The following is a 115,343-nucleotide window of genomic DNA, read 5'->3' as shown; positions in this document are numbered from 1 at the left end:
CATGAAATATTAAGGCTCCTATTATTATCTGTTTAGTATAAAATTCCTTTGGCGTATTTGGAGCCCATGAAATACGAGTAAAAAATGGGTTTACATACCCGTAGTTATTAGCATTAAGATCTTTACCATATTTTTGTCTTTCCGCGAGTTCTAGCTTATAAGGTCTAAGCAAACCGGCTGAAATTACAACTTCTGAATAATCACAATTTTTACCTAAAATTAAATTTGTAAATTTATCAAATACACCTTCATTTATTCCGCTACCTCGCGATGAGTTAAATGCAACTTTCAATAACCATCGAAGGAGTAAATCATATTCATAATTTATTTTTACGGTCTTTGCTGTAAATAGGGGTGTAAACACACCAGTTTCTGATACTACAACTTTGGCATGGGCGTCTAGCTCTCCTAAAACAACGTTATTGCATGGGGCACAGACATCTTTGACTACAAACTCACTTCCAACTTGTTTTTGAGCTTTTTCATTCCAACCAGAAGAAGATCCTTGCCCCATATCTTTCATATATTTATATACGAATGAAGGCATAACATGTTCTTTTGTTAATTTTTCTTCATTTTTACAGTATGCACAAATACCCATTTAACACCTTATACTGCTAACGCCCTAATAATGGGCAAAAAATTGTTTGCTAAAATGTTGAGGAGCAATGTCCTTATTAATTAGCTTGTTATGTAACGCTACCACGATACGTGACCAAGTGCTTCTTTATATGACGCTAAAGCTTTGTAAAAGGCGAATTTAACACTTAACTTTTTAAAAAACACCTGATAACAAAATACGGGTAAAAGCCAAACTGTAAATAGTAAACCTTGAACAAACAAAGCTACAAAAACAAATTCGTTAAAAATACCGTCAACAAAAAAGAAAAGAAGAACAAAGGCATTAATTACGACGAATGACCAAATAGCCCAGCGAGCATCTTTGATTAGTTGTCTTAATTCTGTCACTGGATTTTCAGGTTGCATCATTTTCTAAAGTTACATAACGCCAAGCTAAGCTGTGAGCGAAAGTGTGCCAAAAGTAGAGCGAAGCGAAAATGGCACGCGTTCGCGAATCAGACTTAAGCGCCTTGTTATGTGTGTTTTATTATATGCTTAAATTACGGACTTTGATTCGTTTACGTGACTAGTCAGGCTTGAAATTATCGCTTGCTCATTTGGTGAGCAAAGTCGGCTAATACTTCATCATCAAACCCTTCATCATACAGGGATTCCATACCAGATCTGACTTCAGGTTCAAGCGCTTGAGTCATACCTTCCAATACAGAGTCTTCATTTCCCATAACTGCACTTTCTAACCAAGCATCAAAATAGGTTTCTATAACTTCTTCTTTGACCCTTTCCCACCACTTGTCACCTGAGGCAGGGTGAATACCCTTAAATAAATAACCAACTCGATCACCGTTGTCATAGGTAATTAAGTGTATATTCCCTACAATTGGGTTTGGGTAGTTTTGCTCCATAAAAGACTTCCAAGCTTCTAAGTCACCTTTTATTCCTAAAGGAGCACTAATCCATTTTATTTTACTCATATGTATCCATATTTAAATGCTACACGTAATTCAACCGAGTAGTTTAAGTTTTACCTAAGCACATAACGCCCATTTAAGGGGCAAAATAGAGTTGGCTAAAATAGGTGAACGGAGTGAACAAAACAGCCAACTTTATTTTGTCCCTCTTGAAATTCTTGTTATGTGTTTATGCGACTTACCTGATCTTTTACATGATACCAGTCTGCAAAAACTCTATAATTTTTACTGCAAATATTACAACTTACTTTAACAAAAACCACATCTGGTAAAGGTGGCTTTATTGGTAATTGTAAAAACTCAACCAAGCCAAATTGATATTCTTCATTTGGTTCAAGCACTGTGAGTTTTTTTGCATCCACACCTTGTCGAAGCTTGGCAAAGCAATTAAGCATATCCTCTCTGGTAGCAAGATTACTTTTAACAAAATGACAATTTTTGCATCTACCAAACATTTAATTTATTACCAAACTTGAGAAACACATAACAATTTAATAGTGCGCTCATCGCGCATATTTCTGCCGACGCTACGCTCATTTTTCTACATTATATAGTTTTAACAAATTACCTAAGGTATTACTATCACTAAGTTTTCTAACTTTTTTAGGTAAAGTTAAATTAACCAATATGCGCGCAGCGCTCACTTTCATGAATATATGCGCAAAGAACAGTTTAACAAATCAATTAACGACGATATTTAGCCAATATCAATGACCGCTTATCACTCTGAACTACCTATAAGATGAGGTCCTAATTCTTTATTTACGTCTTCTATTTGGCGCTCTTTGCCCTGTAATACGTTTTTTATCGCGATCTTTACGCGCTTTGTTGGTGTTTTTGCGGTTATCTTTAGGTGGCTTATTTAAATCAGGTTCATAGCCTTCAAGCCATTGTGGTGTTAAACGGGTATCAAGCAATACTTCAATTTCTTCAAGCAGCCATTGCTCATCTAAGCTCACTAATGACATTGCAAGGCCTTGCTCGCCAGCTCGTCCTGTACGGCCAATACGGTGAACATAATCTTCAGCTATGTATGGCAATTCAAAGTTAATTACGTATTTAAGTGCCGGTATGTCTAAACCGCGCGCTGCTACATCGGTGGCCACTAGAACACGTGTACTGCCTTCTTTGAAGTTATGAAGAGCGCGATCGCGAGCACCTTGTGATTTATCACCATGAATAGATTCGGTTTTTAAACCATCTTTACACATTTCTTTGGCTAGCTTATCGGCCATTTGTTTAGTGCGAGTGAATATAAGCACTTGGCGCCAGTTTTTCATGCCAATCATGTGCGATACCAGTTCGCGCTTTCTGTCTTCATCTACTGCGTAAATAACTTGTTCAACCTCTACAGCAGCAGAGTTACGCTTATCAACTTCAATAAGCTCTGGGTCTTTAAGTAATTTTTTACTCAGCTCAAATACACTGTCATCAAAAGTGGCGGAAAACAGTAAGGTTTGACGATCGCCTGGGATATGACGCAGTATTCGTCTAATTTCGTCAATAAAACCCATATCAAGCATACGGTCTGCTTCATCAAATACTAAAGAGTCCACGCTTGAAAGCACCACACTGCCCTTCACTATGTGATCAAGCAAGCGCCCTGGCGTTGCCACTATTACTTGCGCTGTTTTAAGTGCTTTGATTTGTGGGCCAATGCTTGCGCCACCATAGGCAAGTGCACCTTTTATATCTGTACCTTGTGCGTATTTTTCAAAGCTTGCAAATACTTGCTGAGCAAGCTCCCTAGTAGGCGTTAAAATAACCACACGGGCAATGCCTGGTTCGTCTTTTTTAGCGGAATTTAAAAGCTTATGTAATAGCGGCAAAACAAACGCGGCTGTTTTACCAGTACCAGTTTGAGCGCTGCCCATAACGTCTTTGCCCGCTAAAATTGGCGGTATCGTTTTGTGCTGAATGGCGGTAGGCGTAGTGTAATTATTTTGCTCTATTGCCGTTAATAGTAACGGGTCTAGGGCTAGTGATGAGAACGATGTGGCAGACATAAGCTTGGCTTTAAAATAACAAAGAACGCTATTATACCTGAGCTTAAGTAATAAAAAAGGCGCTAAATAGCGCCTAAGTAAAATGAAGTATTTAAGCCGGTTTTAATGTGGCTTTACGCTCATTATAAAATGCAATTAAATCATCTACGGTGCTTTGACAGTATTCACGAATACCCGATACCACCATGTGTTTTTCACCAAAACCCACCTTTTCGCCGTTTTCTAATAAATTAAAGCGCAAGGTTATTTTGCCGCGTTTACCAGCGTATTCAAAGCTTGGCTCTGCAAACTCTAGGGTCGGTGATTTAATATCAATGTTATTAAGGTTAATGATCATTGATTCATAAATAATCATAGGGCGCGCAGGGTTTATCATTACCTCTTGCTTGCCCATTAAAGGAATAATTACATGCGGGAACGCAGCACCTGAGAACTCAACATAATTTTTTATTAAACTGTTTGTAAGTGTTGGGCATTTACTGGTTTTACCGTCGCGTTTAACCTTTAAAATTACTTTTTCGCCATGGTTTACATCAAACTCTTCTCCAGGTTGTTCTGGAAAATTTAGCTTGGTATTTTCATCAACCATACCGGCAAAGGTAAACTCCATTCGCTCACTAATGCCATAGCGGTCTAACACTAGAGAAAAAAGTAAGTCTCCTGGTGCGCAAAACTTTTTAGCGTCTTTATCATGAAGCGGGTTGTAGTCGTCGGCTACACATTTAGCAAAGCGACAACCTTGCTCACGAGAAATTGAAACATAATCAGCATGCTGCTGATAGTAAGGACTTAACATAGTGTGTTCACTGCTTAAACTGCTTATAACCTAGCTATACTACCAGAAAAAAAATCTTGAGAGGTCGAATCTGTTTAATAAAGGTGAAAAATGATAATTTGCAACTCGCTAATTTACTAAGTAAATTAGGCAAATACGAGTTTAAGGGATTAACTAATGAAGTATTTTTCTTTATTAATATGTGCGGTTTCATTTTTAACTGGCTGTAATAACGTTACTTACACAACCAATATCGACGACGACGTTTTATCAGAACACGTTTCAAGCCATATTAAAAAACGTGGCCTAGAGCAGTTTTACAGTGTTCAGGACGCTATCGATAGAGGTGCAAGCCCCCTTGGTGGAATAAAAGGCGAAAGCTGCGATGTATCAGATGATACGCGAACATCCTCAATTAGCTATAACCGTTTGAAATCACAAGCTATAGAATCCCTTAAAAACGATGTGCTTTATTTAGGTGGCAATGCATTTACACTAGAGCAGTGCCAATCAGTATCCCGCTACAATTGTGATTTAGCCGTTATTTGTAGCGGACAAGCCTATAATTATTAATAGCTCTGAATTATCTAATTGAGACTATAACGCTATGTAATTCGTTTTCACTCATTCCCTCTATCAAACAACAAGCTGTATTTGCCAATGACTTTTTACTTTTTAGCTGCCGCTATTTTATGTGTTTTCCCACAGTGTAAACTCACTGTATTTCGCCAACCATTATGGCAATACTTATTGCTGCTAAGTGTTATTACTGCCTATTATCAAGAATATATAAACTTAACCGCGGTTGCTGTTATAGCTGTTTATGTGGGATTGTTTCACTTTATGCTATTGGCAACCTCAGCGTTAAAACGTAATGTTCTAACGTCTTTATTTATAATAGCCTCACTCGGGTTGGCCTTACACTGGTTTGCGGGTTTTAATAACCTGCCAATTGTTGTTAATGAACAAGTCACCAGTAACGCAATTGCATTTACCTTGTATGCTAATTTTGATAAAGCATTAGCGGGTTTAATGCTGAGCGCTTATTTTTTTGCAAAAAACAAAACGGCAAAGCCAGTGACTATCGGCTACCCTGCTTTAATCATAATTATCACTATTTTAGCGGCGCTTATAACTGCTTTAACGTTAAACCTTGTTGAATTTGCGCCAAAAGTACCTGAATTTTGGTTGTTATTTATAGCCATCAACCTACTTTTTACCTGCGTTGCAGAAGAGGCATTATTTAGGGGAGTGATACAAACTAAGCTTTCAAAACTAATAACCCCGAGCAGGTTTGCACTGCTCGCACCGGTGATCAGTACTTGTGTATTTTCACTGGCACACTTTTCAGCGGGTACTCATTATATGCTTGTGGCGGCCGTAGCAGGTTTTGGTTATGGCTATATTTACTATAAAACAAGCCGATTAGAATGGGCCATTTTATGTCATTGGCTCGTTAATGTGTTTCACTTTTTCTTATTTACTTACCCTATGCTGGCAACTCCATCTTAGAATTACAGGCACAAAAAAGCCGCTTAAATTAAGCGGCTTTTGAATCTGTATACGCGATTACGCACTTGGATAATCACGGTATGCGCGTTCTATCTTTTTAGCCTGCTTTTTAGAAATACCTAAATGGGCAAGCGCAACACGTAAACGTGCACGCGATAGGTCAGACCCTAAAATTTCCATTGCATCTAATACCGAGGTAGACGATGTTTTGCCGGTAATAGCCACAAATATAGGCTCTAAGAAGTCTTTAATTTTAAGCTCGTGGAAGGTAGCGACTTCTTTTGCAATTGCAAAAATAGCTGGTTTTTCAAAGCTACGTAAGCCTTCTAACTGCCATACAAAAAATTGTAATGCTTGGCGAATAACATCTTCGTCAGCTTTACCGGCTGTTAATAGCGCTGGGTCGTAGGTCGGGATGCCGCCTACAAAGTGCCCTGCTAAATCAACCATGTCAGAGAGTGTATTTATACGCGTTTTAGCTTCAGGTAAGACTTTAGCCAGCATGTCGCCATTAAATTTCCAGTCAACAAAACGCTGCATTAGCTCTGCATCAGTTAAGTTTTCGCGGATCCACATACCGTTTAACCAGCTTAACTTGTCTACGTCGAATACTGGGCCACCAAGCGATACACGCTTCATGTCAAAATGTTCAATCATTTCATTAAGGGTGAACTTTTCACGCTCATCAGGCATTGACCAACCCATACGGCCTAAGTAGTTTAGTACCGCTTCTGGTAAGTAACCCATTTCTTTGTAGTAATTAATAGACGTTGGGTTTTTACGCTTAGACAGTTTTGATTTATCTGGATTACGCAATAATGGTAAGTGACCTAGTACCGGTGCTTCCCAACCAAAATCTTCATACAGTTTTAATAACTTAGGCGCTGAGTTTATCCACTCTTCACCACGGAAAATGTGGCTAATTTGCATATGGTGATCATCCACCACGTTAGCTAAAAAGTACGTTGGAAAACCATCCGCTTTTAATAGCACTTGCATGTCTACGTTTTCCCACGGGATCTCAATTTCGTCGCGTAGGTAATCGTTAAACTTAAAGGTACCTTCGCTTGGGATTTTCATACGTATAACGTACGGTTTACCAGCAGCTAGGTTTGCTTTAATTTCGTCTTCTGTATGGTTTAAGCCACGACCATCGTATTTAGGACGCAGACCTTCGGCCATTTGCTCTTCACGCATTTGGTCCAGTTCTTCGCTGGTTGCGAAACAGTAGAATGCTTTGCCGTCTTCAACTAACTGATGAGCGTATTTTTTATATAAATCACTGCGCTCAGATTGACGGTATGGACCAAACTCACCACCTACATCAGGACCATGATCCCATTCAAGGCCTAACCAGCGTAAGCTATCCATGATGGCTTGTTCAGATTCTGGTGTGCTGCGAACTTGGTCAGTATCTTCAATACGAAGTACAAATTCACCGCCTTGCTGTTTAGCAAAACAGTAGTTAAATAAGGCAATGTAAGCGGTGCCAAGATGCGGGTCACCAGTTGGCGACGGAGCAACACGGGTACGAATTGTCATGGTAATGTCTCTTTTAATAAGTGAGATGGTATGAAATACCAATAAATATTTTAAGCGGCTACTTTGTTTAAGTAAGCAATAATATCGTTTGATTCATAAAGCCATTTTACTTGGCCATCTTGCTCAATACGTAAACAAGGTACTTTAACTTTTCCGCCTTGCTCTAATAGCTCTTGGCGGTATTGCTCATCATTTTTTGCATCGCGTGTTTCAATTTTTAAGCCTTCACGCTTAATTGAACGGCGCACTTTTACACAAAAAGGGCATGCTTTGAATTGATAGAGCTTAAATTGTGCGGTTTGCTGATCAAGCTTAGTTTGCTCTTGCGGATCACGTTTTTTGCTACGCGGCGTAAAAACAAAATTAAAAAATAAGATGATACAACCTAAAACCCAGCGAACTAATTTCATCTTCAATACTCTTTACAACAAATTTAAGGTGCAAGATTTTAACACAAAAAAGCGCAACACTATAAGCGGATTATACGTTGCGCTATATCGTTAAAAAAGTGCTTAATTACAACACCACCATATCATCTCTGTGTAGCACTTCCACGCCGCTATCGTAATCAAGTAAATGGCTGATTTGATTAGAGTGTGCGCCTTTTATTTTATCGATTTCAAGATGGCTAAAGCGAGTTAACCCGCGTGCAATAATTTGCTGGTTTACATCAATTAAGTTAATTAAATCTCCACGTTCAAATTCACCTATTGCACGCGTAATGCCTTTAGCAAGTAAACTAGCCCCCTTAGATTGCAATGCATGCACCGCACCGGCATCAATTAAAATTTGGCCACTACTTTTAGGCCCTGCCAATAACCATTTTTTTCGACCATCTTTAGGCGCGGTAAGTTTTAAAAAACGGGTGCCTGGTAATTGCTCGCTCATGCATTTTAAAATCACATTTTCATCAGCGCCTTTGGCAATAATCACCTCAACCCCAGCTCTTCTGGCAATATCTGCGGCCTGTAATTTGGTTGCCATACCCCCTGTGCCTAGGTTCGTACCGCTGCCACCCGCAAGTTGGCGTAACTCATCATTAATATGGGTAACTTCGTCAATCAAGGTGGCGTTAATGTCGGTGCGCGGATCGCTGGTGAATAACCCTTGTTGGTCGGTCAGTAGCAGCAATTTATCGGCATTGGCTAAAATAGCCACCAATGCCGACAAGTTATCGTTGTCACCTACTTTTATTTCGCTAGTAGCAACTGCGTCATTTTCATTAATGATCGGCACTACATCGTAATTTAATAGGGCATTGAGGGTATCGCGTGCATTTAAATAGCGCTCTCTGTCGTCAACATCCGCGCGCGTTAGTAGCATTTGCCCGACGTTAATGCCATACAACGCAAATAAGCTTTGCCAAATATGAATGAGCTGCCCCTGTCCAATGGCGGCCAACATTTGTTTGTCTATTAATGTGCGCCCACAGGGTTTTAATAGCTGTTCGCGACCTGCGGCAACCGCACCGCTTGATACTAAAATAACGTGATGACCTTGCTTTTTTAGCTCACTGCATTGGCGAACAAGTTCCACCATATGTGCTTTGTCTAACTTATCGGTACCGCCAGTGAGTACGCTTGTACCTAGCTTTACAACTACGACCTGATCCCTTTGCATGTTTTTTACTTAGCGCAATAAATGATGAATTTATTTATACCAGTTCGGTATTTTTGAACAAGTAAAAAATATTCAATCACCCCCTCTGCATGCTAGGATCGCAATATATTCAACCGATTAAATTACACCTTATGCCTGCCAGTTTATGTTTAATTATTGCCACCTTTTTGTGGGGTAGCTCCTTTATTGCACTTAAATACGCGATTGCGATTTATGACCCTGCCTTGGTGATATTTTTACGTATGCTCACCACTTTACTGATTTCGTTATGTTTATGGCGTTACGTAATTCGCTTTGAATATTTAAAAGGCGATTGGAAGTACTTATTAGGCATGTCGCTGGCAGAGCCTTGCTTGTACTTTTTATTTGAAGGCCACGCAATGGAATATACCTCAGCGTCTCAGGCGGGGGTGATTGTTTCTTGTTTACCCATTATTGTGGCATTTTTAGCGTTTTTCATGCTCAAAGAGCATATTAGTAGAGCTATTGTAGTGGGTTTTACGCTGTGTATTGGCGGCAGTATTTTACTTACCTTGCTCTCACCGAGTTCAAGCCAAGCCCCAAACCCATTACTGGGAAATTTTTTAGAATTAATGGCCATGGTGTGCGCGGCATTTTATACCGTGTGTATAAAACATTTAGCTAACCGTTATTCCCCACTCACATTGATTGCTCTGCAAGGCGTGAGTGGTAGTTTGTTTTTTGCTCCGTTTTTACTGTTTATTGACCTACCCAGTGAAAACCAACACGATTTAACCGCACTAATGAGCATATTGTACTTAGGCTCTTGTGTTACTTTGGGTGGGTACGGCATGTACAACTATGCGATTAGTAAAGTGTCGGTATTAACCGCCGCGGCTTATTCTAATTTAATCCCTATTTTCACTTTAATTTTGTCAGCCATTATCCTCAACGAAGTACTAACTCTTGGGCAGTGGATCAGCATATTTGTGGTGTTTATAGGCGTAATGATTAGCCAACGCCATCAAGAACTAGTGGTTGATATTCCTAACTCAACTTCGGGTGAGAATATTTCTGCCGACACTAACCATCTTAAATCGGTACCCGAGGCCAGTGAATCAAAAGGGTAACAGGTTAATAAATACAACCCTGATTGCTGCAAAAAATCGGTGTTGTGCTGATGAATTACCTCAACGTGTGTTACTGAATAATGCTGTATTTGGCCATTTTTAAGTTGTAGAGAAAATTGCTCCCCCACTTTAGCGTTTTTTAAAAACGCAAAGTGGGTATCGTTGTGGCCAGCAATAAGTGCTCCTTGCGAGTTACCAAAATCAGCCCCACCTAAATCCCCAGCTGGTAAAAAGTGGCTCGGCGCAAACGCTAAGTTTCTACCACTTGCACCATCAAGCACGGTTAGTCGTTTATTATGCTTTGGCCATATTATTTGTGCCACGGGGTAACTATCAGCATAAAACCACGGCTTAATTTTTTTATTGGGCGATTTAAGGGTCGTTTGCCAAGCTTGCTCTATTAACACTTGTGCAAGCCACGCCTTTGCCTGCATGTATACACCATGGCCAAACAAGCTCAGCCCCAAGGCTAGTAAACCTATGCTTAGCCACTTTTTCATTTACAGCGCCTCACTAACAAAAGACCACCTAGAAGCAGTAATACTCCAAACACAATATGCACTTTGCTTTGCCCATCAGTTTGCGGCAAGCGCATACTCATTCCTTGTGGCATAGTATTAGCCACTTGTGTGCTTTGTTTAGCAACTTCTTTAATAGTGGTCTCTTCTATGGCAATAAACGCAGTAAATGGGCTAAGTAATTGATGCTCAAGCGCGAGCTGCTGCACTTGCTGTTTTACAACACTTTGTTGGTTGTATAACAATAACGACTTTATTTTTTGACGTGCCCAAAGCTTATCAATTCCAGTGGCTTTTGAACTTGCTTGCGGATTAAGCTTAACCTTAAACTCCCCATGCGCCGTTTGCCCCGTAAAAGTAATTGCATCGGTATTGTCTAATTTAATAGCCACCATAATAGGCTCAGCAAAATATAGGTCAGGCAAAGGTGAGGGCCAAAAATCTAAGCTGTCTCCATTTGTATTTGTTAACGCTAAATTAGTCATAGCCGGATGAGCAAGTTTATCAAACAACTGCTGCATTTTCGGCTGCACATCATGAGCACTGCTTATAAAGGTGTAAGTTCCCTTACCTATATCAGCGGCACGACGCATAAAATAACGGTTAGGCGCACTACCAATGCCCACGGTAAATAAACGGCTATCACCTAAGGTATGCGCAATATGTTTAAATAATTGATCTTCGTTACTTACGCTACCATCAGTTAAAAATACCACTTGGCGCACAAACCCTTCAAACTGCGCACCATCGAGTACTGCATCAAGTGCGCCTTTTATTTCAGTTCCGCCATCGGCTTGTAAGTTATAAATAAAACGCTCTGCGCGACGTAAATTAAAGTCACTGGCAATTAATGGAGTCTCACTCATGGCTGCAACCTCATTATTAAAACTGACAATATTGAAGCTATCATCACTATCTAATAATGATAATGCGTAAAACAGCGCTTTTTTAGCTTGTTCAATAGACTGCCCATGCATAGATCCCGAGGTATCAACTACAAACACCATTTCACGCGGTAAACGCTGAGATTGAGTAAAACTATCGCTTGGCGGCATTAGCATTGCTAACGCATACTGCTCACCATTTTGTGCTTGCTGAGTAAAAAGTGCAGCTTGCGCTTGCGCTATTTGTAGTGGCTTAAACTCAAGTACAAAGTCTCTATTTATGGCTTGCTGTGGTTTTAGCACAATGCTGTATTGCCCAAATGCAGGGTTTTCAATATTAACTTGATGGTACTTAGCGTTTATATCAACCAATTCTAAGCCTATATCCATATTAATTGTTAAGCTTAAATCGCTGGCATTTGTCGCCTCATTGGTTTGTTTTGTGTAAACAGGGCTTAACCAACCCTGTGGAGTGAACAAAGGTGCATTAGCGCTTTTTATCGCATGCTTATCTTGTTCATCGTTAACTTCCCCTGTTATTGCATGATAGCGTGGCGTAATTGTGGTTGGAAAATGAATCGCAAAGGTTCCGTGTTGGTAATCAATAATCTCTTGATACTCAAGCGTTATAACTATTTCTTCTCCTGGCCCTACATTTGCCACATTTGTAATAAACATATTTGCACGCTGCTGTCGCAGCAATGAAGCTTGTTTGCCTGCTTTTTTGGCAGCTTGGTACTGTTTTTCAGCTTGGCGTTTTTTTGCTATTTTACCTTTGATAACTCGCTCGCCAATGCGCATGGTCATTGCTTGCACGGCGCTTTCACCGGGTAAAGGAAATACATAACGTGCATTTACGGCAAAAGGGTTTTCATTTATGTAGTGCTGCGTTACTACAACATGATTAATTAGCCCTGTTAGGGTCATTTTTGCATCGCTTTTTAAAATAACCCCAGGGTTAACCGCCACTCCTTGGCTATCAAACAAAGATAGTTTTGGCGACTGTGCATGGCTTTTAAAGCTGGCCAAAAGCACGATAATAATAAAAATAAAAAGGCTTACCTTGGTAAGCACTTTGGTGGGTTTACTCAACATAAATCACTCCATCGAACGCCTTGCGATTAATTGCTTGCTGTTTGATCAGTCGTTTGATTAAGCGCACGGGTAGTCAGGGTAACGCGTCTGTCAAAAAAGTTATCTTCGAGGGTGTTACTATTTGCTATGCTTTGTTGCTCGCCAAATGCTTGTGCGCTTAAACGTGTATGGCTTACACCTTGTTTAATTAAGTAACTTTGTACGGCGTTTACTCTGGCTTTTGAAAGTAATAAGTTTGCTTGCTCTGCACCGCGCTGATCGGCAAAGCCACTTAAATCGAGTGCGAGTTGCGGTTGGCTTTTTAATAACGCTACCAATTGATCAAGCTGCTTGGCAAAATGTGGAGCAATATCGCTAGAGCCTGTTTTAAATTGCACTGTCATTGCCAATAAATTATTAAGCTGCGATTGAGTTAATTGCTCATTTTGCTGCGCCAGTAGTTCAAGTTGCGCCTCTAGGTGACTGTTATGATTAAGTACGTGCTGGTAGTCGTTGGTTTTCTCTGCCATTACAGTTAAAGCTTGCTGCTGCTCAGCAATGGTTTGCTCAGCCACCTTGGCATCGCCAATCAAACCACCAGCAAATGCGCCTACAAACGCGCCGATTGGCCCACCAACAACACCACCAATAATGGCACCGGTGCTCAGGCCAACAATTGTTTCTTTTTTTGCTTCTTTTGATGGGGTATCCGCAGCAAATACTGGCGTACAAAAAGTGCTAACAAGTGTGAGTGCGATTAATGTTTTCTTCATGGTCTATTCCTTACTATTAATAATGGTTGGCAAGCTATTGGTTGGCACTTGCGTTGTATTGATAATTTCAATAGCTGTATTAAAACACCGTGAAGTGGCAATAAAGGGGAGTAAAAATGGCAAACTGCTGAGCAATTGTGGCAAAAAAATGGCAATTGCCTTTTTAACCTTACTTAGCACAAAAACTTCGTTATAGTGCGTCTAAGTCAATATGAGTAATTAATAAAAATGAAAAAAATAGCTATCGTTGAAGATGAAACTGCCATTCGCGAAAACTACATAGAAATGCTGAGCGCTCAAGGCTATCAGGTAAGTGGTTATGAAAACCGCCCTCAAGCAGAAGTAGCTTTTAAAGAAGCACTCCCCGATTTAGCCATTGTTGATATTGGCTTAGGCCATGAAATAGATGGCGGCTTTTTACTGTGCCAAACTTTGCGTTCACTTTCTAAAACCTTACCAATTATTTTTTTAACCGCTCGCGACAGCGAAATAGACACCGTATGCGGCCTGCGCATGGGCGCCGATGACTACTTAACCAAAGATATTAGCTTAGCGCATTTAGCCGCGCGTATTGGTGCGCTATTTCGCCGCATGGAAGCATTAGAGCAACCCGCCGATGCCAACGCATTAATAATTCGCGGTCAACTAACACTCGACACGCAACGCATGCAGGTGCTTTGGCAACAACAGTTGGTTGATTTAACCGTAACTGAGTTTTGGATGCTGCATTCACTCGCCCAACGACCTGGCCACGTTAAAAGCCGTAATGAGTTAATGAGCGATGCTAAAATTTATGTAGACGACAGTACCATTACCTCTCATGTAAAACGCATTCGTAAAAAGTTTATAGCACTCGATAGCCAGTTTGACTGCATTGATACCGTGTATGGCATGGGTTACAGGTGGGAGCAACCCACATGCTGAGATTTGGCCTACGCAGTAAATTTATTCTACTTTCATGCTTTTTGTTTTTGTTGCCATGGTTAGGCTACGAATACGTATGGGAAATGGAAAAGTTTTTACGCCAAGGCCAAGAAAAAACGCTAGTAGGTACTACACGCGCACTGGCAACGGCTCTGCACGAACGCCCCGCTTTATTTGACGAACAAACCAACTTTTTAGATCAAGTTGTAAAAGGCCGCGATCTCTATGCTTATAATTTAAAGAGTCCAATTCAACTCGATGGCAAACTCAGCGACTGGGACGCTTACCAATCGCTATTTTGGCTTTATGACAAACGCTACTTACAAACAGCCGATGATAACCATCAGCTAAGCAACTTATCATTTAGCCACATGGTAGGTAAGTTTGATAATTACTTATATGCAGTATTTAAAGTCACTGACGATGCTTTAGTATACCGTGCCAAAAACAGCCTCAGCATTACCAATAACGATTACGTAAAAGTTGGCCTAAAAAACCCCGATGGGCAATTTAATACTTATGTTATTGCTCCGCGCCAAGATGGCTGGGTCAACGCATTTGATGCCAACAGTAAAATGCCTTTTACTAAAATTCAGGGTTTCTTTAAACAAACTGAAACAGGTTACAACCTTGAGCTGCGCTTTCCTTTGAGTATGCTTGGCAATAAACTGGGATTTGCCATTGCCGATGTTGATAGTAAACAACCAAACCAACCCCCTAGTATTATGTCTACATCGAACTTAAATAACCCGAATGATTTAGGTTCGGTACTGGTGCCCTCCCCTGAAATAAACCGTATATTAAAAGGCATGGGACACAGCGGCAGTCGCATATGGGTGGTCGATAACCATCACCGTGTATTAGCGCAATCGGGCAGTATTCAGAATGCCGATGGCGTATGGGCCGATGGGCTAAAAAATCAAGCGCCAAAAACTGCGTGGCAGCGCTTTGAACAGGCCTATTTACATCCTATGTATTATAAAATTTTAACTCGTCCTGAAGATGAATTTATAGATACCTTACACGATGTAGCTTCAATGCAAGGCGCTCATTTAGCCAAAGCACTTAAAGGCAAACCGGCCTCGTCGTGGCGGCTCACTCCCGATAACAAAGCGGTGATATTATCGGCTGCGTATCCTATTTGGATTGAGGATAAAGTTATTGGGGCAGTTATAGCTGAAGAAACCACCAATGGCGTGCGTACACTGCGTAATAAATCGCTGGAAAAGCTATTTAATGTAATTTTAGCGGTCATGTTAATTGGCACAGTCACTTTGTTCTTTTTTGCTTCGCGTATATCGAGCCGTATTAGGCGACTACGAGATACAGCAGAGCAAGCCATTGATGCGCAAGGACGAGTAACGGGCCATATAAATTACAGCGATGCCAATGACGAAATTGGCGACCTGTCGCGTAGCTTTTCAAATATAGTGAGCCGACTTGGTGGCTATACCGATTATTTAGAAAATATGTCGTCGCGCTTATCTCACGAGCTGCGCACACCGGTTGCGGTTGTCCGTTCATCTCTTGAAAACTTACAAAGCTTGCAGCAAAGTGAACTGAGTCAAAAATACCTTGAACGTGCCAGCGAAGGGGTTGAGCGCTTAGGGAAAATAATTACCACTATGAGCGAAGCTACCCGCCTTGAGCAAAGTATTCAAAGTAATGAGCCAGAGCAGTTTGATTTACAAAAAGTGATTAGTGGCTGTATGCAGGGCTACCAGCTTACTTATCCTAACCAGTTATTTACACTCAACATTTGCCAAAGCACACTGCCAATGCAAGGTGCCCCTGAATTTATAGCGCAACTGCTCGATAAGCTAATTAATAATGCCTTGGAATTTAGTGAAGCTAACACTGCAATTGAAGTCAGCCTTAAGCAAAATGAAAGCAAAGCAACATTAACGGTAAGTAATACAGGTACTTTATTGCCTGAGGGACTTACTGAACATATTTTTGATTCTATGGTATCGGTGCGCAGCCAACAAATGCAGCAACAACCGCATTTAGGCTTAGGGCTTTATATTGTAAGACTAGTGTGTGATTACCACAAAGGTACAGTAACGGCGCACAATAATGCTCAAGGTAATGGGGTCACTTTTACAGTGAGTTTACCGTTAGCAAATTAGTTAAATGATTTTTTAGTCTTAATTAGTTTTAGCTTGATTTAGCGGGGCTGGCTAATAAGATTAAATTAAATCTAAGAGCCTAATACCTACCGATTAAAAACATTAGTAAAGCAACGAGCAAAGCAGAAAAATAGTGGGTTAAACGGGCATAAAAACGTAACACATTATTTTACCAAAGTTTAATGAAAGTACTAGTTGATAACTTTTAAAATTAAGTAAATATGACCAATGTATAAAATTACAAATACATACCCTGTAGATATCAAACGATTTAGTACCCATACACCATACAAAAACTCACCATAAAAATAAGTACTCTCTTAACTTGGCATTAAATAGTGCAAAAGATGAAAAAGCAAAGACTGACCGTACACTTTAAAGCTTGCCATATATACTTTACCTACCTCCCCTTAAACGCATACCAGTAGAATAGATGATATCTTCGCTTGAGCAGGAATATTTTGGTGTGGTAGATGAGAAAGGCTGATTTGGCTTGCCAAAAAATTAAATCGAGTTTGCGTTTTTACTGACTGAATTAGTTTAATACTGAATCAATAATCACTTAACCCAAGTAAAAAATAAAAAAAGGTTGCCTTTATGTAACCTTTGGGTATCATTGATACCTGAAGGTTACATATGGTGTGTTTAGGTATCACATGAAAACCTTAAGTGGAGTAAACACAACGCGACATTATTTGGTCGTCACTAAAAAGGGATATACAACAGATGGCAAAATCAATATCAGTACTACCAGAACAAGAACAGCAATATTTAACAATTACTGGAAAAGCCAGTATTGCTCTAGCGTTTTTCTTGTTAGCAGAGCTGCTTTCAACAGTCATCAGCAAAACCGATTCAGTTATATATTTGCTAGTAGATTTAACTTTATTTGCGAGTTTTATCTATTTTCTTGTGTTAGGTACTAAATCCATGAAGTTTGCTAAGCACATATCAAAACTAGGTTTCTGGACATATAAATTTAACGACGAGTATGTGGATTATGTTAGTTCGCTCAGCCTGCGCGTTACATGTCACATTATGGTAATTGGCGGAGCATTTCTCGCATATAGTGGCGACAGTAAGTGGTTTGTGGAATTAATAGCCCCTTTCAACCCCACAGATGCACTTCAAGTATTGCTTTGCCTAGCAGCATCTACACATGGCACATTAATTTTGTGGCAACTTGGCAAGGAAGAGCTTTATGAATGAAGATTTAGATAATCATATTCACAAACTTCGATTACAGCATAAAATATCTCAGCAAGAGTTAGCGGATGCCATAGGCGTTTCTAGAAAAACTATTAGTACAGTAGAAACCGGGCGTTTTACACCGTCGGTGGTTATTGCACTAAAAATAGCGGCTTATTTCGCTATTTCTGTAGAGCAAATATTTACTTTAAAATAATCTTCCTGGCTCTATAGACTTTGAAGATGCTCTCAACAACAGTAAATAGCTATGAGTTAGGTGCTTTTAATAGAAAAAGGCCTTTAAATATTGCTCCCTTACCATCCTTAAATAAACCGCAACAAATGTCGAGCTCATTTAAGGATGGTAAGAAACAGCTACAGATTTTCCTTAAATAGCTTATTAGATTCTACGATATTAATCTAACAATGAGCTTTTGAATGTTATCCAACTCTTTTTTTGGGAGTTTACTGATTGTTTTGTCGTTGCTTTAAAGGTATGAGCAACTGCGATTTAATTAATTGTAATCATTCACTTTTAATTAAGTCGGGTTCACATACTCTGGCGCTATATTAACTCATTCAGCAGTAGGATTTGCCGTGTTGCCATCACTTGAACGAGAAGAGCTCGACTTTATTTTTAGTTTATATAAATCAGATAAAAACGCTGAGCCTGAAGCAACTAAACCACAACACTCAGGTAAACGACCTTCAAAAAGTACCACTTCTTAAGGTATAAGGCGTATCTCGGTACTTAATTTAATCTTCACTAATTAGCTTACCGTACTTGGCTCATCGCTTAAAAACGCTTTAATGCAGTCTATTTCTGCCTGTTTGACCGTTTCGCCTATTTCGGGGCCTTTTTTGCCGCTTTTAAGCGCGTCTTGCACTATCTGTTTTTTATCCATTTTTTGTAGTTCGTTGTGAATAGCACGTAATTTAGCGGCTTGTGGATAGGGCTTATCCACCAGCGTTTCGCCTCGTCCTTGTGCATCACACTGGCACGCTTGAGTAAAAGCAATAAAACGCTCTGGATGCACTAGCGCATTTAAATTAGTGACGATTAATTTATGAATAGTTTGCGGCCTTAACTGTTCAAGCGTGTGGCAAAGTGTATGGTTATCACTGGTAAGCACGCCTATATCACGAAAGCGATTAGGCACTTTTAAACGTTCACAAAACGCCTCAACTACAGCAACCCCTTCACGCTCATGGCCGCGTAAATTACCGCGTTTTTTATAGCTTAGCGCTTTACCAAAGTCATGGGTTAAAGCAGCAAAACGCGTTTCTAGGTTAAAGCCTAAATCGGCTGCTCGTCTAAGCACTAGCATAGTATGGACAAACACATCGCCCTCGGGATGATGATTTGCCGGCTGCGGGGTGTTTTTCATCTGTTCTATTTCAGGAAAAATACCTAACCCATCTAATGCTTGGAAATAAAGCTCAGGGTGTTTTTCGCCAAGCGCTTTTTCTGTTTCAAGCCAGACTCGCTCTGGTACTAGATGTTCCAACTCGCCTTTATTTTTAAGCTCATGCATTAATGCAGTAGTACTTGGATGAATAGACCAGTCGCTACCATAACGCGCTAAAAAGCGAGCAATACGCAATACCCGAACAGGGTCTTCTACAAATGCTTGGGTGGTGTGACGCAGTATTTTATTTTTTAAATCAGCTTGACCATTAAATGGATCAATAATAGTGCCGTTTTCGTCTAGCGCCATAGAGTTAATGGTTAAATCTCGGCGTGCTAAATCTTCTTCAAGGGTTACGTTTGGGCTGGCATCCACCACAAAGCCGGTATAACCTTTACCACTTTTACGCTCAGTGCGCCCTAGTGCATATTCTTCTTTAGTGTTTGGGTGTAAGTAAACCGGAAAATCGCTGCCAATGGGTAAAAATCCGAGTGCTTCCATTGTCTCTGGCGTTTCACCAATAACAACATAGTCATTATCTTTTGATTGTATGTTTAGCAGTTTATCTCGCACTGCTCCACCCACTAGGTAAACTTGCTTTAAACTCTGTTGCACTTTATTCCCAACCACTACTTTTAAGCTTTTCTTTGATGTTAATCATACCTAATAGTCATTAAAAAATCTGTGTTGTTTGCCAAGCTTTATTAAGCTCATTACAATAGCGCATTATTTTTTAATACCTAACAGCGAATGAAAAACCACTCAGCAAAAAAAGAACTTATGTTACTGCCCATCCTTTTGGTGGTTATTATTATGTGTGTTGCAGGGCATTTCTTGCTACAGGCTAATTTTCAAGATAGCCATTTGGTTGAGTATTTGTTAGCTGCAATTCCATTTGCTATGTTTGGCTTAGTAATAATAGCCTTTAAAATGGCAGCCAAAAGTGAACAACAAGAAAATGATGAGTAAATAAGTTACTGATAGTTTTTTTCTGCTTTAGTGACTTTGTATAAATAGCGTCTTGATTCCGCACGTGAGTGCTTAGTGGTGAGAATATTATAAAACTGGCTTGCAGTAAGCTGATTTATTTGTGAAAACGCCACACTTCTATTTTTATTAAATATGCGCAGAACATTACCCGCCCCGCCGTTATAAGACGAGATCATGGCAAAGTGCTTACTTTTGTCGGTACTAATTTTGTTTAAGTAGTTATTTTTTAAAATACTTAAATAGGCGCTGCCTATATCGATATTATATTTTGGATTAAACAATACTGCTTTGGTTGGCTGCCCAGGTACTTTTTTTATTTTTTGGTATACATCGCGCCCTGCGGTAGCCGGGATCACTTGCATTAATCCATAGGCGTTTGATGAGCTCACCGCATGTGGATTAAAGCTACTTTCGGTTTCAATAATGGCATAAATAAGTGCTGCCGATATTTGATATTTTTTTGCAGCCGCCAGCACATAAGCACTGTACTTTTGCTTTCTTAAATGAGCATTTTGCTCTACTAAATCAAAGCTAACCGACGAAATAACGTGCCCATATTGACGTTGCTTTTTTAAATTATTATTTACTAAATAACGCGCAAATCGATTAGCACGCCAGCTATATTTTATGGGTAACTTATCTTGATCGAGCACTTGTTGGTATAAAAACGGCTCGCCTTCTAAAATTGGCGCTTCGCTGGTAAAAATATCGGTTTTATCGGGATCGCTAGAGGTCAGTAAGGTCATAACAATGGCCTGCTGTAACAAGCTTATTGTATTTTTTAACGCGATGGTTTCTACTTTTACAGTGCCTTGCTCAAAATCAATAATGGCACGAGCTTGGTAATCATTACTGTATTTTACGTATTTTTTGGCACTAGGTTGCTGAGTGTTTTGTTTACCCCACTTGCGCCCAACAACGCTTTCTAATGCGGCTAAAAGCTGTTTTACGCTACCAACCTGTGCCTTAATAGAACGGTGTGTTTTTTGTGCTTGCTTGTGAATTGCAACCACGTCAGTAGGATCGTTTTTTACTTGCTTTACCAGTTTATTTAAATCAACAACGGGCGGTAAACCCGACAGTGATTTACAGCCACTTAAGCCAACTAGCAAAAGTATAAACGCATACTTTTTCACACAACATCCTAATAAACTTAATAAATCCTCATTTATTATAATACATGATAACCAAACCAGTCAGGTTTAATTGTTTGTGCTTGACCACTTGGGGTTAGTTTAATATTAAGCTGGCTATCGAGTAAATCTATAGCAAAGCAATCATCAACATCATGTAAATCATCTTTATGTAGATGGCTAAGCCCTGCGAGTAAATCATTTTTAGCGCGCTGTTTTGCTTCTTCACTACTGCTGGCAACATACAAAGCAAAGTCGTGTTGCTCTGCTAGTGAGTCGCTTCTGTAAGCACCTAAGTTAACAAAATAAAGCTGCTTATTTTGCTCTACATAACTATCAACTACCTCGACTTTATAACCATCAATGTGATTAACCGCCATATAGCTATCCATGTGTACGCTATTTTTGTCGCCTACCCACTGACTTTTAAGCTTGCTATAAGTTTGCTCAATGTTTTGACCTACCACAAAACGTACGTCGTGCATTTCTATGTGGCAACCTTGAATACGCCCACCTAAATACACCATAAATAACTGCATGCTCACTTCCTTTTTTAAAATTACATTAAGCTATCTACGTCAATTTCATGCTTTTTAATCAGCTTATAAAAATCAGAACGATTACGCTTGGCAAGCTTGGCACCTTCGGCCACATTACCCCCTGCCATTTTCAGGGTATTGATAACGTAATCTCGCTCAAACTCTTTTTTAGCGTCGTTAAGCGAAAGTGGCTCAACGTTATTTTCATTGCTATTTAACGCACTAAGCACTAAATGTTCAGATATAACGTCACTTGGTGTTAAGGCAACCACCTGCTCCACCACATTTTGTAATTGACGAATATTACCAGGCCAATCATACCTTACCAATGCATGCATGGCATCGTTTGCAAAACGTTTTTCTTTTTGCTCCATACGTTTTGCAATATTAGCGCTAAAAAAATTAGCTAATAAGCTAATATCTTCACGGCGCTCTCGCAGCGGAGGAAGTTTGAGGTTTACTACGTTTAAACGATAATATAAATCTTCTCTAAACTCTTGATTGTTAATAGCTTCAGGCAAGTTTTTATGGGTCGCTGAAACAATTCGCACATTAATGGGGATTTCTTCTTGAAAACCGACTGGGCGAATGGTTTTTTCTTGCAGCACGCGTAATAACTTAACTTGTAAATTTAGCGGCATATCACCAATTTCATCTAGAAATAAGGTCCCCCCTTGTGCTTGCTGAAACAGGCCTTGGTGATCTTTTACCGCCCCTGTGAATGCGCCTTTTTTGTGACCAAATAACTCCGATTCTAATAACTCACCAGGGACTGCACCACAGTTAATAGCCACAAATGGGCCATCACTAACATGGCTGTGCTGATGAATTGCCTGTGCAAGCAGCTCCTTACCCGTACCACTAGCACCAGAGATAAGTACATTTACCTGAGTAGGGCCTAGTAATTTAACTTGCTCTAGCAAATGCAGCATAGCGCCACTGCGAGTAACAATATTGCTTTGCGGAATAATATCATCATTATTCACCCCATGTATTTCTATGGCTTTAGCTAAGCTATCGAACAGCTCATCTTTATCAACTGGCTTAGTAATAAAGGCAAAAATACCTTGCTTAGTCGCCTCTACCGCATCAGGAATTGAACCATGAGCCGTCATCATAATTACAGGTAATGCTGGGTAGCGGCTTTGCAATTGTCGATGCAGTGCCATTCCATCCATTTCATCCATTCTTAAATCGGTGATCACCGCATCAAATACTTGGCTTTTAAGTATTTGTAATGCATTCATGCCACTATCACAGGTTGTTACTTCATAACCTTTTGATTGAATTCGAATTGCCAGTAACTGCAGTAAGCTGGCATCGTCATCAACGAGTAACACTTTAGCGCTTGATGGAAGTGTGACTGACATAGTTACTGCTCCTTGGTTTCTTCACGTAATAAAAGTTGCTGTTCAATTGCAGCTAATGACGATAAGGTTTTTTGCATTTCAGCGTTTAATGCTTGTTGTTGTTTTTTTGCATTTATTTGCATTAATACCTGCTGCTTTTGCAGCCATAAATAGTGTTTTATATCGTCTGGCCAATAGTAAGCTTGATCTAGCTTAAGCAATTGACTCATAACAGTATCAGGGTCGCGACTAAGGTTGACGCATGCGGTATTAAAAAATGCCTTAAGTGCTTGCTCCCCTAAGTAAGTTTTATTGTCAGGCGTTAATTTAAAGCCACCACACTGATGGGCATGCCATGCAATAACTTGCGCTGCGGGCGGATACATAAGATCTAGTTTTGGCCGCGGCTTTGGATTGGGCTGGTTGCTTTTATTATCGGGCTGAGTTTGAGCTATTAGCTCAGGTTTAGCTGGTGTTTGAGTGTTTGTTAATTCACACCCAGATAAAAAAACGAGACTGCTGGTTAGCCATAAAATAGCCATTAAACGCGCAGACATATTATTTAACTCCTTTATTTTTATAGGGGATGACAATGTTAAATCGACAGCCTTGCGGCTCATTATGCTCAATAGTTAACTTACCCTGTAACTGTTCAACCGACTCTTTTACTATGGTAAGGCCTAAACCACTGCCTTGAAGACTAATCTCTTTACTGTGTTTACCTTGATAAAAAGCGCCAAAAACATATTCTTTTTCATGCTCTTTAATACCACAGCCCTCATCAGCGACCTGTATAATTAAGCTATTACTTTCTAAACTTAAGCTAATCGACACTGCTTGATTTGACTGGGAAAACTTTAAACCATTAGAGATTAACTGAATTAAAATCATTTCAATTAATTCTCTCGGTAAATTAAGTGCAACTGTCGGTAAGCTATTGTGCCAAATAAGCGACTGCTCTCGTGCATTTAACCTATGTTCAAAATGATTACTTACCTTTTTTATTAGCTGGTTAAATTCCACTTCACTAACATTATCTTTACTAGTTCGAATCGCGTTATAACTTAACAAGCTGTCTATCATAGTGCGTAATCGCACCATAGATTGACTAATTAACTCAAGCACTGCTTTTTGCTCATTATTAATTGGCCCAACAATTTCATCGGCTAATAACTCAGTGCCCTCAACCATAGAGGCCAAAGGCGTTTTTAATTCGTGAGTAACATGGCGTAAAAACGTATCTTTTTGCTGCTCTAGCATATGCAATTGCGCCTGCACCCACTGCAACTTGTTACCTAGTTCAATGAGTTCAGCTGATCCCTGCACTGATATTTTTTGCTGCCAATCTCCTTGGCCTAATTTATCAATAACGGAGGTTAAACCTTTTAAACGGCCACTTATCCGCCATAAAAACCCACCGCCAACAAGTAAGGTTAAAGGCGTAAGTGCCACTAACCAGTTTATAAAGGAGGCTTGTAAATTTGTCAGTTTAATTTGGTTTTGAGTGATTTTGGCTTCATTGGTTTCGCGCAACCACATTGTTAGATCTGCCAGTATTTCACTAATTGGCACAAACAACTCTGCTTGCTCACGAGCTTCAACCACCAGTTTGGTATGCGCTGCTTTTAGCGTATCTGTTAACCGTTGCCATTGTTGAGTACTTTGTTGGCTGCTAGAAAGCTGTTTAAGCTCATTTATATTGTCCAGCGATGACTGCCATTTATCCACGATAAGTTTATCGAGTGAATCGCTTTTTAAAACCCAGTTTTGCCTTGTTGCCCTTTCTAAACTATTGAGCTCTTGTTTAAGTGCATTAAACGACTTGGTTACTTGATAGTTATTACTGACAATTTGCTGTGTGACCGCTAATTGTTTATTTAATACATTTAAAAATACAATAACCACAATAGACAAAGGCAAAAGTGACAACAGCATACTCATTACAAACTGGCCAATCAAATTAGGACGCCAGTTTACCAATGCTTTATATTTTTCAGCCATGATTGCAGGCATACACTAATCCTTTACTACTTTTAAGCGCTCTATTATTAAGCGCTCAACTTATACACTCGCTGAACCAAATACATTTTTGAGAGTAAAACCGTTGCAATGTCGCACAATTGCGACAAGTTAAACACTTGATTTAAAAATAGTAAAAAATTCTAACTAAGAAAATGTTGCATAAAACACACAACCGTCGGTAAATATTACTCATTAAAAACAAGTTAAAAAATTAAACCATTGATTTTTAATAAAAATTAAAGATGGCACTATAATTGTAATACGCTTATAAATATTAATTTTTAAAGGCCAAGGAATGACTAAAGGTTATTTAAAATCTACTGCCTTAATAGCGTTATGTTTCACAAGTAGCCATTTATTTGCGCTTGATGTGAACACAGCATTTTACAGCCTAGATAAAGACAGCAACGGTACATTAAGCGAAGCAGAGGCCGGCGAAGATGCATTACTGCATGAGAATTTTGCACAAATAGACAAGAATGAAGACGGACAATTATCGTTCGATGAATTTAAACAGTTTGTAAAATAAAGGAGTATATTTATGAAACAATTAATTGGTGCTTTTTCGCTACTATTTTTAGCTATTAGCGCGACGGCATTGGCATCGTCGTTAAATGTACGTTTTATGCATTTAGATAAAAATATGGACGGCCAAATATCGCTCACTGAGGCCAAACAAGATAAGCAGCTGCTTAAGCAGTTTACTGATTTAGACAAAGACAATAACGAGATGATTTCTAAAAAAGAGTTCGAAAACTTTAAACCTTAAGTTTAGATTCAAGTTAAGTTTTATATTATAGAGTTAAAAGCATTTGCCATAATCCCTGAGGGAGTGTGTAAACGGATTTAATGTTGGGAGTTAAATTATGGCAAGTGCTTTCTTTCAATACTGCAGCAATTAAAATACACCTTGGAACGCCAACTATGAGAATACTGCTTCCCTTTATTGGTGCTTTACTTTTTATCAGCCAAAGTGCATTCGCACTTGATGTAAAGCAACGCTTTGACCACTTGGACAAAAATAATGATGGATATTTAACCCACAGCGAGCTTGCTGCTCAGCCTCAGCTATTAAACTCATTTTCAAATTGGGATGAAAATCAAGACAACAGAATTTCTTTAACTGAGTTTAAAAACTACTTAACCACTAACCTGTACTGAGCATTTATATGAAGCCTTTTCATAATATTATTTTACTAACACTGACTGTTTTTAGCTGTATGAGTTTTGCAACAAGCAGTTATATTGCCGAAAAGTTTGAAAAACTTGACCGCAACCAAGATGGCTTTTTGACTCGTTCTGAAGCTGCCAGTGATCCTGCTTTATGGTCACGTTTTGGCAGTTATGACCGTGATAAAGACGCACAATTGTCATTAAGCGAATACAGCTTGTACGCCAGTAAATAAAGAAAATATGTTATAAAGTACGTTTATATACTTTTCCTTTTACCAAAAATTTTTCTTCGGTGGGGGGGCAGTTTTTCAAATATTTTTTACTAACGTCTTTAGATTCGAGCATAAAATCCATTCTAATGTGCGTAAGAATGGGTTGTTTATTTTTATTATTTTCAGCCGGAAGCCATTTCCATAAATTGAGGGATTTTGCGGCTGCTTTATCAAATAGCTTTTGAGGGTATGAAGAAAGTATTTTATAGCCTTGCGCCTTTCCTTCCTGATTAATCATAGTTACGAGCTCAACACACCCTGCAAGCCCTTTTTTAGCAGCTTCAATGGGGTATAAAGGCTCCACTCTTTTAAAAATATTCCAGTAATCTTTTCCCGAATCACGAAGTTCTGCGCTTGACAAATCAATATAGTCTATTTTTTCAACAACCTTATTCTCAGGTGATGTTGCACTACATGCGCAGAGAAGTAATGTTAACGGAATTGTGAGGTAAAGTGGTTTCATTGCGTTTCCTTATGCATGAAAGTTAAGTTTTAATTAGTTTTTATTTTTTAAATGATTACTGTTTAACCTACTATAGGTACGCTATTGTATCAACAAAAAATCGTCTTATTGGTATTCTAAATTTGAGTTTGCTACTGTGATAGTACAAATAATAACAATGTGCGTCTTATGCAACTGATAAAACTAATAAAACTAATAAAACCGATATTGCTAGCAAGCCTTTGTGCCGTCACTAGCGTGGCAATAGCACAAACTCAAGTCATTTATAATGCTAATGGCTACTCACCTTTGTATAAAGGAAAAATGCGCCATGGCGAAGTAAACACGTTTACGACCTTGGTCATAAAAGATGGCAAAGTAGTTAAGACAGGTCCAGACAGCTTGAAAAATAGCTTTCCGGGTGCAACCCTAATTGACGCGAAAGGCAAAACCCTACTCCCAGGGCTCATTGATGCGCATGGACACGTCATCGGGCTAGGTAATAATTTGTCGCAACTTGATGTGCGCGGTGCAAAGTCGGTAGATGAAGTAACCGCTAAACTCAAGGAATTTGCCAAAGATAAAAAAGGTTGGATCATTGGTCGAGGCTGGAACCAAGAGCTATGGTCAAATACTCGCTTTCCTACGGCCGCTGACTTAGACAAAGTCGTTAACGATCGCCCTGTTATTTTATCGCGAGTAGATGGTCACGCCATTTGGGTTAACTCAAAAGCATTAGAACTTGCCAATATTAACGCTGATACATCAGCCCCAGCTGGCGGAGAAATTATAAAAGATGAGTTTGGTAAGCCCACCGGCATTTTTATTGATAAAGCAGAAACCTTGGTTACTCAACATATGCCTGCAACGTCTGCACAATCGGTCAGTAATGCATTAGATGCCGCAGGTAAACACTTACTAAGCCTAGGCATTACCTCAACTCATGATGCAGGTATTGATAAAACCACATGGCAAGTTTACAAACAACGCGCCGAGTTAGGTACATTACCGCTTAGAATTGTAGCAATGTTAAGTGCAGCAAGCCCAGATTTAAACATGATGCTTAAAGCCGGTCGTTATCAAGATTCACAAGATTTTTTATCTATCCGCAGTGTAAAAATTTATGCTGATGGCGCATTAGGGTCACGTGGTGCTGCGCTTATTGAAGAATACGCTGATAGAGCCAACCATTTTGGCCTTATGCTTGAAACCCAACAAAAGCTAGAGCAATTATTTACCCTGACTTTTAAAAATGGTTTTAGCGCTAACACGCATGCAATTGGCGATAGAGCAAATAAAATTGTGCTAGATGCCTATCAAAATGTATTTAAACAAACCGGTGGCATACTACTGCGCAATCGTATGGAGCATGCACAAATAGTCTCGCCAGAGGATATCCCGCGCTTTAAAACCCTGAAAATAATTCCATCTATGCAACCTGTGCATGCCACATCAGACATGCATATGGCTGAGCAGCGTTTAACCGACAAACAACTACAAGGCGCTTATGCTTGGCAAACACTTTTAAACCAAGGTTCAACGATTGCGGCGGGATCTGATTACCCTGTCGAACTAGCGAACCCATTTGATGGTTTATATTCTGCGATAACGCGCATGGATCATAATCAGCTGCCTGAAAACGGTTGGCGCGCCAGTGAGGTATTGAGCAGAGAAGATGCATTACGTGCGTTTACCCTTGGCGGCGCGTATGCAGCGCATCAAGAGTTTAAAGTAGGTAGTTTAGAGCAAGGTAAATGGGCTGACTTTATACTGGTTGATCAAGACTACTTTAAAGTGCCTATTGAGCAGCTTTATAAAACTCAGGTATTGCAAACGTGGATAGCAGGTAAATTACGTTACCAAAAAGATTCAGCAAAGCCTGAGTAAAAACAAAAAAGGGTTAACTTAAAAGTTAACCCTTTTTTGTATCAGCCCTAGACTGACGATATAACTTAATAATGTGATATATATTGACCAGAGCTAACAAGCCATTAGTAAATGCCACCGGTACAGAACCGATTGCTGTACCGTAAAAAGTAAACGCAATACAGCCCAATAAATTAAACCAACGCAGTTTGGTTACATCGGTCATGGTCAAAGAAATAACTAGTAAAACGGATGCTAAATAACCTAAATATTCCCAACTCAATTGTTCTCTCCTAGGCTTTAGGTTAATATTACTAGTTAAATTTTAGTACATTATTAAAAACTGCTGCTTAGCAGTTTAAATAAAAAAGCTAACTTACCAATAAAACCTTAAAATATACTGGTTTTACCCACAATTTTTTAATCATTACACGGTAGAATGAAGGTCATTTAACGCCATTAAATAAATAACGGCGTGGGTAAGTTAGCGTAAATTCTTAATCTTAATGCTATCGTCATTAAGGTGTAATAAATAGGACATTTGTCCGAAGAGCATGATTGATGTTTCAATACCATTTTTCCAGTTACCTTGTTGAACAGCTGCTGACATTTGCCGGCAGTAGTTATCAGCAATCAAAAAAAGAAATATTAATACAGCAAGACCAACCACTCACTAAGTTGGTATTGGTGCGAAGTGGTACTGTATCGTTTAGTTACGATGTAGGAAATGGCCGACGCCTGCTACTTGGCCAGCTCGACTGTAATAACACCTTGATTGGCGAAATTGAAGCACTGAATAATAACCCGTGTATTTACACAGTAACTTGCTTCAGTGATGTCACGTATAATCTTATTGAGCTAAAACATTGGCGCTCATTATTGCTCGATAAACCAGAACTGAGCCTATACACGGCGCAAACTATTGCCGCTAAGTTTCAAGAAAATCAAAAAATTAACTTAGATAAACTGTTACTTCCCTTAAGCTACAACATTGCTAAAGACTGTTTATTACGTGCGGAGAATAACAACCCCACTTTATTGCGTGCTTATCCTACGGTAAATGCCGAAGCAGAGCGCTTTGCAACTACTGAGCGTGCATATCGTCGGGTAGTGAGTGAGTTAGTAGAAAAAAACCTAGTGCAACGAAGCACACAAGGGCTGCAAGCTGTCGATATTCCTAAACTCAGTGACTATGTAGATAGCTTTGCACAGCTTTAAAGACAATAAAAAAGGCCATTAAGGCCTTTTTTATTGTGCAAAATCACGTTTATTTTTCAAGTAAAATATCGTGGATTTTAGCTAAATCAGATTTGCCTTCAATAATTTCATCCGGCGTTAACCCTGATAATTCATGCGGGAATACTAACCATTCTTCAGACTCATGAATGTAGTAATCAGGCACTGTATCTACTTTTGAGTTTTTTGGCTTGTAGTATGGACAAGCAATACGAATATCACTCGGTAAGTTTAAGCGCATTAGTTCAGAAAGCTTCTCTTTTAGCGCCACAATACTCCGACCTGAGTCAAACACATCATCCACAATCAATAATGAATCACCCGCATTCGCGTTTTCAACAATGTAGTGTAAACCATGCACTTTGATTTCTTTTGATTGCTTGCCAATACCGTAATAAGACGACGTACGCACCGCAATATGATCGGTCTCTATGCCTTTGTAGTCATAATATTCTTGAACTGCGATCCCGATTGGAGCACCACCGCGCCATATACCAATAATAAAATCTGGACGAAAGCCATCTTTATACACTTGTGCCGCTACGCGGAATGAATCTTCAAGTAATTGTTGAGCCGTGATATAGCACTTTTCTGACATAGTAAGGATCCCAGTGGTATGTATAATATTTGAGCGAGGTTTAAATAAAATAGATGCTCAAACACGTATTGGCGAAGGATTTTACCGTAAATAAAACAAAATTGCTTGTATGGCGGATAAAAAAATAGGCACCTTAAGGTACCTATTTTTTAACTAATTGCTTAATCTGAATTGATTAGGCCTTTTCAAGCAAGGTGCGCGCTACTGTACGCATACCTTGGGTAGTTGCACCTGAAGCCCACTGACTAGTGCCACCACCCATATTAAATGCAGCCGCTAAATCAATGTGTACCCAACCTTTGCCATCGTTTGGCACAAAGCGAGATAAGAAACCTGCTGCATTTGAAGCACCACCATAACCACCGCCTTTTTGTGCACGGCTGTTTGCTGTATCTGCATACGGTGATGGGCAGTTTTGTTGATGCCACTTTTCAAGCGGTAATGGCCAAGCGGCTTCCATTTCTTGTGATGCAAAGTCTTCTACTTCACGCACTAGCTCTTTATCAAGGGCAAATAACGCGTTGTATTCTTGACCAACGGCAACAAGGGCTGCGCCCGTCAATGTTGCTGCATCAATAATAAGTGGTGCACCTGTCTCACCTGCCGCCATAAGGCCATCAGCTAATACTAAACGACCTTCAGCATCTGTGTTTACAATTTCAACGCTTGTGCCATTTTTGTAGGTAAGAATGTCACCTAGTTTGTATGCATGACCGGAAATTAAGTTCTCAGCACAACATAAAAACAACTTAATACGCTTTTCAACACCGCGGTTAATCGCCAATGCTAAACCTGCGGTAACTGTTGCCGCTCCGCCCATGTCGCATTTCATGCCTAACATGCCTTCGCTAGACTTAATTGAGTAACCACCTGAGTCAAACGTAATACCTTTACCTACAAGTGCAGCGCTTACTGGTGCGTTATCATCGCCAGTTGGATTGTAATCAAGCTCAAGTAACACTGGTGGGCGTTCACTACCACGACCTACAGCATGAATACCAATCCATTGCTGCTCTAATAGCGCATCGCCTTTTATTATTTGGTAGCTAACATGTTCTGGTGCCAGTGATTGAATAAATTCAGCCGCTTTTTCTGCTAGGCTCTCTGGATAAATGTCATCGGCGGTGCCGTTAACCATTTCACGTGCCCACGTTGCTGAAGCTTTTAAATCAGCAAGTTCTTTTAAATCAGATTGTGCATTATCAACAAACTCAACACCGTGCAGTACTTTTGGTGATACAAAGCCTTGATAAAATGCCCATTGGCTCTCTGTACACCAAACATCGCCTTCAAGCACAACACTTTTAATACCTTGGCTTGCAATAGTACGACCTGCTTTTTGCACGTTTTTTAATGTTTCTTGCTCAGATAAATGAACCGTTGCGCCGTGTTCGTTAAAAGATAATGACGCACTTTCGCCCCAGTGTCCTGGTGCCGATTGCTCGCTTAATTGAACAACAAATTTTTCACTCATGTTAGAATATCCTTGCACTTAAATGTGTGGTTGAGTTTACTATAGCGCGCTTAAGTTCCCAACTGCTTGCGGTAAATAACCTCAAATAGCCCGTAAAGTCTTATTTTACTTAACCTGAACCCTGGTTATATAAGGAAGTCATTAATGAAGTACACCCCGCCATTACAATCTGCTACGTTATTAAAACGTTACAAACGCTTTTTAGCTGATTTAGAGCTCAGTGATGGCAGCACTTTTACCGCTCACTGTGCTAATACGGGGAAAATGACGGGCTGTGCTGACTCTGGTTTTAATGCCTTTTATTCCACTAGCAGTAACACCAAACGAAAGTACCCACAGTCATTAGAGCTGACGCAAAATAACTTATCACAGCTTATTTGTGTAAATACAGCCGTTGCTAATAAAGTAGTAGAAGAAGCGATTAACGCTGAAGTGATTAAAGAGCTGACAGGCTATCAGCAAGTTCGAAGTGAAGTAAAATATGGCAGTGAAAACAGCCGCATCGACTTTTTACTTACCCACAGCAGTAAAGCCAATTGCTATGTTGAAGTTAAATCAGTCACGCTCCTAAGTGAAGAGCATCCACAAAGCGGGCAAGGTTACTTCCCTGACGCGCAAACAGTTCGTGGGCAAAAGCATATTCGTGAATTAATCGAAATGGTAAAACAAGGGCATCGTGCGGTATTACTATTTGCGGTGCTACATCAAGGGATCACACAAGTGAGTGCAGCGGCACATATAGATTCAACCTATGCACAATTACTTAGCGAAGCGATTGAGCAAGGTGTAGAAGTATTAGCTTATAAAGCCCGTATCTCTGCCAGTGAAGTAACTTTAGTTGAGAAAGTAGCATTTGTTGAGTAAAAAGCGCGCATTTAAACGTTGGTATTTCGCCACGCCCAAAAAATACTTAACCAAAAAGTAAAAATAAGTTGTTTTTATTGTTATTGCCCATATAACTACGCCAGTTTATAAACCAATACTGTGATAAAAAGTATATACAATACTTTTACTACTTTTATATCACCAAACAGGGTTAAGCTAATTCGATTATTTAAAAATAAATTTGCCTAGGGTATGAGTTTCTGTTATTTATACCGCCGGCTAATGCTGAGGCATTAAATTAAGGATTTAGGAGAGAGTTATGCCAGACCAAAAAAGACATGGTTTATTGGCTCAAGCCGGTTTAGAACCATACCAAGAAAAACCGGGTGAAGAGTACATGAATGATGCACAACGTGCTCATTTTAAAACAATTTTAGAAACTTGGCGTAATGATTTACGTAACGAAGTTGATCGTACCAAATCACACATGCAAGATGAAGCTGCTAACTTTCCTGATCCCGTTGACCGCGCAGCACAAGAAGAAGAGTTCTCATTAGAGCTTCGAACGCGTGACCGCGAGCGTAAATTAATTAAAAAAATTGAAAAAACAATTATATTAATTAAAGAAGACGAATTTGGCTTTTGTGAATCTTGTGGTATTGAAATTGGCATTCGCCGCTTAGAAGCGCGCCCTACTGCTGATTTATGTGTAGATTGTAAAACACTTGCTGAAATTAAAGAAAAGCAATCTGGACGCGGCTAATTAATTATAGCCATGTCTTCTACAGCCGTTACTGCGCAAGTATCTAACTATCGCGGCCGATTTGCACCGTCTCCGTCCGGACCGTTACATTTTGGCTCACTTGTGGCGGCTGTAGGTAGCTACCTTGATGCAAAAACTAACCAAGGAAAGTGGTTAGTTCGCATTGAAGATATAGACACCACTCGTGTTGTAAAAGGCGCAGCCACCGATATCCTAAATACCTTAGAAGCCTACAACCTCAATTGGGATGAAAACGTTGTGTATCAAACACAGCGTCTTACTATTTACCAAGATGCCGTTCACTCTCTGTCACAACAACAGCTTATTTATGCCTGCCAATGCTCTCGTAAGCAAATAAAAGCCCTCGGCGGTATTTATCAAGGGCAATGTAAACACAGCCAACTAAGTGAGCAAGGTCATGCCCTACGTTTAACTCAATGCCATGCGACCGTTGATTATAAAGACCTTATTCAAGGACATATTGACATTGATCCAGCTCTCGCTCATGAAGATTACATAATAAAACGTAGTGACGGTTTATTTGCCTATCAACTGGTGGTGGTAATTGATGACATTGAGCAAGGGATCAACCGAATTGTACGAGGCGCTGATTTAATTGAACCGACTGCGCGTCAAATTAGTTTATTTAAACAACTAAATTACCCTATTCCGGAATTTGCTCATTTGCCTTTGGCAGTAGCAAAACCAGGGTTTAAACTGTCTAAGCAAAATTACGCCCCTGCAATTTGCAAACAAAATCCAAAACCAACTTTAATAGCTGTATTTAAATTTTTAGGCTTGCCAGTACATGAGCAACTAATGGATTTAACCTGCGAACAATTACTCGCTTGGGGCGTGGCGCATTTTAACTTAAGCCTTGTTCCTGCTAAGCGCGAAATACAGATTTAACCTCCCTTTACGTATTACGTGGAATTAATTCAAATAAAATCGTTAAAAATGGCTTAATTTCAGCGCTGCAACTTAATTTTTTTACCTTGCTGGTATATGATAGCCGCCTAAATATATGCTAATTACATTAAATGGTAAGAATGACGCTTTAAGTGAATACTTGCTGTGATTTTGATTGCAATAGCGAGCCAATCAACCGCTTCTCTAGGAGACAGACTATTATTTCCAAGCTTTTTCAATTTTGTCGACAAATTATCGGCCCAAGTGCCAATAACGAAAATGTCGCAATCAGCAGTGAGCCGTTAGTGATCCCTAGAGGTGAGCATGGTATTTCTCGCAAACAATTTAGCCCAAATGCAATCAAAGTACTCTACCGCCTAAAAGATGGTGGCTATGATGCTTACTTAGTTGGTGGTTGCATTCGCGATGTATTGTTAGGTCAACAACCTAAAGATTTTGATGTTGTAACCAATGCCACTCCTGAGCAAGTAAAAAAACTGTTTCGTAACTGTCGCTTAATTGGTCGTCGCTTTCGTTTAGCGCACATTGTTTTTGGCCGTGAGATTATTGAAGTGGCTACAATGCGCGGCCATCACGAAGCACAAGAAGATAAAAATCAAATTAGTCAGTCAAGTGAGCACGGGCAACTTCTTCGCGATAACGTATTTGGCAGTATTGAAGAAGATGCAGAACGTCGTGATTTTTCAATCAACGCTTTGTACTACTCAATTAATGATTTTTGTGTTTACGATTACGCAAATGGCTTAGCCGCTATCAAAGCAAAACAAATTGAGTTAATTGGCGATCCTGAAACACGCTACCGTGAAGATCCGGTACGTATGCTCCGCGCAGTGCGCTTTGCCACTAAGTTAGATATGCAAATAGCATCAGCAAGCGAAAAACCGATTACCGAATTAGCGAGCTTACTTGATAATATTCCGCCAGCGCGTTTATTTGAAGAAATACTCAAGCTATTTTTAAACGGCAAAGCACAGCAAAACTTTATAATGCTACGTCAGTACGGCTTATTTAAATCGTTATTTCCTGAGCTAGACCGTATTTTAGATAAAAACCCAGGCGGACTTGAAGAAACCTTCATAAAGCAGATGTTTGCAAACACCGACATACGTATTAATGCAGATAAGAAAGTAACTCCTGCATTCGTATTTGCAGCATTATTGTGGTTCCCACTGATTGAACGAACTGAAAAAATTCGACGCCAAGAGCAACTTTCAGAATACGATGCATTTGCTCAGGCAATTAATAAAGTACTTAGTGAGAATGCTCAACATATTGCCGTACCAAAACGCTTTACTTTAGGTGCTCGTGATATTTGGCATATTCAACAACGCTTAGATAAACGTGCTGGCCAACGTGCCTATCGTTTAACACAGCAGCCGCGCTTTAAAGCCGCTTATGATTTTTTACTATTGCGTGTTGATGCTGGTGAAACTGAGCATACAGAGCTGGCACAGTGGTGGACACAGTACTTAGGCCAAGATATTAATGGCCAAAAAGAAATGGTGCGAGAGCTTGGTCATCAAGGCGGTCCAAAACCACGTAAGCGACCTCGCCGTCGTACCACAAAAAAACCTACTGAGTAAATAATGCAACGTGTCTATTTGGGGTTCGGTGCAAACCTTAACAACCCTATTAAACAACTTGATAACGCTGTTATTGCACTTAAAAGCTTGCCAAGCAGCGAGTTTATAGCCTGCTCGCATTATTATGCGAGCAAGCCTATGGGACCACAAGATCAACCCGATTATGTGAATGCTGTCGCCTGTATTAACACTTCACTTGAGCCAGAGCAACTGCTTGATTTAACCCAAGCCATTGAGCTGGAACATGGGCGAGTTAGAAAGGCCGAGCGCTGGGGCGCACGCACATTGGATATTGATATTTTATTATTTGGTGAACACACTTTAAATACCGAACGTTTAACCGTACCTCATTACGGATTAACTGAGCGAGAATTTGTTGTTTACCCACTGCAAGAAATTGCACCGGAACTGATTTTACCTAGCGGCGCATCTATCCAACAGATAGCAAATACCCTACCGCTTAACGACTTACAACAATTACCACGGTAATTAATTAAGGCCATTGTCTGCGAGAATATTATGTCTAAAATAACCGTTTCAACTTTGAATAAAATGAAGGCTGAAAGTAATAAGATCACTGCGTTAACAGCATACGATGCTAGTTTTGCTAAGTTATTTCATGATAACGGCGTTGATGTTGTTTTAGTTGGTGATTCTTTGGGTATGGTATTACAAGGTGGCGACGACACCTTAGCGGTTACAAACCAAGAAATTGCCTACCATACTCGCTGTGCGCGCGCGGGAAGCCGTGACTTATTTGTTATAGCTGACTTACCGTTTATGACCTACGCAAACCCAAGCGACGCATGTAAAAATGCTGCAGAGCTGATGCGTGCTGGTGCTAATATGGTCAAACTTGAAGGCGGTGAATGGCTGTACGACAGTATTAAATCGCTTACCCAACAAGGTATCCCGGTATGTGGCCATTTGGGGCTTACACCGCAATCAGTGCATGTATTCGGTGGTTTTAAAATCCAAGGCCGTGAAGAAGCTCAAGCACAAAAAATTATTGCCGATGCAAAAGCATTAGAAGCGGCAGGCGCACAATTACTGGTGCTTGAATGTATTCCAAGTGCCTTAGCAAAACGCGTTACAGAGTCATTGAGCATCCCTACAATCGGTATTGGTGCAGGTAATGTAACCGATGGTCAAATTTTGGTGATGCACGACTTGGTGGGCATTTCTGCAGGTTATATTCCTAAATTTTCAAAAAACTTTTTACTCGAAACAGGCAATATGCCTGCTGCTGTTAAAAAGTATTGTAACGATGTCAAAAACGGCGTATTCCCAAGCGCTGAACACGAGTTTAAATAATGCAGTCAATCACTGAAATTAAATCATTACGCAGTCAAGTTAAAGCTTGGCGCCAGGCCGGTTTAAGCGTGGCGCTTGTGCCTACTATGGGTAATCTACACCGTGGTCATTTTTCACTGGTAGAAAAAGCAAAAACACTGGCCGACAAAGTGGTCGTGAGTATTTTTGTTAACCCAATGCAATTTGGCGCTAACGAAGATTTAGACAGCTATCCGCGTACTCTAGATGCTGATAAACAAGGGTTAGCCGATCTTGAAACAGATATTTTGTTTATCCCCAGTGTAGAAACTATTTATCCTAATGGTTTAGGCGCGCAAAGCTTTGTTGATGTGCCTGGTATTTCAATGGGGTATTGTGGCGGTTCACGCCCAGGTCACTTTAAAGGCGTAGCAACTGTTGTTACTAAGCTATTTAATTTAGTACAACCTGATTACGCTTGTTTTGGTGAAAAAGACTTTCAGCAGCTACAAGTTGTTAAAACTATGGCCACTGATTTATCGATACCAGTAGAAATTATTGGTGTACCCACCATGCGTGAAGTTAGCGGCCTTGCCATGAGCTCTCGTAATGGGTATTTATCAACTGAGGAAAGACAAACCGCCCCTGTTTTATTTAACACCTTAAAACACTGTGCGCAGCAACTAAAAAACGGTAATAAAGACTTTGCCACACTGGAAAGTGAAGCGAAGAGCGCATTAGAAGACGCGGGCCTAAAACCAGATTATTTTTCGATAGCTCAACGAGATACATTAAAAGCTGCTACACTCGAAGATACACGATTTGTAATTTTAGCTGCCGCCTTTTTAGGTAGTGTTAGATTAATCGACAATATTCAGGTTGAAGTTTAATACTGGTGTGGCCTCATTTTAAGGATAAGCATGAAAACTTTTATTAAAACTAGCCTCGTGGCTTTTTCGTTTGCAGTTGTTGCTGGCTGCCAGAGCCAAGCGGGTAATCCAGCACTTAATCAATGTGCTCAACAAAGTTATCAATGTGAAACCAGCTGTGAGCAGCAAACAACCACCGATAGTCTTAAATCGCAGGTTTGCTCATCAAAATGTATTGAGGCTTACAATCAATGCAAAGTGCAAGCTGAAAACTTAGGTAAAGCAACGAACTAAATAATTTTAAGTAAAACAAAAAACCGCTCATTGAGCGGTTTTTTATTATTTACTTTGGTTGCTAGCTGCTTATTTCAAACCTAACTTTTTAAGCTCTAATTCAACTAACTTTGCAGAAAGTGGCACATAACCATCTTTTTCTACAATTTTTTGACCGTCTTGAGAAAGTACCATCTTTAAAAACTCAGCTTCAACTGGGCCAAGTGGCTTATTTGGGTGTTTATTTACATAAACATATAAGAAACGTGACAGTGGGTATTTACCTTGTGCTACGTTTTCAAGCGTGGCATCAACAAAGTTAGTGCCTTTTTTAGATAACGGAACAGTACGCACACCCGATGTTTTATAACCAATGCCAGAGTAACCAATCGCATTTAATGACGCTGAAATTGACTGTACAACAGAAGCCGAGCCCGGTTGCTCGTTCACGTTATTACGGAAATCACCTTTACATAACGCTTTCTTTTTAAAGTAACCGTAAGTACCTGATACTGAGTTACGTCCGTATAATTGCACGTCTTTTGCAGCCCAATCACCTTCTAGACCAACATCACTCCAGCGATTTACTTGCTCTGATGCACCACATTTACGAGTTGATGAGAAAATAGCATCGATTTGATCAATGCGTAGTCCTTCGATTGGGTTATCTTTGTGTACAAATACTGCCAACGCATCAATTGCTACTCGCACTTGTGTTGGTTTGTAGCCATGACGCTTTTCAAATGCTTCAATTTCTTTTGACTTCATTGCACGGCTCATTGGACCTAAATTAGCCGTACCTTCTGTTAGTGCTGGTGGCGCAGTAGACGAACCTGCCGCTTGAATTTGAATATTTACATTTGGATAAATGCGCTTATATTCTTCAGCCCAAAAGGTCATCATGTTGGCTAATGTGTCAGACCCTACCGATGAAAAGTTACCTGATACACCGCTAATTTTTTGATACTCAGGAATACCGTCTTCTAATGCAACCGCTTGTGCAGATACAAATGTTGTAACAGCCACACCCATTGCGGCAACTAAGTTTTTAAATTTCATTTTGGGGTTCTCCAGTTTGTTCGTCCCATTTCCTAACTGCGGTTCACTCTAAAGTGAGTACATGACAATGGTGTGACTCTTAAATGACACTTTTATGACTACTTGTGTTGCTTGCTACTAATGGCGAAATAACGATAAGTCTATCGCTTGAAAACGCGAAAGAAAAACAAGAACCTTTACCCAGCTCGCTGTGAATTTTTAATTGACTACCATGGCGAGTAAGCACATGCTTGGTAATAGCTAAACCTAAGCCTGAGCCACCTGTGGTGCGGCTTCTGGCTTTATCTACTCGATAAAAACGCTCAGTTAACCGGTTAATATGCTCAGGTGCAATACCATCACCATTATCGGTAACACTAAAACATGCTTGTTCATTATTGCGCTGCCAAAGTACCTCAATTTTACCGCCTGGTTTAGTATAATGAATGGCATTAAATACTAAATTTGAAAAGGCACTTCTAAGTTCATCCTCAGCTCCGGTAATATCAAGCGATGCATCAATCTTAAAAATAAGTTGATGGCCTTTGTCTTGATTAATTGATTGCGCTTCTGTTTCAATTAAGTTTAATAATCGTGGCACATTCACCGCTTTGTCATTACTGTGTCGCTTTCCCCCTTCGATGCGCGATAACGACAACAGCTGATTCACTAAGCTATCCATACGCTTACATTGCTCTAGCATAGTAGTTTGTGCTTTATTCCACATTGCAGGCGGGGGAAGTGAATCACTATCGAGTATTTCAAGGTAGCCGGTAACAACAGTTAAAGGGGTTCTAAGCTCATGAGAGACGTTCGCTACAAAGTCTTTACGCATCTGCTCAAGTTGCTTTAAGCGAGTAACATCGCGTACCACTACCAACAACTGTGTATTGGCATAAGGCATCACCCTAAACTCAAGAACTTGCTCAACACTGTGGCCACTTTCAAGCTCCAGAGCATCGCTAAACTCTTTACGACGCATATATTTAGCAAATTTAGGATCGCGAATTAAGTTATCTAAACGCTGACCATGATCAACCGGCCACTGTAACCCTAGCACTTTGAGTGCAAGCTGATTACACCACACAATTGATAAGTCGTTTTGTAGCACAACAACGGCATCGGGTACGGCCTCAGCGCCGTCACGAAAACGCCGTATTAGTTCTGCCAACTCATTACGCTTTTTACGATTACGGTGCTGCAGCTGATAAATACCTTCAAATACTTGCTCCCACGACCCTTCCCCTTCAGGCGGGTTAAAGCTGCGTTGATTATGCAGCCAGTCACTTAAGCGATAAAGCTGGTGGTAATGCCACATAAGTAGCGAAAAAGCACCCAAAAACAACATCAAAAATGGGGCACCAATAAGCACCCCAATTAAAAGCAAAGGTATAAAATAGACAAACAGCCGTTTGGTTAACGCCTGCTTGTTAATAACTCGATACATACACGCTCTTTACCTTATAAACACTAGCAGAAGTTTGACTGTGCTAGGTTAATAGATTGTGACTTACGAAGTAAACTTATAATTTACTCGAAAAGCGATAACCAGCACCGCGAACTGTTTGAACTAAACGGTCATGTCCAAGCGTAGCAATTGCTTTACGCAGGCGACGGATATGAACATCTACAGTTCTGTCTTCAACATAAACGTTAGTACCCCATACATGATCAAGTAATTGCTCTCGGCTATATACACGCTCAGGGTGGGTCATAAAAAAGTGTAACAGTCTAAACTCCGTTGGCCCCATATCTAGCTCACTGCCACCTGAGGTCACACGATGCGAAATAGGATCTAAACGTAAGCCATGTACTTCAATGGCCTCTTCAAGTGAGGTAGGAGCAACACGACGAATAACCGCTTTAATACGCGCCATTAACTCTTTAGGTGAAAACGGTTTTGTAACGTAATCATCAGCACCGACTTCTAAACCGCGTATTTTATCTTCTTCTTCGCCGCGGGCTGTCAGCATAATGATAGGAATTTGGCGTGTGTGTTCATTTTGTTTGAATTTTTTAGCGATTTGAATTCCACTACCGCCAGGTAGCATCCAATCGAGTAACACCATATCTGGATAAGGTTCAACCATTGCTGATATCGCAGAATCATAATCTTCTGCCTCAATGGCTTGAAACCCATTTTGTTCTAAAACAAAAACCAACATTTCCCTGATAGGTGCTTCGTCATCAACGACTAATACTTTACGTGACATTCCAATTTATCTCTTAGGCTATTGAGTAGGTTTCATTATTATGACTAAGTATGACATTTTTATTAAAGTGTAACGTCTAAATTAAAATGAGTGTAAAAAAAACACAAAATAGTGACAAAAAATAGAATTTGTCATATTTTTATCATCTTGAGCAGTAATAAAAAAGCGGTTTGCAGTAAAAAGAATCAATCATTAAAGTCACTATTTATGGTATCAACATGGGATCATCAAATTACTAACTAGCATCAATTTTCACGCTTAATAATAAAAGTTAGCACCTGCTTAACAGTGTTTAGATCAGGCTTATTATGATCTTAAATGCTGGGATCAGAGTTTTATCAAGCAGATCCCTTTACGGATCACTATTTTACCCACCAACAAAGCTAAACCAATGATTTTTTGTATGTTTTGTGCTCACTCTTTATAATGCGTAACACTCAAAAGTTTAAAATACGTCACTTTAAGCCTTTTACTTAGTAAAGTAATGATCCCAGATATGACAAGTTAGTAATCGAGTGATCCCTAATTAATAACTAGGTAAAATACTGATCCCTCATAGATCAAAAAAGCCAGCGCAAACGCAACTGGCTTTTTGAATGAGTGCAATAATATCGCTATTATTGGTCCATTACTTTATTTTTGGGTTTAACTCACCGCTTAAGTATTTAAGGTGCATTTCATCTAATGAAATTGGCTTAATTTTACTTGCTTGACCCGCTGTACCAAACGCTTCGTAACGAGCGATACAAATATCAGTCATTGCTTGGGTTGCAGCAGCTAAAAACTTACGTGGGTCGAAGTTAGACGGGTTCATCGCTAAATGACGACGAATCGCACCGGTAGACGCTAAACGTAAGTCAGTATCAATGTTTACCTTACGCACACCATATTTAATACCTTCAACGATTTGCTCAACTGGCACGCCGTAAGTTTCTGGAATTTCGCCACCGTATTGGTTGATCACTTCTAACCACTCTTGTGGAACAGAAGACGAACCATGCATTACTAAGTGGGTATTTGGTATACGCGCGTGAATTTCTTTAATACGATCAATTGCTAAAATGTCATCGGTTGGTGGACGAGTAAATTTGTAGGCACCGTGTGATGTACCACAGGCAATAGCCAGCGCATCAACATGGGTTTTATTTACAAAGTCTGCCGCTTCTTCTGGATTTGTTAGCATTTGCTCAGTGGTAAGTTTACCCTCAGCGCCAACACCATCTTCTTCACCCGCTTCACCAGTTTCAAGTGAACCTAATACACCTAGCTCACCCTCTACAGATACGCCACACGCATGCGCTATTTCAACTGTTTTACGTGTTACATCAACGTTATAATCGTAGCTTGAAGGTGTTTTACCATCGCTCATTAATGAGCCATCCATCATTACTGATGAAAAACCTAGCTGAATTGAACGCTGACATACACCCGGTGATGTACCATGATCCTGATGCATAACCACTGGAATATGTGGCCATTCTTCAACTGCCGCTAAAATCATATGACGAATAAAAGGTGCACCGGCATACGCACGTGCGCCCGCAGAACCTTGTACAATAACTGGGCTGTTTGTTTTATCAGCCGCTTCCATAATTGCACGCATTTGCTCTTGGTTATTTACATTAAACGCGGGTACACCGTAACCATGCTCTGCGGCATGATCAAGAAGTTGTCGCATACTGATTAAAGCCATTGGGTATTCTCCAATTTATCGGTAGTTATTTTACTACCTAGTTTGAACGGATTTGTTAGTTTGGCGCAATCACTGCGCCATGAATTAAAAGGTATATGACCTAAAATTCATATTATTAACGACTAAATAAAAGTGAGAGGTATTTACTCGTTAATTGTAGCAGATGTGGGATTAGCACATCTGCTTTACGGCTAGCTAATACCCTAAGGTATTATTTAGCGCGTGATTCTAGCATTGCAACTGCAGGTAGTTTTTTGCCTTCTAAAAACTCTAAGAACGCACCACCACCAGTAGAAATATACGATACTTTATCACTAATGCCATACTTATCAATTGCCGCTAGGGTGTCACCACCACCAGCAATAGAAAATGCGTTTGAATCAGCAATCGCTTTTGCAATAGCGCGAGTGCCATTACCAAATTGATCAAACTCAAACACACCCACTGGGCCATTCCATACAACAGTGCCCGCATTAGCAATAATTTTTGCAAGTTGATTAGCGGTATCAGGGCCAATATCAAAAATCATATCGTCGCTGGTGACTTCACTTACATCTTTAAGTGTGGCTACAGCTGACTCTGAAAACTCATTACCCACAACAACATCTGTCGGTACCGGTATTTCGCCATCGTTGGCTTTCGCTGCAGCGCATAAACGATTTGCTTCATCCATTAAATCAGCCTCATAAAGTGACTTACCTACAGGATGACCAGCAGCTGCAATAAAGGTATTGGCAATACCACCGCCGGTAACAAGCTGATCGACAATTTTAGATAACGAATCAAGTACGGTTAATTTAGTGGATACTTTAGAACCACCCACAATCGCCACCAACGGACGGGCTGGGTTATCAAGTGCTTTGCCTAAGGCGTCTAGTTCAGCCGATAATAATGGGCCGGCACACGCTACATCAGCAAACAGACCCACACCATGGGTTGACGCTTGTGCGCGATGCGCAGTACCAAAGGCATCCATTACGTAAACATCACATAATGCAGCGAGTTGCTTTGATAAGGCTTCGTCGTCTTTTTTCTCGCCTTTGTTAAAACGTACGTTTTCAAAAACAACTACTTCATTATCTGCAACATCAACGCCGTTTAAGTAATCTTTTTCTAGGCGAACAGTTTGCTCAAGTGCATCATTTAAGTAATCAACAACGGGTGCTAATGAAAATTCGTCTTCGTATTGCCCTTCCGTAGGACGGCCTAGGTGTGACATAACCATCACTTTTGCACCTTTTTCTAGCGCAAGTTTGATAGTAGGTAGTGCAGCACGAATACGTGCGTCTGACGTCACTTTACCTGCTTTAACGGGTACATTTAAATCTTCACGAATTAATACACGCTTGCCGTTTAAATCTAAATCTGCCATTTTTATGACCGACATGAACATCTCCTTAGTTAACGATACTGAACCAATAAATACGTTTTAAATATTACTTAAATGCCATCATAGCACGAGCGGTATCAAGCATGCGATTCGCAAACCCCCACTCATTATCACACCAAACTAGTAATTTTATCAGCCGTTTATGACTAACACGTGTCTGTGTGCCATCAATAATACAAGAATGGGGATCGTGGTTAAAATCAACCGACACCAGCGGCTCTTCGGTGTAACTTAAAATACCCTCAAGCCTATCTTTAGCTTGTGCTTTAAGCGCACTATTAACCGCACTTAAATCTACATCGGTATTTACCGTGACACTTAAATCCATGGCGGTCACATTAATAGTCGGTACACGAACGGCAATGGCCTCAAAGCGGCCTTTAAATTTAGGTAAAATACGGTCGATACCACGGGCTAATTTTGTGTCTACCGGAATAATAGATTGGCTGGCGGCACGAGTTCGGCGTAAATCATGGTGATACGCATCAATCACTTGCTGATCGTTCATTGACGCATGAATAGTTGTAATAGCGCCAGACTCAATACCAAAGGCATCATCGAGTACTTTAATAACAGGAACAACGCAGTTGGTGGTACACGAACCATTAGAGACAATAGTATGCTCGTTTTTCAACTCATCGTCGTTTATGCCATATACAATGGTGGCATCTACATCATTATCAGCAGGATGGGAAAACAACACTTTTTTAGCACCTGCGGCAATATGTAACTGTGCATGCTCACGTGAGTGGTACACGCCAGTACATTCAAGTACCACGTCAACATCTAGCGTTTGCCACGGTAATTCAACTGGATTTTCTTCACAAAATAACGCAATGGTGTCATCAGCAACGCTGATAGTGTCTTCACCTAGTTTAACTGGAAAAGTAAAACGACCATGAGAGGTGTCGTATTTTAATAAATGGGCAATAGCTTCAGGGTCGGCTAGTTCGTTAATTGCAACAATTTTGATCTCGTCGCTTAAGCCTGATTCGTATAGTGCACGGACAATATTTCGACCAATACGACCAAAACCATTAATTGCAAGTTTGATTGCCATGAAATATAAAATCCACTCTAGTTACGTACAGAGAAAGGCAGCGTCGCCTTTTAGATGGCGGTATTGTAATCGACCTTGCCTGTGATTATAAGAGCCAAGCATTAGAAACTTTAAATTAACGCCATAATCAACACGCAATGCGCTTTTACTTTTAACTCGGCTTTGCGATATTTGCTATTTTAGTTTTAAATCAAACACCACATTTATTGATGCTTTAACGCTTATTCTTGCACCTAAATATTGCTGCTGCGTAAATGGGTTCTCGTTATTTCTAGCAGCCATGCTATTTCTGTGGCTAGATAAAACAATGTGCTTAACACCGCTCGCGTCGTAATCTGAGCTACTAGAATTTGAACTAATACTATAAACGTTGCCAAGTTCAGCACCAAAAGACTGAGCGAGCTTATTTCCCTTCGCTTTTGCGTTATCAATTGCTAGTTGTGTTGCCTCTGCCTCTAACTGCGTGGCCTTGGAGGATAAACCATTAATTTTTTTGATATTGTCTATTTGTAAGCGTTGAGCAAAATCAATAAATTCATCGACTTTTTTAATATCTTTCAATGTGACTTTAACTGTTTTCAGAGCTAAATAATTATCGCTTAAAGCAACCCCAGATTCTGTACCAACCTTAGTGTATACCTTGCTTTTTAAACCCGATATATGAACATCGCCTTGGCCAAAATCATATTTATCTAATTCTTCAAGTAACACGCTGATCCGGCCATCAAGGTCACGTTTAGCTTCAAGTAATGTATCTTCAATGCTTTTTACTTCAAATATAATTTGAGCCATATCTGGCTCAACTAATACCTCAGCTGTGCCATGTACAGAAATATGACGATTAGTTGGCACGCTTGAATTAGCAAAAGTAATAAGAGGGCATAAGGTAATAAAAATAGCGGTGATAAGTTTCATATTCGTTCCTTGAATTTTTAATAAAATACGCGTTCCCATAATTATACAAACAAGAATAAAAGTAAACTGCATGCAATTAAGCTTAGTGCATACTTTATAGTTGGGTTTCTTATAGTTGGGTTTCGCTGTCCTTAACCAACCTACGTTAGATCCCCTACTTTAAGTTCTTTACCGGCGCCTATTTGATGGCATTGGGCTAATAACAATTCAGCAGTGGCTTGTGCATCGGTAAGCGCATGATGGCAATGATAGCTTGGTAAATCGTAGCGATTACGGCATTCATTTAAGGTTAAATCATCTAATTTTATATCGCTTGCGTGTTGCAGTAAGCGCTTTTTTTCTATTTGTAAGGTATCGATGATCAGCTTAGGCCGCTGGGTGATCCCTGCATTTTTTAGTGCTAACTTTAAAAAGCCCCAGTCGAGCATGGCATTATGAAATACTAAAATGCAGTCACTAAAGTGAGCGCTTAAAGACATTAAAATACTCTGTAGGCTTTGCCCTTGTGCCACCGAGTCAGTACTAATGCCGTGAAAAACAGGGCTTTGCTCTAGACTTTTAACCTCTTTATTAACGATATGCTGCGATTGACTGTTTTTGATACATTGATTCTCAATCAGTACCCAAGCAACCGAGACAATTTCATGTTGTTTAGGATCAAGCCCTGTTAATTCCAAATCAATCACTAAATAACGTTGCTTTAAAGCACTTTGCGCAAGCAAATGACGACGCTTTAAGTATCGCGTAATAAGCAGCTTAACCATTATTGTTACAAACTCCCACGCGCAAATTTAAACGCCGCGCCTTGCTGCGCTTGTTTTACTAGGTAAAACGCTTCTTTAAGCTGATGACGTTCTAACGAATTGAGTTTGTCTGGGTTAATGCAATTACTAGGTAACCCTTCTTCATTTATTTGCGTGCGCAGCCGAAGCTGAGTTAAAAATCGCCAACAATCTTTTAAATTATAAATATCTTCTTTGCTTAATAGTGAATACTTTAATAAAGCATCCAACCTCTCTTGGGTGTTAGCACGGCGAATGCCTACTTTTAATGCATAAAGTCGCGCTAGATCGTTAATGATCACCACCCCGCGCTTTTTAAGATCGATGTACTTATGGTGTTGCTCTGTTTTTTCGGTTTTAAAGTTATTGAATAAACCAATCGGCGCACTGTTAGCGTTAACATCGCTGGCCATTGCCGCATAAAAAAGATCGTTGCGAGAAATATGGGTCAACTCTTCACAAAACTGGCTATAGAGTGTGGTTGAGCCTTCAATAAAGCGCAGATCAAAAAAGATTTTACAGTTGAGCATTGCCTGGGGTGTGGGACTGGTGATCCACTTTAAAAACTTCGCCCCCCAATCACTAACACTCATTCGACACGCATCACTGCTAGCCATTATGTTACCAGGACAACGACGAATGCCGCACTCAACTAAGTTTTCACAAACAAATTCGCCCATCTGTTTAAAATATGCGTGCTGTTCATCGTTTAGACCATCAGGTAATAACAAGCCATTATCTTGATCTGAATGCAGTGTTTGCTCTTCGCGCGCTTGAGAGCCAAAACAAATAAAACTAAAACTGGTTGGCGCGGCGCCATGGTGTTGTTGAAATAAAAAAATTAGCCGCGAGGTCAACGCATCGGTTAAACCACTGAGTAACTTTCCGATCAGCGAAATATCATCAATATTATTTGAAAAGCCTTTTAATAGCTCAGGAATTTCTTTCGCGTAACGTTTTAAATCAGCCACATTATGGGCCTTGTAAATACGACCAATTAGCTGCACTGGGTCGCTTTTTTGTTGGCGTAGTAAGTCTGTACTGGTTATCATTCCTAGCGGTTTGTGGTTTTCGTCAAGCACAGGTAAATGATGAATATTATGCTTAAGCATTAAGTGCAGCGCTGAAAATACGCGGTTATTTTCAAATATAAACTTAGGCTTATTGGTCATAATACTATTGATAGCTTGCGCGGGATCCACTTCATCAGCAAGCACTCGGTTACGTAAATCCCGATCTGTAACTACTCCAACAAGATGCGAATTTTCGGTGATCATCATTGATGAAATCCCATGCTCTTGCATTTTTTTAGCACTATGACGGATGCTGGCATCGGGGGGCAGCGTAATCGCTTTGCGAGTCATGATCTCTGATATTTTACGCTCAGACCAGCTGTCGTTATTGCTTTTATAATGTGATGACAGCAATCGATTAGCATGAGCACGAACAAAGTATTGCTCGAATGCTTTATATTCTCGACGTAAGTAATCAAAATCCGTTTGGTCGAGCATATAGACAATGCCCTCTTTTTGTACTTCTAAACTGTTTTGTATTGAATCTCCCGTCAGTAACGAGGGATAACCAAAGTAATCACCTTGAGTTAAACGCGTTACCGTATCGCCTTGAGCATCCACTAAATCGTATAACCCGGAACGAATTAAAAATAATTTAGGCTGTTCACTGTTAAGCCATTGCGTTTGGTTTTCTCGGGTCAAATAAATACTATCGAGATGGTTAACAAAATAACTGCAGGCGCTGTCCTGTAACATTGAAAATGGTGCTTGCTTGTTAATAAACTGCGCGACTTCCTGTTGCTCACTACTCATAAATCATCCTCAATAAAAAAGCGACTTAACCTGAAATATGGTTATTTAATATAGCGATTATTTAATGTAGTCATTATTTAAACAAATAAAAAGCCCGACTTAAGTCGGGCTTTGATGCGTTATATCATTAGATATATGGATTAGTGAGCATGCGCTTCACTAGACCCTTTAGGATTACGAATACCTTCAACCATTTCTTGAATTTCAACTGGTGTCGGTTGAGTCATTTTCATAACACCTGCAGCTACTGCAAAGTTAATGATCATGCCTACTAAACCAATCCCTTCAGGTGAAATACCTAAGAACCAATTTTCTGGGCTATTAAGCTCTGGACTCACAAACTTGAAGTAGATGATGTATGCAGCAGTAAAGGTGATACCCGTTACCATGCCTGCAATTGCACCATGTTTATTCATTGATTTAGAGAAAATACCCATAATAATTGCAGGGAAGAAGCTCGCCGCCGCTAAGCCGAAGGCAAAGGCAACAACCGAGGCCACAAATCCTGGCGGGTTAATCCCAAAGTAAGCGGATATTACAATAGCAATCATCGCTGCCAACCTCGCTGCAAGTAATTCTTGCTTGTCGGTTATATCCGGTTTGAGTGTCCGTTTAAGTAAATCGTGCGATACTGAGGTTGAAATAACCAATAGTAAGCCCGCTGTAGTCGATAGCGCCGCGGCAATACCACCTGCTGCAACGAGTGCAATAACCCAGGCTGGTAAGTCGGCTATTTCAGGATTCGCTAGTACCATAATATCGCGGTCAACATTTACTTCGTTTGCGCTATTAGGGTCAGTGATTTTACCTGATGTGTAGAACATTTTGCCGTCACCATTTTTATCATTAAAGGTGATTAAACCCGTACGTTCCCAGTTTTTAATCCAAGCTGGTGCCTCTGCATACGCTGTACCACTTCCGTCTTTACCATTTATTGTGTCGATCATGTTTACACGGGCAAACGAAGCTACTGCGGGTGCTGTTGTGTAAACAATAGCAATAAACACCAGTGTCCACGCTGCTGAAATACGTGTGTCTTTAACGCGAGGAACAGTGAAAAAGCGAACAATTACGTGTGGTAAACCAGCAGTACCCACCATAAGAGCACCTGTAATTGCAAATACATCAATCATGCTCTTTGAGCCTTCAGTGTATTGGCCAAATCCAAGCTCGGTACTTAAACCATCGAGCTTATCAAGTACATACATACCTGAGCCATCACTTAGCGTGGCACCAAAGCCTGTTTGTGGGAAAAAGTGACCTGTTGCCATCATAGAGATAAAAATAGCCGGTACTAAATAAGCAAATACCAGTACACAATACTGCGCAACTTGCGTGTAAGTAATACCTTTCATGCCACCAAGTACGGCATAGAAGAAAACAATGATCATACCGATATAAACACCGGTTTCAATTTCAACTTCTAAGAAACGAGAGAACACTACACCAACACCACGCATTTGACCCGCAATGTAAGTAAAACAAATAAAGATGGCACATAAAATAGCCACTAAACGCGCTGTACGTGAGTAGTAACGGTCACCGATAAAATCTGGCACGGTAAACTTGCCGAATTTACGTAAGTAAGGCGCTAAACACATAGCCAGTAGTACATAACCACCGGTCCACCCCATTAAGTAAACACTTCCGTCGTAACCCGCAAACGAGATAATACCCGCCATTGAAATGAATGACGCAGCACTCATCCAATCAGCAGCAGTTGCCATACCATTGGCTAGTGGAGGTACACCGCCACCAGCAACGTAGAATTCATTTGTTGACCCAGCACGAGCCCAAATTGCAATACCGATATAAAGCGCAAAGCTTAAACCGACAATTATAAATGTGAGTATTTGAACATCCATTGATTAGCTCCTATTCGTCTACGCCATATTTTTTATCTAACGTATTCATTTTGAAAACGTACACAAAAATCAAAGCCACAAAGGTATAAATCGCGCCTTGCTGGGCGAACCAGAAGCCAAGTTTAAACCCAAAAAAACGTACTTCATTAAGTACATCAACCAGTAATATGCCAAAGCCAAAAGAGACCACAAACCATACTGCTAATAATTTAAACAGTAATGAAATGTTTTCTGCCCAATAAGCTTTTGCTTGTTCTTCATTTTTAAAAGCCATTTTTATTTTCCCCTTTAAACATCACGATTGTGATGGGTGGTTTTTTATATTCGTTAACCAATTTAGCAATGCAATTCAAATATTGAATTGCGACAATAGTCGTAACAACATATTAACGTTTTCGTAAACTGCGTTTGATCAATTAGCAAACAACTCATGAACCACTTGAATTTCAGTAGCTTAATGAATTTTGATAACTGAAGTTTTTAGCCAAATTAAAACAAACCGTGGGAATAAGACATTAGTCTAACTAAATAGACAAAAACAAATTAACCCTTAAATATCATAGCTTTATTTTATTTATAGATAACATAAACAAAATGTATACCCCCTACTTTATTTGCAGCTAGGTATTGTTAATAAGCAAACTCCAACTGGCGCTCGCATCTTGAAATAGTTTGGGTATAGTTATGACAAATTATAAAAACACTCTACGAGGTTAAATAAACATGACAGCTGTACTACTCATTGTTGCCTTTGGCTACATAGGCGTGCTGTTTTGGCTGGCAAATTGGGGTGATAAGACCACCCCACTTGCCAAGCGCATTAGTCATCACCCATTTGTGTATTCATTTGCATTGGGGATTTATTGTACTTCGTGGACTTACTATGGCTCGGTAGGTACCGCTGCTACTAGTAGTTGGAGCTTTTTGCCTATTTTATTAGGACCCGCCTTACTGTTTTTTTTCGGCCAAGGCTTTTTACGTAAACTGGTATTGGTGAGTAAAAAACAAAATATCACCACTATTGCCGACTTTATTTCAGCGCGTTACGGCAAACGCCAAACCACTGCAATTATGGTGACCATTATTGCCTTATTGGCCACTATTCCTTACATCGCATTGCAATTAAAAGCGCTTAGTTCCAGCTTTTTACTTTTGCAAAATAGTAATCAAATATCTGGGGATATTTTGGCGTTATCAGCCACTTTAATGATGGCACTATTTGCTATATTTTTTGGCACGCGCAAAGTTGATGTAACCGAGTACCGCTCAGGCTTAATGCTTGCTGTGGCGTTTGAGTCGCTAATAAAGCTGTTTGCTCTGGCTGCTGTAGCAGGGCTTGCAATATATAGCTTATTTAATTTACCCGCAGAAAGTTCTGGCCAAGTCGCCGAGTCAATTTGGCTGCATTGGGCGCAGTTTGACTTTTTTAGCTTTAACTTTGTAGGTCAGTCGCTGATGGCGGCGGCCGCTATTATTTGTTTGCCACGGCAATTTCATGTCACCGTGGTTGATAACCAAGATAAGCGCCATTTATTTACTGCTCGCTGGGCTTTTCCATTGTACTTGTTATTGACCGCTGCAATGATTTTACCTATAGCCACCGCTGCTATTCATCCAGAAATTGGTCGTAGTTTATCACCTGACAGCTTTGTACTGGCACTGCCTATGCTGCACGATAACGCTTTTTTAACCACCTTTGTGTTTATAGGTGGGCTTTCTGCTGCCACAGCCATGATTGTTGTTGCAACGCTTACGCTAAGCACCATGATCTCCAACGACGTGGTGCTACCCTTAATGTTGCGTCGTAAATTTAAACGTAATTTAATCACCAGCAGCTATAAATCCCGCATTTTATTGGTGCGCCGCTTTACCATTGCTGGGGTGCTTATTTTAGCCTACTTCTATCAGCAATGGTTTGGTAGTGGCAGTGCGCTGGCCAGTATGGGGTTAGTGGCTTTCTCATTGGTGTCGCAATTATTGCCTGCTATTGTGGGTGGGTTATATTGGCGAAAAGGCCATGCTTATGGTGTTTATGCCGGGCTACTCGCAGGGGTCATTTGTTGGGTACTGTTTTTAATGCTGCCTATTTTAGAAGCCCCTAACCCACTAGACAGTGAGCTACAGCAAACGCTTATAACTAGAGGCACCTTAATCGCGTTGTTTGCTAATATTGGCTGTTACATTAGCTTTTCACTAGGAGCTGAAGAGCGCTTAATTGATAAAATTCAAGCGGCGGCATTTGTTAATCCCAAAGATCAGGCCATTTTATCTCGTCGCTTAAATAAAAACGTAAAAGCCACGGTATACGACTTTAAAATTTTACTGCAAACCTTTTTAGGCATTCAGCGTAGCCAACAAATTTTATCGCATTACGCACTTCATCATGATTTAAACGACAACAACGCACACCCTCGCGCTGACTTTATTGCCTACTGCGAACGCGCACTGACAGGCGTATTAGGTGCTTCCTCTGCGCAAGCACTTATTCATACAGTATCATCTGGGAAACGCATGGCGTTTGAAGAAGTGGTAAACTTTTTTGATGAAACCACACAGGCACTGCAGTTTAATCAAAACTTATTATTTACTTCACTAGAAAACTTAAGCCACGGACTCTCTGTGGTGGATAAAGATCTCAACCTCGTTGCTTGGAATAAGCGCTACAGCGAAATGTTTAATTACCCTGAAGGTTTTTTACAAGTTGGCCAGCCCATTGAAGAAATAATCCGTTATAACGCAGAGCGCGGTGAATGCGGCCCCGGTGAAATTGATCGCCATGTTGATAAGCGTGTTCAGCATTTAAAAAATGGCAGTTCACATCACTTTATTCGCCATCGTCGTAATGGCCAAGTTTACGAAATGATAGGCAACCCATTGCCTGATGGGGGGTTTGTAACAAGCTTTTCTGATATTACCAATCATATTAGTACGCAAAATGCGCTCGAAGAAATCAATATGGACTTAGAAAACCGTATTGAAGCGCGTACCCAAGAGGTGCAAACCATTAATAGTAACCTGCAAGCACAAATCGATAGTCGCGTACAAACAGAGCAAGCACTTACTTTAGCCAAACGCGAAGCAGAACAGGCAAATGATAGTAAAACCCGCTTTTTAGCACTGGCTAGCCATGATATTTTACAGCCGCTCAATGCGGCACGATTATACCTCGCCGCCATTGATGAAACTCAGTTAGATAGCACCAATAAAAATAACTTTAATAAGCTAGGTGATAGCCTCGATTCCACCGTGCATTTAATGTCGGCTTTATTAGAAATTGCCAAGCTAGAGCAAGGGGCGATGACCCCAAATCCTCGTCACTTTTGCATTGATGATATTTTAGACCCCCTTAAAAGCGAATATGCGATTTTATCGAGCGATAAAGGGCTTTCATTTAAAGTGCGTTCAAATAAACAAATAGTACACAGCGATATTACTTACTTGCGTCGAATACTACAAAACTTGCTGTCTAATGCGATTAAATACACCGAAAATGGCCGTGTATTAATTGCTTGTAGAAACAGAAAACACAGTTTACGGATTGAAGTATGGGATACCGGCCCTGGCATTAGCGGTATTGAACAAGCAAAAATATTTAACGACTTTTACCGAATTGAAGCGGGCGATAATAAAGGCGTTGGCTTAGGTTTAGGGGTGGTTAAACGTATGGCTGATTTATTGAGCCTGCCGATTGATGTGGTTTCAGTACCTAATAAAGGCAGCCGATTTAGCATTGAAGTGCCTTATGGTGATGCGCAATTAGTACAGCAAAAACAAAGCAGTCAAAATATAGTCGACAACCGCGCCGCGATAAATATTATTGCCGTTGACGACGACCCTGAAAACCTTGCCGCCATGGCCAGCCTAATGAAGCGCTGGCAGGCAAATTACACCCTATTCGATAAAGTGGACGCGGTGTTAACTTATGCAAAAGAACAAAGCGCACCTGATGTTATTTTAATGGACTATCAGTTAGGTAATGATTGGGATGGGATTACTGTAATTAAAGCACTACGCGAGATTTGGCAAAGCGATATTCCGGCTATTTTAATTACCGCTGTGCGTGACACCGAGCTAAAACAAACCACCAAAGCCGAAAATATTCATTACCTGAGTAAGCCAGTAAAACCAGGCAAACTTAAAGCACTGCTGAATCACAGTACTTGACGATTAATAAGAGTTTAAGCCCAGTAAGTACTGGGTTAACTATGACTGCGCTTTCTGAGTTTTTGAAACAACCAACTAAGCCCGACTAACGAAAGCCCTAAACCAATAAACGATAATGCCTTTAAAAGCCCAGTTAAATTTGCCATATCAATTAAAAATACTTTAACGATTACTGCACCAAGAATACCTAAACCAACATTTTGCAGTAACCGCTGCTGTTTTAAATGCCCGGCTATCACCACCAGTGCACCGAGTAACAACCAAATAACCGAATAGCTATATAGTTCGGCATCACTGGTTGCTTTATCAAGATAAATAAAGCCACCTTGCCAATATTGGCGGATCAAGGTATTGATAGCTAACAGGGCTAATAAACCAGACACACCGAGTGTAATTTGACTCAATTTAGCATTTAACGGTTTAACTAAACTCGCTAACCATAACGCCAGCAGGCTCGGGACGAACCAAATTAAAAGTATCCAGTTAAATATTGGTGTTTCACCAACATAAAGACGCATTAATAACGGATTATCATCCAACGTTGTATTGATTAACAACAAGCCAGCTAACGCTGATAAAATAAAACCTGCAGTGCGGTATAACTTACCCAGCTGCCCTGCACTTTGCGCGCGATATAAATAAACGCAGCCTAAAGCAAGCAAGTTACAACTGAGCAATACTTGTTCATAAAAACTTAAAGAAAACAGCTGAGGGTAGTGACCTACCAGTTGATAACTGGTTTCGGTTGTCACAAATAACGCTAAACAATGCAGTGCTGCTCCTTCAAGCCATATTTTTAGTTTTGAAGTATTAAAACATTTAGCCGCTGCAAAAAATAACCCAATACACAGCGGGTAAACAACTAAGCTCCAATGCAAACCAAATATGCTTAGCTCATCATAACTAGGCGTCCACGGCGATAAGGTAAGGCGTAAAAGTAATGCTGCCACAAGGGCTTTTATTGGCCAGTGTGGCATAGCCACATTGTATTTTTTTATCAGTAAGCTCAGCAGTAATACTTGAACAGCCAGTGCAATGGTAAGGCCGCTATCATTCAGTAACATTGTAATTGCTAAGGTGATATTGGCGTTTGCCCCCACCCAATAACTAAAACGCTGCCATAAAGTTGTATTATTTTGTGTAAATTTAATTAACGCCGCACTCATTAAACATAGCAATACCGCCCAAAGTGGATAAGCGGTTGCTAAAGCCGTATTTGGGATCAGCGCATACAAAGTGCCCACCAATACAAACAAGCTTAATGAAGCAAGCAAATGAAAAGCTAATCGTTTTGGGTATTTATTACCAAAATAGAGTCCATAGCCACTTAACCCAAGAGCAAGTAATAAGCCTAGCCCGTATTCTTTTTTAAAAATGAAAAACGCGTCATCAAAGGCATAAGTTTGTTTAGCGCTGACCACTAGTAACAGCGCAACCACTAAAGAGACCCCCTGCCATACATCCCAACGACTATTTTTTAACACTAAAAATAGTAACAAAGCGATGCTTAATAACGCTACGATTTGCCATTGTAAATTAAACACACTCAACAGCATGGCAATCATTAAAGGAGCAATAAATGCCAGTAACAAACCGTGGTCTGGAAATAAATTAACTAACCGTTTAAAGCTGTGCGGGCGTACTTCAAGGGTGTTAAAGCCCAAGCCTAAGCGTGCAATAGCGATTAATCCTAAAATACTTAACAACGCAAAAGCGCCTATTAACCACACTGTGTCGTAGTTAAATAGAGTGAGTCCAACCAAGTACCAGCCAATATGCCCTACCCATAGTAAATACCACAACCACACTCGCTGTACTTTATGTGCCACAACTGCTGCGGCAACACTCACAAGGGCAACATAAATAAGCAAAGAAAATAACTGCCCACTGCCCGTATTTACCCAAACAGGGACACTGTAAGCGCCTATAATGCCTATTACAGCAAGTAAAGGGCCTAGCTTTATTGCCATTGCACTAGCACACACAGCAATAACTGCTAAGCCAATAAATGCCCACTCAGCACTTAGCATGCTAAAGCTGTTATAGGCCAAAAACATTAAGGCAAAACAAGTCATAAAGCCGCCACTGGCAAGGGCTGCAGGAATGTAATTATTAAAGCCTTCAAAAACGATACGTTTATAATGTAAATAATACGCAGCTGCAATTAAGCCAATGCCAAATAATCCACCGGCACTGAGCCTCATTGCAGGTGAAAGTAGCCCCGCCTCTAAACTGTATTTTGCTAAAAACACGCCACCTAAAGCCAAAGCAATAGCACCAATCCAGGTCATCCAGTTTTGTTCAAAGCCTGCACGTAATTGTTTAAAAAGCAGTTCAATACTCGATGGTTTTTTAGTTATCGTTTTACGAGGTGGTGGAGGTTTAATGCTCGCTGGTTTATTAACAGCAGCACGAATATCTGAGCGGTTTAGAGGTATTGCGTTATCTACTTGAGGGTCAGCGGAGGATTTTTCATTTTTTGCTGCATTTGAGCTTAACTCGAACTGTAATAGTTTTAGTTTTAATACTGCAACCTCTTGTTTAAGGGTGTTCAATTGCACTAAGGCCACTAATCCACAAATAGCCCCTGCAACAATCGCAATAGATACAATAATTGCTAATCCGATTAACTCATCCATACAGTCCCTTTTTTATCTCGCAACACAAGTCCCCAAAAACAGCATGAGCGAAATCTATTTTATAAAATTACTATGTTTAAGCAACCTCAAGGCGATCACGGCCTGCTTTTTTAGCTCGGTATAATGCCTGATCTGCACGTTTCATTACATTTTCAAAGCTCTGATCGCTGCTACGGTGCGCAATACCGATACTAACCGTTAAAGAACGCTGATTTTGTACTGTAATAGTGCGAGCAGTTTCTAGAATAGTCTGCGCAAAGTTAAGCACTTCATCAAGCTCATAACTAGGTAGGTAAGCGGCGAACTCCTCACCGCCTATGCGAGCAAAAATATTTTCATTTTTAAAGAGGTAGTTCACTTTATCTGCGAACTGTTTAAGCACCTGATCGCCCACATCATGGCCAAAATCGTCATTAATACGTTTGAAATGATCAAGATCTATGATTAAAACAGTGTAAGGATTATTAACAACCTCCTTCACATGCTGATAAAAACAGCGTCGGTTATACACTTTAGTTAAATCATCTATGATAAATTCTTGCGCCAACCGAGTGTGCATTCGCTGCATAAAGTGCATGGTTTTAAATAAACCATAAACGGTAATTAACATACCCAATGTGCGACATAAATCCTCTACGTAATTGCTTATCCAAAGAGGCTGATGTATTACTTCATCAAGCACATCGGCAGTAGATGCTACAATCCATAACATTAAACCGATACTGACATACACGTAGGCTTTTTTAGCTAATTGTGAACATTGCACCATAAAGAAAATTGTAAAAATAACCACTAAGTTAATAAAGTCAGTGGTAAAGCCGTAGAGATTTTGCTTGAAATCCAATAAAGGAAAGCGCATTAACGAAAAAATTGAAAAGCCAATAATAAACGCCAGCGTAGCTAAAATTAACAGTTTGTTTAATCTGGTAATTTTTACAAAACGGCTGAGCTTGAGGCTCACTTTTTCCGGATTCATCATAGGCTGTATTTAAACTTATTATTGTTGCTAAAAACTATACCATAAACTAAAACTGATTAATTTAAATTAATGTGCTAACACCCCAGCCAATTGCAACTAAAATAGTTAACCCAATCATGGTCTTAGTTTTGTGCTTGCTGATAATACGTTCAGCTTGATTGCCCGCATAATACACCACTATTGCTAAACCAAAATAACGTATAGAGCGAGCAATAGCGCTTGCTAATAAAAACAGCGCCAGAGAATACTTAGTTGCGCCAGCGGCTAGCATCGCAATATGAAACGGAATAGGCACGATGCCTAGGCTTAATACAAACCAAAATCCTTGTGCCTGCATTTTTTGTTTTACGTTTTCAAACTGCTCAGGGCTTGAGAATGTATTGATAACCCAATCGCCAATTATATCAAATAAGTAATAGCCTAAAGCATAGCCAAATAGCGCACCTACAATACAGCCTAGTGTTGCCATAAGGGCAATTTGCCAGAGCTTTTCTCGTCGTGCTTGCATAAGTGGTACCAGCACCGCCTCGAGTGGAATGGGCACTATGGTGGATTCTAAAAATGAGGCGATAGTAATCCCACCCAACATATTTTTAGACTCAATAAACTGACGTGTTTTTTGCTTGAGCTTTTTTTGTATAGCCATAAACGTCCTGTTAGCAATTAGGTAAGTGACTAAATCATCTCATAATAAGGTTAATGCTACCTGAAGAAATACAGTCAACATAGTAATCATTATAAGACTGCTTTATTATCTTTATATACCATTATACTTTTAAAATTTTCACAATATGCAAACTGCTCGCTACATTCCCTTTAGAAAACACGACATCATTACAATGTGCGCCAAAGAGCTTAATAAAGACCAACAAACTTCTTTTAAGCAGCTTTGTGAACTTTTAGCCAGCTTAATTCACTTTCAGTACCATGGCACACTTGAGTCATTAAAAAACAATTACGCGCCTTTTGATCCAAATAGCGATACTCGTTTAATAAACAGCGTGACTGATGAGCAAAAAGCTCAATGCCAACGAGATTTTGCTAAAGATTTCGCCAACGTATTAAATGCGGCTAATTTTGAAGTGATCACCCATCAAGACCTACAAGATGCATTAAACGAAGAATCGCTTTTTAAAGTTCGCCTTGAGGTAGAGTTTGAGGATTTTGAAGAAGTGGTTTTTTATCGCAGAGGCGAGTCGCAACTCACCGAAACCATAACCAGCTTTTGGGGGTTACGTAAAAAGCCACTGCATTTTACCAACTACGACCGCGTAGCAGTATTTATTCGCTTTAAAGATAAAGCCTATTTTGAATCAAAAAACAAAATACCTATGGGGTTTGAGCCCAGCTCAACCATAGTAAAACTATTTCAAAATGTGCCAAAAGCTGACTTAGAAATGCTATTTCCTAATAGCGAAGTACGAATGCGCTCTATTGATAAAGTGATTATTGGCTCATCGGCACTTATTGGCGGTGCGGTAGTATTAGTTACCAAACTGGGCGCCTCATTACTTTTACTGTTTGCTTTGTTTACATTTTGGGGAGGGTTTAGTGATAAAGCCGTTACCATGACTCAGCAGCACTTTATTACGTTAGCCATTGGTATTGGCGTATTTGGCAGTTTTGTGTTTAAAGAGTGGAGTAAATTTAAAAACCGTAAAATTAAATTTATGAAAGCGCTGAGCGATAATCTGTACTTTAAAAACCTTGATAACAACGCGGGTGTTTTTCATACACTAATAGACGCCGCCGAAGAAGAAGACATAAAAGAAGCCCTACTGGCCTACACTTTTTTACTAAAATCTAAAAATGGCTTAAGTGCTCACGCACTTGATGAGCAGATAGAGACGTGGTTTAAAAGCAAGTACCAATGCGAGCTAGATTTTGAAATTAGCGACGCGCTTGAAAAGCTTGAACGTATGCATTTAGTAACTTGCACAAACACCCTATATAACGCGGTAAATCTAGAGCGCGCAAAAGCCATATTAGATGAGCGCTGGGATAGCCTATTTCAATATAACTAAGCAACTCCTTACTTAACAAAAAAGCAGCTGACACTTCAGCTGCTTTTTACGTTATTACCTAATTTAGGCTGTTTGCTGCTTTTTAAATTTTGCATGCACTAATTTATAAAGTGCTGGTAAAATTAACAATGTGAGCAAAGTGGATGACATAATTCCACCTACCACCACGGTTGCCAAAGGCCGTTGTATTTCAGCGCCGGTACCGGTATTTAGCGCCATAGGAATAAACCCTAAACTAGCCACAAGCGCGGTCATTAGCACTGGGCGTAATCGCTGTAATGCCCCGCTATGTATTGCATGGTATAAGCTTAATCCCTCATTTCGTAACTGCTTAATAAACGACAGCATCACCACACCGTTTAATACCGCAACCCCACTTAGAGCAATAAATCCCACACCCGCTGAAATAGAAAGCGGCATATCTCGTAGCAATAATGCTAATACCCCACCGGTTAGTGCCAGTGGTACGCCACTGAATATAATCAGTGAATCACGCAGCGAGCCAAAGGCACTATAAAGTAAGCCAAAAATAAGCAATAAAGTCACAGGCACTACCAACGACAAACGCTTACTCGCCGATTGTAATTGCTCAAACGTACCGCCGTATTCAAGCCAATAACCACTGGGTAGGTTAAGTTGTGCGTTCATAGTCGCTTGGGCATCGCTTACAAAGCTGGCTAAATCGCGTCCTGTTACATTAGCTGTTATTACCACATTGCGCTTGCCGCTTTCGCGATTTATTTGATTAGGGCCTTTTTCAATACTGATTGTAGCCACTTCTCCAAGCGGTACAAATGCAAGCTCAGGGTTACTACTTTTAGGTAACGCAATAGGTAAACGCGCAAGCACAGAGACATCATCAGACCAACGCTTATCTAAGCGTACTAATAACGAAAAGCGCTTATCACCCTCATAAATTAGCCCTGTTTGCACTCCACCAAAAGCAGCGGCAAGGGTTTGTTGAATGTCGTTTACGGTTAATCCTAATAGCGCCATATGGTCTCGCATTGGGGTAACAGAAAGTGTGGGCAAGCCCTCCATTTGCTCTAAACGAACATCAGTAGCACCGGTAATATTTCGCATTAAACCAGTGGCTTTTTCGCCAAACTGTTTAAGTATGGCTAAATCGTCACCGTAAATACGCAGCGCTACATCGGCACGCACACCGGCAATTAACTCGTTAAAGCGCATTTCTATAGGCTGGGTAAATTCATAGTTATTACCCGGTATCTCATTCACACGATGACGAATTTGCTGCACTAACGCGTCTTTACTTAGTGACGGATCAGGCCATTGCTCACGCGGCTTTAACATTAAAAAAGTGTCGGCAACGTTAGGTGGCATAGGATCGCTGGCGACATCTGCAGTGCCAATCTTTGAAAATACGTTCGCAATTTCAGGCTGCTCTAATAAAGCCTGCTCCAACTGCTTTTGCATTTGCACCGATTGTTCAATACCGGTGCCAGTAATACGCAACGCATGCATTGCAATGTCACCTTCATCTAGCTGCGGTAAGAATTCGGCGCCCATATTTTTAACTTTAAAGCCAAGCACTAATACTAAAACCGTGGCAATGCTCACCATCACCCACGGTAATTTAAGCGATAAGTTAAGCAGTGGCTTGTAGATTTTTTTAACGCCACGCATTACTGCGTTTTCGCTTTCATCTACTTTACCACGCACAAATACGGCAATAGCCGCTGGCACAAAGCTGACAGCAAAAATAAGTGCACCTATTAACGCGGCAACCACGGTAAACGCCATAGGCTGAAACATTTTTCCCTCAACACCACTGAGCGCAAATAGCGGTAAATACACCAACATAATAATTAAAATACCAAATACGGCGGGGCTAAACACTTCTTTGGTGGCTGAAGTGACAACCTCTAAACGCTCACTGAGCGTAAGTAAGCGGCCATGTTTATGTTGAGCCATCCCTAATTGACGAAGGCAGTTTTCAACCACAATCACCGCGCCATCAACAATTAATCCAAAGTCGATTGCACCTAAGCTCATTAAGTTACCCGAGACTCGATTACCCACCATGCCAGTAATAGCAAATAGCATGCTCAGCGGAATAACCATGGCGGTAATAAGCGCACCAGTGATATTCCCAAGCAATAACAACAGAATAACGATGACCAATACCGCACCTTCAAACAGGTTTTTTTGTACTGTGGCGATGGTTTTATCAACCAGATTGGTGCGGTCATAAACAGGCTCAATAATAACCCCTGCAGGTAAACTTTTTTGTACTTGTATAAGCTTATCAGCCATGGCTTTGGCAACCACACGGCTATTTTCACCAATTAGCATCATCGCCGTGCCTAATACGGTTTCCTCGCCATTATAAGTAGCCGCGCCAGTTCTGAGTTCTTTTCCTAAGTATACATTTGCCACGTCTTTAATTCGTACAGGAGCATCATCACGCTTAGCAATAACGGTGTTTGCTATATCCGCTAATGTTTTTAATTGCCCAGGGGAGCGCACTAAATATTGGCCGTCAAAGCGCTCTATATAACCGGCTCCGCGATTGCTGTTATTAAGCTCAAGTGCACTAATAACATCCTTGATTGTTAGCTTATAAGCGATGAGCTTTTCTGGTATGGGCGCAACTTGGTACTGGCGCTCAAAGCCACCTTGGCTATTTATTTCGGTTACGCCTTTTACTTTTAAAAGCTGCGGACGAATAACCCAGTCTTGTAAAGTACGTAAATCTTCGGCGCTGTAAGGCATACCATCACTTTTTAACGCATCGGGTTTTGCATGCACGCTATAGGTAAATATTTCACCTAAACCACTGGCAATAGGTCCAAGGTTTGGCTCAACATTATTAGGTAAATCGGCGCGAATACTTTGAATACGCTCACCAATTTGTTGACGCGCCCAATAAATATCGGTGCCTTCATCAAAAATAATGGTTACTTGAGAAAGCCCATAGCGAGAAAGCGAACGGGTATAATCAAGCTTAGGAATACCCGCCATCGCTGTTTCGACTAAGTAAGTGATACGCTGCTCAACTTCAAGCGGCGTAAAACCAGGCGCTTTAGAGTTAATTTGCACTTGTACATTGGTAATATCGGGTACAGCATCTACCGCTAAGTTTTGGATGTTATACACACCAAACCCAGCAAATAAAAATGTTAGTGCCAGTACCATCATGCGGCGTTTAACCGCAAAAGAAACAATCCAGTTAATCATGGTACCTCCTAGTGTGCGTGACTTGCGCCGCTTTTTAAAATGTCGGCTTTGATCACATAGCTATTGGTTGTGACGTACTCGTTACCTGGGCTTAAACCCGCGATCACTTCAACCCACTCGCTACTTTTTGCGCCTAAAGTAACAGGGCGTACTTCAAATACACTATTTTTACGCACAAACACACTCGTCATACCATTAAACTCTTGAATAGCCTCAGGCTTTACACGCACGCGGGCATTAACTTTATCGATACTGACATCACTATTAACATGCATACCTGGACGCCAATGACCATCTGGGTTATTAAGCTCAATACGGGCACGTGCAATGTGCCCGCCAGTCATCATAGGTGCTATAAAAAACACCTTACCTTGGGCATTTAAATGATGATGTAAATCGTAAACGATAGCGCTTTGACCAATGGCTAGGTTTTCAATATTTTCAGGAAAGGCTGAGAGCTCAACCCATACTTTATCAAGGTTCACGACTTGCATTAGCGCACGAGCACTTGCCAGTTCGCCACGCTTTAAATATTGTTCGGTTACCACACCGCTAATAGGGCTTTTAATGCTGTAGTTTTGCAAAGTTTCGCGATTGGTGACGCTGGCCAGTACATCGCCTTTTTGAACGGTTTGACCAATACTGACAAAAATATCGCTGATCAATCCGGTATATGGCGCCATAATTTCTACTGTGCCATGCTGTGTCGGTGCAATAACACCAAACAGCGTGTCGGAAATATCAACCTCGCCACTTTGTGCTATCTCTGTTTTAATGCCCGCACCTTTAATTGCTCGCTCGCTAATCACAGTGCGGCCTTCGTGCTGAGAGTACTCAAAGGTAACGCGCTCACCTTTATAATTGGCAGTAATCAAAAGCTCAAATGAATGTGGTTCATTTATAGGTTGCGTGCTAACAAGGTAGCCATTCTCACGGGTAAATTGTATTTTTTGTGGCGCTTCTACTAAGCGTTTTAAGTTCATTTCTATACTTAAATCGTTTATATCTACCGGCTGTTTTTGCTCATAACCATATACGCGCAGCTCAACTTTACCTGCCAATTCTTGCAGCTTTAACTCAAGAGTGAGCTTTTCGTTAGTTAATAAAAAGCCGCCGTGTGGACCTTGTTTTTGGGTTTGCTCTGTTTGGTCATGTTCTGCTGAGGCAAATACATGTGTGCTTGTTAAGCTAGCTACAAACGAGAGAAATACTAATAATGCGATAAAAGTGTTGTTCATGATTGAAAAGTCTCAGTTAAAGATTGGCCAGTTAAACGCTCAAGTGCGAGATGGGTCTGATATAACGCTGCATATGTGTTAATCAACGCGCGTTTAGAGTCAAAAAGAGCTTGTTGAGCATCGAGCAATTGCAACACCGAAATTTGTCCGCGTTGATAGCTTTTTAAACTTTGCTCAATGAGTGTTTGGGCTTGGGGAATAACTTGCCCAGATAACAACTGTGCCTGTAATGTCTTACCTTGGTAATAGGCATACAAAGTACGAACTTGCTGACGTAATTGAACCCGTAACAGTCCTTGCTGCTCACGTAACAATGCTAACTGACTGTTAGCGGCTTCAATATTACCGCTATTTGAGTTACTCAATTGCAACGGCATTGAAAACGAAAACAGCAACGAACTGGTATTGTTTTGCTGGTTGTAGCTCACGCCTGCACCTATATTAATATCGCTTTGCCCATTAGCTTTTTGCAGCGTTAAGTTGGCCGCTTGCTGTAAGTATTGCTGCTGTAACATAGCAAAATCAGGCGCTTGGTTAACCGCATCAAGTAACCCTTGCTCAGAGCTAAGCGGCATTAATGTATTAATATTCCCAGCTAAATCCGTGTAATCATGTTGCTTATTCCATAGCTCATTGAGCGATAAACGTGCTCGCTCAAATTCGCTATTTAGCTTAGCTTTATCAAGCTCAACTTGGCTAAGCGCATAACGCATACGGGTTACATCCGCTTGCGATACAGCGCCGGCATCAGCTCGTTGCGTTATTGCTTTAAGTGCTTGGCTTACAACCTGATGTCGTTCGCTATTGAGAGAAAGTAAAGTTTGAAATTTAAGCGCCTCGTAATACCGCTCACCAGTGGTTGCCAATAAGGCTAAACGAGTATTTTGATATTGTATTGCTTGGGCTTTAATGTTTGCCGTAGCGTAATTTATACGGCTTTGGCGTTTATCTCCAAGCTCTATAAGCTGGCTAAATGCCAAGGTTATTTCAGCGTCTTGCACACCACGTGCATCGTTTGTCCCCAGCAGATTTTCAGCTTCTATATTTAAGATAGGGTTAGGCGAAAGTGCAGCTTGAGATTTAAGCGCGCTGAGTATTTTTTGATGATAAGGGTAGCGTTTTAATAGCGGATTTTGTTGCTCGGTATTTATCAACGCTTGTTTTAGAGTTAGTGTTTTAACATTTGCAAACGCACTAAAAGCAGGCAGCGTGCACAGCATCACCACCAACATAATTGATTTTTTATTCATATAGCTTGTCCGTTTTTAATAAACAGAGTTCACTTGCAAACCATTCACAACCTACGCAAAAGATAGCGACAGTGTAAATTGCTCAGCAATCTAAACATGCCTATAACGGCCCATAAAACACTTATGTGTAGGCAGCTAAAAGCACAGTAATTAATTGAAATTAAATTAAGAACTAGCTAAATGAATTCGGTGGCGGTACGTCTGGTGGATAATGTAAGCCGTGATAGCATATCGCTAAAGTTGGTTTACTTTTCTCGGGAGTTATTGAGTGATTTGAGCTGTGGCTATAACCACTGTGGCAATGCTGGTGAGCATGTATTTCTGTTGTTGGGGCATTATCGCTATCATCAGCAGATGAACCTAGTTGCGATAATGAGCTATTTACGTGGTCAACGTCTTCTTGTAAATGGTACGCGGCGCCGTCACAGCTTATAAAGCTATGCACAAGCACAAGTAACATTACAATTAAAAAACGATTTGAACGCACAGTTAAACGAATTCCCTATTGAAACACACGATTAGATAAGCTCATTACTCATCTAAATATTATTTTCTTCAATACTGTACCTGAAAACATCAAAAAAAGTAATGCAGCAAAATAAAATTTTATTTCATTCAATCTTATTTTGCTGCAAAAAGCCGCTAACCAATGTTAGGGATCAATATTAACCGTTATTAAGCAACCGCTTGCTCTAAAATTTCACGGCTTTCTTTTAACGTAATAGCTTGGTTTTCTCCAAGGGCAACCATGCCATGCGCTTCAAGCTTGCCAATAATATTATCAATGGCAGCCGCTTTGTCATCACCATGCTCAGTAAGCTCAGTTGCTACGTCAAGGCTGTGGTAAAACGCTTCAATCGCTTGAATTGTTTGCTCTGCTAAATCGTCTGTTTGTGCAAGACCAAATACGTTTTTGCCCATTTGTTCTAGTTTTGCTTTTTTAACTGCAAATTGATTTCGCAGTAAAGAAGGCTGAACAATAGCCAGTGAGCGGGCATGATCAACACCATAGGCGGCTGTTAATTCATGACCAATCATGTGGGTTGCCCAATCTTGCGATACGCCAGAACCAATTAAGCCATTAAGTGCTTGGTTAGCTGCCCACATAAGATTTGCACGCCATGCATCGTCTTGGCTTTCAAAGTTATCACCCAATGTTTTAAGCGCTTTTAACAGTGCCTCTGCATAACCTTCTTGAACAAGTGCACCTTCTGGGAATGTTAGGTACTGCTCACAGGTATGTACCCATGCATCTACTAAACCATTTACAAGCTGGCGCTGCGGTAATGTTTTCATTACATCAGGGTCCATAATGGCAAATTTTGGTAATACTTCTGGAGATGCAAACGGTAGTTTTTGCTTCGTTGCTTCTTTGCTTACTACTGAATTTTGATTAGACTCAGAACCGGTTGCAGGCAATGTAAGTACCGCACCAATAGGTAATGCGCTGGTAATTGTATGCTTACCTGTAGGGATATCCCAACCTTCGCCATCATATACAGCAGATGCTGCAATGTATTTAACGCCGTCAATTACAGAGCCGCCGCCTACACCTAATACGAAATCGATGTCTTGTTCTTTACAAATTTTTACTGCTTGGTCTAGCACTTCAATTGTTGGGTTGGCACCTACGCCCGAAAACTCTACCCAATCAAAACCTTCAAGTGCTGCTGCAACTTCATCGTACACGCCGTTCTTTTTAATAGAACCGCCACCGTACACAACTAATACTTTTTGATCTTTTGCGATCAAATCAGTAAGTGCGGCAATTTGTTGCTGACCAAATTGAATTAAAGTGGGATTTACGTAGCTAAATTTCATTATTTTGCTCCTAAAGGGGACGGTTAATTACTAAACACTTTATCAATTCTTAAACAAATAAAGTGTTGATAGATGCATAATAATGGCATAGCGCATATATAAAAAGCCTAATACCTGTCAAAAGCTTGCCTAAAACTATCAGCATTGTTATTTTATGCCAAATACCGTTAATTTAAGCTGTTCTTATGACGACCATCGCCACTTTGTTACAACAATACGCAGAGCATAATAAATTGCTCAGCTTTGAAGGTACCATGGAAACTATTATTCCAGGGGTGTACTTTCATCGCGCCACCAAAAGCTCAGCGCGTCAGCCGCTTATTTATAATTCAGGTATTATTATTGTTGGCCAAGGACATAAAGTTATTCACTTTCCTGAGCATCAAATACAGTATGGTGCAGGCGATTATTTAGTACTGGGAGTGCCAGTACCACTAGAATGTGAAGCGTTTACTGATAACGATTTACCAGTAATGGGGATAGCAATTGATATAAACCCAGCCATGCTGCACAAACTGGTTAACCAAATGATGCAACATAAGCCTATTTTAACTCCTTTAACACAAAGCGGAGCCGTACAAAGCGCCACTTTAGATTTAGCTATGGAGCAAGTTACCCATCGACTGTTAACAGTGTTAAACGATCCGCTTGAGGCTGAGGTATTTGGTGACGATATAGTTAAAGAATTAGTATATAGGGTGCTGTGTGGCCCTCAAGGCAACACTTTAATTGGACTTGCAATGCACGATGGCCATTACGCACGCATAGCGCGTACCTTATCAACATTACATAGTGATTATGCAAGCCCTATTACCGTAGAGCACTTAGCTGAAGAAGTGAACATGAGTGTGTCATCTTTTCATCGTGCCTTTAAACAAGTTACGTTTGAATCCCCTTTGCAGTATTTAAAAAAAGTGCGTTTAGCTAAAGCAAAAGAATTAATAACCACCTCTGGCAGTAAAGCAAATGAGGCCGCATTTAAAGTAGGTTACACCAGTGCGTCACAATTTAGCCGTGAGTTTAAACGCCATTTCAACAAAACCCCCAGTGAAATACATGTGTGATTAAAACTAACTTACTTTTGCGCAAGTTATTATTTAAATACTTTATCATTAGACTTTGTTAATATGACTTAAAAGTATTCGTCTACTTAGTAATGATATATCGTACGATATGACAAGGAGTTTTTAGCATGTTAGGCGCTCAGGTGGTTAGGTTTAGCATTTTTATATGCGCTTTTGCTATGCTATTTAGTAGCGTTACTTATGCGCAAGAACGTTGTCAGCTCAGCTCAAGAGCAACCAATACTTCGGTGTCTTTATCCAAAGAAGTTGCCTCAAATATTAAACTTAAAAATGGTATTAATCATCTTGAATTAAGCTGTAACTTAAAGCAAGGCGGGGTATTTTCATTTACTCGCCCTGCACTTAAAGACTTTTCGTGGCAGCAAAATTCAGCATATAAAACACCTTTAAAAACCAATCAGGTGGCAATTTTAATGGACCCAGGCGTTTTTACTGCACAGCTTATGATTACCACTTCTGCGGCTTATACCCCACGCTTTACTTGGTCAGATACACAGCCTTTTGTCGAAAAAATTCAACGCTACAACCTTATTTTTGGCATTTTTTATGGTCTTTGCGCCACGCTTATTTTTTATGCACTAATTATAGGTCACGGCATAAAAGACCCTCTTTTTAAACTGTATGGCATTTATATTTTTTGCATCGCTAGCTTTATATTCTTTCAAGAAGGACAGCCTTATTTATTTAAACAACAGCACTACTCTGCGTACGTTAGCCATTTTTATACGTTAAGTATCGGTTTAACTATAGTGAGTGCCACATGGTTTATGAGCGCTATATTGGAGCTACCTAAATACTTTCCTAAGATAAGTAATACACTAAAAGTAGCCGCCTTATGCGTACTGACTTTATGCTTACAAAAAATAGCGCTCGATCTACCACTTATAACCAATATTACCTCTGCAGTAACAGGCTATTTATCATTATTTATTGTCATCACTATTTTTATCCTCAGCGCCATACAAACAAAGTACGGTGTTAATGAAGCAAGCTTGGTATTTATAGCACTGGCAAGTGTGTGTATTAGTATGATTTTTAGGGTACTACTAACCGATTACAGCCCGTTCATTCAACGCTATGGATTTGTTATTGCGTTTACAATTGAATCTTTATTACTTGCTATTGCCGTCGGTAGACGAATTCAAAGATTGAGTTATGCAAAAAAACAGGCTGAACGACACGCTAACTTTGATCATTTGTGTCATATATACAATCGTCGCGGATGGAGCTTAAAAGCAAACGACTTACTAGCAGAGCATAAGCAACGAGGAGGCGTTTTGTGCTTTTTATACATAGATTTAGACCGTTTTAAAGCAATTAATGATACTTATGGTCATGATGTGGGCGACAAAGTACTGTGCAAAGTTGCAGAGTCTCTTAGTCAACATATGCGCAGTGAAGATGCCGTTGGTCGCTTAGGGGGCGATGAATTTGTGGCCATGGCATTGTTTAATAGCAACGAAAAAATTAACCAGCGAGTTAACACCTTAGAACAAAAATTAAACCAGTTAACTATAGAGCATCAGGGCCATACCATTTCTATTTACGCCAGTGTTGGGCAAACTAGCTATACTCAGCCACCTGATAACTTAGACACAGTTTTAAAAGCAGGTGATGAAGCAATGTATAAACAGAAATTGGAAAGAAAGGCAAAGCAAGCTGAAAAAATAGTAGCAGCCGCCGTTTAAAAGCATAAAAACGTGAGCTAGCCAGTAAGGCTAGCTCTGCTATAGCCTTAGCTTAACCCTTTTTAAATAGAACCTCAGGATTAACCATAGTTTTCATTTCGAGCACGTTACCGTTAGGATCTTCAATAAAAAACGTTTCTTGTTCAAACTCATCACCAACAAAACGACGGTAAGGTTTATCTAAATATTCAAGACCGGCATCAGCAATACGTTGCTTTAATCCTTGAAACTCACTTTCTGATAAATGAATACCAAAGTGTGGAACAGCCACTGCACCCATATCAACATCATGACGTACCGTAGGTAAACGCTCAACACTTTGATGTAGAGTTAATTCGTTACCCCAAAAATCAATGTCTACCCATCGTCCCGCTTCACTATTGCCGGTTTTACAGCCGAGTACGTCACAGTAAAACGTTTTCGCTTTTTCAAGATCGCCAGCGGGGATAGCCAGATGTAAACAGTTAGACATAAATTACCTTAGGTTATAACTTTTAATATATGAAATATGCTGCATTATACATAATTTGCAATTTATAGAACATTAACAGTGTTATTTTTAGTCATTCATTGCGTATCGCTAATTTTCAACAGTAATAATTCACCTTTTAGCTGCGGTTTATCGATTTTAGTCTTAAATATCAGTTTTTAACTATTAAAGCTAAAACTGATACATTATGATGTGCGCGCCATGACTAAATTCATACTTTTAAAATTCATCACTTTTTTTATCGGCTGCTTGTCGTGTTTTTTAATGCATACCACATTCGCATTGCCTATTGTTGTATCTGCCGGTTTAACGGGGCTTATCGGTTCATTTATTCCATTCCCTGCAGATTACAAAAACCATCCCTATTCAGCTATTTATGCAGGCAGTTTTGCCGGTATGTGCTCCACTAGTTTAATTAATGAATACTGGGAAATTGCGATTATTTCTGCCATTGGTGCTGTTTTATACACACTCACCATTAATGTATTTGCGGGGTTTGGCGGACGATTAGGTAGCATTGCATTTGCTAGCGTCGCCTTATTTGTTTTGGCCAAGGAGTTAGTAATATGACGCTTATTTATCCGCTACTTGCTTTGCTAGGGGCGTTTTTAACCTTTTACTTGGCTAAACATAATCGCTTTGATGGGATCCGAGCCTCTGCAGCTCTATCGATTATTGCCTATTTGATTTTTGCGCAGCTGAGCCTTAACGCTGAGCTATATAGCATCGTCTTTTTTGGCGGCACATTTATTGGAATGAGTGCTCCCCACCGTTTTGGTGTGTATACGCTTGCCAGTTCAGCAATTATATTTTCACTGTTTTTTGCCTATCTAGTGCCTATTCTTGATGGTTTTGGTGGCGCTTTGGGAATTAGTGCATTTCTATCTGTGTGTATTTGCCATGTATTTATTTTACTTGGCGCACCACGCAGTAAAAAAACTAAAATTTAAACGTTTTCTTGAATAAAAATTCAATAAAATCTTACACCTATTAAATTGTATAAAAATAACCCATGTTTTTTTGATCAACACTGTTAATAGCTTCGTAGAATTCACAAAGCTGTAACACTGTAACATTCGATTAAAGGAACAATTATGAATAAAGTATTTAAGCTCGGTGCTATCATACTTCCCTTGTTACTTATTCAAGGCTGTAGTAGTGATGACGATAACAACGCTCCAGTAACTGTAGACCCACAACCTGCCGTCTCAGTCTTTGACGCCGCACAGGACTCTGAAGAGTTCACCACTCTTGTTGCAGCACTAGAAGCAACCGGTCTAGATGAAACTCTCGATGATTTAACTACCAGCTATACTGTATTTGCCCCTACCGATGATGCATTCGCTTTATTAGGCGAAGAGACCATTAATAGCTTATTAGCTGATACAGACACCCTAAGTTCTATTTTAACTTACCATGTGATCGCTGGCAGAGTAGACGCGCAAACAGCTATTGGCTTAGCGGGCAGCACTGTAGAGACTGTTAACGGGCAAAACATTGCTTTATCTTTAAATGGTGAGAATTTATTAGTAAATACCAGCACAGTAACAATGACCGACATTGTGACCGACAACGGAATCATTCATGTTATTGACGCGGTGCTCACACCAAAAACAGTGCCAGAAACAGCACCAACTAATAATATCATTGAAACAGCTCAACAAGCTGGCAATTTTAGTACATTACTTGCTGCTCTTGACGCTGCATCCCTTACTTCAGCACTTGCCGATGAATCATCAGAATTTACCGTATTTGCCCCTACGGATGCTGCATTCGAGGCAATTGGTAGCAACTTTTTAAACACGTTACTGGCTAATCCCACCGTTTTAGCCGATATTTTGAAGCAGCATGTGCTTGTAGGATCAGTTGATTCTGTTACTGCAATGTCTCTTAACGGTCAATCAGCAGAAACGCTACTTGGCAATACCCTTCCAGTGGCGATAAACGCAGAAACAAACATGCTATCGTTTGGCGGAGCCAATATTGTAGTAAAAGATATTATGACCACTAATGGTGTCATTCATGTAATTGATTCGGTTATTATTTCTGATGTTACTTTACCTCAAAGTACTAACACAATTGCTGACATAGCGAGCGCTGATGGTAACTTTACGACTCTTCTCGCGGCTCTAACAGCAACAGGCTTAGATACACTAGTTGCCGACCCAGATAATACTTTTAGTGTATTTGCTCCTACAGACGCTGCATTTGCTGCACTCGGTCAGGATACAATTAATGCGCTACTAGCTGACACAGATACGCTTCGTGATATTTTGCTGTACCATGTTTTTCCTGACGCAACAGTTTTATCAGATGACGCAGTAAGTATTGCCAATAGTAACAGCAACAAGATAGAAATGGCCAATGGCGACATGGCAGCTATTTCTTATGTAGACAGCTCACTATTTATCAATGATTCAGCAATCACAGAGGCAAATGTAACCGCCAGTAACGGCGTTATTCATGTATTAAATAAAGTGATTATGCCACCGGCAGAAGTTGGGACTCCGACTAAAACAATTGCTACTGTGGCTACTGAAACACCCGCATTATCTACTTTGGTCACTGCACTACAAGCAGCATCACTAGTAGATACCTTTAACGATACCACTCAATCATTTACGGTATTTGCACCAACAAATGCTGCATTTAGCAAAATTCCTACGGCTGATTTAGAGGCTTTATTGGCTGATACGACAGCACTAACAGGTGTACTGACTCAACATGTTTTAGGCGCTCAAGTAGGCAGTACTGATGCGTTTGCAGCCAATGGTAAAACGGTGACCACCCTTGCTGATAACATGCTAAGTGTAAACGTTGTAGACTTTACCAGCACAGAAAACACAGCAACAGACAGCATTGCTTACGATTCAACTAATAATCGTTTAGTAACGGGTATGGCCGACGCCATGCCAGGCAAAACAGTTTATGTATTTGATAATGATTTAGGCGAGGCAATGAGCACGTGTGAAGCAGCTTGTGCAACAACGTGGCCACCGGTTCTTGGTACTGCAGCATCAATTGAAAATGTGCCAGGTTTATCGTTAATTGCTCGCTCAGATGACAGCATGCAAGTCGCTTATCTTGGTCGTCCTTTATATACCTTCTCAGGTGATACGGCAGCAGGTCAGAATAATGGCCAAGCTGTGAACGATATTTGGTGGCAAGTAAGCTTACCGGCTACATCATTACAAGTAGCGGGTAGCAATGTAACAACTACTGATATTTATACAAGTAATGGGGTTGTTCACTTAATAGATACAGTGATCACAACGGCCAAATAAATTAAATTTTACTGTGAGATAAGCTAGGAGTGATGCTATTTACTCCTGGCTTTTTTTATTCAAAAATAGGCTTATTTATTACTACTTTGAGAACTTGTTGGATAACCAAATACCACTTTTAATTTAGCTTTTAACCCGTTTGCCCTGTAGGTACTTTTAACGAGATGCTGCCACTGATGAAAAGTAATTTTAATCGGGTTATTACTGTGTAGTTGGCCAATAATTCCGTATTTACAAGGCTTGTTTTCATCCTCTTCTACATATGTGCCAAATAACTTATCCCAAACAATTAGTACCCCTGCAAAGTTTTTATCTAAGTAGCCATTGTTAATAGCGTGATGAACCCGATGATGTGATGGAGTATTAAATACGCTTTCAAACCAACCCAGCTTTTTTACCACTTGGGTGTGAACAAAAAATTGATATGCCAAATTAAGGGCAACCACAGCAAAAACAATCACCGGCTCAAAACCAAGTAATATCATAGGCATCCAAAACAGCCACATACCCGCGAGCGGATACATTAAACTTTGTCTAAACGCAGTAGTAAAATTCATTTTTGTAGAGCTATGATGTACGACATGAGCGGCCCATAACCAATGTATATGGTGTGATGCACGATGAAACCAATAATATAAAAAGTCTTGCAATACAAAGGCACTTAATACGGTCAGTACCGTCAATTCAATATCAAATAACCGAAACTGATACAGCCAGTAAAAAAACGGCATTAGTACAATTAACGCAATAGCATCAGCACCTTGGTGTAATAAAGCCAGTAACGCATTGGCAAAGCTGTCTTTTATATCGTAGTAACGCCTAAATTTAATAAACTCAATAGTAACAAACAGTAAAAAAATAGGGCTCAGTGCGAGTAAAATAATTTCAATGCTCATACAACACGCTCCTGAAAATAACGGGCTATTTTTTTAAGTGCTTGACTAACATCTTTTTTTATAAAAAAAGCCAGTATAAAATCGGGTAGCCATAAAGGTGCAACGCAGCGAATATGGTAATTAACCTCAGTGAGCGATGGTTCTTTGTTATTAGCATTTAAGTAAATATCACCACGATGCTGTGCAACGGGCTTGCTGCCTATAATACGGTAACTAATATGACTGTTATCTGCAGCTATTATTTGCTCTTTAAAGGTAGTGCCTTGCATTTTAATTTCTCTAATCGTGCCTTTCCCGCCAGTTATTTCACCCGGCTCTTGTGGTGTTAGTAGTGTAAAGTGGGCATTAAAAAACCGTCCTAAATCGGCATGTGCTAGTAGTACGCTGCGTATTTGTTCCGGCGTTGCTGCCACAGTACGCTTAACCTTTATTTTTACCATGACCTTCACCCTATTATTTTTATAGATCACTAGCATATAAAAATATGCCGTGGCAAACTTGCGATTAGATGACTATTTTTTAGCTTTAGGCGACAAATGAAAACCTTAGCCGATCATTACTTTTGTAGCTGTTTGGATTATCTTGAAGCCAAGGGCTTAGATAGCCAAGTGGCTTTAAGCGCTATTGATTTTAACGAGTATACCAATAAACAGTCACAACAATTGGCGCCGCGTATCAGCTTAAAAAGCTACAATGCGTTGCTTGGCTATGCACAACAGGCGTTAAACGATCCCTTATTTGGCTTTGAATTAGGAAAACAAATACGCACCGCTGATTTTGGTGTATTGGGGTATTTAATTGAATCGAGTACTAATTTAGCCAGTGCTATTACTGCACTACTTAATTACGACAGCCTAGTGGCTAATATTGGTCGCGCCAAGTTTGAGCAACAAAAAACACGGTGTAAAGTAACCTGGGTAGCCGATCCGCAATGTAGTTCACAGGCTGTTTTACGAAATATGACCGCTTGGGTCAGCGTGGTACGCCAACTACTTAATCCTGAGCTTTCACCTAGCTGTGTGTATTTTTCAACACACTTTTCAAACACCGAACAACACAGATTAACTAATTGGTTTAATTGCCCAGTAAAAGCTGGAGCTAGCTTTAATCAAATCGAGTTTCCAAGTAATTACTTAACCCTGCCCTTTAAAACCGATAATAGCCAAATCAACGCAATGCTTAAGCAAATGTCAGAGCAACAGCTATCCCAGTTTAAAAGTCAGCAGTTATTATCAGAAAAAATTAATCATATTTTAATGTCAAAACACGACTTACAAGATTGCTCTTTACTTAGGACAGCTGCGGCCTTAAATATGACGCCACGCACAGTACAGCGCCATCTAAAAAAAGAAAAAACCACGTTTGCCGCGTTGCTTGAAGCAGAGCAAAAACGACGTTTATTAACTTATATTCCCCACTATTCATTAAATAAAATCGCATTTATGCTGGGATTTAACGATCAAAGCTCTTTTAATCGTGCTTTTAAGCGCTGGTATCATTGCTCACCTCGCCAATTTATAAAAAACAATAATTAAACACTCCATTTACTTAAAAAACACACTTACCATATACCTTTTTACTAATTTTATTTACACTAGCCTCATGATATTGCTTTAAAGACAATTATTTATGCTTTTGCGTATGATGTTAACTGTTTTTGTATTGATTTTTTATAGTGCGTTCTGCAACGCCACTCCTGTTACCTTTATCGCTGAAGATTTACCGCCTTATCATTTTAAAAACCCTCAAGGTGAAACACAGGGCGCGCTGGTCGATATAGCTAAAGCAGTATTAAAAGGCACCGCTTTAACCGCAAAGTTTGAAATAATGCCGATGGCGCGCATGTTTCAACAGCAACGAGCCAATCCTAATGCCATTATGCTGTCACTGCTAAAAACACCAAACAGGCATCATCAATTTAAGTGGTTGGGTAAAGTTTACTTTGCAGACGCATACCTAGTTAGCTTACGCAGCCATAAAGATGAAGTGATTCATTTAAACTTCGCTAAAGAATACAAAGTAGCTACGATCCGCGGCTACTCTGCGCAGGCCTATTTAGAAGCCAAAGGTTTTACTGAAAATGAAAACCTAGTATTAGTCAGTTATTACCAGCAACTCTGGAAAATGCTATATAAAGATCGCATCGACTTTGTTGTTACTAATACGCTCACACTTGAAAACGAATTAAAACGTACTGGGCTCGACCCTAATTTAATTTCAAAACGCATCCACTTAGATGAGTTACCTTCTTCTTTGCACTTTGCAGCCAGTAATCAGCTTGACTCACACACAGCAAAAATTATTAGCGATAGGTTAAATGCCATAAAGGAAAGTGGTGAATATCAGCAAATTTTAAATAAATGGCAACTCCCTATGCCAAAAAAACTTTAATACTCAGTGGGCAAGGTATTCTGTGCTAGATAATTTTTTAATGAGATAAACAAAGGTGCGGGCAAGTCATTAATATCGCACCAACGCCACTGTAAACATTTGTGAGGCTCTTTATTTATAACCTCTCCGCCTTCATAGTCTGCTTGCACATATAAGGTAATATAATGTTTGTTCTCTGCGCTAAAAATATCGTTGGTAAAATCGAGTTTACGAATATTAGTAACATTGAGCCCAGTCTCTTCTACTACTTCACGCACAGCGCATTGCTCAACCGTTTCGCCAAATTCTAAATGCCCTCCAGGGGTTGCCCACGTATTTGCGCCATGTGCGCCTATCCGTTCACCGAGTAAAATTTTATTATCATGCATTACTATTACTGCAACGCCTACTCTGACCATTTGATTCATTCTTATATCCATTTACTCTTCATTAATTACTGAAACATTTTACATTAGTTGGAACTTTTTAGTTCTATACAATCATTACGTTGGCCAAAAACTAAAAGCATCGCTTACTATTTAACCGACCATAGTCGAATATCACTGCTGATAAAAAGCGCTTAGTTTAGTTAGATTAAATTTTACTCAGGAGCCTTTATGTCAGGTGAATATAAACAACATTACAACGAATTTAAACAAGACCCGGCAGCGTTTTGGTTATCGCAAAGCAAACGCCTTCCTTGGTACAAGGCTCCAGAAACAGCATACACACAAGATCAAGAAGGACTGCACCACTGGTATCCAGACGGCCAACTTAACAGCTGTTTTTTAGCCGTAGATCAGCATGTCATCGCTGGGTATGGTAATGAAACAGCGTTAATTTATGACTCACCGGTTACCAATAGCAAACGCAGTTATAGCTATTTACAACTGCAGCAAGAGGTCGCTAAATTTGCAGGGGTAATGCAGTCTTTAGGAGTGACTAAAGGCGATCGCGTAGTGATTTATATGCCCATGATCCCCGAAGCCGTAATTGGTATGTTGGCATGTGCCCGAATTGGCGCTATTCATTCTGTTGTATTTGGCGGTTTTGCAGCGCATGAATTAGCGGTACGGATTGATGACGCCAAGCCCAAATTGGTACTCAGTGCCTCCTGCGGTGTAGAAGTTAATACTGTAATTGAGTACAAAGAATTACTCGATAACGCGGTTGAAGCTGCTAGCTATAAAGTTGAACACTGTATTATTTATCAGCGTGAGCAAGCCACCGCACCGCTTATGCCCGAACGTGATATTGACTGGGCTGTTGCAATGCAAACAGCCACACCGGTTGATCCCGTTGCGGTCAGTGGCGATCATCCGCTTTATATTTTATACACCTCTGGCACAACAGGGACACCTAAAGGTGTGGTGCGTGAAAATGGCGGCCATGCGGTTGCTATGCATTACAGCATGGAAACCGTCTACGGCATGAAACCCGGTGACGTATTTTGGGCCGCCTCTGATATTGGCTGGGTAGTGGGTCATTCGTATATTGTGTATGCGCCACTTATGTATCGGTGCACAACTATTTTATTTGAAGGAAAACCGGTTAGAACCCCCGATGCCAGTGCTTTTTGGCGCGTAGTAGAAGAATACAAAGTGAATGCCCTATTTAGTGCCCCCACTGCGTTTCGCGCGATTAAAAAAGAGGACCCCAATGCCGAAGGATTTAAGAAGTATGATACTTCTAGTCTGAAACGATTATTTTTAGCCGGAGAGCGTTTAGACCCACCTACCTACGATTGGCTCAAAGAAAAAACAGCTTTACCAGTACTTGATCATTGGTGGCAAACAGAAACCGGCTGGGCAATTGCGTGTAACCCTGTTGGCATTGAACACCTGCCTACAAAAGCGGGAAGCTCAACAGTTGCAACACCTGGATTTGATGTACGAATTTTAGATATGAATGGGGATGAATGTGCTCCGAATGAACAAGGCGCGGTTGTTATAAAGCGACCTTTACCACCGGGATGCTTACCGACAATTTGGCAAAATACGGCTCGTTTTAAGGCTGGTTATTTGGCTGAATATGAGGGCTACTATTTATCTGGTGATGGCGGTTATATTGATGACGATGGCTACCTCTTTATTATGGGTCGCACCGATGATGTGATTAATGTCGCAGGGCACCGTCTATCCACCGGTGAAATGGAAGAAATTGTTGCCGCGCACCCAGCTGTGGCTGAATGTGCAGTATTTGGTATTAGTGATGCGTTAAAAGGGCAAAACCCAATGGCGATGGTGGTGCTAAAAAATGATTTTCATGGCTCACATAAAGAGGTAGAACAGCAATTGGTGCAAACCGTGCGTAATCAAATTGGTGCTATTGCGTGCCTTAAAAATATTATGTGTGTAGAGCGATTACCAAAAACCCGTTCTGGCAAAATTTTACGTAAAAACCTGCGGCAGTTAATTGATGGTGAAGAACTGCAAATTCCATCAACCATAGATGATCCAAGTATTTTTGAAGAACTCAGCCAGCAACTCGAGCATGGTAAACTGTAACTACATAATGTAAAAAGTCTTAAATAGACTTTTTACATTGCAGCTGCTTAACTAACAATCAGTAATTAATAATAGCGTCCTTATGGAGTATTAATGACAGGAACACGCGCACAGCTGCGAGATTTTTTACTGCAATGGTTTGGCGATTATTTTCCGGGAAGCCCATTTTTATGGTACGACCTGATTGTATTGGCTTGGATTGCGCTATTTGCATTAATATTACACCTCATTTTAAGGCTGGTTTCTCAGCGTTTAGTTAAAAACCGCTTTAGCGAACAAGCTGCGCAACCCGATAGCAAAAGTCCTTTATATTCAGCAAAAAAGCTCGCTCGTAATATCTCATTTGTTTTACAAGGAGCGGTCGTTGTTATTCAGGCGCAACTGTGGGTACCCGAAGGCACCACTTTTTTGTATTTGATTCAAATGATCACCGATCAGTGGATCATTTTATTTGCCTTACTTTCGCTATTTTCTTTACTGGATATATTTCAAGCAATTTCCGATAAGCGCCCCTTGAGCGCTCACTTTCCGCTGCGCGGCTTTTTGCAAACAATTAAGCTTATTGCCAGTGTATTAACTGCCATTTTAGCCGTTTCGTTATTGATGAATAAATCACCGTTAATTTTACTAAGCGGCTTAGGCGCTCTGTCTGCGGTGTTATTACTGGTATTTAAAGACGCTATTTTAGGCCTAGTAGCAGGTATTCAGCTCTCTGCCAATAATATGCTGGCGGTAGGTGACTGGTTAGAAATGCCTAAGTACGGTGCAGACGGTGATGTTATTGATATTGCGTTAACCACGGTTAAAGTAAGAAATTGGGATAAAACCATTACCACCATTCCTACTTATGCCTTGATCTCCGACTCATTTAAAAATTGGCGCGGTATGTCAGACTCTGGTGGACGCCGGATAAAACGCAGCATTCACCTTGAAATGAGTAGTGTGCACTTTTTAGACGAAGCCGCAGTTGTTGCCCTTAAAAAAGCCGATTTACTAAGTGAGTACCTTGAAAGTACGCTATTGGTTATTGAGGAGCAAAACATCACTAAAAAAGTAGATATGAGCTGCACTTTAAATGGCCGCAGGCTAACTAATGTGGGTACATTTCGTCACTATTTGGTCGCGCTATTAAAACAGCACCCACATATTCATCAAGGTATGACCTTAATGGTAAGGCAATTAGCGCCAACAACCCAAGGTTTACCTATTGAGATTTATGCATTCACTAATACCACCAATTGGAGTGAATATGAAAATATTCAGTCAGACATATTTGATCATATATTAGCGGTTTTACCCGCCTTTTCATTACGTGCCCATGAAGCTCCAACAGGAAGCGATATTCGCCAACTAATTAAATAACCTGAACTCTGGATAATAGGTTTAATTAACTTACTATATTTACATTTGCTAAAATGTCATACATTTGGCTAAAAAGTGTCGATAAAAGCCGCCAAAATTAGTTTTAAAGTATTGTTTTTAAATAATTAACAAGCATTAAAGTAGTAATATTTTTCAATATGAATACAATAAGCCTTTATTTTTTAGACATCGGTCTTTGGAGCATAGGTTGTTAAAATTAGCAGGAGTTAAATCAACTTCTTTGAGCCTTTTAGGTCTATGTGGTTTATTTTTATTATTAGTTCAGTTTCAAGCTCAATGGCAAAGTAAGCTCTCTCTTATTAATAATCTTGTTTATCCATTACTGATTATTACTGCTGTATTTGCTACTCAGTTTAATCGAAGTCGAGTTGCATTACTTTGCGCATTTTGGGTGCTTTATTTATCTTCATTAGACTACGCTTTACCTTGGTCTGACTGGCTCAAAACGCAACCTGACTGGACCTTATTATGCGCTACAAGTTTATTAATGCTATTGGCAGTTATAAAAGATAGAGCGCTCTTATCAATACACACAGTAACTCGCAGTTTACTCGTTATTGTCTGTGGCGGTGCTGCATTTGCTTGGTTAGCACTGAGCCAACACTTGCAAGAACTAACAATACAATCTTCTTTTTATACTCAGCTGCTTCCTTATTTACACATTGTTTTACCGCTTTCAATAATTGGCGGCTTGCTTATTTGGCAAAGCTTGAGAGCCCATAACCTGACTCAAACCGCCTTATTAATTACTTTTATTGTGTGGTGCCTTAATCAGCAACACATTATTGATTTTCCTTGGTCTGTAATAGCCGTGCTTATGGCTTCTTTGTATTTATTGGCAGTAAGTACAGACTCTTATTATTTAGCCTATAGAGACGATTTAACCAGCTTACCAACGCGGCGAGCACTTAATCAGCTTGCTTTATCATTAGGGCGAAAATACACCGTTGCTATGCTCGACATTGACCACTTTAAAAAATTCAACGATACCTATGGCCACGATATTGGCGACCAAGTGTTAAAGCTAGTGGCGGCTAAAATGGCTGGCATTAAAGGGGGTGGCAAGATTTACCGTTATGGTGGAGAAGAATTTACGGTGGTGTTCCCGCGTAAAACAGCCGAGCAGTCAATCCCTGAACTAGAAACACTGCGCGAAAATATTGCCACCTACGACATGGTGATCAGAAACCCAAAACGAACCGATAAGAAATCTCGTAAAGGTAAACAGCCAAGCGACAATAAAACGGTAAACGTGACGGTTTCTATAGGTGTAGCGCAAAGAGCGGCAAAACAAAGCTTTGATGAGGCATTGAAAAATGCCGATTTAGCCCTTTATAGAGCTAAAAAGAAAGGCAGAAATAACGTAAGCGAGTAATGCATTTAACGTGGCACGCTAACTTAATAATAGCGTGCCCAAAGGCAACTAAATTTAACTACAACTTATTGCTTTTCCAAAACCGCTTTTAAATTATTTAATGCCGATACAGAAAAACCACGGTCGTAAAAGTAAATTATTTTGCCACTCTCATCAAGCAGTATCACACGGCTGTTATTAGGATTTTCGTTGCCAGTAAATGCCTGAACTTTATCGCCATCTTCGTAAATTGTGATCACCCCACCCCACAACTCTTTTGGGATCCCTTTGCGCATACCGCTATCAATTAAGGTACTAAACATACGAGGAACCATCCCCTGAATGGTTGGCAACTCATAGGCAGTCACATCAACTGCACTCATATCTAAACCAATAAGCCAACGATCAATATCAAACTGGCTATCTTGTTTATATCCAATTAATAACAACGTATTTGGGTTATTAAAATCATCAGGAATGGTGAATGACTGTTGCTCTAAGCTTTCTCCGCTAACGGTGGGAAATTGCTTACCCAGTAATGCTTGGTTTGGATATTGGGTTGAACACCCGCTAACCACTAAAACCATCACCAGCGCCATTATTGCCTTTAACATACCTTTACTCCCTATCTTTAAATAAAACTAAAGTGAACACGTTGACCAATTAATTCGTATCAGACTTACGCTTTAAACAAGGCTTACGATCTATAGTAAGTCCCATAATTTGAAGAAAATACAATCATATGGGCTGATTTTTTCAATAATGTGCTCATTCGTTATACTTTAATATTATTACTATATTCATTTTAATTCTATCCCATAGCGAAAGCGTATTTTGTTAACGTCTTACAAAGCGTTAAAGTGCCGCGCTAATTCACAGCTATAAAAGAGGGTACCATGTCGCTTGCTGTATTATTAATGTTGGCATTATTTGTCGGTTTGCTGTTCGCCATCTATCTTGTTTCGCAAAAAAGCAGCTCTTTATCTCGTACCGTTTTATTTGGTTTAGTGCTTGGTAGCGCCTTTGGTTTAGCCCTACAGTTTTTGTTTGCTCACTCCCCAGAGACCATTAAAGAAATACTCAGCTGGGTAAGCATAGTAGGTAAAGGCTATGTCGGGTTACTAAAAATGATCATTATGCCATTGGTATTGGTCTTTATGATTGCCGCTGTGGTTAAGCTTGAGAACCAAGGCTCACTGGGGAAAATATCCTTTATTAGTATCTCTGTTTTACTGTTTACCACCGCAATTGCAGCGCTAATTGGTATTGCTGTAACGTATGGATTTGACTTGAGCATTGAAGGGCTTGTTTCGGGTACTCGTGAAGCCGCAAGAATGGACACCCTACAAAGCAAAGCCGCGAATGTAGCCGACCTAAGTGTGCCGCAAATGCTACTGAGCTTTATTCCTGAAAACCCATTTGCGGATTTAAGTAATCAACGTTCAACCTCTATTATTGCCACGGTTATATTTGGTGTACTTGTTGGTATAGCTGCACGTAAAGTAATGCTTGAAAAAACAGAACTTGCTAGCCCAATTCGTAACGGTGTAAACGCCCTACAAGCTACTGTAATGAGCTTAGTTCGCATGGTAATTGCATTAACGCCTTATGGTGTTGCGGGCCTAATGGCAAGCGTTGTGGCAAACTCAAGCAGTAGCGATATTTTAAATTTACTCGCCTTTATTGTGGCTTCTTACGTGGCTATTTTACTAATGTTTGTTGTGCATGGTTTATTGCTTAGCTTAGTGGGCGTTAATCCAAAAAATTACTTTGAAAAAATTTGGCCTGTGCTTACCTTTGCTTTTAGCTCACGTAGCTCAGCGGCATCTATTCCTATGAATGTTGATGTGCAAATTAACCAGTTAAAAGTGCCACCTGCAATCGCTAATTTATCGGCTTCTTTTGGTGCCACTATAGGTCAAAACGGTTGTGCTGGTATTTACCCTGCTATGCTTGCGATGATGGTTGCGCCAAGTGTGGGGATTGACCCACTTACATTTGAGTTTATTTTACCGCTAATTGGTATTGTGGTTATTAGTTCGTTTGGTATTGCAGGTGTTGGCGGTGGTGCTACCTTCGCAGCGTTGGTTGTATTACCGACCATGGGACTACCTATAGAGGTAGTGGCTTTACTTATTTCTATTGAACCATTAATAGATATGGCGCGCACTGCACTCAACGTGTCGGGCTCCATGACCTCAGGTGTGATCACCAGTAAATTAATGAAAACTCAATAGCACTCACTTTAATCTAATAGCCCAGCCTACGCTGGGCTTTTTTATGTCTGCCCCTCTTTCAAAGCTCTTTAGTGATTTATTTATTTAATCATTTAACTTTAATGAATCATTTTTATAGATTGTATCAATCGCTTTATTTCACACACGGTTTTTAGCCTCCTTACTATACTATTCGCACTGCTTAGTGCATTCAGGCTCATTTAACAACAACTTGAATGAAGTTTTAGCTTACTGTTTTTAAATGAGTAGACCCTATTTTTAATACGCTTTGTATATAACGAAATTCGTTAACTTTAAGGAAGCTGACAATGAAAAACCGATCGTTTACAAAAAAAGCGCTTGTTGGATTTATAAGTATGGCACTTATGTCTGGCTCTGCTTTTAGTCAAGAAAAACCACAAATGTCTAAGCCACAAGGTGCTGTAGGCATGGGTGAGGCAAAAATGGGTGCAACCAGAACCAACCAATTTTGGTGGCCAGATCAACTTAACCTATCTCCTCTTCGCGATCATGATCTACGTTCAAACCCTTACGGTAGTGACTTTAATTATGCAGAGGCATTTAACAGCCTAGATTTAGACACTGTAAAAAGTGATATCGACGCTCTGCTAACCCAATCTCAAGATTGGTGGCCGGCAGATTTTGGTAACTATGGCCCATTTTTTATTCGTATGACTTGGCACAGTGCAGGTACCTATCGTACGCTTGATGGCCGTGGTGGCGCTGGCGGTGGTCAACAACGTTTTGAACCGCTTAATAGCTGGCCAGATAACGTAAGCTTGGATAAAGCGCGCCGTTTACTTTGGCCAATTAAACAAAAATACGGTGAAGCCCTTTCATGGTCAGACTTAATCGTATTAGCGGGTAACGTTGCCTTAGAAAACATGGGATTTGAAACCTATGGTTTTGCTGGAGGCCGTACTGACGATTGGGAACCAGATATGGTTTACTGGGGTCCTGAAGTAGAAATGCTTGCCAGCGACCGTGAAGATGCCAGCGGCAAACTAGAACGTCCGTTAGGTGCAACTCACATGGGTTTAATTTATGTAAACCCAGAAGGGCCTAAAGGGGTTCCTGATCCTATTGGCTCAGCTAAAAATATTCGTGTTGCGTTTTCTCGCATGGCGATGAACGATGAAGAAACCCTAGCACTTATCGCCGGTGGTCACACTTTTGGTAAAATGCATGGTGCGCACAAACCTAAAGACTGTGTAGGTGCAGAGCCTGCTGCAGCAGGTATTGAAGAGCAAGGTTTAGGCTGGAAAAACAAATGTGGTAAAGGTCACTCTGAAGATACCGTATCTAGTGGTTTAGAAGGCGCATGGACACAAGCACCTACTCGCTGGTCATCATTATACTTAAGCAACCTACTTAACTTTGAGTGGAAACAAACTCGCAGTCCTGCTGGCGCTATTCAGTGGATCCCAACAGATGAATCATTACATAAGTCAGTACCTGATGCGCACGTTAAAGGTAAATTTAACCCACCGGTAATGACCACTGCCGATTTAGCGTTAAAATTTGATCCTGAATATCGCAAAATTGCTGAACGCTTTTTAAATGACCCAAAAGAGTATCAACTTGCATTTGCTAAAGCATGGTACAAATTAACTCACAGAGATATGGGACCACCACGTAACTTTTTAGGTAAAGAAGTACCAAAAGAAGACTTAATTTGGCAAGACCCTATTTCAGCAGAGACTAAATCAAATATTGATGCTGGTGCAGTAAAAGAGCTGAAAGCTGCTATTTTAGACTCGAACCTAAGTGTACCTGAGTTAGTACGTGTGGCATGGGCATCGGCTGCCAGTTACCGTGATTCAGATATGCGTGGCGGAGCCAATGGCGCACGTATTGCGCTAGCACCACAAAAAGATTGGACAGTAAATAATCCAGCAGAAACCACAAAGGTACTTAAAGTATTAAAAGCGATTCAAGCTGACTTTAACGACAGCTTATTTAGCAAAAGCCATGTATCGCTTGCTGATTTAATTGTGCTTGGTGGTAATGCAGCGATTGAAAAAGCAGCCAAAGATGCAGGCTACTCAGTAGACGTGCCGTTTAATGCTGGCCGTGGCGATGCTACACAAGCACAAACTGACGTTAATGCATTTAGCTTATTAGAGTTGCCTGCCGATGGTTTTAGAAACTACTTTGATGCAGAGAAAAGCTATAAATCACCAACTGAAATGCTGATTGATAAAGCGGATCAGCTTGACCTAACAGTCCCTGAAATGACTGTATTAGTCGGTGGCTTACGCTCACTTGATGCAAACTATAAAGGCACTGACTACGGCGTATTTACTGACAAGCCTGGCACTCTAAATAACGATTTCTTCGTTAACTTGTTAGATATGTCGACGGTATGGAAAAAATCGTCTGATGCTGGCATTTATCAAGGCTTTGATCGTCAATCAGGTGAGCAAAAGTACACTGCTACTTCGGTTGATCTGATTTTTGGTTCAAATTCAGAACTACGTGCAGTTGCTGAGGTGTATGCTTTTGATACATCAAAACAAAAGTTTGTAGAAGACTTTGTTAAAGCATGGACTAAAGTAATGAATTTAGACCGTTAATAACCATTAAGTAACACAACCACAGCGCTGCAATTAATTGCAGCGCTTTTTTATTACTAAGCTACTTTAAAGCAAGTACTCGATCACGTAAGTCATCGGCACTCACATTTTCAGACGCAACCGGCTCACCAATCGCTACGCTTACCAACGACCATTTGGGTCTAGGTAGTCGCCATTTAGTTTTTCGACTAAACATACTGCCCCATAATCCATCTAAATGAACTGGGATAACAGGCACAGGCGTGCGCTGAATTATTTTTTCAATACCACGGCGAAACACATCAACTTCGCCATCACCACTGAGCTTTCCTTCAGGAAAAATACCCACCAGCTCACCACGTTCCAGTGCTTGCGCAATGTCATCAAAAGCTTTATTAAACGCCTTAGGATTTGATTTTTGACTATCAATTGGGATAGCTTTGGCCATTTTAAACAACCAATTAAGTGCAGGTGAATAATAAATAGGTGCAAATACAACAAATCGAATTGGCCTAGGTGACGCGGCTAAAATAAACATCCAATCAACAAAGCTAACATGATTACTTACCACCACCGCAGCTCCTTCATCGGGAATATTGAGCTCGTCTTTAGTGCGCACACGATACATACAAATCGCTAAAATATAGATAATAAAACGTAAGAAAAACTCCGGTACTTTGGTGTATATGTACAGCGATATTAGTAAATTAAGCCCTGCTAATAACAACAGTAATTGTGAAATATCCCAGTGTAATAGCGTTAAAGTAACAATACTTAAAACGGCGCTGCCAACCATAAACAATGCGTTTAATACATTGTTAGCTGCAATTACTCGTGAACGGCTATCGGGGTGAGTACGCTGCTGAATGAGTGCATACAAAGGTACCGTATAAAACCCTGCGGCAATACCAATTCCTGCCATCCAAACAAAATGCCATAGCATATCGCCAGTATTAATTACTTGCTCAAGAGTAAGCTGCAGCTCATTAACTAAACGATAAGATTCAATACCAGGTTCTTGACTTAATAAATATAAAAATAAGGTAATTAACAGTGCACCAAAAGGCACAATACCCAACTCAATACGTGAGCGCGATAGCTTTTCACACAATAAAGATCCTAATGCAATACTCAACGAAAACACCACTAAAGCAGCCGTCACCACCAACTCATCGCCTCCCATTACATGTTTTACGTAGTTAGGGAGCGCCGTTAGTATCACCGCACCAATAAGCCAAAACCAGCTGATCCCTAATACTGACTTACCCACCGACTCGGTTTGTGCGTTAAGCGCATTAAAAACACTTTTGGTTGAAGTAATAGGGTTAATCGATACTTTTAAGTTAGCATCATTGGCTGCACTTTTAGGAATAAATCGACTGCTTAAAAAGCCAATAACTGCAAGGCTTACTATTGCGATACTGATATAAATAGGGCCCGTTGCTTGGGTTATATAATAGGTGCCAAATACCGTGCCCAATAAAATTGCTACAAAAGTACCCGACTCCACCAGTCCATTCGCTTTAGTTAGTTCATTTGGGGCCACATGCTGCGGTAAAATAGAGTACTTAAGCGGTCCAAAAAAAGTGCTTTGTAAACCCATTAAAAATACAGTACCTAACATTAACCAAACCTGCTCGGTTAAAATCGATACTACGCCCACCAGCATAATAGGTATTTCGCAAAACTTTACGATACTGATTAGTTTTGATTTTTCCAACTTTTCTGCAATTTGCCCAGCCATGCCTGAAAATAGAAAAAACGGTAAAATAAATAATCCTGCCGCCAGATTAGAATAAAAGGCACCATCAGCTACCGTAGCAGCCTGAAAAATTAAAATAAGTAGGATTGATTGCTTATAAACATTGTCATTTAAAGCAGAGAAAAACTGCGTCACAAACAGAGGTAAAAACCGTTTACTACCCAGTAAAGCTCCCTGAAATTGTTGTTTATTTTCCTTCATTACGGTCTCTTAAAATTAGCTTCAGGGCTTAGATTACCACTGTGGAAAAGAAATACGAACCCACTTTTTAAGTACGTGCTCAAACATATATTTAAATAAACAAAATAGCTAACCCAATAAAAATGACTAACAAATGAACAATGCGACTAAATCAATCGTATAAGTTGTTTATGAGTTGTAAATAAAACATCTATGTTCTAAACCTAAAAGGTGACTAAAAAAGGAGCATCTTTATGCCAACTACAAACACAATAGACAAAGACACTAAATTCGCACGTTGTTTAGAGTGCAACAAAGTAAATACATTTGCCGCTTTTCATTGGCTTTCGTTAGCGTTTAAAGATATGGCGCGCGCGCCCATGTTGAGTTTAATTTACGGTTTAATCTTCACGCTTATTCCGGTAGCGATTGTTTACTCTGTTGTACTTACCGACAGCCACTTAGCTATTTTACCTGCAACCGTTGCTTTTGCTTTAATCGGTCCGGTATTCGCCGTTGGCCTATACGATGTAGCCTGGGAGCTTGAGAAAGGCCATAAACCTACATTAAGCCATTCATTAAAATCAATGTTTCGTAACCCTGTAGGTGAGTGGGGTTTTGCGGTATTACTCATGGTAATTATGATTATTTGGATGCGCCTAGCTGCAATTGTGCATGCGTTATACCCAAACCATGTAAACCCCACCTTTGAAGAACTTTCTGCGTTTTTAACTATAGGCAGCATTATCGGTGGAATTTTGCTGGTCAGTGTGTTTTCAATTTCTGCATTTACGCCGCAAATTATGATGGAAAGACGCGTTGATATAATGACCGCAGTCGTTTCTTCAATCCACGCAGTTAAAGAAAACTTTGCAGCTATGGTAGTGTGGTCAATTTGTATATTTGTACTAGTAGCGTTGGGCTTTGCTGCAGGTGCCGCTGGATTTATTATTATTATGCCACTACTTAGTTACGCTAGTTGGCATGGATACATTGCTGTTATTAAAACAAAAACACCACGTGGTTATGAATAACATTTACCTGTAGTTTTATCACTTAATTAAATGCTTTTTGGCATTTAATTAAGTGTTGCCTCTTCTCCCTCAGTTTATAAAATCCGTAAAAACCTTGATCTGAATAAGGTGCAAAGCTTAAAAATAGCGCTAATATAAGCTGATACACCACAGATAATATAAAGGAATAAACATGAGTCAAAACGTTACAGACTTAATGACACCGAACCCATTTTCAGTGAACGTAAAAAGCACTTTACATGACGCACATAATTTAATGAAAGAAAAAAACGTTCGCCATATTCCTGTTATTGACGAAGACGGCGCATTTGTCGGTATGCTCACACAAAAAATAATGGTCGCCAAAGTCATGGGGATCATGGCAACGTTTGGTGCTAATGCATTACAACGCAAAGAAAAACTCACAAAAGTAGAAGATATTATGGTGAGTGATTTTATTAGTGTAACCCCAGAGCAGCCGCTATCAGATGTCGTTAAATTTTTTGTAGATAATCGCCACGGTTGCATGCCCGTTGTGAGCGAGCAAGGTCAGCTAGTAGGTATTTTAACGTCTTCTGATTTTGTACGTTTAGCTGCAGCACTGCTCTCGTAAATATTCTTCTTTAATGAAAACTGTATTTAGCTTTGCCAAATGCAGTTTTTACTCACTTAATAGATATATAAAATTAACAGCATAGATAGCTAAGTCACTAACAGCCTGTTATGGTAAACACCCTGCTTTTAATGGTTATTACAAGGTAAGTTTTCATATGGCTAATCAATTAAATGTACTAGGAACTCGCTTACAACTTTGCTGTGGCAACGGTGGCTATACCCGTGAGGGATTTTGCTATGTACCAGATTCAGACTTTGGCAATCATAGTGTATGCGCCATTATGACCGACGAATTTTTGCAGTTTTCCAAGGCGCAAGGCAACGATTTAATTAGCCCTAATCCTTTGTATGATTTTGCTGGTTTAAAAGCTGGCGATAAGTGGTGCTTATGTGCGATTCGTTGGTATCATGCCATTGCTGCGAATGTTGCTCCTCCTGTGGTACTTGAAGCGACAAACCAAAAAGCGCTCGACATTATTCCGCTTGAAGTATTAAAAGCACATCAGTATCCCGGGTAATGATTTGGCGCTCAGCTTGCAACATTAAAGTATTACAACCACCCTTTATGTTTAAAAAATAAATAAGGGGCGAAGCCCGACAGCAACATAATGCCAATTGCAAATGGATAACCCCATTCCCAATGTAACTCTGGCATTATATTAAAATTCATACCATACACACTAGCCACTACTGTAGGCGGTAAGAAAACCACTGAAGCAATAGAGAAAGTTTTGATAATTTGATTTTGTTCAATATTAATAAAGCCCTGCGTTGAATCCATCAAAAAGTTTATTTTATCAAACAGAAAGGTACAGTGTGACATTAAGGTTTCTATATCAAGTACGATTTCTCGAAGTGACTCGCGCTCGTCATTTTGCGCGCCTAAACGACGTATTAAAAACGAAATATTGCGTCGAGTATCCATTAAACATAAGCGCACTTTACCATTAGCATCTTCTAAACGAGCTATGCGACCAACCGCTTCTTCTAGGTCTGAGTTATCTTCTTCAAGTACATATGCGCTAAGCTTCTCTAATTGATGATGCATGTCTTCAAGCATATCAGCATGGTTTTCAACTTTTTGATCAAATAAAGTAATTAATAACTGTTTTGCCGTATCACATGCCACCTGACCTTTGCGCGCTCTTAAGCGCAATAGTCTAAAGTCAGCCAGTTCTTCATCACGAATAGTAAGTAAGCAATTGTTTTGCAACAAACAAGCTACAGTCACAGTATTGAACCGTCCTTCGTTAGGTGACATAAACAATGCATGTACATGCAAACCTTCGCTATCGATAAAGCACCTTGACGACGTTTCAATCTCTTCTACATCGACCGAATCAGGAAAAGTTATATTGAGCGTTTTTGCAAGCGCATTTTGCTCCTGCGGTGTTGGATTAATAGTATCAATCCAATGTGCATTCCTTATGGATACTTCAACAGGAGTATCGGGCAACGGCTCTAACTCTTTGATCACTCCTTGCTCGATGGAAAAAAACCTCAGCATACACTTCTCCTTTAATAGATCTTTGGGTTGAGTATATGTAACAGATCATTAATCAACAATGATAATACCTCCATTAGAACAACTATAAAGAGCAAGCTATTTGCTAACAATTTTTAGCACTTCGATTTTGCAGAATTTACAAAAAAGTGCATATTTTTCATACTCTTTTAGCTAAACACTCCTTAAAAATTTATTAAATAAAAATTAAACTTTTAAATTTCAATTACTTAAATTAAATAATCTATCGGCATGCCCATTGCTTCTATTAGTACAAGACGTGTTCGTTATCGCAATTAAAACACTCACTTGAGTAAAGCGAACACTATTTTAAAATAGCAGGAGGAATAATGAGTAACAGTAATAATGCAAACAAAGTCGCTGAATTTACCGCTCCCGGTGTAGAAAACGAATCAGCAAATAAAGCAATATCTGTTCTAGAAGATCGCATGGTAGCGCTAATTGATTTACAGCTAACTTTAAAACATATTCATTGGAATGTAGTAGGTCCAAACTTTATTGGCGTACATGAAATGCTAGATCCACAAGTTGAAACCGTGCGTGAAATGACCGACACCATAGCAGAACGTATTGCCACTTTAGGCGGCGTTCCGGTTGGTACACCAAAATCGATTGTTGATCGTCGTACATGGGAAGATTACGCTATCGGCAAAGGCTTGGTAACCGAGCACTTAGCTGCATTAGATAAAGTATATAACGGCGTTAACGGTGATCACCGTAAAGCTATTGAGTCACTCGGTGAGCTTGATCCGGTATCTGAAGATATGATCATTGCGCAACTTGCAGAGCTTGAGCAATATCAGTGGTTTGTGCGTGCCCATATAGAATCATCTACGGGTCAATTGAACAGTTAATATTTTAGATAAACGTTTAGTTTACGAAGCCCAGCAAGTTGCTGGGCTTTTTCATGCTTGTAATGTTTCATTCCATCATTAATTATTATTCAACTCTTTAGTTATTCTCCTTGAGCATATATGCACAACAATTAGGCTATTCGCCACTCTTTGACTACACTCAAATTAGGCTATTTCTTAAAAAAAGCATTTGTTGACGCAAATGAGTTTGCGTTAGTAATGCGTAAAATTAATTTGAGAATACAGGAGCTCTAATGAAATACACTCTACTAATCGTGTGTTTAATTGCACTCACAGGCTGTGATAAAGGAGTTGATTCTCCACGAGGTTTTAGCTTGCCAGAGGGGAATGCAGAACAAGGTAAAGCCGTGTTTTTAAAATATAAGTGCTTGGCATGTCACACCCTTGCAGGCGTTGAAGATATCAGCGTAACAAAACATGACGATATTTCTATTAAGCTAGGAGGTAATAAAACCAAAATAATTACTTATGCTGAGCTGGTCACGTCAGTAATAAACCCCTCACATCGGTTTTCTAGGCCTTATAGACCCGACGCCAGAAATGAAGATGGCAGCTCAAAAATGACGGTATTTAACGATACCATGACCGTATCTGAACTCACCGACTTAGTCACTTTTTTACAACCAAACTATAAACTTATTCCGTACCACAGAACTAATTACCAACTTTACTCTCACTACAAGTAAATATTGATAGCAAAAAAACCGTTGTTAAGCAACGGTTTTTTTATGCGTTTTATCTACTCGGCATTTACCATATCTTCAAACTTCATACCGGTCAGCTTGGTCAGCACTTTAATCACATAAATAAAAATTCCAATCAGCATTATCATAGATGGAATCGCGATCACTGGATAACTCAATAGCGTCATTTCACCAAGTTGCTCGTTAAATTCCACGCTACCTGCTGGGCTAGTAACAATCCATTTAGCTAAAAGGTAATTCATCGTTGATGAAAACACAAAGGTCAGCGCTAATAAGTAATTTGCGTTAGTAATTTTTTGTTTAAAACTTTGCGTATTGCCGTGCTCATCAAGGGCATCGTAAATAGTGTCTAACTTAAATAAAAGTGAGTTTAATAAGAGCTTGGCTAGCAAGGGTTTACCAAAAAAGCCCGACATCAGCACGGTAAAACCAATGATTGCTGGTATAGCCGCTTCTTTAATTGCTAACCACTCAACATTAAGCTCAAACAGCGCAATACCACCGGTAAGCAAAGTACTTAAAAAGCCCAAAAGTGAAATAAAATTTAATGAGCCCGCTTTTATAAAATCATAAATACCGTAACTAATAGGGAATATAAGCGCCACAATTAAGCCAATCACGCTGCCTAAATATTCAGGCCCTGAAAATTTCATTAAAATGACTGAAGGTATGATGATATTAAATACGATTTCGATAAGCGGATTATTCTTTTTACGCTTATTTATAGCTTGATTATCACTGGTCATTTTTAATTCCAAAAAATATTACTGCTGCCATTAGCTCCTCTCTAAAGAGTAAGTAATGCTGAAAATTATCTTTATGCATAATACCCGCAATACACTCGCTATTCTAGCATCGCACTTAACCGTCCGATTTTTTAGATCGCTATTTTATCCAAAGCTATTTTTATCAATAAATAATTTATCGACCGCTCTATATTCTTATACTGAGTGTTCATTATTACAGAGCACATTTTTTACAGCTTGGAAAACCTTCATGCTTGCTCTAGTATCTAGTTGTCTTAGCTCATAATTTGCATCTTAATGAAATCATTTCCATCACTGTATTTTGCCAATTTATTTTTAATTATTGGTACCGGCTTACTTACAACCTATTTAGCCCTTTACTTAGGTAAACAAGGCACGTCTACGTTTTGGATAGGCCTAATGACCTCGTGTTATTACCTTGGCTTATTACTGGGTTCAAAACTTGGCTATCATTTAATTAAATCGGTGGGTCACATCAGAACCTTTGCCGCAAGTACCGCTGCAGTGACAGCCTGTGTGGCCGCACACGGAGTAAGCGACAATCTATATATATGGTTAGGCCTTAGGCTTTTTGTTGGCTTAGGGATGATGTGTAATTACATGGTGCTAGAAAGCTGGCTAAACGAACAATCAGCGCCTGAGTCTCGCGGGCGAGTCTTCTCTTTTTATATGATCACCTCTTACTTAGGCATGATTTTAGGCCAACTAGCGCTCGCACAATTTCCTGAGCTAGGGTATGCACCGCTATTTTTAGTATGCATGGCGTTGGCTATCGGTATTATTCCAATTTCTATCACTCGTAGAATTCACCCAAAACCGTTAAAGCCGATAAAAATGAGCCTGTTTGATTACGCTAAAAAAGTGCCACAGTCGCTTACTGCGGTGCACTTTGCAGGCATTATCAATGGTAGTTTTTATGGCCTAGCGCCTATATTTGCTAAGCTATCTGGCTTTGGTGCCGCAGAAATTGCTATTTTTATGTCGGTGACTATTTTTGCTGGTTTGCTAGCCCAGTGGCCAATGGGGATGCTCTCTGATCGCGTTCGTCGTAGCGTATTAATTCGAACTAATGCAGCAGCTATCGGTGTTGTAAGTTTGGCATTGTTTTTATTGCCTACTTCACAACTAACAGCTTACATACTCACTTTTATCTTTGGTTTATTTGCGTTTACTTTATATCCGCTTTGTTCGGCGCTAGCTAATTCGCGTGTTGAGGACGAAGAGCGCGTAGGCGTATCATCTGCATTATTAGTCGCTTTTGGCGCCGGTGCAGCAATAGGCTCAACAGTTAACGCACAGCTGATGACCTACTTTGGTCACCAAGCATTGTATGCGTCAATTTCGCTATTAACCGTGGCTATGTACTTATTACTCACGTTTATTAATTCTAAACAAAAAGTAGAGCAGCCTGAACCCAGTGATTATGTGGTCGGTACATCCGATGTTACCAACTCCCCACTGGCAGCTACGATGGATCCGCGCATTGAAGAAACTACCGCGCAAGATCAAATGTTGGTAGTAGATGAAGATGATGATGATGAATTTTTTGAGCATCCCCAAGGGGAGCTGTTTAAAGATCTTCACGAAGATGACGTGAAAAATTAACTTTTACTGCTTTAAAGGCTTTCAAAACAAGCCAAGCAAACATCAATTAAGGGAGTAATTATACTCCCTTAATTGTTTTAGCTTTTAAGCAAACCCTGTTTCAATATCTCGAAAAGTCCACTTCCCATTTGGATCTGCAATATCAATTAACTCACATGCCTTTTTATTCCATGCAGCCAAGCAAGTAATGTAGTTTGTTAGTTGGTGATATGCACGATCAGGAGCGTCAGGGCGAATTCTCGACATAGTAAACCCTGAATAAGTAGCACCACTACCCACCCAGCTCACAATTGAAGAAGCAACACTGCCACCAGGAACAGCAAAACCAACAGTTGTAGTAACAAGGCCTAAAATAGTTGCTGCTTTCTCAACACTATTACCTGTTTTCATAATATCTTCGTTTATCACTGGGTGTAATAAGGCTAATAAGTTGATTGCTTGGGGCTGATTTGAAGCAATAGCAACATCGTTAGATGTTTTTGCAACACTACCAGGTGCTGAAGCTCCCCCACGCATAGCTGGAAGTAAGCTATTAAAAGATTTTTGACTATTATTACTGGTAGAAAAAACAACGGACTGTGTCGTTAAGCCACCGGCTTTAACACGCTTTTGATCCCTAGGTGTTACAGTAGATTTATAGGTACGTTGTAAGCGGCGATAAACCGCAGCACTGCACTGTGTCATTTGGATTGCCAAAGCGGCTTGCTCTTTGAAAGCCCGCCCAATAGCGCGCTCAGAAAGTTGAGTTAGTTGCGCTTTTTTCTTCAGCACATTTTGACCAATGATAATATCCACAAAAATATCCTTATTTATTATATGATAAGGCCGATTCTAGCATAATGCTAAGCAGAGATAACAGCTCAAAAAGAAAAACCTCATTGGCTTATCTGTGGCTTAAGATCGTTTAAATCTAAATGGATAGTCATTTCAAAATTATCAGGCTGCACAGCAACATCACTCAAACCTGTTCTCGCAAAATAATCTTCAAAGTCTTGCTGATATTTAGCCGAAAACTGCGTATACGCGATAATAAACAAACTTAGCTTTTTAGCTATTATTGGATAGGTAACGGCAAGTTCCCGCAGTTTTTCAGGTTCAGCAAAGACAAATTCAGCATAAATATTAAAGTCGTTCTCAATATTAGTTTTACTATATTTAGATAAAAACAATTAAATTTTAAAACTATTTAACCCCTTTTCTATTTTTCAGCCGTTATAGCTCTGAAACAACATAATAAGTTAATTTGGAGCGGCTTATGCACACACTTGAATTTCCTAAAAACCCCATGTTCAAAACATCAACAGCTGTTATTGGCGGTGCTGTGATGACCTTCATCGCATTTGCCTTTATGCAATACTTAATTAGTGGCGAACAAAGAGCACCTATAAAATTGGGTGATGATATCACTGTTGAGATTTTTCAAGCACCAGAAGATAAACAAACCACGCATATTAAAAGAATACCGCCACCACCCACACCTAAAGTGCCGCCTAAAGCACCACCACGTGTAACACCTAGCAATGAGCCAATAACAGCAATAAGCACAGCACCACCCATAGTAATTGACGGATTTGGTAACGATATGAAGCAAGCACTGACCCGCCCTACGGGAGATGCTTCACCCATTGTGCGCATAAATCCAAAGTACCCAACTAGCGCAGCTCGTGATGGTATAGAAGGCTGGGTGCAACTTAGCTTTAATATTTCACCCACTGGTGAAGTGATTGATGCCACGATAGTAAATTCCGAGCCAAAACGCATATTTGATCGCGAAGCGCTTCGCGCAATTAAACGCTGGAAATATCGTCCAAAAGTAATTGAAGGTGTGGCACAATTACAAACAGGTCAAACCGTACAGCTTGATTTTAAATTAGACAGTTCGCAGTAAAGGAATAAGCGCCTATGCTATTGAGTATTAAGTCATGGTTATTTGAAGCGCCAAGCAAAGACTGCATGGCGCGGTATGCAAAAAGTGGCGACAACCGCCATTTAGAGCAGCTTATTGCCTTATACAGTAACGATTTATATCACTACCTAGTTACCCAGTCTAATACACATTTAGCATACGACGTAAGCCAACAAACATGGCTAAAGGTTATTGAAAAGCGCCACCTTTACCAAGCACAAACCACGCCCAAAGCCTGGTTATTTAAACTCGCACGCAACACCCTAATAGACGAATACCGTAAACAGCAACACTTTGTCGAGCTTGACGAAAACAGCCAACTACCAGCGCAAAATAACAATCAAAATGAATTAACAAATAGTGACTCACACATAGGCGACACACACATAAGTTATGAAGCGTTTAATGCTGCGCTCAAGCAACTTAGCTTTGTGCAGCGCGAAGCCATCACCTTACAACAAGAAGGCTTTAGCCTTGCCGATATAGAACTTATAACGCAAAGCAACGCCCAAACCATAAAAACAAGGCTACGCTACGCCAAACAAAACCTAAAACAATTATTAGGAGATTATAATGAACAAGCCTGATGAGCAGTTTGATGAAAAGCTCACACAACATTATAACGAGCGTAAAGCACGCACCAGACTTTCGCACGCTCAGCAACAGGCGTTAAAACATAGCGTAATCCAAAAACAACCTAAAAAGCTTGGCTTTGCCCTACAACTCACAAGCCTTACCTGCGCATTGGGCTTACTGGCTTTTATAGTGCTCGACAGTAACAACGTGATAAATACTGCCCCTAAAACCGTATTAAACACCATAGACATACACGACTACTCGTTTATAACAACGCATGAAATAGATCAAACAGGTAGCTACGCAAGCACCATAACGCAACAAAAACGCGCGCTCGACACCCAATTAGCAAACGACTTACGCCGCCATCAACAACACCAAATAGAATACGGCACGCTCGTAAAGGTCGACAACGACTGGTACATAGCCAGCTGCAATGACGAGGTACTCGTACAAATTAAGCAGTCACTGCTCAGTGATTTAAAAGGAAAACATGCAGTTGAAAGTAATATAAATACGGGTGACATACTCGCTATGGCACATAACGGCAAAGGGCAGATTATAGGGCTTAAACATGCAGGGGTTGGAGCCAAGCAGTGTAGGGCTTAATTTTTAATTAACTTAACCTGAAACTTAACTCAAATCTAAATACTTAAATGGAACTAAAGAAATGGAATTAAATTACATCATAGAAATAAGCAAAATAGTTGCGGTACTGTTTACTGGATTCTCATTTCTTTTTGGCATTTATATTTATATGATTAACTCAAAAAAAGAAAGAGTAAAATCAACTCTAGAATATTGGGGAAAGTTTTATCAAGAGATTATCCCATTCATTACTGCCTTTAATACACAGTATTCAGGTAAGCTCCATGCCAAAGAAATCAGGGAAATGGATAACCTACCTGATACAAAAAATACACTTCATAACATTCTTAATAAATATGAGCAGTTAGCTATAGGAATTGACTTAAAAGCATATGAAATAAAAGCTTTAAACTTATTATCTGGCCAAGAGATAATAAGTAGCTTTCATCGATACGAAGGATATATATTTCATAGACGTATTCAAAAGAACAACCCTCAAATATGGTCTCAATTCGAGGAGTTAACAAAAAACCTAATAAAGCTGCGAAATTCAAATAACTTTTAATTCGTTAAATACAAAAGTAAAACATTGAAGATTGAAGGCTTGAGAGAGTTTAAATGAAAAAAATACTATTCCTATTATTAACCTTAATATTTGTATCTGCCTGCGATTTTCAACAAAGCGAGCCTGAGATACCGAATAAGCCCAGTGGAGTACCAGATAAAGCATTTTGGGTCGGTGGTTTAGACGGCGGTGTATTTGTCTTAATAGAAAAGAATAAAAATTTAGAAGCAAATGAATATCTAGGTGAAATATATTTTGTATCCGGAGATATAGCGTACAAAGGAAAAATGAGTATTTTCCCAAAAGATAATTCCATTATAGATTATATGAACCCTAGAACTTACCAAGGCTGGGATGGAGATACCTTGTATGTTGTAGGGAATAAGCAACTCAATGTTCAAGAGTAAGCCAATAAAAAAGCCTGCATATTTGCAGGCTTTAAACTCACTCACTTTGTTGGGTTTCGCTACGCTCAACCCAACCTACAAAACAATTAAGCTCGTTACTAAGTAAGCAACAAACGTTAGGCCGCCGCCAACTAATGCATAGGGTAACTGGGTTTTAACGTGGGTGAGTAAATCACAACCTGAGGCAATGGCTGATACTGCGCTGGTGTCGGATATAGGGGAACAATGATCGCCAAATATCCCGCCGCCTAAAATAGCGCCTACCACCAGCGATGGCGGTAAACCAAGCGCTTGAATAAGCGGTACGCCAATGGGGATAAGTATGGCAAATGTGCCCCAAGATGTACCTGTAGTAAACGACATAACCGCACCGGTTAAAAATAGCACTGGCACTATTAAATATATCGGTAAGTAATCGCCAACCAAAGATGCCACAAACACGCCTGTACCTAGCTCTTTTAAGCTTGCGCCCAAGGTCAGCGAGAGCAATACAATACTTACCAGTGGGAGTAATTCGCCCATGCCTTTAAAGCCGGTATCAACAAGTTGGTGGTGGGTAAACTGGCGCGAACCAATCATTAAGCAATAGGCCACAACAATAGCCAGTACCGTGGCATACAATACCGATTTTGAACCACTGCCCTCGGCAAGTACGCCGTTACCAGTGTAAAACATAAAGCCAACCATACTAACAATTAACGTTAACAGTGGCACTAGCATAAAGCGTGCTTTAGAACCTGTTACTTCTTCTTTTAGTTCGGTTGTTTGTAGCTCTAGTTTTTGCTCGGCTACTTTCATTGGGCCATGTACTTTATCGAACGCAATGGTATAAAAAACAATAACTAGGGTGATTATGGCGTAAAAGTTATAGCCTACGCTGCCCCACAATACCGATACCGCCGACTCGCCTAATTCGTAATTACCTAACAAGCCCAGTACAAATGCACCCCAGCCATTTAATAATATTAAAATACACACAGGGGCGCTGGTGCTATCGATTATGTAAGCTAAACGCGCGCGGCTCATTTTAAATTTGTCGAACAGGCCACGAGATAAAATACCTGAGGTAAGCACACTTAAGTTTGACTCTATAAATACCGCAACGCCGGTAAACATAGTTAAAAAGCCCACTTGGCGCTTACTTTTCGCAACGCCTTTGTTCATTAGTAAATTAACGGTAGCAGCAACACCGCCCGATTCGCGAATATAGGCAAGTAAGGCGCCTATTAAAATACTAAAGATGAGTATACGGGTATTACCGGGAGAACTGGCCACAGCAACTATGCGCTCAATGCTATTTAAAAACGTAGTAAATACGCTATTTCCTTCACCTTGTAATGCGAGTAAAAATTCCGATGAAATTACCGCAACAAGCAGCGCCATAATGACTTCTTTGCGCCAAAACACAATAATAATGGCAATCAGCGGTGGCAAAATAGAATACCAATGCATAAACAAACCTTTTTAATTTTTATAATAAACGCGGCTTTAACAGCCTTGGTTAGTTAATAGTAAGCAGTTAACTTAATAGATTTACACCATTAAGTCACTCACTGAGTTTACTGATTTAACAGCGCCTCATAAATTAATGAAACAATAGAACCATATTGAGCTGTTTCAAAGTTTTTACCTACAAACTGATAACGTTTTTCACTACCTTTAATTGGTGAATGGCGTGCATTGGTAAGCAAAACAATAGCTAAATCGTAAGCGGGATCAATCACAGTTACTGTGCCAGTCCAACCTGTGTGTCCATAAGCTTGTGGGCTGGCATATGGGCCAAAGTGCCAGCGCCGCGCTTGATTATTTCCTGCAAGACGAAAACCTAAGCCGTAGGTTTCATCGGTACTTTGTGGGGTTAAAAACTGCGCCAAACTACTGGCATTAAAAATTTGCTTATCGCCGTAACCGCCCTTGTTGAGCAACACTTGGCATAAAACGGCTAAATCGGGGGCATTACTAAATAGTCCGGCATGGCCTGCTACACCATCAAGTGAATAAAAAGCACGCTCATCATGTACCTGCCCTTGCAGTACATTGGTGCGAATATTATCAAAATGAATACGGCCATCGCGGGTATTTCCACTTAGCTCCGTTGCGGCAAATTGCTGACGTTTAAAGCCTTTTTTAAGCGGGTTAAATAAGGTGTTATTGAGCTTTAAAGGCGCGTAAATATGCTGCTCTAGGTATTCGTCGAGCGGTTGGCCGCTAATACGCTCAATTAAAACACCTAAAATCATGTAATCAATATCAGAGTAAACATGCTGGGCGCTTGGCTCGCTAGCTAGTGGCACGCTGGTGAGCAGTAATTGTTTGGTGGTGTCGCTGGCTTGTGAAAAAAACGCCTCGCCATAGCGGGTATCTTTTCGATGAAAGTCGAACACTGGCGGATAACCGGCTTTATGAGTGAGTAAATCTTTAACTTGGCGCAGCTCTCGTCCATCGCCTTGGTATTCTGTTAGGTAATCACTCACTCTGTTATTTATATTTAATCGCCCTTCGCTCACAAGCTTCATTAGTGCAAAGTTAGTGGCAAATATCTTTGTGTTTGAGGCTAAATCAAAGAGTGTATTTGTTTGCATAGGCTCTGGGCGTAACAACATTAAGTCATTTTGCTGATATTGCTTGGCATCACCATAAGCGGTTAATTTTAATATCTTACCCGCTTTAACAATCGCTAGTACCGCACCAGGAAAGCCCGCACTTACATCTTTTTCTATTAGCTTATCTACCGCACTAAAATCAATGGTTTTAGCCGCTGAGCTATTTAGAGTAGCAAAGGCAAATCGCAGCGTTAAACTGCCGTCAGCAGGTTGAATGTTATCAATCTTAAAAGTGTTAACTCCATTGTGAGTGTACTGCCCTAAATTAAAGGCATACTCAGTATTTTTTTGCAGGGTATCAAGCGCTAACTTTTTATTATTAATATAAATATCGGCACTTAAGGCGCTTTCATTTTGTAGTAATAATTGCCCGCGCCCTTTATACGCTTTAAAGGTCCCACGATTATTTACATATTCTCGGCTACTGGGGTTGGACTCAGGAAAGGTAGCAATAACTTGCGCATTAGCGAGGCTCTGTATTTGATTAGGAATAAACGGGCGCTGAGATTTAATTGCACTGCTTGCGCCACTGCAACCGGTAATAATAAAGCAAAGCGCAATAGTCAGTGCGTTAAAAAAAGTATGCTTTGCTAACACGGAAAAATTTAAATACACACTCATTCCTTTATTGGTAGAGCAAATAAGGCGCTCTTTGCTGTTTAAATTGCTCGAGCCCGGCTTGCCAACTTTGTTTAATCTCCTCAGCTGAGTGCCCTGCTTCTATGGCAAGTCTTAATTTATCAGTTCCTGCGAGCTTATCCATAAAGTCGGCACGTTCAAAAAACGGCTGTTTAGCCTGAGTCAGTTGCTGGTAAGCATTAATTAAATAATTTAAGTTTAAACCGACGGTATCACTATGGCGTAAATCAATCCCTTTCACCATCTGGTTTTTAAATTTAGGATTAAGCGCTGCGCCTTTTATTGAACGCGGGGTAAAGCTAAAGTCCCCAAGTGCTACTGGTGAATAACCAATAACCTGAAAGGCAAAATCAGTTCCTCTACCTATGCTAACAGGGGTTGCCTCAAAAAAGCACAACGAGGGATAAAGCGCTATTGATTGATCGTTGGGTAAATTAGGGCTTGGCTTTACCGGCAAACTGTATGGCGTTGTGCGGGTATAGCCTGCAACAGGGATCACGTTTAGCTTTAAATCATGAGCTTGATTGATCCAGCCCTCGCCTTTGATCATTTTAGCTAGCTCGCCTACCGTCATACCGTGTAATACAGGGATTGGGTGCATACCCACAAACGATTTAAACTGCGGCTCTAAAATTGGCCCGTCAATGTGGCTAATATTAGGATTTGGCCTATCAAGTACTATAAATTCAACACCTTGTTCAGCCGCAGCCTCCATCATGTAATGCATAGAGCTAATGTAAGTATAAAAACGTACGCCCACATCTTGAATATCAAAAATAATGATATCAACATCGCTAAGCACCTTGGCGCTTGGTTTTTTGTTTTTACCGTAAATAGAAATCAGTGGAATACCGGTTTTGCTATCAACGGCGTTTTTAACATGTGCTCCCGCATCATGATCGCCTCGAAAGCCATGCTCAGGTGCAAAAATTTTAGTGATGTTGATGTTTTTAGCCAGCAAGCTATCAACCAGATGTGTTTGACCCACGACAGAAGTTTGATTAACCACCAGCCCTACACGTTTATTTTTTAATTGCGGTAAGTACAAAGCAAATTGCTCTGCACCAACGGCGATTGCATGTTTAGCCTCATTTGCATGTGTAGCAACAGTAAAAAGTGCGCTTAAAATAAATAAGAATGTAAAAAATACGGTTTTAAACATACAGCAAGATCCTTTTAAACAAGACGTTCAAAATAACACAGCCGAGTTTAAAGAGCAGCTTAGGTTTTAGGTTTTAGGTTTTAGGTTTTAGGTTTTAGGAATGAGAAGCTGCGCTGCTAATATAAGCAAGTTCTTTGTATATTTAAGTTTTTAAAGCCGTTATTCACAAAGAGGTTAAGAGCCGCTGCGCTTTTAGAGAAGTAATTAAAAATTTATAAGTCAAAAGCAACGTAAGCAAAGCTCTACGTTTACATTAAAAATGTTGGCGGTGGTATTATTTAAAAAACCACCGTTATTGTTTTATTAAGCTTTTTAAATTTTTACTGTACGTTCTACTCACCTTTAGGTTTTTTTCATTATCTAACACTGCCATGTATTCAGAGTTACGTAATGGGTTGAGCTGTTTGATGTGGCTTAAATTAACAATGGTTGATTTATGTATGCGTAAGAAGTCTTCTGGTAAGGTGTTTTTTTCAAGATCTTTTAAACGCGCTCGCATTACATAGGTTTCTATCAGTGTATGAACACACATATAATCGCCAGCGGCGTCGATCCATAAAATATCTTTAAACGGAATTATTTGAATCGGGTTTTTAGCATCTTGGATCACTAAGTTTTCGGCTTCAAATTTATAGTCAGAATTAGCAGAAGCAGCGATTTCGTCGGGGTCATTTTTCACCAATGACTGCTGTACTTCAATGAGCTCGTTTTTACTATTTAGCTTTGCAGTATTAATAACTCTATCAATCGCTTCAGCTAAGCGGTCTAACTTAACGGGTTTAAGTAAGTAATCAAGTGCGCGCACTTCAAATGCTTTAACCGCATGTTGGTGAAATGCAGTAACAAAAATAACCGCTGGGCAGCTTTCTGGCTGAAAATGTTTAATTAACTCAAAGCCTGATTTTGTTGGCATTTCTATATCTAAAAAAACTAAATCTACGTCATGTTTGTTCAGTATATTAATTGCTTCATCAACACTTTGGGCACTGCCAATCACGTCTATTTCGTCAAAAGCTTCCAAACGAATACGTAACCCTTCAATAGCGCTGTATTCATCGTCAACCAGTAAAGTTTTTAATTGAATCATTATTGCAAACCATTAATAGGAAGAGAAATACACAGCCATGCGCCGCCTGTTTTGGCATTGCCTTTTTCAATGTGGTGGCTGTTTCCATAGATTAATTTTAAGCGTTGCTCACAATTAGCTAAGCCTATGCCTCTTTTTGATTTTTTATTGTCGTTAAACCCTTTGCCAGTATCTGCAACTTTAATGAGCAATGCGGTTTTTGTTTTTTCAACATTGATTGTGATCACCATTTTTTGATCTGCTCGCATGCCATGTTTTAAGGCATTTTCGACTAAAGGTTGAATTAATAAAGAAGGGATTAATAAATCGTTGCATGGTTCATCAACGCTTATATTTACTTCTAACCGGTCGGTAAATCGGCATTGCTCTATATCTAAGTAGGTTTTTAATATGGCAATTTCTTCTTTAATCGCTACTTTTTCAAGTGGGTCGGTATACAAGCTATGGCGCAGTAGGTCACATAGTTTTTCGAGCATATTAACAGCCTGCAAACTTTCTTTTTTTAAGATTAAGGTGCAAATGGCATTAATGCTGTTAAACATAAAATGCGGGTTAAGCTGGTATCGTAGCATTTTAAGTTGCGACTCTTTGGCAAGGTGCGTCGCTTCGGCGGCTTTTTGAGTTTGCTCTAAATTATCTAAATAAATTTTAATTGCATAATAAAAAGCAGTCCATGTTGAAAGCATAGTTAACGATGCTGACGTCCAAGTACCAAAGTCAAACCACGACATGGCAAGCCAGCCATTGCCATATAACCATTGCAAAGTGACCCACTTTATTTGTGTCCAAACTAATGTTGCAGTTAACAACAGTATTAAGTGTGATGCGACTTTAGTTTTGAATGCGTGCTTGCTTGAGCAGTTGTAAGCTCTTCTTAAAGCTAGCGTGATCAAAAAACCACATGTTACATCAATGATTAAATGCGGTATGTGTATTGACCACGGCTCTTCGCTGGGTATTTTAATCATCAGCTCAGTTAGCATTGCATATACAATCCAACCACAACTTTGAAATAACCAGAAAAGGTGGCTTCTGGGGTTTTTGGCATTCACATTCGTAGATCCAGTTTTAAAGGCAGCCGATTATCTGTTCTTTGTCGACTGCCATTGAGTGTGGCTAATTTGCGCAACTTAATTTTGAAGCATTATTATCTGGCTTCTTCGTTAAGGTTACATCTGCAATTGCTAAGCGTAAGTTACGACTAGTTACGCGCAGTACATCTGTTATCTCTGCAGATACATCGCCATCATTACAATTTAACGGTATTGCCAAAGTATGCCAGCGTTTATCAGACATTACCTTGTTTAACGATGAAAATTTAATGCTTCTTAAACAATTACTTTCGTTACACATAAGCTGTAATTTAGTGTCTTGCTCAGGCGCTTTATCTAACCGCAGTTTTAATTCAAGATAGGCGTTATTAAATTTGCTATCAAGTAGTTCAGGCTTTAAATAGCTTAGACTCAGCGTTGCATTAGCAAATTGAGATGGCCAACTAAATTGTCTTGCATCTTCTTGATACGACAAGTTCACAGACTGCATGAGCAGACTTTTTTTATCACCACTGGTTGCCGATGAGCCGGTCGTTAAAACGTGTGCTGTTGTGCTATCTGTTAGTTTCCAAGTTAGGTTTTTAGCTAAGCTTCTTACAAACAAAGGCTGGGCATTACTTTTTACGTTCTTTCTAGGCGTGGTTTTTTCACTTAAGGCGGACATATTGATGCTGTCTTGATAAGTTAACCCATAACCATACGCAAACAAGGGATCGTAATTGGCATCACCACGGTTTAAATTAAATTGCTCATCGTATTTTGGCCATGAAAAACTCAGCTTACCGACAAAATCAAACTGAGCATTCCCTTGTCGGTCAGTGAGTAATACATCGGCAACACCTTGGCCTTCAGAACCTGGCAACCATGCAGCAACAAAAGCATCAGATGCATTGAGCTCTTTATTTACCCAAAGCGGGCGGCCACTCAAAAAGACGGTGACAACAGGAATATTATCGGCCTTAAGTTTACGAAGTAATTTGAGAGCCTGTTTAGTTTCAGGCTGAAACTCTAGTCGTTCTATATCTCCAAACCACTCTGCATAAGGTTCTTCACCAATAACTACAATGGCTACGTCTGGCTTGGTTTTATACTCACCAGACTCACTTAAGCTTATTTCACCACCTGCTTTTAAAACGGATGATTGTAATCCTGAGAAAATAGAGGTCGCATTTAAAAAGTCACTGTTGGTGTTGTCAGTGCCTTGCCAAGACACACTCCAACCACCTGCTTGCATATTGATTGCATTAGCGCCTTTGCCGGCAACCAAAATATGGCTAGCTGGGTTTATTGGCAACAGGTTATTGTTGTTTTTTAATAACACTAATGACTTTCTTACCGCTTCTCTTGCCAGCTCTCGATGTTCAGGAGCACCTAACCATTGCGGGTATTGTGACTCAGGACGCGAGGATGGTTTACCCTTTGTAAACACACCCCAGCGAATTTTAGCTCTTAAAAAACGTCTAACAGCATCATCTATTCGTGATTGAGGTATAACACCCGCTTTCACTTGCTCAACAGTATTATGATAAAAGGCTTCAAAATGCTCTGGCACCATGATCACATCAACGCCCGCGTTAATTGCTTGCGCACATTGCTCTAAATCGCAGCCTTCTACAAACTTATGCGCATTCCAATCGCTTACAACAAAGCCATCAAAACCTAACTGGTTTTTAAGTACATCCGTTAATAAATGTTTATCGCCATGTACACGTTTACCATTCCAGCTATTGAAGGATGCCATAACGGATTGCACTCCCTCATTAATCGCTGAAAAGTAACCCGGGCTGTGAATATCTCTTAACCCTTTTTCATCAATTAGCGTATTACCGCGGTCAATACCTCGCTCAGTTCCTCCATCTCCCACAAAGTGCTTAGCGGTGGCAATACGGTTACTGCCTTTTAAAAAGTCAGCGCCTATGTCACCTTGAATACCAGTCACCATGTTACCCGCATAGTATTTAACTAAGTCAGGATCTTCTGAATAGCTTTCATAGGTTCTCCCCCAGCGTTCATCTCTGACAACCGCTACTGTGGGTGCAAAACTCCACTCAATACCCGTGGCCGACACTTCCTTTGCTGTTGCTTGCCCTATACGTTTTATTAAATCGCCATCGCGCGCTGCGCCTAAGCCAATATTGTGCGGAAATAACGTAGCACCATACACATTGCTATGCCCATGCATGGCATCGGTCCCCCACACCGTCGGGATCGCAATACCATCTATAGTCGAATCCATAGAAGCCAGGTACATTTCATCTGCGTATTTTAACCAAGTAGCTTGATCCGCTCGTTTGTTACCATAAGGGGCGGTATTCCCGCCATTTAGATAAGAGCCAAATCCATACTTTTTCATTTGCTCGACAGTTAAATAGCCAATTTCTGGCTGTATCATTTGCGCAACTTTTTGCTCTATAGTCATTGTTTCGAGCAGTTTATCAATCTGTTTTTCAACGGCAGGATCACGCTTAAGTTGTGTGTTCACATAAGGCCAATTAACTTGCTGATTGTCTGCACTCAATACATTTTGGCAGTTGAACATGCCAAAAACAGGCAATAAGCAAAGTAATAATTTAGGGTGTTTTATTTTCGACATTTAAAACCTTCGAGATTAAATACTGTTTTATAAATACGGATTGATTAATTTAGTGTGGAATATATTCAATAAAATCATAATATGCCCACGAAGGGCTGCCGTAGTATTGACCCGGAAAGTAATTTCCTTGAGTCGAGTTGTCACCATTCCACTGGTTAATCATTATTTTTGTTTTATCAATTGGCCACGCATAGCTGGGAATTTCATTATTAGCTATTACGCCATCCCCATTGTCTTTGTACATCACTCTAATTGTTTTCTCGTTTCCTTGTGAGTCGAAGAGATACCAACGAATTGATGAACTAGACCAGTCGAAGCCAATGGTTAATAAGTTTTCTCTGTAATCAAGCCCGAATTGGCTTAAATCAATATCCTCTTCCCAGCTTTGATATGTGCCTCCTTGGGGCTGGTAGATAACATTGGTATGAACGACATTGCCTAAAGAAGGTAATAGTTCGATATCTATCTCTTGCCACGCACGTCCTGGCGAATCCCACCATGAGGTGTAAGTAAAAATAGAAGACACGGTACCGGCGATATTGCCCGACTTAACACTACCTTGTACCTTACCAAAACTATAAAAGTGATTACTTTGCAGCTCAGCACACGCACCTTCTGATAAGGAAAGAGTGATTCCGTGTTGACTTGGATTAATCATTCCTGGAGTAAATTCGCAGCCAAAAGGCGAGCCATTATCGCCACTACGTGCACTCCAAATACGAGTGTCAAATCCCCACGAAAAATCGTCTTTAAAATAGTTAGCGTGTGTGGCGGGTGAAATAACTATAAGGCCAGCAACCAAGGTTGAAATTAGCTTCGTTTTCATTATTAAATTCCTTATTTAATCAAGCACCTCCTACAGTACTCTAGCCTGTAGGAGGATAATTTTTTACTCGGTTATTTAGAATGAAAAACCCGCTCTCATACCGTAGTATCTCGGCATGCCAAAGCTGCCTTTAGGGATCCCTTTGCCAGTATTATTCCAGTATTGAATAGTTTCATCTGAGGCATTATTAACAAACACTTCTGCAAACCAGTTTTGTCCTTGCGGCTCATACTTAATAGAGGCGTTAAATACGGCAAATGCATCGCGGCTATCATCGATATATTTTGTTGCTTTATCTGGCACTTGAAAATCCATGTCATCTAAATGTTTATCAACATTCCATACCGTTGAGTACGATTCATCTTTCCAGCTGGCATTTAGCCATGCGTGAACAAAACCATATTCCCCTAAGTTAAGTGTATGTGTGTAACTTATATTGGCGGTGAACTCAGGGGTCATTGCTAAATTATTCCCCTTAAGATTGGTAGCTAACAGGGTGTTTTCAGGATCTTTTGATTCTTCATAAGAAATATCAAACAGATACTCCGCGTCGTAGTCCCATTTAGTATTCCAATCTTCAGTAACTTTTGCATCAGTCCACGTTACGTAACCACTAATTCGACCATTTGGATACGGCTTCCAGTCAAACTCAAGCTCAATCCCTTTTATTGTTGAACCAGGGACATTTTGTGTGTAATAAGCAATGACAGGTTTGTTTTGAAAATCAAGAACAGGCTCGCCATTACCGTCTAAAACGGGAGAGCCATCTTCATCTTCGACTACAGATAAGCGCTCAACATTACCGATAGAGCCTACAGATGCATATTGCATATCGGTGTAGTCAGTATAGAAAAATGCCGCTTTTAAGTTTAATGAGTTATCAAAAAAGCTCGATTTAGCCCCTAATTCCCAAGTAAGTACTTCTTCTGGATTAAACTTGGTTTCAAAACGAGTAACGTCACCGGTTCTGTCGTTTACCACTTCGTAAACATCACCAATACCACCGGCTTTAAAGCCACTGGCAAGATAGGTATAAACCATGGTTTCAGGTGAAATGTCATAATCTAAACCGACACGAAAATCATGGTGTTTCCAGCTTCCCTTATTGTCGTTTTCAAAGTACGACGCATAAATAGAAGGGTCTTCGTAGTAATCAACAGGAAGGTTATTTAAATCAGTTCTATTTAACCAACCTACGGCGCAGCCATCAGCATTAGAACAGCGATAGGTTTTTCCGCCTTTATCTTCTTTTGTTTCATCACTAAATCGATAGCCAAGTGTTAGGTGTAACTTTTCAGTTAAGTTGTATGTACCTTGACCAAATAATGCGAGGGCATCGGTAGAACGATCGGGTTGATCCCAAAATGCTTTGTCATCCATAGGATTATCGTAATAACCTAAGGTTTTTGTTCTTTCATGAAAGTAATTTATACCTGCAATCCAGATAAAGTCGCCATATTCATCAGATTGTATTTGCAGCTCAGTTGAAAAAGATTCTGCGCCAGTGCCGTCTAAAAAGTAAGTTGCGCCATCCCAAGGGTCTAAACCTACTTCACTATCTTGTGCTGAAGAGCGTTCCATATCTTCATAGCCCAATAACCAGACAAGCGAATATTCATCGTTTATGTCGTAGTTAAGAGTATTTCTTAAGTACGTAATGTCTAAATTAAGCTTACCGGGTACATTTACAACCGCCTGATAAGTATTATCGCTGGGTAAAAAGTTGGTGCAGTCACCACCTAGTTCAGCACTTCTGCCGCGAATTTTATCGCAGTTAACTAAATCTAGGTTGTTGTTGCTATCATTTACATACTTTTGAAAAACAGTGTGGTTTGAAAAATTACCATCTAAAGGCTCCCATAGGGTGCTAACTCTAAATGAATATTCATCTGCATTATTGTAAAAATTGCTTTTATCAGCTGGTGTTAGTGCGCGAACTTTTTGCGCTTCTGGATCTGTGCCAGCGCCATCTATCCACCAGTTTTCTCGTTGGGTAATTGTTTGACCCACACCTTGATAAGAATCTTCAGAGATTACCGGCGCATTAAGAATATCGTCGCTTAAACGTCTTGAGTCATATTGGTTAGGATCGTAATACCCTTCTAAATAAGAATCCCGTTTCAAGCCTTTTCCTGAAAACCTAACGGCAAATTCATCATTAATAGGAATATTTAAAACGGCATCAATATTTTTACTATTAAAGTTTCCCGCTTCGATACTAACGTTGCCATATAAGTCGGTAAACTCTGGCTTTGCTGAAATAACATTGATACTACCCACCGTTGAGTTACGACCAAATAGGGTGCCTTGTGGGCCCCTTAGTGCTTCAACTCTGTCTATGTCATACATCAATGCAAGGGCACCTTGCATACGTGGTGAGTAAATACCATCAAGGTGAACACCCACAGCCGGATCGCCAAGCTCAGTAATATTGGTAGAGCGTACACCTCGCATAGAAATAACCGGCGCAGCTTGATCTGTTGCAGTTGAAATATCTAAGCCAGGAACTAAGTTAGCAATATCCTTAACGCTATTAACACCGTTTCTTTTCAGCTCGGCTTCAGTTAATGCTGTAATGGCGACAGGTGTTTCCATTAGTCTTGTTTTGCGCTTAGTTGCTGTTACCGAAATGATTTCTAATGAAACTGTTTCTTTTTCTGACGCTTGCTTTTTATCCGTAGAAGCTTCTTGAGCATTCAATGGCATTGAACAAGCCAGCGCAACGGCTATTGATAGTGCTGTTTTATTTATTGTGTGCATGTTTGACCTTTTGGATGTGTGTGTAAACGTTAAACTTTGTTACTTTTATTTAACAGTCTTATAGTATCCATACGGCTTATTTTTAATACTAGTCAAATACGCCAAGGCGAGTTAGATATAATACAAACCGAAATTGCTCTCTAATTTATGAAGCCAAAACTAGATAAATCTCGAGTATTTTCTCCGTAGTCTAGCCTTTTGATTCTATTTCAGACATAAAAAATCGGCTTAGTGTCGGCTTATTTATAAAAGCGGTAGAAGCAGGATATCTCTTGTAAGGGTTAACCTGTGACTGCCTGGTTCGTAGCTAGAAGAAGCGGCACATCTCCGTGAGCAAGCAAGCCCTTTGTCTACATTGAAAAGTTGGCGGTGGTATTATTTCTAGACCGTAGCTTACAGACATTTAAATACTCATTGTGATTTTGAACTTCTCATTTGCTCCTCATTCATTTCTCTTTGTGCATTTAGGTTTTTAAGGGCGTTATTCACAAAGAGCTTAAGAGGCGCTGCGCTTTTAGAGAAGTGACTGGATGCAAAATTTAGCGGTGTACATAATTGGGTTTAACTAATATCTGTTAGCTGTCTCAAATTTCAGGCACAAAAAAACCGACTTAATGTCGGCTTATGTATGAAAGTGGTGAGCGCAGGACGTATCTTTTAAGAGTGAACCTCTGACCATCTGGTTCGTAGCTAGCTACTTTCCCATATTCACTTTATTTTAGGCACAAAAAAACCGACTTAATGTCGGCTTATTTATGAAAGTGCTGGGCGAGGACGTATCTTGTAAGAGTGAACCTCTGACAGTCTGGTTCGTAGCTAGCTACTTTGCCAATTTCACTTTATTTTAGGCACAAAAAAACCGACTTTCGTCGGTTTCTTTTCTATTAACTTTTGTAGTAATAGAAAGTGGTGGGCGCAGGAGGATTCGAACCTCCGACCGCCTGGTTCGTAGCCAGGTACTCTATCCAGCTGAGCTATGCGC

At 40.1% G+C, this 115,343-nt stretch carries 107 protein-coding genes (1 of these 107 running past the window's edge); 48 read left to right on the top strand and 59 right to left on the bottom strand.

The genetic code is table 11. From position 1 onward, the window contains the following. The 6 genes from MTF66_RS29030 to MTF66_RS29005 all read right to left on the bottom strand — a co-directional run. Nucleotides 1-601, bottom strand: partial view of a hypothetical protein gene (locus MTF66_RS29030; protein ID WP_248529392.1) — the 5' portion only. Its footprint begins 188 nt before the window's first position; the window shows 601 of its 789 coding nt (coding positions 1-601); it begins with the start codon at nucleotides 599-601; the stop codon falls past the left edge of the window. Between the two features lie 98 nt (nucleotides 602-699). After that, nucleotides 700-990: a hypothetical protein gene (locus MTF66_RS29025; RefSeq protein WP_248529391.1), complete on the bottom strand. Its 291-nt coding sequence runs from the start codon at nucleotides 988-990 to the stop codon at nucleotides 700-702. Nucleotides 991-1,163: 173 nt separating this feature from the next. Continuing rightward, a complete protein-coding gene (locus MTF66_RS29020) occupies nucleotides 1,164-1,553 on the bottom strand; it encodes a hypothetical protein (RefSeq protein WP_248529390.1) in 390 nt (129 codons plus the stop codon). Between the two features lie 158 nt (nucleotides 1,554-1,711). Continuing rightward, a complete protein-coding gene (locus MTF66_RS29015) occupies nucleotides 1,712-2,005 on the bottom strand; it encodes a hypothetical protein (protein WP_248529389.1) in 294 nt (97 codons plus the stop codon). A 303-nt stretch (nucleotides 2,006-2,308) separates the two neighbouring features. Continuing rightward, nucleotides 2,309-3,556 carry a DEAD/DEAH box helicase gene (locus tag MTF66_RS29010; RefSeq protein ID WP_054201820.1) on the bottom strand — a complete coding sequence of 416 codons (1,248 nt, stop codon included), beginning with the start codon at nucleotides 3,554-3,556 and terminating at the stop codon, nucleotides 2,309-2,311. A gap of 91 nt (nucleotides 3,557-3,647) precedes the next feature. Further along, complete coding sequence (locus MTF66_RS29005; protein ID WP_016900441.1) at nucleotides 3,648-4,352, bottom strand: DUF3581 domain-containing protein; 705 nt, start codon at nucleotides 4,350-4,352, stop codon at nucleotides 3,648-3,650. 156 nt (nucleotides 4,353-4,508) lie between these two features. Here MTF66_RS29005 and MTF66_RS29000 point away from each other — a divergent pair, with 156 nt between their 5' ends. Together MTF66_RS29000 and MTF66_RS28995 are read left to right on the top strand one after the other, a co-directional pair. Continuing rightward, nucleotides 4,509-4,904, top strand: coding sequence for a hypothetical protein (locus MTF66_RS29000; RefSeq protein WP_248529388.1), 396 nt, complete (start codon nucleotides 4,509-4,511; stop codon nucleotides 4,902-4,904). 87 nt (nucleotides 4,905-4,991) lie between these two features. Further along, nucleotides 4,992-5,843, top strand: coding sequence for a CPBP family intramembrane glutamic endopeptidase (locus MTF66_RS28995; protein WP_248529387.1), 852 nt, complete (start codon nucleotides 4,992-4,994; stop codon nucleotides 5,841-5,843). Nucleotides 5,844-5,900: 57 nt separating this feature from the next. Here the strand turns inward: MTF66_RS28995 and gltX are convergent, their stop codons facing one another. From gltX to proB, 3 genes are all read right to left on the bottom strand, one after another. Beyond that, on the bottom strand, nucleotides 5,901-7,385 hold the full coding sequence (gltX, locus tag MTF66_RS28990; protein ID WP_008111109.1) for a glutamate--tRNA ligase: 1,485 nt from the start codon (nucleotides 7,383-7,385) through the stop codon (nucleotides 5,901-5,903). Between the two features lie 50 nt (nucleotides 7,386-7,435). Continuing rightward, a complete protein-coding gene (locus tag MTF66_RS28985) occupies nucleotides 7,436-7,795 on the bottom strand; it encodes a glutathione S-transferase N-terminal domain-containing protein (protein WP_008111110.1) in 360 nt (119 codons plus the stop codon). Between the two features lie 106 nt (nucleotides 7,796-7,901). Further along, entirely contained in the window at nucleotides 7,902-9,005 is a 1,104-nt protein-coding gene (proB, locus tag MTF66_RS28980; RefSeq protein WP_033102848.1) for a glutamate 5-kinase, read from the bottom strand. A 131-nt stretch (nucleotides 9,006-9,136) separates the two neighbouring features. Here proB and MTF66_RS28975 point away from each other — a divergent pair, with 131 nt between their 5' ends. Then, nucleotides 9,137-10,096, top strand: a complete 960-nt coding sequence (locus MTF66_RS28975; RefSeq protein ID WP_248529399.1) for a DMT family transporter — start codon at nucleotides 9,137-9,139, stop codon at nucleotides 10,094-10,096. Here MTF66_RS28975 and MTF66_RS28970 read toward each other — a convergent pair. The 3 genes from MTF66_RS28970 to pdsO are packed head-to-tail and all read right to left on the bottom strand — an operon-like array spanning nucleotide 9,991 to nucleotide 13,345. Beyond that, nucleotides 9,991-10,596: a class GN sortase gene (locus tag MTF66_RS28970; protein ID WP_248529386.1), complete on the bottom strand. Its 606-nt coding sequence runs from the start codon at nucleotides 10,594-10,596 to the stop codon at nucleotides 9,991-9,993. The two genes, MTF66_RS28975 and MTF66_RS28970, sit on opposite strands and share 106 nt — an antisense overlap. Then, the gene (locus tag MTF66_RS28965) at nucleotides 10,593-12,593 is read right to left on the bottom strand and encodes a marine proteobacterial sortase target protein (RefSeq protein ID WP_248529385.1); all 2,001 of its coding nucleotides are present in this window, start codon (nucleotides 12,591-12,593) and stop codon (nucleotides 10,593-10,595) included. The genes MTF66_RS28970 and MTF66_RS28965 overlap by 4 nt, the downstream gene beginning before the upstream one ends. Before the next feature lie 26 nt (nucleotides 12,594-12,619). Continuing rightward, nucleotides 12,620-13,345, bottom strand: a complete 726-nt coding sequence (gene pdsO, locus MTF66_RS28960) for a sortase-associated OmpA-like protein PdsO (protein ID WP_054201826.1) — start codon at nucleotides 13,343-13,345, stop codon at nucleotides 12,620-12,622. 228 nt (nucleotides 13,346-13,573) lie between these two features. Here pdsO and pdsR point away from each other — a divergent pair, with 228 nt between their 5' ends. The 5 genes from pdsR (at nucleotide 13,574) to MTF66_RS38545 (ending at nucleotide 18,315) form a co-directional block, all read left to right on the top strand. Further along, nucleotides 13,574-14,269: a proteobacterial dedicated sortase system response regulator gene (pdsR, locus tag MTF66_RS28955; RefSeq protein ID WP_008111124.1), complete on the top strand. Its 696-nt coding sequence runs from the start codon at nucleotides 13,574-13,576 to the stop codon at nucleotides 14,267-14,269. Then, the gene (pdsS, locus tag MTF66_RS28950) at nucleotides 14,263-16,398 is read left to right on the top strand and encodes a proteobacterial dedicated sortase system histidine kinase (protein WP_138622496.1); all 2,136 of its coding nucleotides are present in this window, start codon (nucleotides 14,263-14,265) and stop codon (nucleotides 16,396-16,398) included. Before pdsR ends, pdsS begins: the two co-directional genes overlap by 7 nt. 726 nt (nucleotides 16,399-17,124) lie before the next feature. Next, on the top strand, nucleotides 17,125-17,607 hold the full coding sequence (locus MTF66_RS28945) for a hypothetical protein (protein WP_138622498.1): 483 nt from the start codon (nucleotides 17,125-17,127) through the stop codon (nucleotides 17,605-17,607). Next, complete coding sequence (locus MTF66_RS28940) at nucleotides 17,600-17,803, top strand: helix-turn-helix transcriptional regulator (RefSeq protein WP_054201830.1); 204 nt, start codon at nucleotides 17,600-17,602, stop codon at nucleotides 17,801-17,803. The genes MTF66_RS28945 and MTF66_RS28940 overlap by 8 nt, the downstream gene beginning before the upstream one ends. A 380-nt stretch (nucleotides 17,804-18,183) precedes the next feature. Continuing rightward, on the top strand, nucleotides 18,184-18,315 hold the full coding sequence (locus MTF66_RS38545; protein ID WP_258306396.1) for a hypothetical protein: 132 nt from the start codon (nucleotides 18,184-18,186) through the stop codon (nucleotides 18,313-18,315). Nucleotides 18,316-18,356: 41 nt separating this feature from the next. Here MTF66_RS38545 and MTF66_RS28935 read toward each other — a convergent pair whose 3' ends face one another. Then, nucleotides 18,357-19,610 carry a multifunctional CCA addition/repair protein gene (locus MTF66_RS28935; protein WP_109874192.1) on the bottom strand — a complete coding sequence of 418 codons (1,254 nt, stop codon included), beginning with the start codon at nucleotides 19,608-19,610 and terminating at the stop codon, nucleotides 18,357-18,359. Nucleotides 19,611-19,745: 135 nt separating this feature from the next. Here MTF66_RS28935 and MTF66_RS28930 point away from each other — a divergent pair, with 135 nt between their 5' ends. Further along, the gene (locus MTF66_RS28930) at nucleotides 19,746-19,964 is read left to right on the top strand and encodes a hypothetical protein (RefSeq protein WP_076918363.1); all 219 of its coding nucleotides are present in this window, start codon (nucleotides 19,746-19,748) and stop codon (nucleotides 19,962-19,964) included. Between the two features lie 5 nt (nucleotides 19,965-19,969). On the opposite strand, the gene MTF66_RS28925 is transcribed toward MTF66_RS28930, so the two are convergent. From MTF66_RS28925 to MTF66_RS28905, 5 genes are read right to left on the bottom strand one after another with little or no spacing between them, the layout of a single operon-like run. Next, on the bottom strand, nucleotides 19,970-21,121 hold the full coding sequence (locus MTF66_RS28925) for a murein transglycosylase domain-containing protein (RefSeq protein WP_075169762.1): 1,152 nt from the start codon (nucleotides 21,119-21,121) through the stop codon (nucleotides 19,970-19,972). 35 nt (nucleotides 21,122-21,156) lie between these two features. Continuing rightward, nucleotides 21,157-21,657, bottom strand: a complete 501-nt coding sequence (locus tag MTF66_RS28920) for a DUF1543 domain-containing protein (RefSeq protein WP_010387662.1) — start codon at nucleotides 21,655-21,657, stop codon at nucleotides 21,157-21,159. Nucleotides 21,658-21,677: 20 nt separating this feature from the next. Continuing rightward, nucleotides 21,678-23,027, bottom strand: coding sequence for a sigma 54-interacting transcriptional regulator (locus MTF66_RS28915; RefSeq protein ID WP_138622502.1), 1,350 nt, complete (start codon nucleotides 23,025-23,027; stop codon nucleotides 21,678-21,680). A gap of 2 nt (nucleotides 23,028-23,029) precedes the next feature. Next, nucleotides 23,030-23,563 (bottom strand): hypothetical protein, encoded by a 534-nt coding sequence (locus MTF66_RS28910; RefSeq protein ID WP_054201834.1) that lies wholly within the window; start codon nucleotides 23,561-23,563, stop codon nucleotides 23,030-23,032. A gap of 1 nt (nucleotide 23,564) precedes the next feature. Continuing rightward, complete coding sequence (locus MTF66_RS28905) at nucleotides 23,565-25,019, bottom strand: HAMP domain-containing sensor histidine kinase (protein WP_131691595.1); 1,455 nt, start codon at nucleotides 25,017-25,019, stop codon at nucleotides 23,565-23,567. A gap of 304 nt (nucleotides 25,020-25,323) precedes the next feature. Here MTF66_RS28905 and MTF66_RS28900 point away from each other — a divergent pair, with 304 nt between their 5' ends. The 4 genes from MTF66_RS28900 (at nucleotide 25,324) to MTF66_RS28885 (ending at nucleotide 26,434) form a co-directional block, all read left to right on the top strand. Continuing rightward, on the top strand, nucleotides 25,324-25,557 hold the full coding sequence (locus MTF66_RS28900; RefSeq protein ID WP_010387657.1) for an EF-hand domain-containing protein: 234 nt from the start codon (nucleotides 25,324-25,326) through the stop codon (nucleotides 25,555-25,557). A 12-nt stretch (nucleotides 25,558-25,569) separates the two neighbouring features. After that, entirely contained in the window at nucleotides 25,570-25,797 is a 228-nt protein-coding gene (locus MTF66_RS28895) for a hypothetical protein (RefSeq protein ID WP_008111149.1), read from the top strand. A 155-nt stretch (nucleotides 25,798-25,952) separates the two neighbouring features. After that, nucleotides 25,953-26,189, top strand: coding sequence for an EF-hand domain-containing protein (locus tag MTF66_RS28890; protein WP_010387655.1), 237 nt, complete (start codon nucleotides 25,953-25,955; stop codon nucleotides 26,187-26,189). A gap of 8 nt (nucleotides 26,190-26,197) precedes the next feature. Further along, nucleotides 26,198-26,434, top strand: coding sequence for a calcium-binding protein (locus tag MTF66_RS28885; RefSeq protein ID WP_010387654.1), 237 nt, complete (start codon nucleotides 26,198-26,200; stop codon nucleotides 26,432-26,434). A gap of 10 nt (nucleotides 26,435-26,444) precedes the next feature. Here the strand turns inward: MTF66_RS28885 and MTF66_RS28880 are convergent, their stop codons facing one another. Next, complete coding sequence (locus tag MTF66_RS28880) at nucleotides 26,445-26,936, bottom strand: energy transducer TonB (protein WP_010387653.1); 492 nt, start codon at nucleotides 26,934-26,936, stop codon at nucleotides 26,445-26,447. A 177-nt stretch (nucleotides 26,937-27,113) separates the two neighbouring features. On the opposite strand from MTF66_RS28880, the gene MTF66_RS28875 reads away from it, so the two are divergent. Further along, nucleotides 27,114-28,802 (top strand): amidohydrolase, encoded by a 1,689-nt coding sequence (locus MTF66_RS28875; RefSeq protein ID WP_138622552.1) that lies wholly within the window; start codon nucleotides 27,114-27,116, stop codon nucleotides 28,800-28,802. A gap of 25 nt (nucleotides 28,803-28,827) precedes the next feature. Here the strand turns inward: MTF66_RS28875 and MTF66_RS28870 are convergent, their stop codons facing one another. Beyond that, a complete protein-coding gene (locus MTF66_RS28870; protein ID WP_010387650.1) occupies nucleotides 28,828-29,064 on the bottom strand; it encodes a YgjV family protein in 237 nt (78 codons plus the stop codon). Nucleotides 29,065-29,342: 278 nt separating this feature from the next. Here MTF66_RS28870 and MTF66_RS28865 point away from each other — a divergent pair, with 278 nt between their 5' ends. After that, the gene (locus tag MTF66_RS28865) at nucleotides 29,343-29,999 is read left to right on the top strand and encodes a Crp/Fnr family transcriptional regulator (RefSeq protein ID WP_008111159.1); all 657 of its coding nucleotides are present in this window, start codon (nucleotides 29,343-29,345) and stop codon (nucleotides 29,997-29,999) included. Nucleotides 30,000-30,048: 49 nt separating this feature from the next. Here the strand turns inward: MTF66_RS28865 and MTF66_RS28860 are convergent, their stop codons facing one another. Both MTF66_RS28860 and pepB read right to left on the bottom strand, forming a co-directional pair. Next, nucleotides 30,049-30,615, bottom strand: coding sequence for a phosphoribosyltransferase (locus MTF66_RS28860; RefSeq protein WP_010387648.1), 567 nt, complete (start codon nucleotides 30,613-30,615; stop codon nucleotides 30,049-30,051). Between the two features lie 175 nt (nucleotides 30,616-30,790). After that, the gene (gene pepB, locus MTF66_RS28855) at nucleotides 30,791-32,089 is read right to left on the bottom strand and encodes an aminopeptidase PepB (protein WP_054201839.1); all 1,299 of its coding nucleotides are present in this window, start codon (nucleotides 32,087-32,089) and stop codon (nucleotides 30,791-30,793) included. Between the two features lie 144 nt (nucleotides 32,090-32,233). Here pepB and sfsA point away from each other — a divergent pair, with 144 nt between their 5' ends. The 8 genes from sfsA (at nucleotide 32,234) to MTF66_RS28815 (ending at nucleotide 38,625) form a co-directional block, all read left to right on the top strand. Further along, nucleotides 32,234-32,953 carry a DNA/RNA nuclease SfsA gene (gene sfsA / locus MTF66_RS28850; protein WP_075169766.1) on the top strand — a complete coding sequence of 240 codons (720 nt, stop codon included), beginning with the start codon at nucleotides 32,234-32,236 and terminating at the stop codon, nucleotides 32,951-32,953. Nucleotides 32,954-33,233: 280 nt separating this feature from the next. Further along, entirely contained in the window at nucleotides 33,234-33,677 is a 444-nt protein-coding gene (gene dksA / locus MTF66_RS28845) for an RNA polymerase-binding protein DksA (protein ID WP_008111170.1), read from the top strand. Between the two features lie 12 nt (nucleotides 33,678-33,689). Further along, on the top strand, nucleotides 33,690-34,586 hold the full coding sequence (gluQRS, locus tag MTF66_RS28840) for a tRNA glutamyl-Q(34) synthetase GluQRS (protein WP_138622504.1): 897 nt from the start codon (nucleotides 33,690-33,692) through the stop codon (nucleotides 34,584-34,586). A gap of 254 nt (nucleotides 34,587-34,840) precedes the next feature. Continuing rightward, nucleotides 34,841-36,190 carry a polynucleotide adenylyltransferase PcnB gene (pcnB, locus tag MTF66_RS28835; protein ID WP_248529398.1) on the top strand — a complete coding sequence of 450 codons (1,350 nt, stop codon included), beginning with the start codon at nucleotides 34,841-34,843 and terminating at the stop codon, nucleotides 36,188-36,190. A 3-nt stretch (nucleotides 36,191-36,193) separates the two neighbouring features. Further along, nucleotides 36,194-36,679 (top strand): 2-amino-4-hydroxy-6-hydroxymethyldihydropteridine diphosphokinase, encoded by a 486-nt coding sequence (gene folK / locus MTF66_RS28830; RefSeq protein ID WP_138622506.1) that lies wholly within the window; start codon nucleotides 36,194-36,196, stop codon nucleotides 36,677-36,679. A 30-nt stretch (nucleotides 36,680-36,709) separates the two neighbouring features. After that, the gene (gene panB / locus MTF66_RS28825) at nucleotides 36,710-37,504 is read left to right on the top strand and encodes a 3-methyl-2-oxobutanoate hydroxymethyltransferase (RefSeq protein ID WP_248529384.1); all 795 of its coding nucleotides are present in this window, start codon (nucleotides 36,710-36,712) and stop codon (nucleotides 37,502-37,504) included. Continuing rightward, entirely contained in the window at nucleotides 37,504-38,352 is an 849-nt protein-coding gene (panC, locus tag MTF66_RS28820) for a pantoate--beta-alanine ligase (protein ID WP_055012979.1), read from the top strand. Before panB ends, panC begins: the two co-directional genes overlap by 1 nt. 30 nt (nucleotides 38,353-38,382) lie before the next feature. After that, a complete protein-coding gene (locus MTF66_RS28815; RefSeq protein WP_010387636.1) occupies nucleotides 38,383-38,625 on the top strand; it encodes a hypothetical protein in 243 nt (80 codons plus the stop codon). 69 nt (nucleotides 38,626-38,694) lie between these two features. Here the strand turns inward: MTF66_RS28815 and MTF66_RS28810 are convergent, their stop codons facing one another. The 11 genes from MTF66_RS28810 to MTF66_RS28760 form a co-directional block, all read right to left on the bottom strand. After that, nucleotides 38,695-39,663, bottom strand: a complete 969-nt coding sequence (locus MTF66_RS28810) for a PstS family phosphate ABC transporter substrate-binding protein (protein ID WP_010387635.1) — start codon at nucleotides 39,661-39,663, stop codon at nucleotides 38,695-38,697. Nucleotides 39,664-39,742: 79 nt separating this feature from the next. Continuing rightward, nucleotides 39,743-41,089, bottom strand: a complete 1,347-nt coding sequence (gene phoR, locus MTF66_RS28805) for a phosphate regulon sensor histidine kinase PhoR (RefSeq protein WP_248529383.1) — start codon at nucleotides 41,087-41,089, stop codon at nucleotides 39,743-39,745. A gap of 76 nt (nucleotides 41,090-41,165) precedes the next feature. Further along, nucleotides 41,166-41,855 carry a phosphate regulon transcriptional regulator PhoB gene (phoB, locus tag MTF66_RS28800; protein WP_008111196.1) on the bottom strand — a complete coding sequence of 230 codons (690 nt, stop codon included), beginning with the start codon at nucleotides 41,853-41,855 and terminating at the stop codon, nucleotides 41,166-41,168. A gap of 628 nt (nucleotides 41,856-42,483) precedes the next feature. Continuing rightward, on the bottom strand, nucleotides 42,484-43,548 hold the full coding sequence (fba, locus tag MTF66_RS28795; protein WP_248529382.1) for a class II fructose-bisphosphate aldolase: 1,065 nt from the start codon (nucleotides 43,546-43,548) through the stop codon (nucleotides 42,484-42,486). Nucleotides 43,549-43,759: 211 nt separating this feature from the next. Further along, on the bottom strand, nucleotides 43,760-44,935 hold the full coding sequence (locus MTF66_RS28790; RefSeq protein ID WP_138570397.1) for a phosphoglycerate kinase: 1,176 nt from the start codon (nucleotides 44,933-44,935) through the stop codon (nucleotides 43,760-43,762). A 49-nt stretch (nucleotides 44,936-44,984) separates the two neighbouring features. Continuing rightward, nucleotides 44,985-45,998 (bottom strand): erythrose-4-phosphate dehydrogenase, encoded by a 1,014-nt coding sequence (gene epd, locus MTF66_RS28785; protein WP_010387623.1) that lies wholly within the window; start codon nucleotides 45,996-45,998, stop codon nucleotides 44,985-44,987. 174 nt (nucleotides 45,999-46,172) lie between these two features. Next, a complete protein-coding gene (locus MTF66_RS28780) occupies nucleotides 46,173-46,913 on the bottom strand; it encodes an SIMPL domain-containing protein (protein WP_138622510.1) in 741 nt (246 codons plus the stop codon). A 140-nt stretch (nucleotides 46,914-47,053) separates the two neighbouring features. Beyond that, nucleotides 47,054-47,677 (bottom strand): 3'-5' exonuclease, encoded by a 624-nt coding sequence (locus MTF66_RS28775; RefSeq protein ID WP_054201852.1) that lies wholly within the window; start codon nucleotides 47,675-47,677, stop codon nucleotides 47,054-47,056. A gap of 5 nt (nucleotides 47,678-47,682) precedes the next feature. Beyond that, a complete protein-coding gene (locus MTF66_RS28770; protein ID WP_010387614.1) occupies nucleotides 47,683-49,521 on the bottom strand; it encodes a DUF294 nucleotidyltransferase-like domain-containing protein in 1,839 nt (612 codons plus the stop codon). A 140-nt stretch (nucleotides 49,522-49,661) separates the two neighbouring features. Beyond that, nucleotides 49,662-51,386: a sodium:solute symporter family protein gene (locus MTF66_RS28765; RefSeq protein ID WP_109874178.1), complete on the bottom strand. Its 1,725-nt coding sequence runs from the start codon at nucleotides 51,384-51,386 to the stop codon at nucleotides 49,662-49,664. Nucleotides 51,387-51,396: 10 nt separating this feature from the next. Beyond that, nucleotides 51,397-51,660, bottom strand: a complete 264-nt coding sequence (locus MTF66_RS28760) for a DUF4212 domain-containing protein (RefSeq protein ID WP_008464847.1) — start codon at nucleotides 51,658-51,660, stop codon at nucleotides 51,397-51,399. A 449-nt stretch (nucleotides 51,661-52,109) separates the two neighbouring features. Here MTF66_RS28760 and MTF66_RS28755 point away from each other — a divergent pair, with 449 nt between their 5' ends. Continuing rightward, nucleotides 52,110-55,550, top strand: a complete 3,441-nt coding sequence (locus tag MTF66_RS28755) for a PAS-domain containing protein (RefSeq protein WP_138622513.1) — start codon at nucleotides 52,110-52,112, stop codon at nucleotides 55,548-55,550. 35 nt (nucleotides 55,551-55,585) lie between these two features. Here MTF66_RS28755 and MTF66_RS28750 read toward each other — a convergent pair whose 3' ends face one another. The 3 genes from MTF66_RS28750 to MTF66_RS28740 all read right to left on the bottom strand — a co-directional run bounded on the left by MTF66_RS28750 (nucleotide 55,586) and on the right by MTF66_RS28740 (nucleotide 59,814). After that, nucleotides 55,586-58,189 (bottom strand): DUF2339 domain-containing protein, encoded by a 2,604-nt coding sequence (locus MTF66_RS28750; protein ID WP_248529381.1) that lies wholly within the window; start codon nucleotides 58,187-58,189, stop codon nucleotides 55,586-55,588. A gap of 76 nt (nucleotides 58,190-58,265) precedes the next feature. Further along, the gene (locus MTF66_RS28745) at nucleotides 58,266-59,165 is read right to left on the bottom strand and encodes a GGDEF domain-containing protein (protein WP_138622554.1); all 900 of its coding nucleotides are present in this window, start codon (nucleotides 59,163-59,165) and stop codon (nucleotides 58,266-58,268) included. 64 nt (nucleotides 59,166-59,229) lie between these two features. Further along, nucleotides 59,230-59,814 (bottom strand): YqaA family protein, encoded by a 585-nt coding sequence (locus MTF66_RS28740; RefSeq protein WP_248529380.1) that lies wholly within the window; start codon nucleotides 59,812-59,814, stop codon nucleotides 59,230-59,232. A 145-nt stretch (nucleotides 59,815-59,959) separates the two neighbouring features. Here MTF66_RS28740 and MTF66_RS28735 point away from each other — a divergent pair, with 145 nt between their 5' ends. Then, nucleotides 59,960-61,192, top strand: a complete 1,233-nt coding sequence (locus tag MTF66_RS28735; protein ID WP_138622517.1) for a TMEM143 family protein — start codon at nucleotides 59,960-59,962, stop codon at nucleotides 61,190-61,192. A gap of 63 nt (nucleotides 61,193-61,255) precedes the next feature. Here MTF66_RS28735 and MTF66_RS28730 read toward each other — a convergent pair whose 3' ends face one another. The 5 genes from MTF66_RS28730 to MTF66_RS28710 form a co-directional block, all read right to left on the bottom strand. Next, complete coding sequence (locus tag MTF66_RS28730) at nucleotides 61,256-64,393, bottom strand: efflux RND transporter permease subunit (RefSeq protein ID WP_138622519.1); 3,138 nt, start codon at nucleotides 64,391-64,393, stop codon at nucleotides 61,256-61,258. Nucleotides 64,394-64,401: 8 nt separating this feature from the next. Next, nucleotides 64,402-65,631 carry an efflux RND transporter periplasmic adaptor subunit gene (locus tag MTF66_RS28725; RefSeq protein WP_138622521.1) on the bottom strand — a complete coding sequence of 410 codons (1,230 nt, stop codon included), beginning with the start codon at nucleotides 65,629-65,631 and terminating at the stop codon, nucleotides 64,402-64,404. After that, complete coding sequence (locus MTF66_RS28720; RefSeq protein ID WP_138622523.1) at nucleotides 65,628-66,881, bottom strand: TolC family protein; 1,254 nt, start codon at nucleotides 66,879-66,881, stop codon at nucleotides 65,628-65,630. The genes MTF66_RS28725 and MTF66_RS28720 overlap by 4 nt, the downstream gene beginning before the upstream one ends. A gap of 172 nt (nucleotides 66,882-67,053) precedes the next feature. Further along, on the bottom strand, nucleotides 67,054-67,368 hold the full coding sequence (locus tag MTF66_RS28715; RefSeq protein WP_010387596.1) for a hypothetical protein: 315 nt from the start codon (nucleotides 67,366-67,368) through the stop codon (nucleotides 67,054-67,056). Nucleotides 67,369-67,556: 188 nt separating this feature from the next. Further along, a complete protein-coding gene (locus MTF66_RS28710; RefSeq protein ID WP_054201862.1) occupies nucleotides 67,557-68,702 on the bottom strand; it encodes an iron-containing alcohol dehydrogenase in 1,146 nt (381 codons plus the stop codon). Nucleotides 68,703-68,887: 185 nt separating this feature from the next. Between MTF66_RS28710 and MTF66_RS28705 the strand changes: the two genes are divergently transcribed. Then, on the top strand, nucleotides 68,888-69,766 hold the full coding sequence (locus MTF66_RS28705; RefSeq protein ID WP_109874170.1) for an AraC family transcriptional regulator: 879 nt from the start codon (nucleotides 68,888-68,890) through the stop codon (nucleotides 69,764-69,766). 128 nt (nucleotides 69,767-69,894) lie between these two features. Continuing rightward, complete coding sequence (locus MTF66_RS28700; protein WP_248529379.1) at nucleotides 69,895-71,475, top strand: diguanylate cyclase; 1,581 nt, start codon at nucleotides 69,895-69,897, stop codon at nucleotides 71,473-71,475. Between the two features lie 52 nt (nucleotides 71,476-71,527). On the opposite strand, the gene MTF66_RS28695 is transcribed toward MTF66_RS28700, so the two are convergent. Then, entirely contained in the window at nucleotides 71,528-71,947 is a 420-nt protein-coding gene (locus MTF66_RS28695) for a VOC family protein (RefSeq protein ID WP_010387589.1), read from the bottom strand. A 282-nt stretch (nucleotides 71,948-72,229) separates the two neighbouring features. Here MTF66_RS28695 and MTF66_RS28690 point away from each other — a divergent pair, with 282 nt between their 5' ends. From MTF66_RS28690 to MTF66_RS28680, 3 genes are all read left to right on the top strand, one after another. Beyond that, on the top strand, nucleotides 72,230-72,535 hold the full coding sequence (locus tag MTF66_RS28690) for a hypothetical protein (RefSeq protein ID WP_054201964.1): 306 nt from the start codon (nucleotides 72,230-72,232) through the stop codon (nucleotides 72,533-72,535). Beyond that, complete coding sequence (locus tag MTF66_RS28685; RefSeq protein ID WP_010387586.1) at nucleotides 72,532-72,915, top strand: hypothetical protein; 384 nt, start codon at nucleotides 72,532-72,534, stop codon at nucleotides 72,913-72,915. The genes MTF66_RS28690 and MTF66_RS28685 overlap by 4 nt, the downstream gene beginning before the upstream one ends. 144 nt (nucleotides 72,916-73,059) lie before the next feature. Beyond that, nucleotides 73,060-75,249 (top strand): fasciclin domain-containing protein, encoded by a 2,190-nt coding sequence (locus MTF66_RS28680; protein ID WP_054201865.1) that lies wholly within the window; start codon nucleotides 73,060-73,062, stop codon nucleotides 75,247-75,249. A 71-nt stretch (nucleotides 75,250-75,320) separates the two neighbouring features. Here the strand turns inward: MTF66_RS28680 and MTF66_RS28675 are convergent, their stop codons facing one another. Then, nucleotides 75,321-76,145: a sterol desaturase family protein gene (locus MTF66_RS28675; RefSeq protein ID WP_138622532.1), complete on the bottom strand. Its 825-nt coding sequence runs from the start codon at nucleotides 76,143-76,145 to the stop codon at nucleotides 75,321-75,323. After that, on the bottom strand, nucleotides 76,142-76,585 hold the full coding sequence (locus tag MTF66_RS28670) for an SRPBCC family protein (protein ID WP_054201867.1): 444 nt from the start codon (nucleotides 76,583-76,585) through the stop codon (nucleotides 76,142-76,144). The genes MTF66_RS28675 and MTF66_RS28670 overlap by 4 nt, the downstream gene beginning before the upstream one ends. A 96-nt stretch (nucleotides 76,586-76,681) precedes the next feature. On the opposite strand from MTF66_RS28670, the gene MTF66_RS28665 reads away from it, so the two are divergent. Next, on the top strand, nucleotides 76,682-77,680 hold the full coding sequence (locus MTF66_RS28665) for an AraC family transcriptional regulator (protein ID WP_138570381.1): 999 nt from the start codon (nucleotides 76,682-76,684) through the stop codon (nucleotides 77,678-77,680). Between the two features lie 94 nt (nucleotides 77,681-77,774). After that, entirely contained in the window at nucleotides 77,775-78,536 is a 762-nt protein-coding gene (locus tag MTF66_RS28660) for an ABC transporter substrate-binding protein (protein ID WP_138622534.1), read from the top strand. Here MTF66_RS28660 and MTF66_RS28655 read toward each other — a convergent pair. After that, nucleotides 78,533-78,943, bottom strand: coding sequence for an NUDIX hydrolase (locus tag MTF66_RS28655; RefSeq protein ID WP_138622536.1), 411 nt, complete (start codon nucleotides 78,941-78,943; stop codon nucleotides 78,533-78,535). The genes MTF66_RS28660 and MTF66_RS28655 overlap by 4 nt on opposite strands. A 189-nt stretch (nucleotides 78,944-79,132) precedes the next feature. Between MTF66_RS28655 and MTF66_RS28650 the strand changes: the two genes are divergently transcribed. The 3 genes from MTF66_RS28650 (at nucleotide 79,133) to MTF66_RS28640 (ending at nucleotide 83,780) form a co-directional block, all read left to right on the top strand. Next, nucleotides 79,133-81,022: an AMP-binding protein gene (locus MTF66_RS28650; protein ID WP_138622538.1), complete on the top strand. Its 1,890-nt coding sequence runs from the start codon at nucleotides 79,133-79,135 to the stop codon at nucleotides 81,020-81,022. 93 nt (nucleotides 81,023-81,115) lie between these two features. Further along, complete coding sequence (locus tag MTF66_RS28645) at nucleotides 81,116-82,384, top strand: mechanosensitive ion channel family protein (protein ID WP_138622540.1); 1,269 nt, start codon at nucleotides 81,116-81,118, stop codon at nucleotides 82,382-82,384. A gap of 208 nt (nucleotides 82,385-82,592) precedes the next feature. After that, nucleotides 82,593-83,780, top strand: coding sequence for a diguanylate cyclase (locus tag MTF66_RS28640; protein ID WP_248529378.1), 1,188 nt, complete (start codon nucleotides 82,593-82,595; stop codon nucleotides 83,778-83,780). A 65-nt stretch (nucleotides 83,781-83,845) separates the two neighbouring features. Here MTF66_RS28640 and MTF66_RS28635 read toward each other — a convergent pair whose 3' ends face one another. Further along, a complete protein-coding gene (locus MTF66_RS28635; protein WP_109874160.1) occupies nucleotides 83,846-84,373 on the bottom strand; it encodes a hypothetical protein in 528 nt (175 codons plus the stop codon). Between the two features lie 282 nt (nucleotides 84,374-84,655). Here MTF66_RS28635 and MTF66_RS28630 point away from each other — a divergent pair, with 282 nt between their 5' ends. Beyond that, nucleotides 84,656-85,996, top strand: a complete 1,341-nt coding sequence (locus MTF66_RS28630) for an L-cystine transporter (protein WP_010387567.1) — start codon at nucleotides 84,656-84,658, stop codon at nucleotides 85,994-85,996. Between the two features lie 308 nt (nucleotides 85,997-86,304). Further along, complete coding sequence (gene katG / locus MTF66_RS28625; protein ID WP_248529377.1) at nucleotides 86,305-88,572, top strand: catalase/peroxidase HPI; 2,268 nt, start codon at nucleotides 86,305-86,307, stop codon at nucleotides 88,570-88,572. Nucleotides 88,573-88,633: 61 nt separating this feature from the next. Here katG and MTF66_RS28620 read toward each other — a convergent pair whose 3' ends face one another. Continuing rightward, on the bottom strand, nucleotides 88,634-90,514 hold the full coding sequence (locus tag MTF66_RS28620) for an MFS transporter (protein WP_248529376.1): 1,881 nt from the start codon (nucleotides 90,512-90,514) through the stop codon (nucleotides 88,634-88,636). A gap of 233 nt (nucleotides 90,515-90,747) precedes the next feature. On the opposite strand from MTF66_RS28620, the gene MTF66_RS28615 reads away from it, so the two are divergent. The 3 genes from MTF66_RS28615 (at nucleotide 90,748) to MTF66_RS28605 (ending at nucleotide 92,639) form a co-directional block, all read left to right on the top strand. Beyond that, nucleotides 90,748-91,527, top strand: a complete 780-nt coding sequence (locus MTF66_RS28615) for a DUF2189 domain-containing protein (protein WP_008111401.1) — start codon at nucleotides 90,748-90,750, stop codon at nucleotides 91,525-91,527. A gap of 172 nt (nucleotides 91,528-91,699) precedes the next feature. Further along, on the top strand, nucleotides 91,700-92,119 hold the full coding sequence (locus tag MTF66_RS28610) for an HPP family protein (protein ID WP_010387564.1): 420 nt from the start codon (nucleotides 91,700-91,702) through the stop codon (nucleotides 92,117-92,119). A gap of 157 nt (nucleotides 92,120-92,276) precedes the next feature. Further along, nucleotides 92,277-92,639: a DUF2237 family protein gene (locus tag MTF66_RS28605; protein ID WP_010387563.1), complete on the top strand. Its 363-nt coding sequence runs from the start codon at nucleotides 92,277-92,279 to the stop codon at nucleotides 92,637-92,639. Between the two features lie 32 nt (nucleotides 92,640-92,671). Here the strand turns inward: MTF66_RS28605 and corA are convergent, their stop codons facing one another. Further along, nucleotides 92,672-93,628 carry a magnesium/cobalt transporter CorA gene (gene corA, locus MTF66_RS28600; RefSeq protein WP_010387561.1) on the bottom strand — a complete coding sequence of 319 codons (957 nt, stop codon included), beginning with the start codon at nucleotides 93,626-93,628 and terminating at the stop codon, nucleotides 92,672-92,674. A 347-nt stretch (nucleotides 93,629-93,975) separates the two neighbouring features. On the opposite strand from corA, the gene dps reads away from it, so the two are divergent. Both dps and MTF66_RS28590 read left to right on the top strand, forming a co-directional pair. After that, a complete protein-coding gene (dps, locus tag MTF66_RS28595; RefSeq protein ID WP_054201878.1) occupies nucleotides 93,976-94,500 on the top strand; it encodes a DNA starvation/stationary phase protection protein Dps in 525 nt (174 codons plus the stop codon). A 254-nt stretch (nucleotides 94,501-94,754) separates the two neighbouring features. Beyond that, nucleotides 94,755-95,207, top strand: coding sequence for a c-type cytochrome (locus MTF66_RS28590; protein WP_248529375.1), 453 nt, complete (start codon nucleotides 94,755-94,757; stop codon nucleotides 95,205-95,207). Nucleotides 95,208-95,260: 53 nt separating this feature from the next. Here MTF66_RS28590 and MTF66_RS28585 read toward each other — a convergent pair whose 3' ends face one another. Beyond that, nucleotides 95,261-95,971, bottom strand: coding sequence for a VC0807 family protein (locus tag MTF66_RS28585; RefSeq protein ID WP_248529374.1), 711 nt, complete (start codon nucleotides 95,969-95,971; stop codon nucleotides 95,261-95,263). Nucleotides 95,972-96,268: 297 nt separating this feature from the next. Here MTF66_RS28585 and MTF66_RS28580 point away from each other — a divergent pair, with 297 nt between their 5' ends. After that, the gene (locus MTF66_RS28580; protein ID WP_248529373.1) at nucleotides 96,269-97,597 is read left to right on the top strand and encodes an MFS transporter; all 1,329 of its coding nucleotides are present in this window, start codon (nucleotides 96,269-96,271) and stop codon (nucleotides 97,595-97,597) included. 84 nt (nucleotides 97,598-97,681) lie between these two features. On the opposite strand, the gene MTF66_RS28575 is transcribed toward MTF66_RS28580, so the two are convergent. Both MTF66_RS28575 and MTF66_RS28570 read right to left on the bottom strand, forming a co-directional pair. Further along, a complete protein-coding gene (locus tag MTF66_RS28575) occupies nucleotides 97,682-98,392 on the bottom strand; it encodes a hypothetical protein (RefSeq protein ID WP_010387555.1) in 711 nt (236 codons plus the stop codon). Nucleotides 98,393-98,472: 80 nt separating this feature from the next. Then, entirely contained in the window at nucleotides 98,473-98,766 is a 294-nt protein-coding gene (locus MTF66_RS28570) for a hypothetical protein (RefSeq protein ID WP_248529372.1), read from the bottom strand. Nucleotides 98,767-98,852: 86 nt separating this feature from the next. Here MTF66_RS28570 and MTF66_RS28565 point away from each other — a divergent pair, with 86 nt between their 5' ends. The 5 genes from MTF66_RS28565 (at nucleotide 98,853) to MTF66_RS28545 (ending at nucleotide 101,639) form a co-directional block, all read left to right on the top strand. Then, nucleotides 98,853-99,485: an energy transducer TonB gene (locus MTF66_RS28565; protein WP_193050872.1), complete on the top strand. Its 633-nt coding sequence runs from the start codon at nucleotides 98,853-98,855 to the stop codon at nucleotides 99,483-99,485. A 14-nt stretch (nucleotides 99,486-99,499) separates the two neighbouring features. Further along, nucleotides 99,500-100,090, top strand: a complete 591-nt coding sequence (locus MTF66_RS28560) for a sigma-70 family RNA polymerase sigma factor (RefSeq protein ID WP_193050870.1) — start codon at nucleotides 99,500-99,502, stop codon at nucleotides 100,088-100,090. After that, nucleotides 100,077-100,688, top strand: coding sequence for a hypothetical protein (locus tag MTF66_RS28555; RefSeq protein ID WP_248529371.1), 612 nt, complete (start codon nucleotides 100,077-100,079; stop codon nucleotides 100,686-100,688). Before MTF66_RS28560 ends, MTF66_RS28555 begins: the two co-directional genes overlap by 14 nt. Before the next feature lie 61 nt (nucleotides 100,689-100,749). Beyond that, complete coding sequence (locus tag MTF66_RS28550) at nucleotides 100,750-101,232, top strand: DUF4760 domain-containing protein (RefSeq protein ID WP_138623744.1); 483 nt, start codon at nucleotides 100,750-100,752, stop codon at nucleotides 101,230-101,232. Nucleotides 101,233-101,285: 53 nt separating this feature from the next. Next, nucleotides 101,286-101,639: a hypothetical protein gene (locus tag MTF66_RS28545; protein ID WP_138623742.1), complete on the top strand. Its 354-nt coding sequence runs from the start codon at nucleotides 101,286-101,288 to the stop codon at nucleotides 101,637-101,639. Nucleotides 101,640-101,714: 75 nt separating this feature from the next. On the opposite strand, the gene MTF66_RS28540 is transcribed toward MTF66_RS28545, so the two are convergent. The 8 genes from MTF66_RS28540 to MTF66_RS28505 all read right to left on the bottom strand — a co-directional run bounded on the left by MTF66_RS28540 (nucleotide 101,715) and on the right by MTF66_RS28505 (nucleotide 114,361). After that, complete coding sequence (locus MTF66_RS28540; RefSeq protein WP_138623740.1) at nucleotides 101,715-103,091, bottom strand: Na+/H+ antiporter NhaC family protein; 1,377 nt, start codon at nucleotides 103,089-103,091, stop codon at nucleotides 101,715-101,717. 107 nt (nucleotides 103,092-103,198) lie between these two features. Beyond that, nucleotides 103,199-104,863 carry a penicillin binding protein PBP4B gene (gene pbp4b / locus MTF66_RS28535; RefSeq protein ID WP_248529370.1) on the bottom strand — a complete coding sequence of 555 codons (1,665 nt, stop codon included), beginning with the start codon at nucleotides 104,861-104,863 and terminating at the stop codon, nucleotides 103,199-103,201. Nucleotides 104,864-104,867: 4 nt separating this feature from the next. Next, nucleotides 104,868-106,043 (bottom strand): exo-beta-N-acetylmuramidase NamZ domain-containing protein, encoded by a 1,176-nt coding sequence (locus MTF66_RS28530; protein ID WP_248529369.1) that lies wholly within the window; start codon nucleotides 106,041-106,043, stop codon nucleotides 104,868-104,870. Nucleotides 106,044-106,335: 292 nt separating this feature from the next. Next, nucleotides 106,336-107,130: a LytTR family DNA-binding domain-containing protein gene (locus MTF66_RS28525; protein WP_248529368.1), complete on the bottom strand. Its 795-nt coding sequence runs from the start codon at nucleotides 107,128-107,130 to the stop codon at nucleotides 106,336-106,338. Then, the gene (locus MTF66_RS28520) at nucleotides 107,130-108,113 is read right to left on the bottom strand and encodes a sensor histidine kinase (RefSeq protein WP_008111366.1); all 984 of its coding nucleotides are present in this window, start codon (nucleotides 108,111-108,113) and stop codon (nucleotides 107,130-107,132) included. The genes MTF66_RS28525 and MTF66_RS28520 overlap by 1 nt, the downstream gene beginning before the upstream one ends. A gap of 133 nt (nucleotides 108,114-108,246) precedes the next feature. After that, the gene (locus tag MTF66_RS28515; protein WP_248529367.1) at nucleotides 108,247-110,775 is read right to left on the bottom strand and encodes a glycoside hydrolase family 3 N-terminal domain-containing protein; all 2,529 of its coding nucleotides are present in this window, start codon (nucleotides 110,773-110,775) and stop codon (nucleotides 108,247-108,249) included. 49 nt (nucleotides 110,776-110,824) lie between these two features. Then, nucleotides 110,825-111,601 (bottom strand): family 16 glycosylhydrolase, encoded by a 777-nt coding sequence (locus tag MTF66_RS28510; RefSeq protein WP_075169810.1) that lies wholly within the window; start codon nucleotides 111,599-111,601, stop codon nucleotides 110,825-110,827. Between the two features lie 75 nt (nucleotides 111,602-111,676). Further along, nucleotides 111,677-114,361 (bottom strand): TonB-dependent receptor, encoded by a 2,685-nt coding sequence (locus MTF66_RS28505; RefSeq protein WP_248529366.1) that lies wholly within the window; start codon nucleotides 114,359-114,361, stop codon nucleotides 111,677-111,679. Nucleotides 114,362-115,343 lie beyond the last annotated feature (982 nt).

Source organism: Pseudoalteromonas sp. 2CM39R, assembly GCF_023161845.1.
Note: the sequence above shows the minus strand (reverse complement) of the source record. Positions and strands in the feature narration are given on the sequence as shown.

Bases quoted from the DNA above. Each gene is read 5' to 3' on its own strand.
- MTF66_RS28775 (WP_054201852.1), bottom strand. From the start codon at position 47,677: ATGGTTAAGCTGCTTATTACGCGATACTTAAAGCGTCGTCATTTGCTT.
- MTF66_RS28505 (WP_248529366.1), bottom strand. From the start codon at position 114,361: ATGCACACAATAAATAAAACAGCACTATCAATAGCCGTTGCGCTGGCT.
- MTF66_RS28665 (WP_138570381.1), top strand. From the start codon at position 76,682: ATGAAAACCTTAGCCGATCATTACTTTTGTAGCTGTTTGGATTATCTT.
- MTF66_RS28910 (WP_054201834.1), bottom strand. From the start codon at position 23,563: ATGTCTGCGCGTTTAATGGCTATTTTATGGCTAACCAGCAGTCTCGTT.
- MTF66_RS28555 (WP_248529371.1), top strand. From the start codon at position 100,077: ATGAACAAGCCTGATGAGCAGTTTGATGAAAAGCTCACACAACATTAT.
- MTF66_RS29020 (WP_248529390.1), bottom strand. From the start codon at position 1,553: ATGAGTAAAATAAAATGGATTAGTGCTCCTTTAGGAATAAAAGGTGAC.
- MTF66_RS28995 (WP_248529387.1), top strand. From the start codon at position 4,992: ATGACTTTTTACTTTTTAGCTGCCGCTATTTTATGTGTTTTCCCACAG.
- pdsO (WP_054201826.1), bottom strand. From the start codon at position 13,345: ATGAAGAAAACATTAATCGCACTCACACTTGTTAGCACTTTTTGTACG.
- MTF66_RS28670 (WP_054201867.1), bottom strand. From the start codon at position 76,585: ATGGTAAAAATAAAGGTTAAGCGTACTGTGGCAGCAACGCCGGAACAA.
- MTF66_RS28810 (WP_010387635.1), bottom strand. From the start codon at position 39,663: ATGAAATTTAAAAACTTAGTTGCCGCAATGGGTGTGGCTGTTACAACA.
- MTF66_RS29000 (WP_248529388.1), top strand. From the start codon at position 4,509: ATGAAGTATTTTTCTTTATTAATATGTGCGGTTTCATTTTTAACTGGC.
- pbp4b (WP_248529370.1), bottom strand. From the start codon at position 104,863: ATGAGTGTGTATTTAAATTTTTCCGTGTTAGCAAAGCATACTTTTTTT.
- MTF66_RS28885 (WP_010387654.1), top strand. From the start codon at position 26,198: ATGAAGCCTTTTCATAATATTATTTTACTAACACTGACTGTTTTTAGC.
- MTF66_RS28725 (WP_138622521.1), bottom strand. From the start codon at position 65,631: ATGAACAACACTTTTATCGCATTATTAGTATTTCTCTCGTTTGTAGCT.
- MTF66_RS28540 (WP_138623740.1), bottom strand. From the start codon at position 103,091: ATGCATTGGTATTCTATTTTGCCACCGCTGATTGCCATTATTATTGTG.
- MTF66_RS28730 (WP_138622519.1), bottom strand. From the start codon at position 64,393: ATGATTAACTGGATTGTTTCTTTTGCGGTTAAACGCCGCATGATGGTA.
- MTF66_RS28710 (WP_054201862.1), bottom strand. From the start codon at position 68,702: ATGAAATTTAGCTACGTAAATCCCACTTTAATTCAATTTGGTCAGCAA.
- MTF66_RS28650 (WP_138622538.1), top strand. From the start codon at position 79,133: ATGTCAGGTGAATATAAACAACATTACAACGAATTTAAACAAGACCCG.
- MTF66_RS28680 (WP_054201865.1), top strand. From the start codon at position 73,060: ATGAATAAAGTATTTAAGCTCGGTGCTATCATACTTCCCTTGTTACTT.
- MTF66_RS28515 (WP_248529367.1), bottom strand. From the start codon at position 110,775: ATGTCGAAAATAAAACACCCTAAATTATTACTTTGCTTATTGCCTGTT.
- phoR (WP_248529383.1), bottom strand. From the start codon at position 41,089: ATGTATCGAGTTATTAACAAGCAGGCGTTAACCAAACGGCTGTTTGTC.
- MTF66_RS28530 (WP_248529369.1), bottom strand. From the start codon at position 106,043: ATGTTTAAAACCGTATTTTTTACATTCTTATTTATTTTAAGCGCACTT.
- MTF66_RS28905 (WP_131691595.1), bottom strand. From the start codon at position 25,019: ATGCCTGCAATCATGGCTGAAAAATATAAAGCATTGGTAAACTGGCGT.
- MTF66_RS28605 (WP_010387563.1), top strand. From the start codon at position 92,277: ATGGCTAATCAATTAAATGTACTAGGAACTCGCTTACAACTTTGCTGT.
- MTF66_RS28735 (WP_138622517.1), top strand. From the start codon at position 59,960: ATGCAAACTGCTCGCTACATTCCCTTTAGAAAACACGACATCATTACA.
- MTF66_RS29005 (WP_016900441.1), bottom strand. From the start codon at position 4,352: ATGTTAAGTCCTTACTATCAGCAGCATGCTGATTATGTTTCAATTTCT.
- pdsS (WP_138622496.1), top strand. From the start codon at position 14,263: ATGCTGAGATTTGGCCTACGCAGTAAATTTATTCTACTTTCATGCTTT.
- MTF66_RS28620 (WP_248529376.1), bottom strand. From the start codon at position 90,514: ATGAAGGAAAATAAACAACAATTTCAGGGAGCTTTACTGGGTAGTAAA.
- MTF66_RS28760 (WP_008464847.1), bottom strand. From the start codon at position 51,660: ATGGCTTTTAAAAATGAAGAACAAGCAAAAGCTTATTGGGCAGAAAAC.
- sfsA (WP_075169766.1), top strand. From the start codon at position 32,234: ATGAAGTACACCCCGCCATTACAATCTGCTACGTTATTAAAACGTTAC.
- MTF66_RS28610 (WP_010387564.1), top strand. From the start codon at position 91,700: ATGAGTCAAAACGTTACAGACTTAATGACACCGAACCCATTTTCAGTG.
- MTF66_RS28930 (WP_076918363.1), top strand. From the start codon at position 19,746: ATGAAAAACCACTCAGCAAAAAAAGAACTTATGTTACTGCCCATCCTT.
- dksA (WP_008111170.1), top strand. From the start codon at position 33,234: ATGCCAGACCAAAAAAGACATGGTTTATTGGCTCAAGCCGGTTTAGAA.
- MTF66_RS28750 (WP_248529381.1), bottom strand. From the start codon at position 58,189: ATGGATGAGTTAATCGGATTAGCAATTATTGTATCTATTGCGATTGTT.
- MTF66_RS28560 (WP_193050870.1), top strand. From the start codon at position 99,500: ATGCTATTGAGTATTAAGTCATGGTTATTTGAAGCGCCAAGCAAAGAC.
- MTF66_RS28985 (WP_008111110.1), bottom strand. From the start codon at position 7,795: ATGAAATTAGTTCGCTGGGTTTTAGGTTGTATCATCTTATTTTTTAAT.
- MTF66_RS28790 (WP_138570397.1), bottom strand. From the start codon at position 44,935: ATGTCGGTCATAAAAATGGCAGATTTAGATTTAAACGGCAAGCGTGTA.
- MTF66_RS28635 (WP_109874160.1), bottom strand. From the start codon at position 84,373: ATGTTAAAGGCAATAATGGCGCTGGTGATGGTTTTAGTGGTTAGCGGG.
- MTF66_RS28585 (WP_248529374.1), bottom strand. From the start codon at position 95,971: ATGACCAGTGATAATCAAGCTATAAATAAGCGTAAAAAGAATAATCCG.
- MTF66_RS28720 (WP_138622523.1), bottom strand. From the start codon at position 66,881: ATGAATAAAAAATCAATTATGTTGGTGGTGATGCTGTGCACGCTGCCT.
- MTF66_RS28510 (WP_075169810.1), bottom strand. From the start codon at position 111,601: ATGAAAACGAAGCTAATTTCAACCTTGGTTGCTGGCCTTATAGTTATT.
- MTF66_RS28695 (WP_010387589.1), bottom strand. From the start codon at position 71,947: ATGTCTAACTGTTTACATCTGGCTATCCCCGCTGGCGATCTTGAAAAA.
- MTF66_RS28565 (WP_193050872.1), top strand. From the start codon at position 98,853: ATGCACACACTTGAATTTCCTAAAAACCCCATGTTCAAAACATCAACA.
- panB (WP_248529384.1), top strand. From the start codon at position 36,710: ATGTCTAAAATAACCGTTTCAACTTTGAATAAAATGAAGGCTGAAAGT.
- MTF66_RS28525 (WP_248529368.1), bottom strand. From the start codon at position 107,130: ATGATTCAATTAAAAACTTTACTGGTTGACGATGAATACAGCGCTATT.
- MTF66_RS28615 (WP_008111401.1), top strand. From the start codon at position 90,748: ATGCCAACTACAAACACAATAGACAAAGACACTAAATTCGCACGTTGT.
- MTF66_RS28765 (WP_109874178.1), bottom strand. From the start codon at position 51,386: ATGGATGTTCAAATACTCACATTTATAATTGTCGGTTTAAGCTTTGCG.
- dps (WP_054201878.1), top strand. From the start codon at position 93,976: ATGAGTAACAGTAATAATGCAAACAAAGTCGCTGAATTTACCGCTCCC.
- MTF66_RS28860 (WP_010387648.1), bottom strand. From the start codon at position 30,615: ATGTCAGAAAAGTGCTATATCACGGCTCAACAATTACTTGAAGATTCA.
- MTF66_RS28545 (WP_138623742.1), top strand. From the start codon at position 101,286: ATGAAAAAAATACTATTCCTATTATTAACCTTAATATTTGTATCTGCC.
- panC (WP_055012979.1), top strand. From the start codon at position 37,504: ATGCAGTCAATCACTGAAATTAAATCATTACGCAGTCAAGTTAAAGCT.
- MTF66_RS28655 (WP_138622536.1), bottom strand. From the start codon at position 78,943: ATGAATCAAATGGTCAGAGTAGGCGTTGCAGTAATAGTAATGCATGAT.
- MTF66_RS28940 (WP_054201830.1), top strand. From the start codon at position 17,600: ATGAATGAAGATTTAGATAATCATATTCACAAACTTCGATTACAGCAT.
- MTF66_RS28700 (WP_248529379.1), top strand. From the start codon at position 69,895: ATGTTAGGCGCTCAGGTGGTTAGGTTTAGCATTTTTATATGCGCTTTT.
- MTF66_RS28690 (WP_054201964.1), top strand. From the start codon at position 72,230: ATGCATACCACATTCGCATTGCCTATTGTTGTATCTGCCGGTTTAACG.
- MTF66_RS28550 (WP_138623744.1), top strand. From the start codon at position 100,750: ATGGAATTAAATTACATCATAGAAATAAGCAAAATAGTTGCGGTACTG.
- MTF66_RS28895 (WP_008111149.1), top strand. From the start codon at position 25,570: ATGAAACAATTAATTGGTGCTTTTTCGCTACTATTTTTAGCTATTAGC.
- MTF66_RS28630 (WP_010387567.1), top strand. From the start codon at position 84,656: ATGTCGCTTGCTGTATTATTAATGTTGGCATTATTTGTCGGTTTGCTG.
- MTF66_RS28945 (WP_138622498.1), top strand. From the start codon at position 17,125: ATGGCAAAATCAATATCAGTACTACCAGAACAAGAACAGCAATATTTA.
- MTF66_RS29015 (WP_248529389.1), bottom strand. From the start codon at position 2,005: ATGTTTGGTAGATGCAAAAATTGTCATTTTGTTAAAAGTAATCTTGCT.
- MTF66_RS28660 (WP_138622534.1), top strand. From the start codon at position 77,775: ATGCTTTTGCGTATGATGTTAACTGTTTTTGTATTGATTTTTTATAGT.
- fba (WP_248529382.1), bottom strand. From the start codon at position 43,548: ATGGCTTTAATCAGTATGCGACAACTTCTTGATCATGCCGCAGAGCAT.
- MTF66_RS28580 (WP_248529373.1), top strand. From the start codon at position 96,269: ATGAAATCATTTCCATCACTGTATTTTGCCAATTTATTTTTAATTATT.
- MTF66_RS28965 (WP_248529385.1), bottom strand. From the start codon at position 12,593: ATGTTGAGTAAACCCACCAAAGTGCTTACCAAGGTAAGCCTTTTTATT.
- MTF66_RS28900 (WP_010387657.1), top strand. From the start codon at position 25,324: ATGACTAAAGGTTATTTAAAATCTACTGCCTTAATAGCGTTATGTTTC.
- gltX (WP_008111109.1), bottom strand. From the start codon at position 7,385: ATGACAATTCGTACCCGTGTTGCTCCGTCGCCAACTGGTGACCCGCAT.
- proB (WP_033102848.1), bottom strand. From the start codon at position 9,005: ATGCAAAGGGATCAGGTCGTAGTTGTAAAGCTAGGTACAAGCGTACTC.
- MTF66_RS28880 (WP_010387653.1), bottom strand. From the start codon at position 26,936: ATGAAACCACTTTACCTCACAATTCCGTTAACATTACTTCTCTGCGCA.
- pepB (WP_054201839.1), bottom strand. From the start codon at position 32,089: ATGAGTGAAAAATTTGTTGTTCAATTAAGCGAGCAATCGGCACCAGGA.
- gluQRS (WP_138622504.1), top strand. From the start codon at position 33,690: ATGTCTTCTACAGCCGTTACTGCGCAAGTATCTAACTATCGCGGCCGA.
- MTF66_RS29025 (WP_248529391.1), bottom strand. From the start codon at position 990: ATGATGCAACCTGAAAATCCAGTGACAGAATTAAGACAACTAATCAAA.
- MTF66_RS28645 (WP_138622540.1), top strand. From the start codon at position 81,116: ATGACAGGAACACGCGCACAGCTGCGAGATTTTTTACTGCAATGGTTT.
- MTF66_RS28745 (WP_138622554.1), bottom strand. From the start codon at position 59,165: ATGAATCCGGAAAAAGTGAGCCTCAAGCTCAGCCGTTTTGTAAAAATT.
- MTF66_RS28970 (WP_248529386.1), bottom strand. From the start codon at position 10,596: ATGAAAAAGTGGCTAAGCATAGGTTTACTAGCCTTGGGGCTGAGCTTG.
- MTF66_RS28755 (WP_138622513.1), top strand. From the start codon at position 52,110: ATGACAGCTGTACTACTCATTGTTGCCTTTGGCTACATAGGCGTGCTG.
- MTF66_RS28890 (WP_010387655.1), top strand. From the start codon at position 25,953: ATGAGAATACTGCTTCCCTTTATTGGTGCTTTACTTTTTATCAGCCAA.
- MTF66_RS28780 (WP_138622510.1), bottom strand. From the start codon at position 46,913: ATGAAACTTATCACCGCTATTTTTATTACCTTATGCCCTCTTATTACT.
- epd (WP_010387623.1), bottom strand. From the start codon at position 45,998: ATGGCAATCAAACTTGCAATTAATGGTTTTGGTCGTATTGGTCGAAAT.
- MTF66_RS28865 (WP_008111159.1), top strand. From the start codon at position 29,343: ATGTTTCAATACCATTTTTCCAGTTACCTTGTTGAACAGCTGCTGACA.
- MTF66_RS28520 (WP_008111366.1), bottom strand. From the start codon at position 108,113: ATGCTAACTGAGCTGATGATTAAAATACCCAGCGAAGAGCCGTGGTCA.
- MTF66_RS28740 (WP_248529380.1), bottom strand. From the start codon at position 59,814: ATGGCTATACAAAAAAAGCTCAAGCAAAAAACACGTCAGTTTATTGAG.
- MTF66_RS28685 (WP_010387586.1), top strand. From the start codon at position 72,532: ATGACGCTTATTTATCCGCTACTTGCTTTGCTAGGGGCGTTTTTAACC.
- MTF66_RS28770 (WP_010387614.1), bottom strand. From the start codon at position 49,521: ATGAGTAGTGAGCAACAGGAAGTCGCGCAGTTTATTAACAAGCAAGCA.
- MTF66_RS28675 (WP_138622532.1), bottom strand. From the start codon at position 76,145: ATGAGCATTGAAATTATTTTACTCGCACTGAGCCCTATTTTTTTACTG.
- MTF66_RS28975 (WP_248529399.1), top strand. From the start codon at position 9,137: ATGCCTGCCAGTTTATGTTTAATTATTGCCACCTTTTTGTGGGGTAGC.
- pdsR (WP_008111124.1), top strand. From the start codon at position 13,574: ATGAAAAAAATAGCTATCGTTGAAGATGAAACTGCCATTCGCGAAAAC.
- MTF66_RS28590 (WP_248529375.1), top strand. From the start codon at position 94,755: ATGAAATACACTCTACTAATCGTGTGTTTAATTGCACTCACAGGCTGT.
- katG (WP_248529377.1), top strand. From the start codon at position 86,305: ATGAAAAACCGATCGTTTACAAAAAAAGCGCTTGTTGGATTTATAAGT.
- MTF66_RS28915 (WP_138622502.1), bottom strand. From the start codon at position 23,027: ATGTCAGTCACACTTCCATCAAGCGCTAAAGTGTTACTCGTTGATGAC.
- corA (WP_010387561.1), bottom strand. From the start codon at position 93,628: ATGCTGAGGTTTTTTTCCATCGAGCAAGGAGTGATCAAAGAGTTAGAG.
- MTF66_RS28920 (WP_010387662.1), bottom strand. From the start codon at position 21,657: ATGCAGTTATTTATGGTGTATTTAGGTGGGCGTATTCAAGGTTGCCAC.
- MTF66_RS29010 (WP_054201820.1), bottom strand. From the start codon at position 3,556: ATGTCTGCCACATCGTTCTCATCACTAGCCCTAGACCCGTTACTATTA.
- MTF66_RS28705 (WP_109874170.1), top strand. From the start codon at position 68,888: ATGACGACCATCGCCACTTTGTTACAACAATACGCAGAGCATAATAAA.
- MTF66_RS28815 (WP_010387636.1), top strand. From the start codon at position 38,383: ATGAAAACTTTTATTAAAACTAGCCTCGTGGCTTTTTCGTTTGCAGTT.
- phoB (WP_008111196.1), bottom strand. From the start codon at position 41,855: ATGTCACGTAAAGTATTAGTCGTTGATGACGAAGCACCTATCAGGGAA.
- folK (WP_138622506.1), top strand. From the start codon at position 36,194: ATGCAACGTGTCTATTTGGGGTTCGGTGCAAACCTTAACAACCCTATT.